The organism is Streptomyces sp. Q6 (assembly GCF_036967205.1).
GTDB lineage: Bacteria > Actinomycetota > Actinomycetes > Streptomycetales > Streptomycetaceae > Streptomyces > Streptomyces citrinus.
The window spans coordinates 7053599-7168941 of sequence record NZ_CP146022.1 but is presented as its reverse complement, the minus strand read 5'-3'; the positions used below and the strand labels follow the sequence as shown (position 1 = coordinate 7168941).

94 protein-coding genes and 8 pseudogenes (3 of these 102 only partly in view) are annotated in these 115343 nt (G+C 71.3%); 43 read left to right on the top strand and 59 right to left on the bottom strand.

The features are described 5' to 3' along the window. Positions 1–3, bottom strand: partial view of a formate dehydrogenase subunit alpha gene (fdhF, locus tag V2W30_RS33200; protein WP_338702271.1) — the beginning only. 2793 nt of this gene lie to the left of the window's left edge; the window shows 3 of its 2796 coding nt (coding positions 1–3); its start codon is at positions 1–3; the stop codon falls past the left edge of the window. Then, positions 1–1616 carry the 5' portion of an NADH-quinone oxidoreductase subunit NuoF gene (locus V2W30_RS33195; RefSeq protein WP_338702270.1) on the bottom strand. The gene continues 1 nt to the left of window position 1, outside the view, so only the first 1616 of its 1617 coding nucleotides appear in the window; its start codon is at positions 1614–1616; the stop codon is cut by the window's left edge — 2 of its three bases fall inside, at positions 1–2. Before V2W30_RS33195 ends, fdhF begins: the two co-directional genes overlap by 4 nt. 3 nt (positions 1617–1619) lie before the next feature. After that, positions 1620–2114 (bottom strand): NAD(P)H-dependent oxidoreductase subunit E, encoded by a 495-nt coding sequence (locus tag V2W30_RS33190; protein WP_338702269.1) that lies wholly within the window; start codon positions 2112–2114, stop codon positions 1620–1622. Positions 2115–2269: 155 nt separating this feature from the next. Further along, positions 2270–2656: a hypothetical protein gene (locus V2W30_RS33185; RefSeq protein ID WP_338703957.1), complete on the bottom strand. Its 387-nt coding sequence runs from the start codon at positions 2654–2656 to the stop codon at positions 2270–2272. Between the two features lie 136 nt (positions 2657–2792). Beyond that, positions 2793–3059, bottom strand: a pseudogene (locus V2W30_RS33180) (acyl-CoA dehydrogenase family protein); the annotation flags it as partial. 164 nt (positions 3060–3223) lie between these two features. Between V2W30_RS33180 and V2W30_RS33175 the strand changes: the two are divergent. Further along, positions 3224–3955 (top strand): GntR family transcriptional regulator, encoded by a 732-nt coding sequence (locus V2W30_RS33175; RefSeq protein WP_338702267.1) that lies wholly within the window; start codon positions 3224–3226, stop codon positions 3953–3955. A 67-nt stretch (positions 3956–4022) separates the two neighbouring features. Here the strand turns inward: V2W30_RS33175 and V2W30_RS33170 are convergent, their stop codons facing one another. The 4 genes from V2W30_RS33170 to V2W30_RS33155 all read right to left on the bottom strand — a co-directional run bounded on the left by V2W30_RS33170 (position 4023) and on the right by V2W30_RS33155 (position 9986). Further along, positions 4023–4622 carry a carbonic anhydrase gene (locus V2W30_RS33170; RefSeq protein WP_338702265.1) on the bottom strand — a complete coding sequence of 200 codons (600 nt, stop codon included), beginning with the start codon at positions 4620–4622 and terminating at the stop codon, positions 4023–4025. A 48-nt stretch (positions 4623–4670) separates the two neighbouring features. After that, entirely contained in the window at positions 4671–6983 is a 2313-nt protein-coding gene (locus tag V2W30_RS33165) for an FdhF/YdeP family oxidoreductase (protein ID WP_338702263.1), read from the bottom strand. 160 nt (positions 6984–7143) lie between these two features. Continuing rightward, complete coding sequence (gene frc / locus V2W30_RS33160; RefSeq protein ID WP_338702261.1) at positions 7144–8373, bottom strand: formyl-CoA transferase; 1230 nt, start codon at positions 8371–8373, stop codon at positions 7144–7146. A gap of 50 nt (positions 8374–8423) precedes the next feature. Further along, the gene (locus V2W30_RS33155) at positions 8424–9986 is read right to left on the bottom strand and encodes an aldehyde dehydrogenase family protein (RefSeq protein WP_338702258.1); all 1563 of its coding nucleotides are present in this window, start codon (positions 9984–9986) and stop codon (positions 8424–8426) included. A 273-nt stretch (positions 9987–10259) separates the two neighbouring features. Here V2W30_RS33155 and V2W30_RS33150 point away from each other — a divergent pair, with 273 nt between their 5' ends. Next, positions 10260–11675, top strand: coding sequence for an OFA family MFS transporter (locus V2W30_RS33150; RefSeq protein ID WP_338702256.1), 1416 nt, complete (start codon positions 10260–10262; stop codon positions 11673–11675). A 62-nt stretch (positions 11676–11737) separates the two neighbouring features. Here the strand turns inward: V2W30_RS33150 and V2W30_RS33145 are convergent, their stop codons facing one another. Beyond that, a complete protein-coding gene (locus tag V2W30_RS33145) occupies positions 11738–12430 on the bottom strand; it encodes a GntR family transcriptional regulator (RefSeq protein ID WP_425244628.1) in 693 nt (230 codons plus the stop codon). A 212-nt stretch (positions 12431–12642) separates the two neighbouring features. Between V2W30_RS33145 and fdhD (V2W30_RS33140) the strand changes: the two genes are divergently transcribed. Next, complete coding sequence (gene fdhD / locus V2W30_RS33140; RefSeq protein WP_338702255.1) at positions 12643–13500, top strand: formate dehydrogenase accessory sulfurtransferase FdhD; 858 nt, start codon at positions 12643–12645, stop codon at positions 13498–13500. Positions 13501–13639: 139 nt separating this feature from the next. Here the strand turns inward: fdhD (V2W30_RS33140) and sucD are convergent, their stop codons facing one another. Continuing rightward, entirely contained in the window at positions 13640–14524 is an 885-nt protein-coding gene (gene sucD / locus V2W30_RS33135) for a succinate--CoA ligase subunit alpha (RefSeq protein WP_338702254.1), read from the bottom strand. An 11-nt stretch (positions 14525–14535) separates the two neighbouring features. Next, entirely contained in the window at positions 14536–15684 is a 1149-nt protein-coding gene (sucC, locus tag V2W30_RS33130) for an ADP-forming succinate--CoA ligase subunit beta (protein WP_338702253.1), read from the bottom strand. 175 nt (positions 15685–15859) lie between these two features. On the opposite strand from sucC, the gene frc (V2W30_RS33125) reads away from it, so the two are divergent. The 3 genes from frc (V2W30_RS33125) (at position 15860) to V2W30_RS33115 (ending at position 20764) form a co-directional block, all read left to right on the top strand. Then, positions 15860–17089, top strand: a complete 1230-nt coding sequence (frc, locus tag V2W30_RS33125; protein ID WP_338702252.1) for a formyl-CoA transferase — start codon at positions 15860–15862, stop codon at positions 17087–17089. A gap of 3 nt (positions 17090–17092) precedes the next feature. Further along, positions 17093–19252 carry an acetate--CoA ligase family protein gene (locus V2W30_RS33120; protein WP_338702250.1) on the top strand — a complete coding sequence of 720 codons (2160 nt, stop codon included), beginning with the start codon at positions 17093–17095 and terminating at the stop codon, positions 19250–19252. 117 nt (positions 19253–19369) lie between these two features. Then, positions 19370–20764: an OFA family MFS transporter gene (locus tag V2W30_RS33115; protein WP_338702248.1), complete on the top strand. Its 1395-nt coding sequence runs from the start codon at positions 19370–19372 to the stop codon at positions 20762–20764. A 158-nt stretch (positions 20765–20922) separates the two neighbouring features. Here the strand turns inward: V2W30_RS33115 and V2W30_RS33110 are convergent, their stop codons facing one another. From V2W30_RS33110 to V2W30_RS33035, 16 genes and pseudogenes are all read right to left on the bottom strand, one after another. Beyond that, a complete protein-coding gene (locus tag V2W30_RS33110; protein ID WP_338702245.1) occupies positions 20923–22074 on the bottom strand; it encodes a sugar phosphate isomerase/epimerase family protein in 1152 nt (383 codons plus the stop codon). Positions 22075–22184: 110 nt separating this feature from the next. After that, positions 22185–23609: a nucleotide pyrophosphatase/phosphodiesterase family protein gene (locus V2W30_RS33105; protein ID WP_338702243.1), complete on the bottom strand. Its 1425-nt coding sequence runs from the start codon at positions 23607–23609 to the stop codon at positions 22185–22187. Next, positions 23606–24778, bottom strand: coding sequence for a metabolite traffic protein EboE (gene eboE / locus V2W30_RS33100; protein ID WP_338702241.1), 1173 nt, complete (start codon positions 24776–24778; stop codon positions 23606–23608). Before eboE ends, V2W30_RS33105 begins: the two co-directional genes overlap by 4 nt. Before the next feature lie 3 nt (positions 24779–24781). Then, the gene (locus tag V2W30_RS33095; protein ID WP_338702239.1) at positions 24782–25633 is read right to left on the bottom strand and encodes a TatD family hydrolase; all 852 of its coding nucleotides are present in this window, start codon (positions 25631–25633) and stop codon (positions 24782–24784) included. Beyond that, entirely contained in the window at positions 25633–26286 is a 654-nt protein-coding gene (locus tag V2W30_RS33090; protein ID WP_338702238.1) for an EboA domain-containing protein, read from the bottom strand. Before V2W30_RS33090 ends, V2W30_RS33095 begins: the two co-directional genes overlap by 1 nt. Then, positions 26283–27134, bottom strand: a complete 852-nt coding sequence (locus V2W30_RS33085) for a sugar phosphate isomerase/epimerase family protein (RefSeq protein WP_338702237.1) — start codon at positions 27132–27134, stop codon at positions 26283–26285. The genes V2W30_RS33090 and V2W30_RS33085 overlap by 4 nt, the downstream gene beginning before the upstream one ends. Next, positions 27131–28134 (bottom strand): annotated as a pseudogene (locus tag V2W30_RS33080) (SCO3242 family prenyltransferase). Before V2W30_RS33080 ends, V2W30_RS33085 begins: the two are co-directional and overlap by 4 nt. Then, positions 28131–29267: an inositol-3-phosphate synthase gene (locus V2W30_RS33075; RefSeq protein WP_338702236.1), complete on the bottom strand. Its 1137-nt coding sequence runs from the start codon at positions 29265–29267 to the stop codon at positions 28131–28133. The pseudogene V2W30_RS33080 and the gene V2W30_RS33075 overlap by 4 nt, the downstream one beginning before the upstream one ends. A gap of 106 nt (positions 29268–29373) precedes the next feature. Next, positions 29374–30747 carry a ThuA domain-containing protein gene (locus V2W30_RS33070; protein WP_338702234.1) on the bottom strand — a complete coding sequence of 458 codons (1374 nt, stop codon included), beginning with the start codon at positions 30745–30747 and terminating at the stop codon, positions 29374–29376. A 15-nt stretch (positions 30748–30762) separates the two neighbouring features. Next, positions 30763–33207: a PQQ-dependent sugar dehydrogenase gene (locus tag V2W30_RS33065; protein ID WP_338702232.1), complete on the bottom strand. Its 2445-nt coding sequence runs from the start codon at positions 33205–33207 to the stop codon at positions 30763–30765. Between the two features lie 258 nt (positions 33208–33465). Next, complete coding sequence (locus tag V2W30_RS33060) at positions 33466–34464, bottom strand: sugar phosphate isomerase/epimerase family protein (RefSeq protein WP_338702230.1); 999 nt, start codon at positions 34462–34464, stop codon at positions 33466–33468. A 14-nt stretch (positions 34465–34478) separates the two neighbouring features. Next, the gene (locus tag V2W30_RS33055; RefSeq protein WP_425244627.1) at positions 34479–35744 is read right to left on the bottom strand and encodes a Gfo/Idh/MocA family protein; all 1266 of its coding nucleotides are present in this window, start codon (positions 35742–35744) and stop codon (positions 34479–34481) included. A 58-nt stretch (positions 35745–35802) separates the two neighbouring features. Beyond that, positions 35803–36864: a substrate-binding domain-containing protein gene (locus V2W30_RS33050; RefSeq protein ID WP_338702228.1), complete on the bottom strand. Its 1062-nt coding sequence runs from the start codon at positions 36862–36864 to the stop codon at positions 35803–35805. Between the two features lie 28 nt (positions 36865–36892). Further along, entirely contained in the window at positions 36893–37909 is a 1017-nt protein-coding gene (locus V2W30_RS33045) for an ABC transporter permease (RefSeq protein ID WP_338702227.1), read from the bottom strand. 73 nt (positions 37910–37982) lie between these two features. After that, on the bottom strand, positions 37983–39470 hold the full coding sequence (locus tag V2W30_RS33040) for a sugar ABC transporter ATP-binding protein (protein WP_338702226.1): 1488 nt from the start codon (positions 39468–39470) through the stop codon (positions 37983–37985). Positions 39471–39630: 160 nt separating this feature from the next. Beyond that, positions 39631–40812 carry an ROK family transcriptional regulator gene (locus tag V2W30_RS33035; protein WP_338702225.1) on the bottom strand — a complete coding sequence of 394 codons (1182 nt, stop codon included), beginning with the start codon at positions 40810–40812 and terminating at the stop codon, positions 39631–39633. 239 nt (positions 40813–41051) lie between these two features. Here V2W30_RS33035 and V2W30_RS33030 point away from each other — a divergent pair, with 239 nt between their 5' ends. Beyond that, entirely contained in the window at positions 41052–42311 is a 1260-nt protein-coding gene (locus V2W30_RS33030) for a low temperature requirement protein A (protein ID WP_338702224.1), read from the top strand. A gap of 126 nt (positions 42312–42437) precedes the next feature. Here the strand turns inward: V2W30_RS33030 and V2W30_RS33025 are convergent, their stop codons facing one another. From V2W30_RS33025 to V2W30_RS33015, 4 genes are all read right to left on the bottom strand, one after another. Further along, positions 42438–43121, bottom strand: a complete 684-nt coding sequence (locus V2W30_RS33025; RefSeq protein WP_338703854.1) for a GntR family transcriptional regulator — start codon at positions 43119–43121, stop codon at positions 42438–42440. A 132-nt stretch (positions 43122–43253) separates the two neighbouring features. Next, the gene (locus tag V2W30_RS33020) at positions 43254–44201 is read right to left on the bottom strand and encodes a beta-ketoacyl-ACP synthase III (RefSeq protein WP_338702222.1); all 948 of its coding nucleotides are present in this window, start codon (positions 44199–44201) and stop codon (positions 43254–43256) included. Between the two features lie 153 nt (positions 44202–44354). Further along, positions 44355–44495: an MFS transporter small subunit gene (locus V2W30_RS41725; RefSeq protein WP_425244626.1), complete on the bottom strand. Its 141-nt coding sequence runs from the start codon at positions 44493–44495 to the stop codon at positions 44355–44357. Beyond that, positions 44458–45801, bottom strand: a complete 1344-nt coding sequence (locus V2W30_RS33015; protein WP_338702220.1) for an OFA family MFS transporter — start codon at positions 45799–45801, stop codon at positions 44458–44460. The genes V2W30_RS41725 and V2W30_RS33015 overlap by 38 nt, the downstream gene beginning before the upstream one ends. Before the next feature lie 203 nt (positions 45802–46004). Here V2W30_RS33015 and fdhD (V2W30_RS33010) point away from each other — a divergent pair, with 203 nt between their 5' ends. Next, a complete protein-coding gene (gene fdhD, locus V2W30_RS33010) occupies positions 46005–46862 on the top strand; it encodes a formate dehydrogenase accessory sulfurtransferase FdhD (protein ID WP_338702218.1) in 858 nt (285 codons plus the stop codon). Positions 46863–46868: 6 nt separating this feature from the next. On the opposite strand, the gene V2W30_RS33005 is transcribed toward fdhD (V2W30_RS33010), so the two are convergent. After that, positions 46869–47324 carry a MarR family winged helix-turn-helix transcriptional regulator gene (locus V2W30_RS33005; RefSeq protein ID WP_338702216.1) on the bottom strand — a complete coding sequence of 152 codons (456 nt, stop codon included), beginning with the start codon at positions 47322–47324 and terminating at the stop codon, positions 46869–46871. A 55-nt stretch (positions 47325–47379) separates the two neighbouring features. Here V2W30_RS33005 and V2W30_RS33000 point away from each other — a divergent pair, with 55 nt between their 5' ends. Beyond that, the gene (locus V2W30_RS33000; protein WP_338702215.1) at positions 47380–47625 is read left to right on the top strand and encodes a hypothetical protein; all 246 of its coding nucleotides are present in this window, start codon (positions 47380–47382) and stop codon (positions 47623–47625) included. Between the two features lie 156 nt (positions 47626–47781). Further along, positions 47782–49053 (top strand): DUF4185 domain-containing protein, encoded by a 1272-nt coding sequence (locus V2W30_RS32995; protein WP_425244625.1) that lies wholly within the window; start codon positions 47782–47784, stop codon positions 49051–49053. On the opposite strand, the gene V2W30_RS32990 is transcribed toward V2W30_RS32995, so the two are convergent. Continuing rightward, on the bottom strand, positions 49022–50113 hold the full coding sequence (locus tag V2W30_RS32990) for a bile acid:sodium symporter family protein (RefSeq protein ID WP_338702214.1): 1092 nt from the start codon (positions 50111–50113) through the stop codon (positions 49022–49024). The two genes, V2W30_RS32995 and V2W30_RS32990, sit on opposite strands and share 32 nt — an antisense overlap. Before the next feature lie 145 nt (positions 50114–50258). Here V2W30_RS32990 and V2W30_RS32985 point away from each other — a divergent pair. The 7 genes and pseudogenes from V2W30_RS32985 (at position 50259) to V2W30_RS32960 (ending at position 59504) form a co-directional block, all read left to right on the top strand. Then, positions 50259–51111, top strand: a pseudogene (locus tag V2W30_RS32985) (LysR substrate-binding domain-containing protein). A gap of 767 nt (positions 51112–51878) precedes the next feature. After that, the gene (locus tag V2W30_RS32980) at positions 51879–53705 is read left to right on the top strand and encodes a long-chain fatty acid--CoA ligase (RefSeq protein ID WP_338702213.1); all 1827 of its coding nucleotides are present in this window, start codon (positions 51879–51881) and stop codon (positions 53703–53705) included. A 121-nt stretch (positions 53706–53826) separates the two neighbouring features. Then, the gene (locus V2W30_RS32975) at positions 53827–55083 is read left to right on the top strand and encodes an ABC transporter substrate-binding protein (RefSeq protein ID WP_338702211.1); all 1257 of its coding nucleotides are present in this window, start codon (positions 53827–53829) and stop codon (positions 55081–55083) included. A 22-nt stretch (positions 55084–55105) separates the two neighbouring features. Continuing rightward, positions 55106–57784 (top strand): ABC transporter permease subunit, encoded by a 2679-nt coding sequence (locus tag V2W30_RS32970; protein WP_338702209.1) that lies wholly within the window; start codon positions 55106–55108, stop codon positions 57782–57784. Further along, complete coding sequence (locus V2W30_RS32965) at positions 57781–58377, top strand: ATP-binding cassette domain-containing protein (protein WP_425244624.1); 597 nt, start codon at positions 57781–57783, stop codon at positions 58375–58377. Before V2W30_RS32970 ends, V2W30_RS32965 begins: the two co-directional genes overlap by 4 nt. Next, the gene (locus V2W30_RS41720) at positions 58344–58526 is read left to right on the top strand and encodes a hypothetical protein (protein WP_425244623.1); all 183 of its coding nucleotides are present in this window, start codon (positions 58344–58346) and stop codon (positions 58524–58526) included. The genes V2W30_RS32965 and V2W30_RS41720 overlap by 34 nt, the downstream gene beginning before the upstream one ends. A 186-nt stretch (positions 58527–58712) precedes the next feature. Further along, entirely contained in the window at positions 58713–59504 is a 792-nt protein-coding gene (locus V2W30_RS32960; RefSeq protein WP_425244716.1) for an aldo/keto reductase, read from the top strand. A 166-nt stretch (positions 59505–59670) separates the two neighbouring features. Here the strand turns inward: V2W30_RS32960 and V2W30_RS32955 are convergent, their stop codons facing one another. The 3 genes from V2W30_RS32955 to V2W30_RS32945 all read right to left on the bottom strand — a co-directional run bounded on the left by V2W30_RS32955 (position 59671) and on the right by V2W30_RS32945 (position 64103). Further along, entirely contained in the window at positions 59671–60627 is a 957-nt protein-coding gene (locus V2W30_RS32955) for a class I SAM-dependent methyltransferase (protein WP_338703852.1), read from the bottom strand. A gap of 220 nt (positions 60628–60847) precedes the next feature. Further along, positions 60848–62572, bottom strand: coding sequence for a glycoside hydrolase family 6 protein (locus tag V2W30_RS32950; protein WP_338702204.1), 1725 nt, complete (start codon positions 62570–62572; stop codon positions 60848–60850). A gap of 49 nt (positions 62573–62621) precedes the next feature. Next, positions 62622–64103: a cellulase family glycosylhydrolase gene (locus V2W30_RS32945; RefSeq protein ID WP_338702202.1), complete on the bottom strand. Its 1482-nt coding sequence runs from the start codon at positions 64101–64103 to the stop codon at positions 62622–62624. A 244-nt stretch (positions 64104–64347) separates the two neighbouring features. On the opposite strand from V2W30_RS32945, the gene V2W30_RS32940 reads away from it, so the two are divergent. From V2W30_RS32940 to V2W30_RS32910, 7 genes and pseudogenes are all read left to right on the top strand, one after another. Next, the gene (locus tag V2W30_RS32940; RefSeq protein WP_338702200.1) at positions 64348–67251 is read left to right on the top strand and encodes a glycoside hydrolase family 48 protein; all 2904 of its coding nucleotides are present in this window, start codon (positions 64348–64350) and stop codon (positions 67249–67251) included. A 135-nt stretch (positions 67252–67386) separates the two neighbouring features. Next, entirely contained in the window at positions 67387–70059 is a 2673-nt protein-coding gene (locus tag V2W30_RS32935) for a cellulose binding domain-containing protein (protein WP_338702198.1), read from the top strand. A 193-nt stretch (positions 70060–70252) separates the two neighbouring features. Beyond that, a complete protein-coding gene (locus V2W30_RS32930) occupies positions 70253–70753 on the top strand; it encodes a hypothetical protein (protein WP_338702196.1) in 501 nt (166 codons plus the stop codon). Positions 70754–70772: 19 nt separating this feature from the next. After that, a complete protein-coding gene (locus V2W30_RS32925) occupies positions 70773–70922 on the top strand; it encodes a hypothetical protein (RefSeq protein WP_338702194.1) in 150 nt (49 codons plus the stop codon). A gap of 105 nt (positions 70923–71027) precedes the next feature. After that, positions 71028–71216 carry a CsbD family protein gene (locus V2W30_RS32920; RefSeq protein WP_338702193.1) on the top strand — a complete coding sequence of 63 codons (189 nt, stop codon included), beginning with the start codon at positions 71028–71030 and terminating at the stop codon, positions 71214–71216. 151 nt (positions 71217–71367) lie between these two features. Then, positions 71368–72096, top strand: coding sequence for a hypothetical protein (locus V2W30_RS32915; RefSeq protein ID WP_338702192.1), 729 nt, complete (start codon positions 71368–71370; stop codon positions 72094–72096). A 136-nt stretch (positions 72097–72232) separates the two neighbouring features. Then, a pseudogene (locus tag V2W30_RS32910) lies at positions 72233–72634 on the top strand (DUF6221 family protein); the annotation flags it as partial. Between the two features lie 87 nt (positions 72635–72721). On the opposite strand, the gene V2W30_RS32905 reads toward V2W30_RS32910, so the two are convergent. Then, positions 72722–73651, bottom strand: a complete 930-nt coding sequence (locus V2W30_RS32905; RefSeq protein ID WP_338702191.1) for a calcium-binding protein — start codon at positions 73649–73651, stop codon at positions 72722–72724. A 330-nt stretch (positions 73652–73981) separates the two neighbouring features. Between V2W30_RS32905 and V2W30_RS32900 the strand changes: the two genes are divergently transcribed. Together V2W30_RS32900 and V2W30_RS32895 are read left to right on the top strand one after the other, a co-directional pair. Continuing rightward, positions 73982–74107, top strand: a complete 126-nt coding sequence (locus tag V2W30_RS32900; protein WP_338702189.1) for a hypothetical protein — start codon at positions 73982–73984, stop codon at positions 74105–74107. Continuing rightward, a complete protein-coding gene (locus V2W30_RS32895; RefSeq protein WP_338702187.1) occupies positions 74104–74406 on the top strand; it encodes a DUF6221 family protein in 303 nt (100 codons plus the stop codon). Before V2W30_RS32900 ends, V2W30_RS32895 begins: the two co-directional genes overlap by 4 nt. 134 nt (positions 74407–74540) lie before the next feature. Here V2W30_RS32895 and V2W30_RS32890 read toward each other — a convergent pair whose 3' ends face one another. Continuing rightward, positions 74541–76418 (bottom strand): rhamnogalacturonan lyase, encoded by a 1878-nt coding sequence (locus V2W30_RS32890; protein ID WP_338702185.1) that lies wholly within the window; start codon positions 76416–76418, stop codon positions 74541–74543. A gap of 111 nt (positions 76419–76529) precedes the next feature. Then, positions 76530–77498 (bottom strand): YafY family protein, encoded by a 969-nt coding sequence (locus V2W30_RS32885; protein WP_338703850.1) that lies wholly within the window; start codon positions 77496–77498, stop codon positions 76530–76532. 95 nt (positions 77499–77593) lie between these two features. On the opposite strand from V2W30_RS32885, the gene V2W30_RS32880 reads away from it, so the two are divergent. The 4 genes from V2W30_RS32880 to V2W30_RS32865 all read left to right on the top strand — a co-directional run bounded on the left by V2W30_RS32880 (position 77594) and on the right by V2W30_RS32865 (position 80318). Next, positions 77594–78073, top strand: coding sequence for a hypothetical protein (locus tag V2W30_RS32880; protein WP_338702182.1), 480 nt, complete (start codon positions 77594–77596; stop codon positions 78071–78073). Beyond that, on the top strand, positions 78070–78561 hold the full coding sequence (locus V2W30_RS32875; protein WP_338702180.1) for a hypothetical protein: 492 nt from the start codon (positions 78070–78072) through the stop codon (positions 78559–78561). Before V2W30_RS32880 ends, V2W30_RS32875 begins: the two co-directional genes overlap by 4 nt. A 97-nt stretch (positions 78562–78658) precedes the next feature. Beyond that, the gene (locus tag V2W30_RS32870; RefSeq protein WP_338703849.1) at positions 78659–79642 is read left to right on the top strand and encodes an aldo/keto reductase; all 984 of its coding nucleotides are present in this window, start codon (positions 78659–78661) and stop codon (positions 79640–79642) included. A 58-nt stretch (positions 79643–79700) separates the two neighbouring features. Next, positions 79701–80318 (top strand): TOPRIM nucleotidyl transferase/hydrolase domain-containing protein, encoded by a 618-nt coding sequence (locus V2W30_RS32865; RefSeq protein WP_338702178.1) that lies wholly within the window; start codon positions 79701–79703, stop codon positions 80316–80318. On the opposite strand, the pseudogene V2W30_RS32860 reads toward V2W30_RS32865, so the two are convergent. Together V2W30_RS32860 and V2W30_RS32855 are read right to left on the bottom strand one after the other, a co-directional pair. Continuing rightward, a pseudogene (locus V2W30_RS32860) lies at positions 80315–81038 on the bottom strand (class I SAM-dependent methyltransferase). The gene V2W30_RS32865 and the pseudogene V2W30_RS32860 sit on opposite strands and share 4 nt — an antisense overlap. A gap of 49 nt (positions 81039–81087) precedes the next feature. Beyond that, positions 81088–81393, bottom strand: coding sequence for a 4a-hydroxytetrahydrobiopterin dehydratase (locus V2W30_RS32855; protein WP_338702176.1), 306 nt, complete (start codon positions 81391–81393; stop codon positions 81088–81090). 39 nt (positions 81394–81432) lie between these two features. On the opposite strand from V2W30_RS32855, the gene V2W30_RS32850 reads away from it, so the two are divergent. Next, positions 81433–82236 carry a helix-turn-helix transcriptional regulator gene (locus V2W30_RS32850; RefSeq protein ID WP_338702174.1) on the top strand — a complete coding sequence of 268 codons (804 nt, stop codon included), beginning with the start codon at positions 81433–81435 and terminating at the stop codon, positions 82234–82236. Here V2W30_RS32850 and V2W30_RS32845 read toward each other — a convergent pair whose 3' ends face one another. Continuing rightward, entirely contained in the window at positions 82237–82653 is a 417-nt protein-coding gene (locus tag V2W30_RS32845; RefSeq protein ID WP_338702172.1) for a hypothetical protein, read from the bottom strand. A gap of 246 nt (positions 82654–82899) precedes the next feature. On the opposite strand from V2W30_RS32845, the gene V2W30_RS32840 reads away from it, so the two are divergent. From V2W30_RS32840 to V2W30_RS32820, 5 genes are read left to right on the top strand one after another with little or no spacing between them, the layout of a single operon-like run. Then, positions 82900–86586, top strand: coding sequence for a nitrate reductase subunit alpha (locus tag V2W30_RS32840; protein ID WP_338702170.1), 3687 nt, complete (start codon positions 82900–82902; stop codon positions 86584–86586). Between the two features lie 4 nt (positions 86587–86590). Then, positions 86591–88207 carry a nitrate reductase subunit beta gene (gene narH / locus V2W30_RS32835; protein ID WP_338702168.1) on the top strand — a complete coding sequence of 539 codons (1617 nt, stop codon included), beginning with the start codon at positions 86591–86593 and terminating at the stop codon, positions 88205–88207. After that, the gene (narJ, locus tag V2W30_RS32830) at positions 88204–88803 is read left to right on the top strand and encodes a nitrate reductase molybdenum cofactor assembly chaperone (RefSeq protein WP_338702167.1); all 600 of its coding nucleotides are present in this window, start codon (positions 88204–88206) and stop codon (positions 88801–88803) included. Before narH ends, narJ begins: the two co-directional genes overlap by 4 nt. A gap of 5 nt (positions 88804–88808) precedes the next feature. Continuing rightward, positions 88809–89531: a respiratory nitrate reductase subunit gamma gene (gene narI / locus V2W30_RS32825; protein WP_338702166.1), complete on the top strand. Its 723-nt coding sequence runs from the start codon at positions 88809–88811 to the stop codon at positions 89529–89531. A gap of 39 nt (positions 89532–89570) precedes the next feature. Then, on the top strand, positions 89571–90434 hold the full coding sequence (locus V2W30_RS32820) for a helix-turn-helix transcriptional regulator (RefSeq protein WP_338702165.1): 864 nt from the start codon (positions 89571–89573) through the stop codon (positions 90432–90434). Between the two features lie 22 nt (positions 90435–90456). Here the strand turns inward: V2W30_RS32820 and dnaK are convergent, their stop codons facing one another. The 8 genes and pseudogenes from dnaK to V2W30_RS32780 form a co-directional block, all read right to left on the bottom strand. Beyond that, a complete protein-coding gene (gene dnaK, locus V2W30_RS32815) occupies positions 90457–92319 on the bottom strand; it encodes a molecular chaperone DnaK (RefSeq protein ID WP_338702164.1) in 1863 nt (620 codons plus the stop codon). A 90-nt stretch (positions 92320–92409) separates the two neighbouring features. Beyond that, the gene (locus tag V2W30_RS32810) at positions 92410–93591 is read right to left on the bottom strand and encodes a Gfo/Idh/MocA family oxidoreductase (RefSeq protein WP_338702163.1); all 1182 of its coding nucleotides are present in this window, start codon (positions 93589–93591) and stop codon (positions 92410–92412) included. Then, positions 93588–95240 carry a hypothetical protein gene (locus V2W30_RS32805; protein WP_338702162.1) on the bottom strand — a complete coding sequence of 551 codons (1653 nt, stop codon included), beginning with the start codon at positions 95238–95240 and terminating at the stop codon, positions 93588–93590. Before V2W30_RS32805 ends, V2W30_RS32810 begins: the two co-directional genes overlap by 4 nt. A 54-nt stretch (positions 95241–95294) precedes the next feature. Then, positions 95295–96227: a carbohydrate ABC transporter permease gene (locus V2W30_RS32800; protein ID WP_338702160.1), complete on the bottom strand. Its 933-nt coding sequence runs from the start codon at positions 96225–96227 to the stop codon at positions 95295–95297. Continuing rightward, positions 96224–97192, bottom strand: coding sequence for an ABC transporter permease (locus V2W30_RS32795; protein WP_425244715.1), 969 nt, complete (start codon positions 97190–97192; stop codon positions 96224–96226). Before V2W30_RS32795 ends, V2W30_RS32800 begins: the two co-directional genes overlap by 4 nt. Before the next feature lie 281 nt (positions 97193–97473). After that, a complete protein-coding gene (locus V2W30_RS32790; protein ID WP_338702157.1) occupies positions 97474–97899 on the bottom strand; it encodes an OsmC family protein in 426 nt (141 codons plus the stop codon). A 55-nt stretch (positions 97900–97954) separates the two neighbouring features. After that, positions 97955–99753, bottom strand: a pseudogene (locus tag V2W30_RS32785) (DUF2201 family putative metallopeptidase). Continuing rightward, positions 99750–100811, bottom strand: a complete 1062-nt coding sequence (locus V2W30_RS32780) for a MoxR family ATPase (RefSeq protein WP_338702156.1) — start codon at positions 100809–100811, stop codon at positions 99750–99752. The pseudogene V2W30_RS32785 and the gene V2W30_RS32780 overlap by 4 nt, the downstream one beginning before the upstream one ends. 303 nt (positions 100812–101114) lie before the next feature. Here V2W30_RS32780 and V2W30_RS32775 point away from each other — a divergent pair, with 303 nt between their 5' ends. Beyond that, positions 101115–102752 carry a DUF6345 domain-containing protein gene (locus V2W30_RS32775; RefSeq protein WP_338702155.1) on the top strand — a complete coding sequence of 546 codons (1638 nt, stop codon included), beginning with the start codon at positions 101115–101117 and terminating at the stop codon, positions 102750–102752. 72 nt (positions 102753–102824) lie between these two features. On the opposite strand, the gene V2W30_RS32770 is transcribed toward V2W30_RS32775, so the two are convergent. From V2W30_RS32770 to V2W30_RS32760, 3 genes are all read right to left on the bottom strand, one after another. Further along, positions 102825–104201 carry an amino acid permease gene (locus tag V2W30_RS32770; protein WP_338702154.1) on the bottom strand — a complete coding sequence of 459 codons (1377 nt, stop codon included), beginning with the start codon at positions 104199–104201 and terminating at the stop codon, positions 102825–102827. 88 nt (positions 104202–104289) lie between these two features. Then, entirely contained in the window at positions 104290–106401 is a 2112-nt protein-coding gene (locus V2W30_RS32765) for an alkaline phosphatase family protein (RefSeq protein WP_338702153.1), read from the bottom strand. 122 nt (positions 106402–106523) lie between these two features. Further along, on the bottom strand, positions 106524–106940 hold the full coding sequence (locus V2W30_RS32760; protein ID WP_338702152.1) for a hypothetical protein: 417 nt from the start codon (positions 106938–106940) through the stop codon (positions 106524–106526). Between the two features lie 90 nt (positions 106941–107030). On the opposite strand from V2W30_RS32760, the gene V2W30_RS32755 reads away from it, so the two are divergent. Further along, entirely contained in the window at positions 107031–107804 is a 774-nt protein-coding gene (locus V2W30_RS32755; protein ID WP_338702151.1) for an MBL fold metallo-hydrolase, read from the top strand. Then, on the top strand, positions 107804–108436 hold the full coding sequence (locus tag V2W30_RS32750) for a DedA family protein (RefSeq protein WP_338703848.1): 633 nt from the start codon (positions 107804–107806) through the stop codon (positions 108434–108436). The genes V2W30_RS32755 and V2W30_RS32750 overlap by 1 nt, the downstream gene beginning before the upstream one ends. On the opposite strand, the pseudogene V2W30_RS32745 reads toward V2W30_RS32750, so the two are convergent. The 3 genes and pseudogenes from V2W30_RS32745 to V2W30_RS32735 all read right to left on the bottom strand — a co-directional run bounded on the left by V2W30_RS32745 (position 108416) and on the right by V2W30_RS32735 (position 111715). Further along, positions 108416–109458: pseudogene (locus V2W30_RS32745) on the bottom strand (MBL fold metallo-hydrolase). The gene V2W30_RS32750 and the pseudogene V2W30_RS32745 sit on opposite strands and share 21 nt — an antisense overlap. Beyond that, a pseudogene (locus V2W30_RS32740) lies at positions 109455–110776 on the bottom strand (aminotransferase class I/II-fold pyridoxal phosphate-dependent enzyme). The pseudogenes V2W30_RS32745 and V2W30_RS32740 overlap by 4 nt, the downstream one beginning before the upstream one ends. A gap of 180 nt (positions 110777–110956) precedes the next feature. Continuing rightward, positions 110957–111715: a GAF and ANTAR domain-containing protein gene (locus tag V2W30_RS32735; protein ID WP_338702150.1), complete on the bottom strand. Its 759-nt coding sequence runs from the start codon at positions 111713–111715 to the stop codon at positions 110957–110959. A gap of 75 nt (positions 111716–111790) precedes the next feature. Between V2W30_RS32735 and V2W30_RS32730 the strand changes: the two genes are divergently transcribed. Beyond that, positions 111791–112921 carry a PAS domain-containing protein gene (locus V2W30_RS32730; protein WP_338702148.1) on the top strand — a complete coding sequence of 377 codons (1131 nt, stop codon included), beginning with the start codon at positions 111791–111793 and terminating at the stop codon, positions 112919–112921. Between the two features lie 28 nt (positions 112922–112949). Here the strand turns inward: V2W30_RS32730 and V2W30_RS32725 are convergent, their stop codons facing one another. Together V2W30_RS32725 and V2W30_RS32720 are read right to left on the bottom strand one after the other, a co-directional pair. Next, on the bottom strand, positions 112950–113768 hold the full coding sequence (locus tag V2W30_RS32725) for an RNA polymerase sigma factor SigF (protein ID WP_338702146.1): 819 nt from the start codon (positions 113766–113768) through the stop codon (positions 112950–112952). Positions 113769–113983: 215 nt separating this feature from the next. Then, entirely contained in the window at positions 113984–114115 is a 132-nt protein-coding gene (locus V2W30_RS32720; RefSeq protein ID WP_338702145.1) for a hypothetical protein, read from the bottom strand. Positions 114116–114260: 145 nt separating this feature from the next. On the opposite strand from V2W30_RS32720, the gene V2W30_RS32715 reads away from it, so the two are divergent. The 3 genes from V2W30_RS32715 to V2W30_RS32705 all read left to right on the top strand — a co-directional run. Further along, positions 114261–114635, top strand: coding sequence for a hypothetical protein (locus V2W30_RS32715; RefSeq protein ID WP_338702143.1), 375 nt, complete (start codon positions 114261–114263; stop codon positions 114633–114635). A 72-nt stretch (positions 114636–114707) separates the two neighbouring features. Continuing rightward, positions 114708–115127: a CBS domain-containing protein gene (locus V2W30_RS32710; RefSeq protein WP_338702142.1), complete on the top strand. Its 420-nt coding sequence runs from the start codon at positions 114708–114710 to the stop codon at positions 115125–115127. 52 nt (positions 115128–115179) lie between these two features. Then, positions 115180–115343 carry the beginning of a type 1 glutamine amidotransferase domain-containing protein gene (locus V2W30_RS32705; protein ID WP_338702141.1) on the top strand. Its footprint extends 373 nt past the window's final position, so only the first 164 of its 537 coding nucleotides appear in the window; it begins with the start codon at positions 115180–115182; the stop codon falls past the right edge of the window.

The window sequence follows — 115343 nt, the reverse complement described above, 5'->3', positions numbered from 1 at the left end:
CATGCCGTGCCCTCCGTCCGTGTGCCGGTCGTCTGTACGGGGTGGATCTCCAGGAGTCGACGGCCGCCGAGGAAGTCGTCGGGGAAGTGGGCCAGCGCGCTGCGCACCGGCATCGGCGTCAGTCCGCCCATCGCGCACAGCGAGCCGTCGGTCATCAGGTCGCAGAGGTCTTCGAGCAGGGCGAGGTTCTCGTCCCGGTGGGTGCCGGCCACGATCTTGTCGATGACCTCGACGCCGCGCACGGAACCGACGCGGCACGGGGTGCACTTGCCGCAGGACTCCTCGGCGCAGAACTCCATCGCGAACCGGGCCTGCGCCGCCATGTCGACGGAGTCGTCGAAGACCACCACGCCGCCGTGGCCGAGCATCGCGCCGGCCTCGGCGAAGGCCTCGTAGTCCATCGGCAGGTCGAACTGCGCCTCGGGGAGGTACGCGCCGAGCGGCCCGCCCACCTGTACGGCCCTGATCGGCCGGCCGCTGAGGCTGCCGCCTCCGTAGTCCTCGATCAGTTCGCGCAGGGTGATGCCGAAGGCGGTCTCGACGATGCCGCCGCGCTTGATGTTCCCGCCGAGCTGGAAGACCTGGGTACCGCGGGAGCGGCCGACGCCGAGGTCCTGGTAGGCCTTCGCGCCGTCGGCGAGGACGACGGGGACGGTGGTCAGCGTGAGGACGTTGTTGACCACGGTCGGTTTGCCGAACAGGCCCTCGATCGCGGGGATCGGCGGCTTGGCGCGCACCATGCCGCGCTTGCCCTCCAGGCTCTCCAGCATGGAGGTCTCCTCGCCGCAGATGTACGCGCCGGCGCCGACGCGTACGTGCAGGTCGAAGTCGAGGGAGGAGCCGAGGATCTTCCGGCCGAGCCAGCCCTGTTCGCGGGCGATGCCGATGGCGGCGCGCATCGTGGCGATGGCGTCCGGGTACTCGGAGCGGATGTAGACGTAGCCCTCACCGGCGCCGACGGCGTGGGCGGCGATCGCCATGCCCTCGATGAGCAGGAACGGGTCGCCCTCCATGACCATGCGGTCGGCGAAGGTGCCGCTGTCGCCCTCGTCGGCGTTGCAGCAGACGAACTTCGTCTCGGCGCCCGCGCCCTGGCAGTCGAGGACCGTCTTCCACTTGATGCCCGCCGGGAATCCGGCGCCGCCGCGTCCGCGCAGGCCGGAGTCGGTGACCTCGGCGACCACGTCGGCGGGTTCCCGGGCGAGCGCGGAGCGCAGTCCGCGCAGCCCGCCGTGGGCGAGGTAGTCCTGCGGGGAGAGCGGATCGATCACGCCGACTCTCGCGAACGTGACCCGGTTCTGCCGCGCCAGCCACGGGAGCCGGTCGATGAGGCCGAGCCGCAGGGGGTGGTCGGCGCCGTCGAGCATTCCGGCGGCGAGCAGGCCGGGCACGTCGTCGGCAGTGACGGGCCCGTAGCCGATCCGGCCCTGCTCGGTCACGACCTCGACGAGCGGTTCGAGCCACAGCATGCCGCGCGAGCCGTTGCGTACGACATGGAGGTCGAACTCACCCTGATCGGCTGCCTGTTGGAGTCGCGCCGCCACCTCGTCGGCACCGACGGAGCGGGCGGCCGAGTCGCGGGGGACGTACACGAGGGTCGTCGTCTTCGAAGTCACTGGTCACACCGTCCCGTTGAGGAGCGAGGCGAGGCGTTCGGGGGTGACGCGGCCGTACAGCCGTCCGTCCACCTCCACCGACGGGCCGAGCGCGCAGTTGCCGAGGCAGAAGACCTGCTCGACGGTGGCGGAGCCGTCCGCGCTGGTCTCGCCGAGCGTGTGCCCCGACTCCCGCAGGTGGGTCATTAGCCTGTCGGTGCCGAGGGCTTGGCAGGCTTCGGCGCGGCAGACGCGGACCGTCGTGCGGCCCGCGGGAGCGCTGCGGAAGTCGTGGTAGAAGGTCACGACTCCATGGACGTCGGCCCGCGAGAGGTTGAACTCGTCGGCGAGGACCTGGATCGCCGCCTGCGGTACGTATCCCAACTCGGCCTGTACGGCGTGGAGTACGGGCAACAGTGCGCCGCGCTCGCCACGATGCGCGGACGCGACCCTCCTGACCACGCTCTCGACCGTCGTATCCGTCCCGCTGGTCGTCATGATCGCTTTCGCCTCCGTCATGCGGGTCCCCGGCGAGAGGTGCAGGAGACTGGGACACTACCCCATACAGACTTCTGTATACAGAAGCCCGCCGTAAAGAGCCTGGACGGAATCACGGCCCGTCCACCCGCCAACTTCCCTACGCCGGGCCCATGTTGAGCACCGGTGTCGGCGGGTCAGGACACCGCCAGCGGTACGCCCGCATCCGCCGCCTTCGCCGCCCCGAACTCGGCGAGCCACGGCAGCACGACACCTCGCAGGACGTCCGCTCCGCCGCCACCCTCGCCCAGCATCGCCTCGGCCGGCACCAGGACCGGATCCGCGAGAACCGTGGACGTGGCGCTGCCGCGCGGCCCCGAACACCCCGACCGGGCCGGGACGAAGAGCCCGGAGGCGTGCGCCGGAACCAGCCACAGGCCGAGCCCCTCCCCGCCGCGACGGACCGCGCCGACCAGACGTACGTGTCGGCCTCCCCGCCGCGACGACCTGGTGCTTGCGCCCGCGCAGCGCCACCACCCCGCCGCACCGCTCGGCCGTGGCGCGGGGCGCGAGCAGCCCGTCACCCGCCGCCGGACCCGCGCACTCGCCCTCCGCGAGCGCGAGGCCGAGCAGATGCCGCCCGGCGGCGATCTCGCCGCGCAGCCAGTCTCCGCCGTACGCCTCGACGACCGTGGCCGCCGCGTAGTGGGACCGGAGCACGGCGGCCGTCGCCGGGCAGACGCGCGCGGTGCGCTCGACGACGTCGGCGGCCTCCGCGAGCCCGAGACCCGCGCCGCCGCGCTCCGGGGCCACGGTGAGGCCGAGGAGCCCGGCCCGGCCGAGCTCCGTCACGGCCGAGCGCGGGAACACGCCCCGGGCGCGCGCCAGTCGGGCGGCCGGGGCGACGACTTGGGTGAGGACCTGAGCGAGTGCGGTGCGGTACGACACGGGGTGCCCCCTCGTGAGCGAAGTCGGGTCCGCCGCCATGCGGCACGATAATTGCATACAGTATTTCGCATCCACATGGGGCGCCAGGGGTGTGACGCACCCTTTTCGCCGACCCGGACACCCGAGGCTCTGTCTATTGCATACTAAAGTCAGTATCCCGTGACCTGACACTCTGTCAGCGACCGGAGAGGGAGGGGTCGTTCATGTCCGACACGCCGACCGTCACCGCACCGACCGGCACCGCACCGGCCTTGAGGTCCATCGCCGCCGCGGGGCCGATCACCCGGCCCGCGCCCCTGCGGCAGGCCGTCTACGACGCACTGATCGAGATGATCATCAACGGGACGCTCAGCCCCGGGCAGCACCTCGTCGAGGCCGAACTCGCCGAGCGGCTCGGGGTGAGCCGGCAGCCGGTCCGGGAAGCGTTGCAGCGGCTCCAGGCGGCCGGCTGGGTCGATCTGCGCCCGGCCCAGGGCGCCTTCGTGCACGCCCCCACCGTGGAGGAATGCGCCCAACTCCTCGGCGTACGAGCGGTGTTGGAGACGTACTCCGCGCAAGGAGCCGCCCGGCACGCGACCGCGCGGGACGTCGCGGATCTGTGGGAGCTCCAGGAGACGGGCATCGCGGCGCTCGCCGCGGGCGACGCGCGGGCCATCGTGGAGGCCAACGCGGCGCTCCACTCCCACATCACGGCGCTGTCCCGCAACGCGGTGCTCGCCGAGCTGATTCCGCAGGTCGACCAGCGGGTGCGCTGGTACTACATGCCGATCGCCAAGCCTCGCGGCAAGGACGCCTGGAGCGAGCACGCGCTGATCATCGAGGCCATCGCCACGGGTGACCCGGAGCGCGCCGAGGCCCTGATGCGCCGCCACACGCAGAACACCACCGACTTCTACTGCAAGCAGATCGCCGCCGCGGCCGGCCTCGGCGGCTGACCACGGCGGCACCCGTGGGCGGCCGGGCGTCAGGACCGGGCCGTGACCTCCCTCAACCGCCCGGACCTCACGTCACCTCCCTCAACCGCCCGGTCCGTACGTCGAACACGAAGCCGCGCACATCGTCGGTGTGCGGCAGGAACGGCGAGGTGCGCACCTTCTGGAGGGACTGCCGCACGTCCTGGTCGACATCGGTGAAGCCCTCGACCGCCCAGCTCGGCCGCTGTCCGACCTCCCTCTCCAGCTCGTGCCGGAACTCCTCGGTCAGGGACTGGAGGCCGCAGCCCGTGTGGTGGACGAGGATCACGCTGCGGGTGCCGAGCGCCCGCTGACTGATCGTCAGGGAGCGGATGGTGTCGTCGGTGACGACGCCGCCGGCGTTGCGCACGGTGTGACAGTCGCCGAGCGCGAGGCCGAGGGCCGCGTGCAGATCGATCCGGGCGTCCATGCAGGCCACCACGGCCACGCCGAGGACGGGGCGGGCGTCCATGCCGGGGTCCTCGAAGCGTTCGGCGTAACGGGTGTTGGCCGCCAGGAGGTGGTCGGTGACCGTCCCGCCGTCGCGCGCGACCGGGCCTCCCTCCGTGCGCGCCTCTTCACGTACCTCAGCGCGTGCCTCAGTGCGTGCCGCTGTGCTCGACTCCGTGCTCGACTCTGCTGTGGTCATGCCGGGCTCCTCCGGGTGGCTCTGGGTGGCTCTGGGTGGGCGAGTGGGTCAGGACGGCTCCGCCACCGGTTCCAGGCGGATCAGGACGGCCTTCGAGGTCGGGGTGTTGCTGATGTCGGCGACGCTGTCCAGCGGCACCAGCACGTTGGTCTCCGGGTAGTAGGCCGCCGCGGAGCCGCGCGTGGTGGGGTAGGCGACCGTCCGGAAGCGCTCCGCGCGCCGCTCGGTCCCGTCCCTCCACACCCCCACCAGGTCGACGAGCGAGCGGTCGGCGATGCCGAGGGCGTCGAGGTCGGCCGGGTTGACGAGGACGACGCGGCGGCCGTGGTGGATGCCCCGGTAGCGGTCGTTCATCGCGTACGGGACGGTGTTCCACTGGTCGTGCGAGCGCAGGGTCTGGAGCAGCAAGTGGCCCGCCGGGACCTCGGGCATCTCGAAGTCGTTGCAGGTGAAGACGGCTTTGCCGCTCGGCGTGGGGAAGATCTTCTGGTTCACCGGGTTGGGCAGTGTGAAGCCGCCGGGCGCCGCGACCCGCGCGTTGAAGTCGGCGAAGCCGGGCACGACGCGGGCGATCCGGTCGCGGACGGTGCCGTAGTCCGCCTCGAACTCCTCCCAGGGGATGGCCGGTTGGTCCAGGAGCGTGCGCCGGGCGAGGCGCGAGATGATCGCCACCTCGCTGAGCAGCTGCGCGGAGGCCGGAGCGAGGCGGCCGCGCGAGGCGTGCACCTCGCTCATGGAGTCCTCGACGGTGACGAACTGCTCCCCCGACGCCTGGACGTCGCGGTCGCTGCGGCCGAGCGTCGGCAGGATGAGCGCGGTGTCGCCGCACACCGTGTGCGAGCGGTTGAGTGTGGTGGAGAGGTGCGCGGTCATGCGGCAGCGGCGCATCGCCGCCTCCGTGACGTCGCTGTCGGGTGTGGCCCGTACGAAGTTGCCGGCGACCCCTACGAAGACCTTGGCCGCGCCGTCGCGCATCGCCCGGATGCCGTCGACGGAGTCGAGGCCGTGGTGCGTGGGCGGCGTGAACCCGAACTCCCGCTCCAGCGCGTCCAGGAACGACTGCGGCATCTTCTCCCAGACGCCCATCGAGCGGTCGCCCTGGACGTTGCTGTGGCCGCGCACCGGACAGACTCCGGCGCCCGGACGGCCGATGTTGCCGCGCAGCAGGAGGAAGTTGACGACCTCGCGGATGGTGGGGACCGCGTGCTTGTGCTGAGTGAGGCCCATCGCCCAGCACACGATGACGCTGCGGCTGCTCAGGACCGTGTCGGCGACGTCCTCGATCTGCTCGCGGCTCAGGCCGGTGGCCTCGTGGATGTCGTCCCAGGTGATCTTGCGGGCCTGCCGTGCGAAATCCTCGTACCCGGCGCTGTACGCCCCGATGAAGCCCCGGTCCACGACCGTGCCGGGCCGCGCCTCCTCCGCCTCGATGAGCAGCAGGTTGAGCGCTTTGAAGAGAGCGAGGTCGCCACCGGCGCGGATCTGGAGGAACGTGTCGGCGATGGCGGTGCCCCGGCCGACGACGCCGCGCGGCTTCTGCGGATGCTTGAAGCGGATCAGCCCGGCCTCGGGCAGCGTGTTCACGGCGATGACCTTGCCGCCGTTGCGCTTGGTCTCTTCGAGGGCGGTCAGCATCCTCGGGTGGTTCGTACCCGGGTTCTGGCCGACGACGAGGACGAGGTCGCTGTGGTGGATGTCGTCCAGGCTGACGCTGCCCTTGCCGATGCCGAGCGTCTCCATCAGGGCGGCGCCGCTGGACTCGTGGCACAGGTTGCTGCAATCGGGCAGGTTGTTGGTGCCGTAGGCGCGGGCGAAGAGCTGGAGCAGGAAGGCCGCCTCGTTGTTCAGCCGGCCGGACGTGTAGAAGAGCGCTTCGTCGGGCGAGTCGAGGCCGCGCAGTTCGGCGGCGAGCAGCCCGAGGGCCTCGTCCCAGCCGATCGGCGTGTAGTGCGTGGCGCCGGGCCGCTTCACCATGGGTGCGGTGAGCCGGCCCTGCTGGTTGAGCCAGCGGTCGGAGCGGCGGGCGAGGTCCGCGACGGAGTGCTCGCGGAAGAAGTCGGCGGTGACCCGGCGCGAGGTCGCCTCGTCGCTGATGTGCTTGGCGCCGTTCTCGCAGTACTCGTTGCGCGAGCGTCGGCCCGGGGCGGGCTCGGGCCAGGCGCAGCCGGGGCAGTCGAAGCCGTCCGCCTGGTTGATGTTCAGGAGGGTCAGCGCCGTGCGCCGGGGGTCGGTCCGGCCGAGCGCGTACTGGAGGGCGTGGACCACGGCGGGTGCGCCGGTCGCCCAGGTCTTGGGCGGGGTGACCCTCAGCCGGTCCTCGCTGTCGCCGTCGAGGGAGTTTCCGCTGCCGTCGGTGCTCATGTTCCGGCCTGTGCCTTTCTGCCGCGCGGTGCTGTCACCGCTCGACGATCAGCTTCGGTCAGGCCGCGAGAACCCGTCCAAGACGGAACTATTTCCAGTTGATAGACGTCGCCTATCAAGCGGGCGGTGCGGGGCGGACGGACGGGCCGCCCCGCACGGCTCAGATGACGCCCTGCTCCCTGAGCTGCACCAACTCGGCTTCTTCCAGGCCGAGTTCCTCGACGAAGACGTCGGTGTTGTGTTCGCCGAGCAGTGGTGAGGCGGTGATGGTGGTCGGCGAGTCGGACAGCTTCAGCGGGTTGCCCACCGTGCGATAGGTGCCGCGTTGGGGGTGGTCGACTTCGACGATCATGTGGTTGGCGGTGAGGGAGGGGTCTTCGATGATTTCTTTGGTGGAGAGGATGGGGCCGCAGGGGATGTTGTGGGTGTTGAGTTGTTCGAGGACGGTCCATTTGGGGAGGGTGGTGGTCCATTCCTCGATGAGTTGGAACATTTTGGTGAGGCGGGGCAGGCGGGCTTGGGGGGTGGCCCAGTCGGGGTCGTCGGCGAGTTCGGGGTGTCCGATGAGGTGGGTCAGGGGTTTCCAGCCGGTGGGTTGGACGATGACGTAGACGTAGTCGTTGGGTCCGCCGGGGGCGCATTTCACGGCCCAGCCGGGTTGGCCGCCGCCGGAGGCGTTGCCGGAGCGGGGGACTTCGTCGGTGAAGTCGTCGTTGGGGTATTCGGGCAGGGGGCCGTGGGTGAGGCGTTGTTGGTCGCGGAGTTTGACGCGGCAGAGGTTGAGGACGGCGTGTTGCATGGCGACGTTGACGCGTTGGCCGCGGCCGGTGTTCTCGCGTTGGAAGAGGGCGGCGAGGATGCCGGCGACGGTGTGGATGCCGGTGCCGGAGTCGCCGATCTGGGCGCCGGTGGCCAGTGGGGGGCCGTCGTGGAGGCCGGTGGTGGCCATGGAGCCGCCCATGGCCTGGGCGACGACTTCGTAGGCTTTGAGGTTGGTGTAGGGGCCGTCGCCGAAGCCTTTGATGGAGGCGTAGACGAGGCGGGGGTTGATGGTCTGGATGTGGTCCCAGGTGAAGCCCATGCGGTCGATGGCGCCGGGGCCGAAGTTTTCGACCATGACGTCGGAGCGGCGGATGAGTTCGGTCAGGAGTTCTTTGCCGCGTTCGGTTTTGGTGTTGAGGGTGATGGAGCGTTTGTTGCAGTTGAGCATGGTGAAGTAGAGGGAGTCGACGTCGGGGATGTCGCGCAGTTGGGTGCGGGTGATGTCACCGGTGGGTGCTTCGAGTTTCACGACGTCCGCGCCGAGCCAGGCCAGTAGCTGGGTGGCGGAGGGACCCGACTGGACATGGGTCATGTCGAGCACGCGTATACCTTCGAGAGCCTTGGTCATGTTCCCCTCCACACGGGTCCGTCGATCGTGTCGTGTACGTCCCCGCGGTCTCACGGCATCAGCTGGTACGCCGGGAAGTTGCCGGGCAGGCGCTCGCCCTCGGGGCCCTGCGTGACGGCCCGTACCAGGAGTTCGCCGCCGACGAACGCGCCGCGCCACGACGCTCCGAAGCCGCCGAACAGTTCGTCGCGGTCGCCGCGTGAACGCGCCGTGCCGTGGCCCACCTTGAACGCCCGGATCTGCGGCGCGAGCCGTGCGAAGGTCTGCTCGTCGTCGGTCGAGAGGGTCGCCACCAGCGCGCCGTTCGACGCGTTCATCGCGGCGAGCAGCTCCGCCTCCGTGTCCACCAGGACGACCGTGTCCACCGGACCGAACGGCTCCGCGTGGTGCAGTGGCGACGACGCCGGCGGGCCGAGCAGCGTCACCGGGTGGACGTAGGCACTCGTGTCCTGCCCCGGCAGGAACCGGTCCGGATCGACCCGCCCGCGGTGCAGGGGCACCGCTCCCCGGCCGATCGCCTCGGTGACCTGGTCGGTCAGCTCCTTCGCCTTCGCCGCGTTGATCAGCGGCCCGAAGTCCAGCTCCGGGTACGGGTCCTCGGCCGAGGCCACCGCCAGCGGATGCCCCACGCGCAGGCCGCGCACCGCGGGCAGGTACGCCGACAGGAACGCGTCGAACGCGTCGCGCTGCACGACGAAGCGCGGGTAGGCGGTGCAGCGCTGCTTGCCGTAGTCGAACAGCTTCGGGATCACGGCCGACAGCGCGTCCCAGTCGGAGTAGTCCCAGATCCCCCAGGTGTTCAGGCCCTCCTGCTCCAGGACGTGCCGCTTGCCCAGGTCCGCGACGGCCGTGGCGACGGCCGCCCCGGTGTCCCGCCCGCCCACGAACGACACGCAGCCGATCTCCGGCGCACGCACCAGCGCCTGCGACAGCTCCCGGCCGCTCCCGCTCACGAGGGTGAGCGGTACGCCCTCCCGCGCGGCCAGCGCGCAGGCCAGTGTCAGGCACGAGACGCCGCCGTCCGTGGGGGCCTTGGCGATGACGGCGTTGCCCGCGACGGCCTGCACCAGCATCGCGTGCACGAGGACGCTCATCGGGTAGTTCCAGCTCGCGATGTTCGACACCGGGCCGGGCAGCGGAGTGCGGTCGGCGAGCATCCCGTCGATCCCGTCCACGTACCACCGCACGCCGTCGATCGCCCGGTCCACGTCCGCCTGCGCGAGCCGCCAGGGCTTGCCGATCTCCCAGACGAGGAGCAGGGCGAGCAGTTCACGGTGCTCGGCGAGCGCGTCGAGCGTCGCGGCGATCCGGGCACGCCGCTCGGCGAGCGGGACGTGCCGCCAGGCGCGGTGCTGGTCGAGGCAGGCGCGTACGGCCTGGTGCGCGGTGTCCCCGTCGAGCCGCGGCGGTCCGGCGACGGGGGTTCCGTCGACGGGGGTGGTGGCCGGAAGCACCCGGCCGTCCGCCTGCCACGCGCCGTTCCAAAGATTCAGGACGCGGTCCTCGCGGAACGCTTCGGGGGCGACGGTCAGACAGCGCCGCCAGGCATCGGCCCAAGACGTTCCCGCCTTGAGGGTGGCGGGAGGGGTGCCGGGGGTGAAAGTGGGTGCCATGGATGTCTCCGCTCTCGGTGCACAGTCGAGATGAGGGGGCCCAACGGGGCTTCCTGGAAAGGGCGGTGCAGGGCGGACGGGCCGGTGGGCTCGTAGCCCCGACAGTCACGGGCGTCACAAAATTTCTGCACGCCCCTGGACACTCGCCCACCACGTGAGGGATAACACTCTTCATACAGTATTCGTCGACTGTATGCAATATCCCGGCCACTGCTGACCCCTGACATCGGCAGGGTGCGCGCAGCAGTGCAGCTCTGTGAGGGATGAGTCCGAATGACCTTGAACCGCAGCACGGCAGAAGGCGCGTCGGAACCGCTCGGCGCACCGCCCCGCCCCTACCGCGAAGTCACCGACGCCCGGGGCCGCGTCTACCGGGTCGGCGAGACCGACCGCGACATCCTCGGCCACTCCCGCTCGCTCATGGTCTATCTGCCATGGGTCGCGATGATGGCCATCAGCGTCTTCGAGTACGCGTACGGCTCGGCCGAGGACACCCTGTCCGAGGCCCACGGGTGGACACAGTCCAACACCTTCTGGATCCTCAGCGTCTGGATCTTCTTCCAGGCCGGTATCTCCTTCCCCGCCGGATGGCTGCGTGAGAAGGGGATCCTGACCGCCCGTCGGGCCATGTTCACCGGCTCGGCGATGTGCCTGCTCGGGTTCCTCGCCCTGTCGCACCTGAGCAACGTCGTACTCGCGATCGTCGGCTTCGGCGTCGTCGGCGGCATCGGCTCCGGCCTGATCTACTCGACCTGCGTCAACATGGTCGGCAAGTGGTTCCCGGAGCGCAAGGGCGGCAAGACCGGCTTCGTCAACGGCGGCTTCGCCTACGGCGCGCTCCCGTTCATCTTCATCTTCAACTACGCCTTCGACACCGGGAACTACCACCGGGTGCTCGACCTCATCGGCGCCTACGTGATGGTCGTCGTCTTCGCCTGCGCCGCCTTCTTCAAAGACCCGCCGAAGAACTGGTGGCCCGCGCACATCGACCCGCTGACGCACAGCGGGGGCGACAAGACCGCCGCCGGACTCGCCAAGAACCCGCCCGCGGTACGCCAGTACACCCCGATGGAGGCGATCAGGACGGGCATGCTGCCCCTGATGTGGATCGCCCTGGTGATCAGCGCCGGTGTCTCCATCTTCGGCATCTCCTTCCAGGTCGACTACGCGAAGGAGGTCGGCTTCGGCCCGCTCGTCGCCGCGTCGTCCATGGGCGTGATGGCGGTCATCAACGGCATCGGGCGCGGTGTCGTGGGCTGGGCCTCCGACAAGTGGGGGCGCAAGCCGATCCTGGTGGGCGTCATCCTGGTCCTCGGGCTCGCGCAGTTCGGCGTCATCTGGGCCGGTGAGCTGAAGAGCGAGGGCCTCTTCCTCGTCTTCGCGTTCCTCTCCGGATTCGGCGGCGGCGCGTTCTACCCGCTGTTCGCCGCGCTCACGCCGGACTACTTCGGTGAGAACTACAACGCGTCCAACTACGGGCTCGTGTACAGCGGAAAGCTCATCAGCGGCCTCTTCGGCGGCGGGCTCGGCTCCATGGTGGTGGCCTCCTGGGGCTACAACGGGGCGTACGCGCTGGCCGGCAGTACCTCGCTGGTCGCCGCGGTGATCGCGATGACGCTGCGGCAGCCCGGACGGCCCCGGGCCGGAAAGGGTGCGACGGCCTCGGCCCAGCCGCAACCTGCCACCTGACGCCGGCGCGTCCCTGTGGCCTCCTCCCGCGCGACGCTGCCGGGAGGAGGCCGCGGCGCGCTCTACGTGGTGCGCTGATGGTACGAGGTCCGCGTGTGCTCCGTGTGGGCCCGCATCACCGCCGCCGCGCGCTGCCCGTCGCCGTCCGCCAGCGCGGCGATCAACTCCCGGTGCTCCGCCCATGACCGGCGGCCACGCTGCCGGGCGATGGGCGCGTAGTACCAGCGGACCCGCCGGTCGACCTGCGCCGCGAGTTCGGCCAGTGCCACATTGCCGGCCAGTTCCATGATCGCGCCGTGCAGCCGGGCGTTGAGCTCGACCGCGCCCTCCACGTCGTCGTCGGCGACCGCGCGCTCCCCCGCCGCGCACACCTCCTCCAGTGCCTGAACGGCCGCGGTGTCCACCCGCGCGGCGGCGAGCCGCACGGCCTCGGCCTCCAACAGCGTGCGCACATGCAGGAGTTGGTCCGCCTCGTCCTCGGTCGGCTCGTGCACGAAGGCCCCCTGGGCGGGTCGCAGATCCACCCAGCCCTCGGTGCTCAGCCGCTGGAGCGCCTCCCGTACGGGCTGCCGCGAGACGCCGAGCCGGCCGGCCAGCTCCGTCTCGACGAGGTGGGCGCCCGGCGGCAGCGTGCGCGTGATGATCAGGTCGAGCAGGGTCTCGTAGACCCGCTGGCGCAGCGGTCCGGGCCGCTCCAGGCGGGGCACCGAGTCGCGCGGCAGACCTGTGAGCGGCAGTCCTGGGATCGGTGACATCGCGGCCCTTTCCGGAAGCGGCACGGTACGGAGATCTGTGGTTCCCCACGTACGGAGCACCCTCGCTCTCCAAGCTGACGTGTGCCCCTTGCGTCACACAACTCCACCACGATCCCCGGGAGTTGACACATCTCTTGCCGCCAACGATCCCATCCTGTACACAATATTCAGTCGACACAGTGCAGAGCAGAATCAGCCAGGGAGAACGCGTCATGGGACGAGTCACGCAGCGGCGCCCGGTCCTGCGCATCAGGGACGGCGTCGTCTCGAGCCGCCCCGACACGCTGGTGGCGGAGGAGCCGCTGGAGATCCGGCTGAACGGCAAACCGCTCGCCATCACCATGCGCACCCCGGGCGACGACTTCGCCCTCGCGGCCGGATTCCTGGTCAGCGAGGGCGTCCTCGCACACGCCGACGACCTCCAGAACATCGTCTACTGCGCGGGCGCCACACAAGACGGCTCCAACACCTACAACGTCGTCGACGTACGCACCACACCCGACATCCTCATGCCCGACATCACCCTCGAACGCAACGTCTACACGACCTCCTCCTGCGGCCTGTGCGGCAAAGCGAGCCTCGACGCGGTCCGCACGACGGCCCGCTTCCCGATCGACGACACTCCCGCGTCTCCCCCGGTGCGCCTCGACCCCGAGCTCCTCGCAGTCCTCCCCGACCGGCTACGGGCTGCCCAGCGGGTCTTCGACCGCACCGGGGGCCTGCACGCCGCCGCCCTGTTCACGCCGGACGGCGAACTCCTGGACGTGCGCGAGGACGTGGGCCGGCACAACGCGGTGGACAAGCTCGTCGGCCGCGCCCTGCGCGACGGTCGGCTGCCGCTGCGCCGCACGGTCCTTCTGGTCTCGGGCCGCGCGTCCTTCGAGCTGGCACAGAAAGCGGTGATGGCCGGCATCCCGGTCCTCGCGGCCGTGTCGGCCCCCTCGTCCCTCGCGGTCGACCTCGCCGCGGAGACCGGCCTGACGCTGGTCGGCTTCCTGCGCGGCACCTCCATGAACGTGTACGCGGGCGAGCACCGCATCGCCCAGCGGGCCGTGGCCCGACAGGGCTGAGCGGACCGCCCCGCGGCACGGCGGCGGGGCCCTTGATCCGGCGGGGAGCGCCCCCTGCGCCGGACGGGCCCCGCCGCAGCCGCAGCGTACGCAAGGGAGGCGGCCCGTGGAGCCGCCTCCCGTCCATCAACTCCCCTGCCTACACGGCACTTTGCAGCCGCTCGACGACCAGCCGCGCGGTCTGTGTCGGCGTCGATCCGACGCGTACCCCGACCCGTTCCAGCGCCTCCTTCTTGGCCTGCGCCGTGCCCGCCGAACCGGAGACGATGGCCCCCGCGTGGCCCATGGTCTTGCCCTCGGGCGCGGTGAACCCGGCGATGTAGCCGACGACGGGCTTGGTGACGTGCTCGCTGATGTAGGCCGCCGCGCGCTCCTCCGCGTCGCCGCCGATCTCGCCGATGAGCACGATGAGTTCGGTCTCGGGATCGTCCTCGAACGCGGCGAGGCAGTCGATGTGCGTGGTGCCGACGACGGGGTCGCCGCCGATGCCGACGCACGTGGAGAAGCCGATGTCCCGCAGCTCGTACATGAGTTGATAGGTGAGCGTGCCGGACTTGGACACGAGACCGATGCGGCCCGGCTTCGTGATGTCGGCGGGGATGATGCCCGCGTCGGACTCCCCCGGGCTGATCAGTCCGGGGCAGTTGGGGCCGACGACACGGGTGCCCCGCTGCTTGGCGTACGCGACGAAGTGCACGGAGTCGTGCACCGGGATGCCCTCCGTGATGACGACCGCGAGGGGCATGCCCGCGTCGACCGCCTCGACGACGGCGGACCGGGCGAAGGCGGGCGGCACGAAGACGACGCTGACGTCGGCACCCGTGGCCGCCATGCCCTGCGCGACGCTGCCGAACACCGGGACGGCGCGGTCGTCGAAGTCCACGACGCCGCCCGCCTTGCGCGGGTTCACACCGCCGACGACGTTCGTGCCCGCGGCGAGCATCCGCCGGGTGTGCTTCATGCCCTCGGCGCCGGTCATGCCCTGGACGAGGACCTTGCTCTCCTTGGTGAGGTAGATCGCCATGTCCGGTCTCCTTAGGCGGGGTTGAGGCAGGCGGGGTCGCGGGCGAGGTCCGCGGCCTGGCGCGCGGCGCCGTCCATGGTGGTGGCCTGGCGGACCAGCGGGTGGGCGCGGTCGTCGAGGATGGCGCGGCCGCGCGCGGCGTTGTTCCCGTCGAGCCGGACGACCAGCGGCTTCGTCAACCGGACCGATTCCAGGGCCCGTACGATGCCGTCGGCCACCGCGTCGCAGGCGGTGATGCCGCCGAAGACGTTGACGAGGACGGACCGCACGGCCGGGTCGTCGAGGATGACGCCCAGGCCGTCGGCCATGACCTGGGCGGATGCGCCGCCGCCGATGTCGAGGAAGTTGGCGGGCCGCGCGCCGCAGCCGGCGACGACGTCGAGGGTGGACATGACGAGTCCGGCGCCGTTGCCGATGACGCCGACCTCGCCGTCGAGCTTCACGTAGTTGAGGCCCTTGGCCGCCGCCCGCGCCTCCAGCGGGTCGTCGTGCGCGATCTCCTGCGCACCCCAACGCTGCTGCCGGAAGCGGGCGTTGTCGTCGAGAGTGACCTTCCCGTCGAGGGCGAGGATGTCGCCCTGTGCCGTACGGACCAGCGGGTTCACCTCGACCAGGAGGGCGTCCTCGCGGGTGAGGACGCCCCACAGCCGTACGAGGACGTCGACGGCCTGCGGCGGGAGGCCGGCCGCGTGCGCGATACGGGCCGCCGCGGCCGTGGTGACGCCCTCGGCCGGGTCGACGGGGATGCGGGCGACGGCCTCGGGGCGCGTGGCGGCGACCTCCTCGATGTCCATGCCGCCCTCGGCGGAGGCGATGGCGAGGAACGTCCCGGTCGCACGGTCGAGGACGTAGGAGACGTAGAACTCGCTCTCGATGTCGACGGGTTGGGCCAGCATGACCTTCCGCACGGTGTGGCCCTTGATGTCCATGCCGAGGATCTGCCGTGCGGTGAGCTCCGCGGCGGCCGGGTCCGCGGCGAGCTTGACGCCGCCCGCCTTGCCCCGCCCGCCGGTCTTCACCTGAGCCTTGACGACGGCGCGGCCGCCCAGCCCGCGGGCGATCGCACGGGCTTCCTTCGACGAGCTGGTCACTTCGGCGCGGGGCACCACGATGCCGTGCTCCGCGAACAGTTCCCTTGCCTGGTGTTCGTAGAGATCCAACTCAACTCCCGTGAGGAAAGTGCCGCACGCCCCCTGGACACCACCATCAGATGCGGGATACCAAGTTCATACAGTATTCGACCACTGTATGCAATGTACGAACGACCGACGGGCGGACCTCTACGCGCCCGTATCCGCGCAACGGACCAGGGACAAGTAGTGAGGTGAGTCCTCAGTGACCAAGGCTCTCGAAGGTATACGCGTGCTCGACATGACCCATGTCCAGTCGGGTCCCTCCGCCACCCAGCTACTGGCCTGGCTCGGCGCGGACGTCGTGAAACTCGAAGCACCCACCGGTGACATCACCCGCACCCAACTGCGCGACATCCCCGACGTCGACTCCCTCTACTTCACCATGCTCAACTGCAACAAACGCTCCATCACCCTCAACACCAAAACCGAACGCGGCAAAGAACTCCTGACCGAACTCATCCGCCGCTCCGACGTCATGGTCGAAAACTTCGGCCCCGGCGCCATCGACCGCATGGGCTTCACCTGGGACCACATCCAGACCATCAACCCCCGCCTCGTCTACGCCTCCATCAAAGGCTTCGGCGACGGCCCCTACACCAACCTCAAAGCCTACGAAGTCGTCGCCCAGGCCATGGGCGGCTCCATGGCCACCACCGGCCTCCACGACGGCCCCCCACTGGCCACCGGCGCCCAGATCGGCGACTCCGGCACCGGCATCCACACCGTCGCCGGCATCCTCGCCGCCCTCTTCCAACGCGAGAACACCGGCCGCGGCCAACGCGTCAACGTCGCCATGCAACACGCCGTCCTCAACCTCTGCCGCGTCAAACTCCGCGACCAACAACGCCTCACCCACGGCCCCCTGCCCGAATACCCCAACGACGACTTCACCGACGAAGTCCCCCGCTCCGGCAACGCCTCCGGCGGCGGCCAACCCGGCTGGGCCGTGAAATGCGCCCCCGGCGGACCCAACGACTACGTCTACGTCATCGTCCAACCCACCGGCTGGAAACCCCTGACCCACCTCATCGGACACCCCGAACTCGCCGACGACCCCGACTGGGCCACCCCCCAAGCCCGCCTGCCCCGCCTCACCAAAATGTTCCAACTCATCGAAGAATGGACCACCACCCTCCCCAAATGGACCGTCCTCGAACAACTCAACACCCACAACATCCCCTGCGGCCCCATCCTCTCCACCAAAGAAATCATCGAAGACCCCTCCCTCACCGCCAACCACATGATCGTCGAAGTCGACCACCCCCAACGCGGCACCTTCACGACCGTCGGCTCCCCCATCAAGCTCTCCGACTCCCCCGTCGACATCACCACCTCACCGCTCCTCGGTGAACACAACGAAGAGGTCTTCGTCGGCGAACTCGGGCTCGGTGACGAAGAGTTGCACCTGCTCAAGTCGAGCGGAGTGATCTGATCGATGACCGAGGACCGGACACGCGCGGTGCGCGAACTGCTCGACGCCGTACGGGCCGAGGGGCGCACGGCGCTCACCGCGCCCGAGGGAAAGGTGATCGCCGACGCGTACGGGATCGCCGTGCCCGGCGAGGAGCTGGCGACCGACGTCGAGGCGGCGGTGGCGGCAGCGGAGCGCTTCGGCAAACCCGTCGTACTGAAGATCGTCTCCCCCGACATCCTGCACAAGACCGACGCCGGCGGCGTGATCGTGGGCGTGGAGGGAGCGGCCGACGTACGCGCCGCCTTCGACCGGATCGTCGAGAACGCACGGGCGTACGCGCCGCGGGCCCGGATCGAGGGCGTCCAGGTGCAGGAGCTGCTGCCCACCGGCGGCAGCGCCCAGGAGGTGATCGTCGGAGCGGTCACCGATCCGACGTTCGGCAAGGTCGTCGCGTTCGGCCTGGGCGGCGTGCTGGTCGAGGTGCTGAAGGACGTCACCTTCCGGCTCGCGCCGCTGGACACCGACGACGCGCTCGACATGCTCGACTCGATCCGGGCCGCCGAGGTGCTGCGCGGGGTGCGCGGCGCGCGGGGCGTCGACCGGGCGGCGCTGGCCGAGCAGATCCGGCGTGTGTCCCAACTGGTCACGGACTTCCCGGAGATCGCGGAGGTCGACCTCAACCCGGTCATCGCGACACCCGAGGGCGCGGTCGCCGCCGACATCCGCGTCATCCTCGCCGAGGGGGCGCCGAAGCCGCGGCGCACGTACACCCGCGAGGAGATCCTGACCTCGATGCGGCGGCTGATGGAGCCGCGCTCGGTCGCCGTGATCGGCGCCTCCAACGAGCCGGGCAAGATCGGCCATTCGGTGATGCGCAACCTCGTCGACGGCGGCTTCTCCGGAGAGATCCACCCGGTGAACCCCAAGGCCGATGACATTCTGGGCCGCAAGGCGTACAAGAGTGTCACGGACGTGCCGGGCGAGGTGGACGTGGCGATCTTCGCGATCCCCGCCAGGTTCGTGGCGTCGGCTCTGGAGGGGGTGGGCCGCAAGGGCATCCCGAACGCGGTGCTGATCCCCTCCGGCTTCGCCGAGACCGGCGAAGTGGCCCTCCAGGACGAGATCGTGGCGATCGGGGAGCGGCACGGGGTGCGCCTGCTCGGGCCGAACATCTACGGCTACTACTCGACGTGGCAGGACCTGTGCGCCACGTTCTGCACGCCGTACGACGTGAAGGGCGGTGTCGCGCTGACCTCGCAGTCGGGCGGGATCGGCATGGCGATCCTCGGCTTCGCGCGGACCACGAAGACGGGCGTCTCGGCGATCGTGGGCCTCGGCAACAAGTCGGACCTGGACGAGGACGACCTGCTCACCTGGTTCGGCGAGGACCCGCACACCCGGTGCATCGCCATGCACCTGGAGGACCTCAAGGACGGACGCGCCTTCGTGGCGGCCGCGCGGGAGACCGTCCCGAAGAAGCCCGTCGTCGTCCTCAAGGCGGGGCGCACCGCCGCGGGCGCGAAGGCCGCCGGGTCCCACACGGGCGCGCTCGCGGGCGACGACGCCGTGTACGACGACATCCTGCGGCAGGCCGGTGTCATCCGGGCCCCTGGCCTGAACGACATGCTGGAGTACGCGCGAGCCCTGCCCGTGCTGCCGACGCCGCAGGGCGACAACGTCGTGATCATCACGGGCGCGGGCGGCTCCGGCGTCCTGCTCTCGGACGCCGTGACCGACAACGGACTCCGGCTGATGGAGATCCCGGCCGATCTGGACACCGCCTTCCGGCGGTTCATCCCGCCCTTCGGAGCCGCGGGCAACCCCGTCGACATCACGGGCGGCGAACCGCCGTCGACGTACGAGGCGACGATCCGGCTCGGCCTGGAGGATCCGCGCATCCACGCGCTCGTGCTCGGCTACTGGCACACCATCGTCACCCCTCCCATGGTCTTCGCGGAGGTAACGGCCGGCGTGGTGCGGGAGTTCCGTGAGCGCGGGATCGAGAAGCCCGTGGTCGCCTCGCTGGCCGGGGACGTCGAGGTCGAGGAGGCGTGCCAGTACCTCTTCGAGCGCGGGGTGGTCGCGTACCCGTACACGACCGAGAAGCCCGTCGCGGTGCTCGGGGCCAAGTACCGGTGGGCCCGTGCCGCGGGGCTGTTGGGGGGCCGGTCGATGAGGTGACCTCAGGCGGGTCCGGTCGGCGGTGCGCGTCGGCCGGACCCAGGTCCCGTGCGCACACGAAAGCAATTTGGACAGGGGGCGCTGCCCAGATCTTTCGACGCAAGGGGTTCGACCGTCATGACTACGACAGATCTTCCCACGTCCGTCTCCTATCAGGAGGTGACGGATGCCAACGGCCGGACGTTCCGGGTTGGCGAGAGCGACATCGACATCATGGGGCGCAAGCGCAAGTGGATGGTGATCCTGCCCTGGGTGGGCATGATGGGGATCTCGTCCGCCGAGTACGCGTTCGCGTCCGCCGAGGACACCCTGCACACCGCGCACCACTGGAACAGCGGTCACATCTACTGGATGATGACGGTCTGGGTGTTCTTCCAGGCCGCGGTGGCCTTCCCCGCGGGGAAGCTGCGGGAGAGCGGCAAGCTCGCGGCCCGCTGGGCGATGATGCTCGGCGCGACCGGCACACTGCTCGGCTATCTGTCACTGGCCTTCGCGCCGCACGTGGTCTTCGCCTACATAGGCTTCAGCGTCTTCAGCGGCATGGGCGCGGGCATGGTGTACGCCACGTGCGTCAACATGGTGGGCAAGTGGTACCCGGAGCGCAGGGGCGGCAAGACCGGCTTCGTCAACGGCGGCTTCGCCTACGGTTCGGTGCCGTTCGTCTTCCTGTTCACCGGCTACATGGACCTGACCAACTTCCGCTGGGTGCTGGTCTCGGTGGGCGTGCTGCTGGCCACGATGGTGGCGGTCGCCGGTTCCTTCTTCAAGGATCCGCCGAAGAACTGGTGGCCCGCGAACGTCGACCCGCTGAACCCGCCGGAGGACCCGCGCGCGCGTCGCTCGCTGGAGAAGAACCCGCCGGCCGTGAAGCAGTACACCCCCAAGGAGGCGTGGCGGACCGGCCGTGTGGCACTGATGTGGTGCTGCCTGGCGTGCACCTCCGGAGTGAACATCTTCGGCATCGCCTTCCAGGTCGACATCGGCAAGGAAGCGGGCTTCGCGGGCGGGATCGTGGCCACCGCGATGTCGCTCAAGGCGATCGTCAACGGCACCGGCCGCGGCGTCATCGGCTGGCTCTCCGACCGGTACGGACGTAAGCAGTGCCTGCTGGCCGTCTGCGTCATCCTGGGCCTCGCCCAGTTCGGCATCATCTGGTCGGCCGAGGCCCAGATCCTTCCGATGTTCCTGATCTTCTCCGCGATCTCCGGGTTCGGCGGTGGCGCCATCTTCCCGATGTTCGCGGCGCTCACGGCGGACTACTTCGGGGAGAACAACAACGCGAGCAACTACGGCATGGTCTACAGCTCCAAGCTGGTCTCCGGTCTCGGTGCCGGCATGGGCTCCATGGTCGTCGGTGTCTGGGGGCACTCGGGGGCCTTCATCCTGGCGGGCTGCATCTCGTTCTTCGCCGGGTTCCTCGCGATCTTCCTGACGCCACCGGGCAGGCCCAAGTCGCCCAAGTCCCGTGGCGTCCGGCCCAACCCGCAACCGCTCGGTGAGGAGATGGCCTGAGGTGAGTTCGGGCCGTCGGCCACGGTGGCCTCGAAGGGGGGCATGACCGTCGTCGACGGCGCCGGCCGCGATGTCGGCGGCCGGCGGTCCGGCAGCTGACGCACACACCGAGAGGGGCCCGGCCGTCCGGCCGGGCCCCTCTCGCGCGCGGGTCGGTGCTACTTGCGCAGCGCCGCCATGTTGTCGTAACCGATCCTCGCGTACTTCAGGGACTGGCCGAGGTCGGTGGAGCTGGGCGCGTTGTCCTGCTCGACCATCGGGTTGTGGTAGTTCTTCGCCCCCACCCGGCCGAAGAACGTGGTGTAGTCGATGACCCCCTCGCCGAAGGGCACCATGTCGTAGCCCATGCCGTTGGTGTCGTTGCGGGTGCCGTCCTTGGCGTGGAAGAGCGGGTAGCGCTTGTTGTGCGCCCTGACCAGGGCGGCCGGGTCGAAGACGTTCTCCTGCGAGGAGCCGTCGTGCGCGGTGTACGTGTGGAACTTGTACTGGGCCACGTGCGCCCAGAAGATGTCCATCTCCAGCCACACGGTCCGCGGGTCGGTGCCCTTCAGGAAGTACTCCAGCTTACGGATGCCGGAGCTGCGGGTCGGCCGGCCCTGGGCGTCGAGCGGACCGCCGTCGAGCAGGAAGCCGTACGCGGCGTCGTGGTTGTGGGTGTAGAGCTTGATGCCCGCGGCGCGCGCGATGTCACCGAGCGCGTTCCACTTGTCGGCGGCGACGTCCCAGTCCGCCTTGTACGAGCTGTTGGTGGGGTCGCCACCGGTGCCCATGTGGTCCATGCCGAGGATGTTGGCGATCTCGAGGTGCTTCTTGAACGTGTCGGTGTCAGGCTTGCTGAGCGGCCAGGAACCGGGGATGAAGCCGTGGTTGCCCTGGGCGCGCAGGCCGTACTCGTCGAGCCAGGAGCGCAGCAGCTTGGCGCCCTCGACGGATTCCAGGTTGGCTCCGCCGGGAGCGTTGGCGTGCTGGCCGTATCCGGCGAACTCGACCTGCCGGTAGCCGTAACGGGCCAGCTCCTTGAACACCTCGCGGAAGCCGGAGGGCAGGTCGGAGGCGAGCGGGTCGCGGCCGGTCGCGTCCCGCACGGTGTAGAGGATGATGCCGCGCTTGTCGGCGGGCACGAGAGCGTGGCCGCGCCCGCCGCCGCCCCCCGTCTCGGGCTGGGCGAAGGACGGTGCGGCGCCGAACACCGGCGCGGCGATGGCGCCGGCCGCGACGGCGGAACAGGTGCTGAGGAAGCGGCGGCGGCTGATGCCGAGACGGTGTCTGAGGGCGTCGTCGCTGGCGGGAGTGTCGTGGAACTCGGTCACGGGTGCCTCATTTCGGCGTGCGGGGCGGAAGCCACTGGCGTGTTGTCAGTGACCTGTGCTTCACTCTCTGTAACTGCTCCTGCGGGGGCGGGACGTGGCGGGCGTGCGCCTCAGCCGAGTCCCGCCAGGTCGAGGAGCAGGGATTTCACGTCGGTCGCGGCGACGCGACCAGGGAACGCATGGGGGGTGGAGCAGATGATGAGTGGACCGTCGTCGTCACTCAGAGGCAGGCGGCCGTGGCTGCCGCGGATAGGTGAGGGGTCGAGGGGCACGACCGCCATGCGGTAGCGCATGCCGAGCTTCTTGCGCGCGAGCGCGGCGCCCGCCTTCACCTTCACGTAGGGGTCGTGGGGGTCCATGAAGAGTTCGACCGGGTCGTACCCGGGCTTGCGGTGGATCTCGACGAGTTGCGCGAAGTCGGGCGCACGGGCGTCGTCGAGCCAGTAGTAGTACGTGAACCAGGCGTCGGGTTCCGCGATCGCCACGAGTTCGCCGGAGCGCGGGTGGTCGAGGTGGTGGGCCTTCTTGCCCTCGTCGTCGAGGAGTTGCTCAAGGCCGGGCAGGTCGGCGAGGGCGGCGCGGGTGGCTTCGAGGTCCTCGGGGCGGCGCACGTAGACGTGGGCGATCTGGTGGTCGGCGACGGCGAAGGCGCGGGAGGCCATCGGGTCGAGGTACTCCATGCCGTCCTGGGTGTGCACCTCCAGGAGGCCGGCGCGGCGCAGGGCGCGGTTGATGTCGACGGGCCGGTCGGCGCGGGTGATGCCGTACTCGGACAGGGCGACGACCGTGCGGCCCTCGGCGCGGGCGTCGTCGAGCAGGGGGGCGAGGGCCGTGTCGAGTGCGGCGGCGGCGCGGTGCGAGCGGGGGTCGTCGGGGCCGAACCGCTGGAGGTCGTAGTCGAGATGAGGGAGGTAGCACAGGGTGAGGTCGGGGTGCCGGGTGGCCATGACGTGGCGGGTGGCGTCGATGATCCATTGGCTGGAGACGAGATCGGCGCCGGGACCCCAGAAGTGGAAGAGGGGGAACGTGCCGAGCTTCTCGGTGAGTTCGTCGTGCAGGGCCGGAGGTCGGGTGTAGCAGTCGGGTTCCTTGCGGCCGTCGGCGTAGTAGACGGGACGGGGGGTGATGGTGACGTCGGTGTCGGCGCCCATGGCGTACCACCAGCAGATGTTGGCGACGGTGTACCCGGGGTGGGCGCGGCGGGCGGCGTCCCAGAGTTTGTCGCCGGAGACGAGGCCGTTGTGCTGGCGCCACAGGAGGACGTCGCCGAGTTCACGGAAGTACCAGCCGTTGCCGACGATGCCGTGCTCGGACGGCATGGTGCCGGTGAGGAACGTGGACTGGGCGGCGCAGGTGACGGCGGGCAGCACGGTGCTCAGCGGGGCCCGGGAGCCGGACTGACCAAGGGACTTGAGGTGCGGCATGTGGTCGAGGAGGCGCGGGGTGAGACCGACGACGTCGAGGACGAGGAGCGGCGTCGGGGTGGCCGGGCCCCCCTCGGGGGGTGGAACCGGAGTGGGCGTCGCGTCCGTCATGGCAGCTCCTTGAGGCCGAGGTCCGTCAACAGGTCGCGGGCGAGGGTGAGTTCGGCGGCGATGCCGTCGGCGAGCTGGGCGCGGCCGCGGGGGCGCAGTGCGGACGGCAGCGCCTGCCAGGTGTAGGTCTCGACCTCCAGGTGGCGGGTGAGCGGCTGTGCTCCGCCGACGAGGTGGGTCAGCGCGTCCTTCAGGACGGGGAGTGTGGAGGTGAGCGGGGCGGCGGGGTCCGCGTGCAGGGGGACGTGGAAGTGGGCGCGCCAGGCGCCGGTGTCCGGGAGGGCGGTGCCGGTGAGTGCGTCGCCGAGGTCGTCCGTGCCGTGCAGTTCGGCGCCCGCGACGGTACGGGTCTGGTGCAGGAAGCGGGGTTCGTCGAAGGCGGCGAGGGCTTCGCGGACTTCGGGGAGACGGGGGTGTTCGGCGTGCAGGGCGGCGGAGAGCTGGGACTTCACGACGGGGATGCCGGCGGTGGCAAGGCCGGTGAGCGCGGTGTGCGGGTCTTCGAAGGAGGTGGCGAGGTGACAGGTGTCCAGGCACAGGCCGATGCGGTCGGTGCGGGCCACGGCGGTGAGCGGGGCGATGGCGTCGGCGGTGGTCTCGACGGTGCAGCCGGGCTCGGGCTCCAGGCCGATGCGGATCGACTTGCCGGTGAGTTCTTCGAGGGCGTCGAGGCGTTCGGCGAGGGTGACGAGGGCGGTGCGGGCGGCGTCGGCGCGCCGCTCGTCGTAGGCGGTGCGCCAGGCCAGCGGCAGGGTGGAGATCGTGCCCTCGGTGACATCGGAGGGCAGCAGGGCGGCGAGGAGGCGGGCCAGGTCGAAGGTGTGGGCGAGGCGTTCGGTGTCGGCCCAGTCCGGCCTGTACACGCGGTACTTGACCTCTTCGGCGCCGAATCCCTCATAGGGGAAGCCGTTGAGGGTGACGACTTCGAGGCCGCGGCGGTCGAGCTCGGTGCGCAGACCGCGCAGCGCCACCGGGTCGGTGCCGAGGGCGCGGGCGGCGTCCTTCGCGAGCCAGAGGCCGATGCCGAGGCGGTCGCGGCCGAGGCGCTTGCGGACCGGTTCGCAGTGGTCGCGGAGTTGGGCGAGGACGCCGTCGAGCGTCTCGGCGGGGTGCACGTTCGTGCAGTACGCGAGGTGGACGGTGGAGCCGTCGGGGTGCCGGAAGCGCATGGGTCACGCCCCGCCGCGCAAGATGGAGTTGCCCTCGTGGGTGGCCTCCCGGGGTGGCGGCGCGTCGAGTTGGAGGCGGCCGCTCAGACCGTAGAAGGCCACCGGGTTGCGCCACAGGACGAGGTCGACGTCGTCGTCGGTGAACCCGGCGGCGAGCATCGCGTCGGCGACCTTGCGGGTCTTGAGCGGATCGCTCTTGCCCCAGTCGGCGGCGGAGTTGACGAGGACCTTCTCGGGACCGAAGGCGCGCAGGATCTCGACCATGCGGTCCTCGTCCATCTTGGTGTCGGGATAGACGGAGAACCCGAGCCAGCTCCCGGCGTCCTTGGCCTCTTTGACCGTGGTCTCGTTGAGGTGGTCGACGAGGACGCGGTCGAGGGGCAGCGCGGATTCGCGTACGACGTCGAGGGTGCGGCGCAGTCCGGTGAGCTTGTCGCGGTGCGGGGTGTGCACGAGGGCGGGCAGCTCGTGGTCGGCGGCGAGTTGCAGCTGGGTGGCGAGGGCGGTGTCCTCGGCGGGGGTCATGGAGTCGTAGCCGATCTCGCCGACGGCGACGACGTTGTCCTTGACGAGGTAGCGCGGCAGCTCGTCAAGGACGGGGGTGCAGCGGGGATCGTTCGCCTCTTTGGGGTTGAGGGCGATGGTGCAGTGGTGGGTGATGCCGTACTGGGCGGCGCGGAAGGGCTCCCAGCCCAGGAGGGCGTCGAAGTAGTCGTAGAAGGAGGCGGGCGAGGTGCGGGGCTGGCCGAGCCAGAAGGCGGGTTCCACGAGGGCGCGGACTCCTGCCGCGTACATGGCCTCGTAGTCGTCGGTGGTGCGCGACGTCATGTGGATGTGGGGGTCGAAGATGCGCATCAGGACTCCTTCGCCTCGGTGCCGCCCGGCGCGTGGGGCGCGGGCACGGTCAGGGCCAGGACGCGGTGCAGGTCCTCGGGTACGGGCCGGCCCGCGGCGGTGCGTTCGTCGGCGAAGTCGCCGAGCATCCGGGCGAGTTCGGCGTCGCCGCGGGAGCGCTGCCGCAGGGCGGCGACGGTGTCGACGGGGACTCCGGTGAACAGGCACTTCAGGACGGCGTGCCGCCAGGAGTGGGTCGGCAGGTGCTCGGCGGCGTACGGGCCGAGGGCGGCGGCGACCAGCCGGGTGTCGTTGGTGCGCAGGGCGTCGTCGACGAGCGGGAGCGCGTCGGGTCCGGGGACGAGGTGGGGCAGGGCGTGCAGGACGGCGCGGCGTTCGGCGGCGGTGCCCTGCGTGTACAGGCGGGTGAGCGTGGCGGTGTCGGCGCGGGCCGTGCGCAGGACCAGGACACGGGCGGCGTCGGCGTGCTCCTGGCCGGTGCGGCGACCGGCCTCGGCGAACCTCGACTCCCAGACGGGCGGGTTCTTCTCGTCGCCGGTGCGGGGGTGGCCCGCCGCCTCGGCCAGGGCTTGGTCGAGCCAGGCGCGGGCGGCGCCGGAGAGCTCCGTGTCGAGGTGGGCGCGGAGGGCGGCGAGGGGGGTCGGCTGGTTCATGCGCTGCCTCCTTGTGCTGCGGCTCGGAGGAACGGGAGGGATTCGGCGGCCATCTGGGGCCCGGCGTGCGAGTGGCGGGGCAGTTCGACGACGGTCAGGCCCTGGTAGCCGGTGGCCGCGAGGGCGTCGAGGACCGGCGGGAAGTCGATCTCGCCGTCGCCGAACGGCAGGTGTTCGTGGACGCCTCGGCGCATGTCCTCGATCTGGACGTGCCGCAGCCAGGGGGCCGCCGCGCGGACGCAGTCGGCGGGCGATCGCGGCTCCAGGCACTGGCAGTGGCCGATGTCCAGGGTGAGGCCGAGGGCGTCGGGGCTGCCGAGGGTGCGGCGCAGGTGGTGGAAGTCGGCGAGCGTGGCGAGGAGATGGCCGGGTTCGGGTTCGATGGCGAGCGGGACTCCGGCGCCGGTGGCGGCTTCGAGGACAGGGCCGAGTGCGTCGGCGAGGCGCTTCCAGGCGGTGTCCGGGTCGGTGCCGTCGGGGGTGATGCCGCTGAAGCAGTGCACCGCGTGGGCGTCGAGGTCGGCGGCGACCTGGACGGCGCGGACGAGGAGCCGGGTGCGTGCGGCGCGGGCGTCCGGGTCGGGGTCGAGCAGGGAGGGGCCGTGTTTGCGGCGGGGGTCGAGGACGTAGCGGGCGCCGGTCTCGACGGTGGCGGTGAGGTGGTGCCGGTCCAGGGCGCGGGCGACCTGACGGGTGCGCGCGGCGAGGTCCGGGGCCAGGGGGTCGAGGTGCATGTGGTCGAGGGTGAGTCCGACGCCGTCGTAGCCGAGGTCGGCGAGGAGGGCGAGGGCGTCGTCGAGACGGAGGTCGGTGAGGCCGTTGGTGCCGTAGCCCCAGCGCGGGGTCATGTGACGCTCACCTTCTTCGCGAAGCGGCGGGCCAGCGGGGCGAGTGACGCGGTGAACAGGGCGGTTCCGATGGCTCCCGACCGGGCGGCGAGGGCGGCCTGGAGCGGGATCATCGCGCGGATGCCGGCGCCGACAGCGCGTTGGGTCAAGGGCGGGGAGGGGTTCAGGGTGGCGTGGAACAGGGGGCGGACCGTGGTCGCGGCGTACGCGGTGGGACCCGGCAGGCCGAGGGGGCTGCGGCGCCTCGGCCCGCCGGGGGTCTGCGGAGGTGGTGGGTCAGGGCACCCGTGACGGCGAGGGCCGCGGCCGGGGCGATCGGATCACCCCGGTCGTCTCGTTGCGGGAGACGGCGGTGACGGCCGTGGTGTGGGTGGCCAGGGCCAGGGCGGCGGTGAGGGCGGCGCGCGTCGCGGGGGCCGGGGCGGCGGGGTGGACGGTGGTCGGGGCGACGTGGCGGGCGAGGGGCAGGGCGACGTGGCGGGCAGGGTTGGCGGTCCCGCCGTCCAGGTGTCCCCGGCCGGGGTGGACGCCGACGCCCGTCGAACCGGCCGTTGCCGCCGCGCCCAGGAGGACGTCGAGGCCGCGGGCCGCGCCCATGGCCAGGGGCCCGCCGGGGTGTGCTTCAGGGTCAGGTCGTACGCCCAGACCGTTGCGGCGAGGGCCGCGCCCAGGGCTCCGCGGTGCGGCCCGCGCGGAAGGCGAGGCCCACGCCCGCGGCGGTGAGGGCGCCGGCTGCCGCGAGGGCCGCGCCGGGTGGGACGCGGCCGGACGGGATCGGCCGGGTGGGGCGGTCGACGGCGTCCTCGGCGCGGTCGGCCCAGTCGTTGAGGGCCATGCCGGCCTCGTACAGGCACAGGGAGGAGCCGATGGCGAGGAGCGTGCCGCGGTGGGGGCGGACGCCGATCGCCGCGGCGCCCGCGAGGGCGTCGCCGGGGACGGTGAACAGGGCGGGCAGGCGCAGGAGTTCGGCCCAGGCGCGGAGCCGGGAGCCGCCGCTCACGCCTCGGCCCGCAGCCGTGCCGCGAAGTCCACCAGGGCGGCGTACTGCTCGCCGAGCGCCGCCGGCGCCGCTCCGTCCGGGTCCTTGAAGTAGAAGCCGAGTTCCGGGCGCGGGCCGGTCAGGCCGACGGTGTGGGCGCGCAGCAGCAGCCGGGCCAGGTCGAGGACGAGGGGCGCGGCGAGCGCCGAGTCGCACCCCTGCCAGGTCGTCTGGAGGACCATGCGGGCGCCGAGGAACCCGTCGAACGCGATGTGGTCCCAGGCGGTCTTCCAGTCGCCGAGGGCGGGCACGTCGTCGATGTGGACCTCGCCCTGGGGTGCGGCGCCGAGGGTGTCGGCGAGGACGCGTTCCTTGCCGGCGTTCTTGGCGGCGGCCGCGGCGGGGTCGGCGAGGGCGGCGCCGTCGCCGCCGCCGAGGAGGTTGGTGCCGGACCAGGCGCGTACGGAGAGGGCGCGCTGAAGGAACATCGGGCCGAGGACGGAGCGCAGGAGGGTCTGGCCGGTCTTGCCGTCACGCCCGGTGTGGGGGACGGCGGCGTTCGCGGCCGCTGCGGCGAGCGTCGGGTGGTGCAGGCCCGTGGAGGGGGTGAAGTTGACGTAGGGGAAGCCGGCGCGGAGGGCGGCGGCCGCGTAGAGGGAGCTCGGCGGGAGCGCACCGTCTCGGGCCGGGGCCGGTTCGGTGGAGGCGACGTTCACGACGACGGCGCCGGCGAGGTCGTGGCCGCGCACGAAGTCGGTGATGTCGGCGGCGAAGGTGCTGATCAGCTCGTCCTGGGTGCGGTTGTCGCCGGGGAGGGGGCCGCCGGGCCGGATCTCGCGGTCGGCGGCGGCCAGTTCGGCGGCGACGGCGGACGGCAGGCCGTGCGGCAGGACGCCGCCCTCGGCGAGGTGCTCGGCGCGTTTGGGGAGGGGGCAGTCGACGGTGTCGTGACCACCGAAGACGAGCGAGGACAACGTTGGCAGACCGGAGTCGGCGAAGGGGGTGGTCTCGGTGACCATGCCGGTCGGCGGGTGCAGGCCCGCGGTGACGGCGGCGCAGCCCGCGACGGCGGTGGTGGCGACGGAGCCGCGTGCTCCGACGAGCCAGACGCCGAAGCGGGGTGACGGTGTGGGGAGGGACGGTTCGGCGGACATGGGCAGCCTCCTTGTCGTACGCGAACCGGGGGTACGGGCCGGAATCGGTGAGAGGGGTGGGGCAGGACGGCGGGCAGGGGTCCGGCGTCCCCCGCCCGCCGCCGTTCTAGTCGCCCGTTCCGGGCAGCGCGCCCTGAGCGGGAGCGGAGAGCTCCTTCAGGCGGATATTGCGGAAGGAGACCTGGTCGTCGGCGCCGTGGTTCTGCAGGCCGATGTAGCCGTCGGTCAGGCTCCGCTCGGGGTCGGTGTTGGTGAAGTCGTTGACCTTCACGCCGTTGAGGAACACCTGGAGGCGTTCTCCCTCGACCCTGATCTCGTACTGGTTCCACTCCCCCGGCGGCCGCAGGGCCTGGTCGCGGGCGGCGATGTCCGCCGACTGGAAGGAGTAGACGGCGCCCGTGGTGCGGTCCGGGGCGTCGGTGGCGTCGATCTGGACCTCGTACCCCTTGTTCACCGCCGACCAGGGGTCGTCGGAGGCCGGGAAGCCGACGAAGACACCGGAGTTGTCGTCGCCCTGCATCTTCCAGTCGAGCTTCAGGGAGTAGGAGGACAGCTCCTTGGCCTGGTACCACAGGAGGCCCATGCCGCCGGTGGTGTTCAGGGTGCGCGTGGCCTTGTCGACGGTGAAGCTGCCGGGGCCGGCCTGCTTCCAGCCGTCGAGGGTCTCGCCGTTGAAGATCGTGCGGTAGCCGGTGTTCGGCTTGCAGTTGGCCGACACCTGGCCGGTGGCGTACTTCAGGCCGCCGAGCAGGTGCTTCCGGAAGGCCGTGTCCGCGTACGACTCCTTGGTGTGACCGCCGCCGGTGTAGAAGGCGCGGCCGCCGCCGTACTCCTGGCACCAGGCGATCGGATGGTCGCCGTTCATGGTGCCGCCGGTGTACGTCGTCTCGTCGAGGGTGGCGAGGACGTGGACCTGGTCGCGCGGGTTCGAGCGGTAGTTGTACCACTCGTCGGTGCGCGGCCAGGCCGCCGGGAGGTGGGCGGTGGCGGGGTGGTGGCGGTCCTCGACGCGGACGGTCGCGGGCTGGATCGCCGGGTGCGACTGGAAGTAGGCGCCGACGAGGCCGCCGTAGTAGTTCCAGTCGTACTCGGTGTCGGCCGCGGCGTGCACGCCGAGGTAGCCGCCGCCGTCGGCGACGTACTCCTCGAACGCCTGCTGTTGCGTGGCGTCGAGGACGTCCCCGGTGGTGGAGAGGAAGACGACGGCCTTGTACCGGGCGAGGTTGCCCGGGGTGAAGGCGGTCGCGTCCTCGGTGGCGTCGACGGCGAGCCGGCTGGAGGCGCCGAGCTCCTTCAGGGCGGCGATGCCCTCGGGGATGGAGTCGTGCCGGAATCCCGCGGTCTTGGAGAAGACCAGGACCCGGTCGCGGGCCTGGGCCCCTTGCGGGGCCGCTCCGGCGGAGGAGGCGGGTGCCGTGATCCCGCCGATGAGCAGAGCGGCCGCGGTGGTCGCGAGCGCGATGCGTGCGGAAGTGCGCATGGTGACCTGCTCCTCTCAGCTCGTGGTGAAGGTGAAGTCGTCGACGTCGAACAGGGCGCCGGTGCCCGAGCCCTTGAAGACCAGGTAGAGCGTGGTGCTCCGGGCGGTCGCGTTGGTGATCGGCGTGGTCACGTCCTTGTACGTCTCCCAGGAGCCGGTCGGGGCGACGGTCGCCTTGCCGACGAGACGGCCGGTGGGTGATCCGGTGCGGATCTCCAGGGTGCCGCCGGAGCCGGCCGACGCGACGCTCGCCGTCAGGGACTTGGCGTTGCCGATCACGTAGGGCTCGAAGGAGATCCAGTCGCCGTTGTTGATGTCGCCGACGGTCTTGCCGCCCTCGGCGGGGGTGTGGCTGACGATGGAGACGCCCTGGGAGTCGCCGTAGTGCTCGGCCTGGCGGTGCTTCTGCTGGGTGACGGCCTGGTCGTGCGTGGTGAGGGCCGGCTGACCGTTCGCGCCCAGGTCGGTGTACTCGGCGTCGAAGACTCCGAAGACGTTGGCGTTCGGGTCGTGCTCACTGTCGGCGCTGGTCTTGATCGTGCCGGAGCAGCCGTTGGCGGAGGTCACCGGGTGGCCGTGGCTGTCGTGGCCGAGGATGTGTGTGACCTTGACCTTGGAGCAGTCGATGGTGCCGTCCTCGGGGTCGGTCACCTTCACCTTGAAGGGCACCTCGTCGCCGAAGGTGAACAGCTGGCCGTCGGCGGGGAGTTCGAGGGTCACCTTGGGCGCGGTGTTGCCGACGACCAGGTGCACATCGGCGCTGCCGGTGCGGCCGGTGGAGTCCTTCACCGTCACGGTGGCGGTGTAGGTGCCGTTCTTCTTGTACGTGTGGGCGGGTGCCGCACCGGTGCCGGTGGTGCCGTCGCCGAAGTTCCAGGCGTAGGTGAGGGTGCCGCCGTCCGCGTCGGCGGCGGTCGAGGAGAACCTGACCTTCAGCGGGGCCTGCCCGGAGGTCTTGTCGGCCTTGGCGTCGACGGTCGGCGAGTGGCCGTCGGTGGCGTTCTCGATGCGGAACAGGCCGGAGTTCTCGTCACCGCCGAACCAGGAGGTGCCGTAGTCCAGGACGTACAGCGCGCCGTCCGGGCCGAAGGCCATGTCCATGATCTGGGTGCCGGTCCACGGGAACGGGTTGATGGACGTGACCTTGCCGTCGGCGTCCTGCTCGATCCGCTTGATCCAGCGCCGGCCGAACTCACCGGCGAAGAAGTCGCCGTCGTACGCCTCGGGGAAGCGGACGGGCGAGGTGTTCGCGGGGTCGTAGCGGTAGACGGGGCCGCCCATCGGGGACTCGGATCCCGAGCCGAACTCGGGGACGGAGCCGCCGTCGTACGGGATCCACGCGGCCTGGGCCGGCGGCAGGTCGACGAGGCCGGTGTTGTGCGGCGAGTTGTTCTTCGGCGCGGCGCAGTCGAAGGCGGCGCCGGAGGTCTTCGTCGCGAAGTCGTAGTCGACGTAGGCGTCGTTGTCGCCGGTGCAGTACGGCCAGCCGAAGTTGCCGGGCTTGGTGACGCGGGCGAACTCGACCTGTCCCGCGGGGCCGCGCTTCGGGTCGGCGGCGCCGGCGTCGGGTCCGTAGTCACCGACGTAGACGATGCCGGTGGGCTTGTCGACGCTCATCCGGAACGGGTTGCGGAAGCCCATCGCGTAGATCTCGGGGCGGGTCTTGTCGGTGCCGGGCGCGAAGAGGTTGCCGGGCGGGACGGTGTACGAGCCGTCGTCGGCGACCTTGATGCGCAGGATCTTGCCGCGCAGGTCGTTGGTGTTGCCGGCCGAGCGCTGGGCGTCGTACGCCGGGTTGCGGGTGGCCTGCTCGTCGATGGGGGTGAAGCCGTCGGAGGCGAACGGGTTGGAGTCGTCGCCCGTCGACAGGTACAGGTTGCCGTCCTTGTCGAAGTCGATGTCGCCGCCGACGTGGCAGCAGATGCCGCGCGACGCGGCGACGTCGATGACCTTCTTCTCGGAGGCCTTGTTCAGGGTGCCGTCCGCGTCGAGGGTGAAGCGCGAGAGGCGGTTCACGCCGTCGAAGGGGGCGAAGTCGGCGGCCGTGCCGTCGTTGGGGGCGTCGCCGGCGGGGGTGTTCAGCGGGGGCGCGTAGTAGAGGTAGATCGCGCGGTTCTCGCTGAAGTTCGGGTCGACGCCGACGCCCTGGAGGCCCTCTTCGTCGTGGTTGTAGACGTCGAGTTTGCCGGCGACCTTCGTCGTGCCGTTCTCGTCGGTCAGGCGCAGCACGCCGTCGCGGGAGGTGTGCAGGACCTTGCGGTCGGGGAGGACGGCGAGGCTCATGGGCTCGCCGACCTCTTCCGGGCCCTTGGCGAGGGTGACCTGCTGGAAGTCTTCGGCCGCGGCGGCGTCCTGCGGTGCCGGGGCGGCGTGGGCGGTGAGGGTGAGGGATGTGGCGGCGAGCAGGGTGCCCGTCAGCAGTGCGAGTGCGTTGCGGGTTCTCAGGCGTTTCCTGTGCACGGGTTCCTCCGGGAAGGGGGCGGGTCGTGCCGTGGGCGGGGTGCGCCGTCACCCCGGATCTCGTGTCGTTGCCATGTACGCGGCATTGCCATGTACGCAGCAAGGAAGCTAGCTGCGTTTGTCTGGTTCGGGTAGCCCTTGTGCAGCGGTTAGTTGAAGCTTTTTCCCGGGTCAGGACAAAGCCGTCTCCGGGCAGGCCTCAGCGACTGCGCGACCGACCGCGGTGACCGGTCGCGCAGTACGTGGGGCCGGCAAGCCCTAGCTGCTGAAAGCCGAGTCGAAGGACGAGGTGGGCGGCTCGAAGTCGAAGGCCTTCAGCCGCTTCAGGGCCTCGGGAGCGCCCTGGAGGCGGTCCATGCCCGCGTCCTCCCACTCCACCGAGATGGGGCCCCTGTAGTCGATCGAGCGGAGCATGCGGAAGACGTCCTCCCAGGGGACGTCGCCGTGGCCGGCCGAGACGAAGTCCCAGCCGCGGCGCGGATCACCCCACGGGAGGTGGGAGCCGAGGCGGCCGTTGCGGCCGTCGAGCCGCTTGCGCGCCTCCTTGCAGTCGACGTGGTAGATCCGGTCCCGGAAGTCGTGCAGGAAGCCGACCGGGTCGAGGTCCTGCCACACGAAGTGGGAGGGGTCGAAGTTGAGGCCGAAGGCGGGCCGATGGTCGACCGCCGCCAGGGCCTGGTGCGTGGTCCAGTAGTCGTACGCGATCTCGCTCGGGTGGACCTCGTGCGCGAAGCGGACGCCCTCGGCGTCGAAGACGTCGAGGATCGGGTTCCAGCGTTCGGCGAAGTCCTCGTAGCCGCGCTCGATCATCGACTCGGGCGCCGGCGGGAACATCGCGACGAGGTGCCAGATCGACGAGCCCGTGAAGCCGATGACGGTGTCGACGCCGAAGGCGGCGGCCGCGCGGGCCGTGTCGGCGATCTCCGCGGCGGCCCGCTGCCGTACGCCCTCCGCCTCGCCGTGCCCCCAGATGCGGGCGGGCAGGATGGCTTCGTGGCGTTCGTCGATGATGGCGTCGCAGACGGCCTGGCCGACCAGGTGGTTCGAGATCGCGAAGCACTTGAGGCCGTACCTGTCGAGCAGCTCGTGGCGGCCCTTGAGGTACGCGGGGTCGGCGAGAGCCTTGTCGACCTCGAAGTGGTCGCCCCAGCAGGCGAGTTCGAGGCCGTCGTAGCCGAAGTCGCGGGCCAGTCGGCAGACTTCCTCCAGGGGCAGGTCAGCCCACTGGCCGGTGAAGAGTGTGAACTGTCGGGGCACGGTGTGCAGCCTCCTCAGGCGGGGACGGGGGCCGGGACGGCGGTGTAGACGGAGTTCTTCGCGGCGCTCTCCTCGACCGCCGCGAGGACGCGCTGCACCTGGAGCCCGTCGGCGAACGACGGGGCGGGCGCCGTCTGTTCGGCGATGGCGTGGACCAGGTCACGCGCCTGGTGCACGAAGGTGTGCTCGTAGCCGAGTCCGTGCCCCGGCGGCCACCAGGCCTCCAGGTAGGGGTGCTGGGGCTCGGTGACGAGGATGCGGCGGAAGCCGGCGCTGACGCCGGGCTCGGTGTGGTCGTGGAAGTACAGCTCGTTCAGTCGCTCCAGGTCGAACGCCAACGAGCCGCGCTCGCCGTTGAGTTCGACCCTCAGCGCGTTCTTGCGGCCGGTCGCGAACCGGGTCGCCTCGAAGGAGGCGAGGGCACCGGAGGCGAAGCGGCCGGTGAACAGGGCCGCGTCGTCGACGGTGACCTGACCGAAACCCGCTTCCCCTCCCCCGGCCGCCGAGAGGCCGGAGGAGGCACCGTCGAGCAGGGGGCGTTCACGTACGAACGTCTCGGTGAGCGCGGAGACGCCCGCGAGCGGTTCGCCGACCAGGAACTGGGCGAGGTCGACGGCGTGCGCGCCCAGGTCGCCGAGCGCGCCCGACCCGGCGTACGGCTTCTGCAACCGCCAGGTCAGCGGGAAGGACGGGTCGACGAGCCAGTCCTGGAGGTAGGTGACGCGGACGTGGCGCAGGGTGCCGACGCGGCCCTCGGCGACCATACGGCGGGCGAGCGCGATGGCCGGGACCCGCCGGTAGTTGAACCCGGTCATCGCCAACTGCCCCCGTGCGGCCGCCTGTTCGGCCGCCGCCGTCATCGTCTCGGCCTCCTCGACGGAGTTGGCGAGGGGCTTCTCGCACAGCACGTGCTTGCCCGCCTCCAGGGCGGCGACGGCGATCTCGGCATGGCTGTCGCCGGGGGTGCAGATGTCGACGAGGTCGACGTCGTCCCGGGCGATGAGCGCCCGCCAGTCCGTCTCGGCCGCGGCCCAGCCGAGCCGGTCCGCGGCGGCCCGCACCGCCTGCCCGTCGCGGCCGCAGACCGCGGCGAGCCGGGGGGTGAGCGGCAGGTCGAAGACGCGGCCCGCGGTGCGCCACCCCTGGGAGTGGGCGGCGCCCATGAACGCGTAGCCGACCATGCCCACGCCCAGCACGGGCCGGGGCGTGGACCGCTTCACCTCGCCGTCGTTGTCGCCGCCCGTGTCGTGGGCCGTCGTGCCGCTGCCACTGCTTGCCATGCGGAAGTCCTCCTTGAACAGACCGAGTTCGCCGGGTACGTCGTGCCGACGGCGCGCATCACTTGAAGCCGGTCGGCATGTACTGGGCGACGTTGTCCTTGTCGACGACGGCCGAGTACAGCGTCACGTGGGCGGGGATCTCGAACTCGGCCATGCCGCTGATGCCCTTGCCCTGGCCGAGCGCGCGGGCCAGGTCGATGGCGGAGGCGGCCATGGTCGGCGGGTAGAGGACGGTGGCCTTCAGGACGCTGTCGCCGGACTCGATGGCCTGCATGGCGGACAGGGCGCCCGCCCCGCCGACCATCAGGAAGTCGTCACGACCGGCCTGCTTGATGGCCCGCAGCGCGCCGACGCCCTGGTCGTCGTCGTGGTTCCACAGGGCGTCGAAGTTCTTCTGGGCCTGGAGGAGTTGGGACATCTTGGCCTGTCCCGACTCGACGGTGAAGTCGGCGGCCTGGCGGGCCACCTTCTTGATGTTCGGGTAGTTCTTCAGGGCGTCGTCGAAGCCCTGGGTGCGCTGCTTGGTGAGTTCGAGGTTGTCGAGCCCGGCGAGCTCGATGACCTTCGCGTTCTTCTTGTCCTTGAGCTGTTCGCCGATGTAGTTCCCGGCGGACAGGCCCATGCCGTAGTTGTCGCCGCCGATCCAACACCGGTACGCCTGCGGGGTGTTGAAGATGCGGTCCAGGTTCACGACGGGGATGCCCGCGCGCATCGCCTTGAGGCCGACCTGGGTCAGGGCCTTGCCGTCGGCGGGCAGGATGACGAGGACGTCGACCTTCTTGTTGATGAGGGTCTCGACCTGGCCGATCTGCGCGGCCGTGTCGTTCGACCCCTCGGTCGCCTCCAGGGTGACGTCCGCGTACTTCTTGGCGCGTTCCTTGGCGTTGTCGTTGATGGCGTTGAGCCAGCCGTGGTCGGCCTGCGGACCGGCGAAGCCGATCGTGACCTCCTTGCCGGCCTTGCTGTCGGCGGCCGGCTGGTCGGCGGCCTTGCTGCTGTCGTCGTTCTTGTCGCTGGGCTCGTTGCTCGTGCAGGCCGTCAGCAGGCCGCCCGTGGTGACGGCGGCGGCGCCGAACAGGATCCTTCTGCGGCTCGCCATCTGACTGGTGATCTCTGGCATGGCTTCGTCCCTTTCCCGGGGCCGACCTTCAGGAGGTGGTGTTCGCTGTACGTCGCTGGACCAGGACCGCCGCCACGATGATGGCTCCCTTGGCGATCTGCTGGGTCGCGCTCTCCATGTTGTTCAGCGCGAAGATGTTCTGGATCGTGGTGAAGATCAGGACGCCGAGGACCGAGCCGGTGATGGTGCCCCGGCCGCCGGTGAGCAGGGTGCCGCCGATGATGGCGGCGGCGATGGCGTCGAGTTCGTAGAGGTTGCCGTTGGTGTTCTGGCCGGAGCCGGAGAGCACGATCAGCAGGAAGGCCGCGATGCCGCAGCACAGTCCGGACAGCAGGTAGAGGTACAGGCGCTGACGGCGTACGTCGATGCCGGCGAGCCGGGCCGCCTCCGCGTTGCCGCCGACGGCGACGGAGCGGCGGCCGAACGTGGTCCGGTTCAGGACGAGCCAGCCGATGACGGTGACCGCGGCGAAGACGAGCACGAGCGGCGGGATGCCGAGGATGTACGAGTCCCGTTCGCCGAGCTTGAGGACACCGTCGACGGTGACCATCTGCGTGTTGCCGTCGGTGATCTGAAGGGCGAGGCCGCGCCCGGAGGCGAGCATCGCGAGGGTCGCGATGAACGGGACCACGGCGCCGTACGCGATGAGCATCCCGTTCACGAGTCCGCAGCCGACGCCGACGACGATCGCGGTGAACAGGATGCCGAGGAAGCCGTACTCCTGGGTGGAGACGGTGGTGGCCCAGACGCTGGCGAGGGCGACGATGGCGCCCACGGACAGGTCGATGCCGCCGGAGATGATCACGAAGGTCATGCCGACGGTGACGACGCCGATGACGCTGGCCTGGGTGAGGATCAGCTGGACGTTGTCGGTGTCCAGGAACGAGTCGGGCTGGGTGATGCCGCCGATGACGACCAGGACGGCGAGGACGCCGAGCAGCGAGAGCGTGCGGATGTCGAGGCGCAGTGCGCGGGGGGCGCTGCCGCTGGGGGCCGGGGCGCGTTGGGGCTCCGCCGGGCGGGCGGGGGAGGCGGGCTGCGTCATGGCGCCGGTGTCCCTTCTGGGCGGGTGGGATGGTCGGATGCGGGTCGGGTGGAGCCGGGGCGCCGGTCGCCGCTCACGCCGGGGTGCCTTCCATGACCAGGTCGAGGACCCGGTGTTCGTCCAGGTCGCGCGCCGGGGACTCGTGGACGACCCGGCCCTCGCGCAGGACCAGGACGCGGTCGGCGAGGCCGAGGACCTCGGGGACCTCGCTGGAGACGAGGAGGACGGCGAGGCCGTCGTCGGCGAGGCGGCGGATGACCGCGTAGAGCTCCGCCCGCGCGCCCACGTCGACGCCGCGGGTGGGCTCGTCCAGGAGCAGGACCTTGCAGCCGCGCAGCAGCCAGCGGGCCAGGACCGCCTTCTGCTGGTTGCCGCCGGAGAGCGTGCGGACCGGGACCGCGGGGTTGTCGGGGCGCAGGGAGAGTTCGCGGGTCGCGCGGTGGGCGGCCTCGCGTTCGGCCGTGCGGTTGAGCCAACCCCCGTAGGAGTAGCGGGACATGGAGGACACCGAGACGTTGCGGGTGACCGACTCCAGCATGAGCAGTGCCTGCGCCTTGCGTTCCTCGGGGGCGAGGCCCAGGCCCGCGCGGACCGCCGAGCGGACGCTGCCGGGGCGCAATTCCTTTCCGGAGAGGGTCACTTGGCCGGTCGTGGGCTTGCGGGCGCCGTAGATCGTCTCCAGGATCTCGGAGCGTCCCGAGCCGACGAGACCGGCGAGGCCGACGATCTCGCCCGGCCTGATCTCCAGGTCGAGGGGCGCGAACTCGCCCTCGCGGGACAGGTTCCGGACGGTGAGCACCGGGTCCGTGCGCGGTGCGGACAGCGGGCGGTCGGGGAAGACGTACTCCACGTTGCGGCCCGTCATCAGCGCCACGACGTCACGCGTGGGCGTGTCCTTCGCGGGGAGCCCGCCGGCCACGGCGCGGCCGTCCTTGAGGACGGTGACGCGGTCGCCGATGCGGCGGATCTCCTCCAGGCGGTGCGAGATGTAGACGACGGCGACCCCTTCGGCGGTGAGGTCTCCGACGATGCGGAAGAGGTTGTCGACCTCATCCGGGTCGAGCGCCGCGGACGGCTCGTCCATGACGATGAGGCGGACGTCGTGGGAGAGCGCGCGGGCCATCGAGACGATCTGCCGGCCGGCGGCGGAGAGGTCGGCGACGAGGGTGCCGGGCGAGATCTCGCCATGGCCAAGTCGCTTGAGCAGCGCGGCGGTCGACGCCTTGGCGTCGCGTCCTCGTACGACGAATCCGGCCGCGGTGGGCTCGTGGCCGAGGAAGACGTTCTCGGCCACCGACAGGCCCTCGACGAGGTCGAGTTCCTGGTAGATCGTGGCGATGCCGAGGCGCATCGCGGCGATCGGCGAGCGCAGCACGACACGGTCGCCGCGCCAGGTGATGGCTCCTTCGTCGGGCTGGTGGGCGCCCGCGAGGACCTTGATGAGGGTGGACTTGCCCGCGCCGTTCTGGCCGAGCAGACAGTGCACCTCGCCCGCCTGGACGTCGAGGTCCACGCCGTCGAGGGCGCGCACGCCGGGGAACGACTTGGTGATGCCGGACATGGTGAGCAGCGGTGGTTCTGATGCCGAAGGTGGCGAAGGAGCCGAAGATGCCGAAGGTGGCGAAGGTGCCATGGCGGTTCCCCTAGCAGCGGGTGCGGGCCGGTTTCAGGGCAGGGCAGAGCAGTGCGCCGTACTGGGTGACGTGGTGGAGCGAGGTGTTCTACGCGGGTGAGAACAGGTGGTCGCTGATCAGGCGGGCGCCGCCGATGACTCCGGCGGTGGGGCCCAACTCGCCCAGGACGATGGGCAGATTGCCGGTCGCGAGCGGCAGCGACTGGCGGTAGACCTGGGTGCGCAGGGCGGCGAGGAGCGTATGGCCGAGGCCGGTGACACCGCCGCCGATGACGACGAGGCCGGGGTTGAAGAAGCTGACGAGGGACGCGATGACCTGCCCGGTGCGGTTGCCGCCCTCGCGGATCAGGTCGAGGGAGGTCCCGTCACCGGCGGCCGCGGCGACCGCGACATCGGCGGCGCTGAGCCTGCCGGCCGTCTCCAGACGGCCGGCGAGCTCGGGCGAGCTGCCGTCGCGGGCGGCCTCCTCGGCGTCGCGGGCGAGCGCCGCGCCGCTGAAGTAGGCCTCCAGGCAGCCCTTGTTGCCGCAGGCGCACTGGCGCCCGTCCGGTTCGACCTGGATGTGGCCGATGTCGCCGGCCGATCCGGTCGTGCCGCGGTAGACCTCACCGCCGACGACGATGCCGCAGCCGATGCCGGTGCCGATCTTGACGCAGAGGAAGTCGCGCGCCTGGCGGGCGACGCCGGCGTGCTGCTCCCCCATCGCCATCAGGTTCACGTCGTTGTCGACCATGACGGGGCAGCCCAGTTCCTGGCTGAGTGCCTCGCGGACCGGGAAACCGTCCCAGCCGGGCATGATCGGTGGCGCGACCGGCACACCCTCGGGGAAGCGGACCGGTCCGGGAACCCCGATACCCGCTCCGTCGAACCCCTCGGCGAGGCCGGACGCCTTCAACTTCGCCGCCATGGAGAGGACTTGCTCGAAGACCGCGACCGGACCCTCGCGCACGTCCATCGGCTGGGTGATGTGGCCGAGCACCTCCAGCTCGGCGTTGGTGACGGCGACGTCGACCGAGGTCGCGCCGATGTCGACGCCGAGGAAGCGGAGCGTGGGGGCGAGCCGGATGTTGTGGGAGCGGCGGCCGCCGCGCGAGGCGGCGAGTCCGTCGGCGACCACGAGTCCGGTCTCCAGGAGCCGGTCCACCTCGACGGCCAGCTTGGAGCGTGACAGATCGATCTGATCGCCCAGCTGGGCACGGGAGTTGGGACCGCCGTCGCGCAGCAGTCGCAGCAAGCGCGCCTGGTGCGCGTTCGCGGGTCGAGCCGTCATGCGTCTCACGTGCCCCTCCCCGCCTCTTCGGGCTTCCGGATGGCTGACGTACGCCGTGCTTTCGATGGGGAACGTAGCAGTGCCTGCCGGGAGTGGGAAGAAGTTGCGCAGGAATTACCCACGACTTTCTCCCGTCACAGGACAAAGACCGTTCCTCGAGACACTCCCCTGCGTGCGGCGCGCCCGGACCGTAGTCTGTGCGCCGCGACAACGCGCCACGTCACAGGGGGAATCGAGACATGACGTCGCCCATGGCACCACCGCCGCAGGATCCGCCGATACCGGCCGGGCCCGACGAGCCCAAGACCCTTCAGCCCAAGGCCCTTCAGCCGAAGACCCTTCAGCCGGTGACCCTTCAGCCGGTGACCACACTGGAGCTCTTCTTCGACCTGGTCTTCGTCTACACGCTGACCCAGCTGACCGTGCTGATCGCACACGATCTGACATGGGCCACCGCGGGCCGGGTCGTGCTGATCTTCACGGTCCTGTACTGGATGTACGGGGCCTACGCGTATCTGACCAACCAGGTGCCGCCCGACCGCCCGTCCCGCCGGCTGCTGATGCTGCTCGGCATGGCCGCGTTCCTGATCTGCGCCCTGTCGATCCCGCACGTCTTCGACGCGCACTCGAACGCGGGCGTGGTCTTCGGCCTCGGCTATCTGCTGGTCGTCCTCGTGCACAGCGTGCTGTACACCCGCAGCCACGGCAACGACGTGATCTGGTACGCGGTGCCCAACTCCCTCGCCGCGCTGGCCATCACGGGCGCGGGCCTGTGCACGGGTCTCGCGGCGGACGGACTGTGGCTCACCGCGATCGTCGTGCAGTTCGTGACGCCGCACATCGCGGAGCACGGGCCGACCCGCCGCTCGGCCCGCCGGGCCGCCGAACTGCGCACCCAGCTCGGCGCGTTGCACCCGGGGCACTTCGTGGAGCGACACGGTCTGCTGCTCATCGTGTCGTTCGGCGAATCGGTCGTCGCGATCGGGGTCGGGATCGGCGATCTGCCGTTCACGGCGAGCGTGTTCACGGGGGTCTTCCTGGCGCTCGCGCTCGCCGGTGCGCTGTGGTGGACGTACTTCGTGCGGGACGAGGGAGGCGCCGAGCGCGCGTTCGCGGCGACACCGCCCGACCGGCGCTTCCACCTGGCCATGACGGCGTACTACTACGCGTTCCTGCCGATGCTGCTCGGCGTGGCGTTCCTCGCGGCCGGGATCAAGAAGTCGCTCGGGCACATCGGGGAGCATCTGCACGCGGGCCCCGCGCTGGCGCTCGCGGGCGGTGTGGCGCTGTTCCTGGCCGGCGACGTGGCGTTCCGCGCGTCGATGCGGCTGTTCCCGCTGGGGTTCCGGGCGGCGGCCGTGCCGGTGGTGCTCGCGACGGCGTTCCTCGGCCTGCGGGTGTCGGCGCTCGCCCAACTCCTGGTGCTGGTCGTGGCGTTGGTGGTCATGCTCGCCGCCGAGGCGCGCTGGTCCCCCGCGTGCGCGGCGCAGCCCACCTGATTCCGGTGGGGTCGGCTGATTCCGGTGGGGTCGGCTGATTCCGGTGGCGACGGCGCCGGCCGGGCGTACGGGGGCGTTCCACCGAACCGGGCCGTTGCTCGGTTCAGGGACGCCCCCGGGCGGGTCCTACGCCTGTTCCTCGTTGCGGTGGTGGTACGTCTCGCGGGTGTGTTCCGTGTGGGTGCGCATGACGGCGGTGGCGCGGGACTCGTCGCGGGCCGAGATCGCCGCGATGAGCTCGCGGTGCTCGATCCAGGACTGCTTGCCGCGCTGGCGGGCGACCGGCTGGTAGTACCAGCGCACCCGGCGGTCGACCTGGCCGGCGAGTTCGGCCAGGACCACGTTGCCCGCGAGTTCCATGACCTTCGCGTGGAACTCCGCGTTCGTCGCGACGACCAGGTCCACGTCGCCGTCCGCCACCGCCTGCTCGCCGCGGGCGCAGAGGTCCTCCAGGGCGGTGATCCCGGTCTTGCCCGCGTTGGCCGCGGCGAGCCGGGCGGCCTCCGCCTCCAGGAGCGTGCGGACGGTGAGGAGCTGGTCCGCCTCCTCCTCCGTCGGCTCGTGCACGAACGCGCCCTGCGCCGGGCGCAGATCGACCCAGCCCTCGGTGTTCAGCCGCTGGAGCGCCTCGCGCACGGGCTGCCGGGACACCCCGAGGTGCCCGGCGAGCTCGCTCTCGACCAGGTGCTGGCCGGGCTGGAGCGCCCGCGTCGTGATGAGTTCGAGCAACGCCTCGTAGACCCGCTCGCGCAGCGGCCCGGGGCGTTCGAGCTTGGGCACCGCCCCCTGCGGCAGTCCTGTGGACAACATCGCGGTCCCCTCCTGGGCTTCGGAAGCGCTCATCCAGCAATCCAGTATCCGTGATCGGAACACCGGATTGGCTTTGGAATACAGTTTACCGAGCACAATCGCTACCGCCAGGGCGAGTTGGCCTCGTCACACCTACGGGACGCGCACGACCTGACCGGCGTACGAGAGGTTTCCGCCGAAACCGAAGAGCAGCGCGGGCTCCCCGCTCTCGATCTCACCGCGCTCGACCAGCTTGGACAGCGCCATCGGCACGCTCGCGGCCGAGGTGTTGCCGGAGTCGACGACGTCCTTGGCGACGACCGCGTTGACGGCGCCGATCTTCTCGGCGAGGGGCTCGATGATGCGCAGGTTGGCCTGGTGCAGGACGACGGCGGCGAGGTCGGCGGGGACCAGGCCCGCCTTCTCGCAGGCCTGCCGGGCGAGCGGGGGCAGCGAGCGGGTGGCCCAGCGGTAGACGGACTGGCCCTCCTGCGCGAAGCGGGCCGGTTCGCCCTCGATGCGCACCGCGTTGCCCATCTCGGGGACCGAGCCCCACAGGACGGGGCCGATGCCGGGCTCCTCGTCGTCGGCGCACGGCTCGACCACCACGGCCCCGGCGCCGTCGCCGACCAGGACGCAGGTGGAGCGGTCGGTCCAGTCCGTGACGGCGGACATCTTGTCGGCGCCGATCACCAGGGCGCGGCGGGCGGCACCGGCGCGCAGCGTGTGGTCGGCGGTGGCGAGGGCGTGCGTGAAGCCGGCGCACACCACGTTCAGGTCGAGAGCGGCCGGGGACGGAACGCCCAGGCGGTGGGCGACGCGGGCCGCGGTGTTCGGGGAGCGGTCCACGGCGGTGGACGTGGCGACGACCACCAGGTCTATGGCGTCGGCGGTCAGTCCCGCCGCCGCGAGGGCCTTGGCGGCGGCGTGCGCGGCGAGCTCGTCGACGGGCTCGTCGGGGCCTGCGATGTGCCGGGTGCGGATGCCGACGCGGGAGCGGATCCACTCGTCGTTGGTGTCGACCATGCCGGCCAGGTTCTCGTTGGTGAGGATCTTGGCGGGCTGATAGTGGCCGATGCCGACGATGCGCGAACCGGTCATGGAGGTCCCCTCGAATGCCTGGCTCGTACGGCCCCGACGCCGTGCGTCGGGGCCGTACGAAGTGCGGATCCTCCAGTCTGGTCAGCGACCAGCGAGTATGTGGTGACGTAAAGCGACAGGATTGTGCCGTCCTGGTTGGAGAGTTCTACCCGATCACCCGGTAAACAGCTGTGTTGCTTTTTGCACCAGTTCGTACACGCCGTACGCGAGCGGCGCGCCGACCCACAGCCAGGCGAAGGCGATCAGGCCGCGGCGCCTAGGCGGATTGCCGGCGGTCGTGGGCGGGGGTGTCATCGGCGGGCTCCCTGGGGACGGGGACGTGGTGGTGGCGGGTGTGGACCGGGCGGACGAGTTCGTTGGCGACGAAGCCGACGACGAGCAGACCGATCATGATCGTGAGCGACAGGCCGTAGAGCGACGAGCCGTGCTTGCCCGCGTCCTCCTGGCTGTCGGCGACGCGGTTGACGATGAGCGGGCCGAGGACGCCGGCCGTGGACCAGGCGGTGAGGAGCCGGCCGTGGATCGCGCCGACCTGGTACGTGCCGAAAAGGTCCTTCAGGTACGCGGGGATCGTCGCGAAGCCGCCTCCGTAGAAGGAGAGGATCACGAGGGCGCAGACCACGAAGAGGGGCTTCGAGGCGTCGCCGTAGAGGGAGATGAGCAGGTACATCAGGGCGCCGACGCCGAGGTAGAGGCGGTAGACGTTCTTGCGGCCGATGAGGTCGGAGGTGGAGGACCAGCCGATGCGTCCGGCCATGTTCGCGGCGCTCAGGAGTGCGACGAAGCCCGCCGCGGCGGAGGCGGAGACCGGAGTACTGGAGTCCGCGAAGAAGTCCGTGATCATCGGCGCGGCCTTCTCCAGGATGCCGATGCCCGCGGTCACGTTCATGCACAGGACGACCCAGAGGCACCAGAACTGGGGGGTGCGGATCGCCTGTCGCGCCGACACCTGCGGGCCGGTGGCGGTCGCCGCCGGCGTGCCGCGGGCCTCCGAGGGCTTGCCGGGCACCCGTACGAGCAGCACGCCGAGCGACATGAAGACCATGTAGACGATTCCGTGCACCGCGAACGCCAGCGCGATGCCGCCGCTGCCCTGCGGGAACGACTCCAGCATCTGCGCGCTCCACGGCGACGCGATCAGCGCGCCGCCGCCGAAGCCCATGATGGCGATGCCGGTGGCCATGCCGGGCCGGTCGGGGAACCACTTGATCAGCGTCGAGACCGGGGAGATGTAGCCGATGCCCAGGCCGATGCCGCCGATGAATCCGTAGCCGAACACGATCAGCCAGAACTGTTCGGTGAGCGCGCCGAGCGCGGAGATCAGGAAGCCCGAGGAGAAGCAGACGAGGGCGACGGTCATCGCCCAGCGCGGGCCGTTGCGCTCGACGAGCGTGCCGCCGAACGCGGCGGACAGGCCGAGCATCACGATGCCGAGCTGGAACGGCAGCGCGCTCTGGGTGCCGCTCAGGTTCAGGGCGGATTCGAGGGCGGGTTTGAAGACGCTCCAGGCGTAGGCCTGGCCGATGGCGAGATGGACCGAGAGGGCGGCTGGGGGGACGAGCCAGCGGCTCCAGCCTGCTGGTGCGACGGGGGGGCTCATGATCCCGAACGGTAGGGAGCGGCGCGGGAGTTGGGAAGGGCGCCGCCAGGACTCCACACAGAATCCGTCGACCGTATGCGAGGGGGGCGGAGTGTCCCGGGACTCGGCCGCAACTCCGCGCTCCTCGTGCAGGACAATGGCCGCAGGTCGCGCACGACCGCCGCACGACAACCGCCACGTACAGAACCGGGACTGATCAGGACATGGGACGAGTCACGGAACGGCGCAAGGTCATCCGGATCAGGGACGGCCGCGTCTCGACCCGGCCGGACACCCTCGTCGCCGAGGAGCCGCTGGAGATCCGGCTGAACGGCAAACCGCTCGCCATCACCATGCGCACCCCGGGCGACGACTTCGCCCTCGCGGCCGGATTCCTGGTCAGCGAGGGCGTCCTCGCACACGCCGACGACCTCCAGAACATCGTCTACTGCGCGGGCGCCACACAAGACGGCTCCAACACCTACAACGTCGTCGACGTACGCACCACACCCGACATCCTCATGCCCGACATCACCCTCGAACGCAACGTCTACACGACCTCCTCCTGCGGCCTGTGCGGCAAAGCGAGCCTCGACGCGGTCCGCACGACGGCCCGCTTCCCGATCGACGACGCTCCCCCGGTGCGCCTCGGGCTCGACCTGCTCGCGTCACTCCCCGACCGGTTGCGCGAGGCGCAGCGGGTCTTCGACCGGACCGGGGGCCTGCACGCCGCCGCCCTCTTCGACGACGAGGGTCGACTCGTCGACATAAGGGAGGACGTGGGCCGCCACAACGCGGTCGACAAGCTCGTCGGCCGGGCGCTCCAGAGCGGTGACCTGCCGCTGTCGCGATCGGTGCTGCTGGTGTCGGGGCGTGCGTCGTTCGAGCTGGCGCAGAAGGCCGTGATGGCGGGCATCCCGGTGCTCGCGGCGGTGTCGGCCCCGTCGTCGCTGGCCGTGGACCTCGCCGCGGAGACCGGGCTCACGCTGGTCGGCTTCCTGCGGGGCGCGTCCATGAACGTGTACGCGGGTGAGCACCGGATCGCGCTGGAGACCGAGCCGGTGGCGGCCGACCAGGGCTGACGGGCCTCAGTCGGCGGGGAGCTCCGCCACGCGGCGGAGCATCTCCAGGAACCGGTCGCGTTCGTCCGGGGCGAGCGGGGCGAGGAGTTCGTCGTTGGCGGCGCGCGCCACGCGGGCGCAGGTCTCGACGAGGCGAGCGCCTTCCTCGGTGATGGTCACCGCGTTCTTGCGCCGGTCCTTGGGGTCGGGGGCGCGCTCGACGAGGCCCGCCGCCTGAAGGTCGTTCAGCACGCCGACCATGTCCTTGGGGTCGAGCTGGACGGTGCGGACGAGGTCGGCCTGCGCGACGGGCTGAAGGTCGGCGACCGCGCCGAGGACCACGTGGTGCCACATCTTGAGGCCCTGCTCGGCGAGCGCGTCCGCGACGAGGGCGCGGCCCCGCGCGGCGGCCCGGCCCAGGAGCCAGCTGGGCAGGTCACGGATGGTGGCCGGCGCGGTGGGACCGGAGGGTGGGGTGGGCATGGCGCCAGCGTACCCAGAATTCATTGGACTTCCCCATGAAATCTCGGCTGCCGTGATGGGTGGCATCGGGACGACGCGGCCTCAGGTGTGGGCGCGCGGCGAACCCGCGTCGCACCGGATCAGGGGGCTCATCACCGTGCGGGACGGGACGGCGGCTCCGCGGATCGTGTCAGTGCGCAGCGCGTCCGCGTACAACGACGGATCCCTGCACCAGCTGGAACTCCGGCGTGGTCAGCGGCAGTTGACGCACTCGGTGGACGTGCCGTCGTCGGCGGCGCGGCGGACGTGCCGGGCTCGGTGAGCCGGAACGCGCCGTTCGGGGTGCGTGTGGGCCGCGGATGGACGGTCGCGCGTTCTTCGCGGGGGCGATCGACGAGGTACGGGTCACCTCCGGTGGGAAGCCTGTGGTGTGGTTGCCCATGGACCGTGTGCGCGGAGGGCGTTAACGTCGCGTCGCGTGAAGGGACGTGAGCGTTCGCGCGCGGGCCGGTGGGCGCAGGCCGCGGCGCGCCGCGCGGCCGCCGACCGGCGCCGCCCCACGCCCCTCGTCGTCCTCCTCATCGCCCTGGCCTGCGGACTGGTGGTGTTCGTCGCCCTCCCCGACCGGGAGGCCGACGCGCGCTGCCGTGCCCGTACGGTGACCGGCTCGTCCCCCGACGCGTCGCTCACCTCGGCCTTCGCCCGCTACGGGGACGACTCCACCCGGACCGACGACTGGACGGGGGGCGACGGGACGCACTCGGTGCGGCTGCCGGACGGGCGGGTGCTCTGGCTGTTCTCCGACACGTACACCGGGGCCGTGCATCCGCCGCCCAACCTCGACGGGCAGCCGTACGCCTGGCGGGACACGAGCGCGCCGTTCGTGCGCAACTCGGCCGTCCTGATGGACCGTTCGGGCCGCATCGAGCGGACCGTCGCCGCGCCCCTGTTCCCGGACACGGGGGTCGGCGAGTGGCGATGGCCGGTCGCCGCGCGCGTGGAGGCACGTTCGCCCGGCTCGGACCGGCGAGTCGTCCGCGTGCTGCTGTGGACCAGGTCCGCGGGCAGCGGCCCGTACATCTACGGGGTGCCGACGGCGACCGAGGTCGCGACCCTGGCGCTGCCGTCCCTGCGGCTCGAAGGGATCACGCAGGTCCTCGACCAGCGGCAGGTGCGGGACCCGGCGCGGCGGGTGCTGTTCGGGACGACCGCCGTGGACGAGGGCGCCTGGACGTACGTCTTCGGCGGGGACGACGGCCAGGCCGCCGTGCACCGCGCCTACGCGGCGCGGGTGCCGCGCGGCCGCCTCGGCGACGTGCGGGCCTGGGAGTACTGGGACGGCGAGCGGTGGCAGGCCGCCGGGGAGCGGGCCGCGCCGGTGCTCGGGGACGGGCGGCGGCGCGGTGTGGGCAGCGCGTTCAGTGTCGTACGGGACGCGGGGACGTACGTCCTGTTCACGATGGCGGCGGGGACGGCCGGGCTGACGAAGGTCGTCTCGTACTGGGCGTGTTCACCGACGGGGCCCTGGCACGGGCCCGCGAAGGCGTTCACGGCCGCGCTTCCCGACGGCACCGTCGCCGCGTACAACCCACAGGCGCATCCGGCGGCGGGCGGGGACGGGCGGACGGTGCTCAGCTACGACGTCAACTGGCTGGACGCGACGCCCGCCACCGCGCAGGCGCACCTCAGCCGGAACGTGGCGCTGTACCGACCGCGGTTCATGACCGTGCGCCTTGGGCCTCGTACGTGAGGTCCGCGCGCTGCGGGTCCGACGCGCTCCGCTGGCCCCGCGAGGTCTGCGGGTCCTGCGAGGTCTGCGGGTCCTGAGTGACCTCGGGTTCCCGCGGGTCCTTGGCGCGGCGCTTGGCGATGACCGCGCACACCATCAGCTGCATCTGGTGGAAGAGCATCAGCGGCAGCACGGCGAGGGAGGCGTGCGCGCCGAACAGGACGCTCGCCATGGGGAGCCCGGACGCCAGGGACTTCTTCGAACCGGCGAACTGGATCGCGATCCGGTCCGCGCGGCCGAAGCCGAGCGCCTTGGCGCCGTACCAGGTCGCCGCCAGCATGATCGCGAGGATCATGGCCTCGACCACGAGCAGCCCGGCGAGCCGGACCGCGCTGACCTGGTGCCAGATGCCCTGGACCATGCCCTCGCTGAACGCGGTGTAGACGACGAGCAGGATCGAGCCGCGGTCCACGTACCCGAGGATCTTCTTGTGGCGCGCGATGAAGCCGCCGATCCAGCGGCGCAGCAACTGACCCGCCACGAACGGCACCAGCAGTTGCAGCACGATCTTCACGAGCGAGTCCGCGGAGAAGCCGCCGCCGCTGTTGCCGAGGAGCGCCGCCGCGAGCAGCGGGGTCAGGACGATGCCGGCGAGGGAGGAGAAGGAGCCCGCGCAGATCGCCGCCGGGACGTTGCCGCGCGCGATCGACGTGAACGCGATCGACGACTGGATGGTCGACGGGACGAGGGTGAGGAAGAGCAGACCCTCGTAGAGGTTCTGCGGCAGGAGCACCGGGACCAGGCCGCGGGCCGCGAGGCCGAGCAGCGGGAACAGGACGAAGGTGCAGACGAGAACGGTGACGTGCAGGCGCCAGTGCCGCAGTCCGTCCATCGCCTCACGCGTGGACAGGCGGGCCCCGTAGAGGAAGAAGAGGAAGGCGACGGCCGTGGTCGAGGCGCCGGAGGCGACGTCCGCGGCGGTGCCGCGGGCCGGCAGGAGCGCGGCGAGGCCGACGGTTCCGATCAACGCGAGGATGTACGGGTCGATCGGCATCCAGGACGGCCAGCTCAGGCGTTTCATTGGTTCCTTGATCTTCATTGCTGTCAGTTCGGGTCATGGCGTGTCGTGCCCTCTCCATCGTCCTCTTGATCACCGTGATCGGGAATCCTGCATACCGTTCTGACTGTCATCGTGTTCCGTGATGAGCGGGAGTAGGGTCGGTAGCATGTACGACCCCGGTCAGTTGCGGACGTTCCTCGCCGTCGCGCAGACACTGAGCTTCACGCAGGCGGCGCGCCGCCTGGGCCTGCGGCAATCGACGGTGAGCCAGCACGTGCGGCGGCTGGAGGACGCGGCCGGGCGCACCCTCTTCACGCGGGACACGCACTCCGTGGACCTGACGGAGGACGGGGAGGCGATGCTCGGATTCGCGCGACGGATCCTGGAGGTGCACGAGCAGGCCGCGTCGTTCTTCACGGGGACGCGGCTGCGCGGCCGGCTGCGGTTCGGGGCGTCGGAGGACTTCGTCCTCACGCGGCTGCCGGAGATCCTGGAGGCGTTCCGGGCCGAGCACCCGGAAGTGGACCTGGAGTTGACGGTCGAGCTGTCCGGGACGCTGCACGAGCAGGTGGACGCGGGCAAGCTCGACCTGGTCCTCGCCAAGCGGCGCCCCGAGGATCCACGCGGGGAGTCCGTCTGGCACGACCGGCTGGTGTGGATCGGGTCCGAGCGGCTGCGGCTCGACGCGGAGCGGCCGGTGCCGCTGATCGTGTACCCGCCCCCGGGGATCTCGCGCGCGCTGGCCCTGGAAGCCCTGGAGCGGCACGGCCGGGCCTGGCGGATCGCCTGCACGAGCGGCTCCCTGAACGGGCTGATCGCGGCCGCGCGCGCCGGGCTCGGCGTGATGGCGCACTCCCGCGGACTCGTCCCGCCGGGGCTGGTGCGGGTCCCCGACCGGGTGGGCCTGCCGGAGCTGGGGAGGTCGACTTCGTGCTGCGGGGATCGGGGGCCGGGACGAGGGCGGGCCCGCGCGGGCGCTGGCACAGGCGATCCTGGCGGGCGGCGACCGCTTGCGGTGACCGCGGTGCGCGGGAGGGGCGACGGACGGCCGGCCTGGGCCGGGGCACACCGGGGCACGCAGTCGTCGTGCGCGGCGACGCCCTGAAGCGCGTCCGTTCCGGGGCGCGGTAGCACCCGGAACGCGTCCGCCGCCGGGCAGTGGCACCCCGGAACGCGGCAGTCGTCGGGCGCGGCGGCGACCCGGAGCCCGTCCGTCCCTGGCGGTGGCACCCCCGGAACGCGGCAGTCGTCGGGCGCGGCGGCACCCCGGAACACGTCCGCCCCAGGCAGTGGCACCCCGGAACGCGGCACTCCCCGGGCGGCGGCACCCCAGAACGCGTCCGCCCCCGTACGAGGCGGCCCCCGGAGCGGGACCTTCACACGGCCTTCGCACACGGCGATGAACTCGGCCTCGGTCGCGCCCGATCGTGTGGCGCTCGTCGCGGGCTTCCCGGTGCCCGTCCTGGTACGGTCCGCGCAGGCGCCCGTTGCGGAACCGACCACTCCGCCCAAAAATCTGGTCGACGCGCCGCGGTGACCTCCCCGTACAGATTCCGTGGAGACGAACGACACACCGGCAAGGAAGAGTGAAGAGCGGTGGGAGATTACGCCACCGAAACTTACTGAAGCGTAAGTATTCTGTCCCGCCGCTTCCCTTGTGGCCGCATTTAAACGGCTGACCTGTGCATATTCCGCGCGCTACCGGCGAGTTGAACCCCCTCCCGCCGGGACGCCCGGTCGGGTACCGTCACCGACGCTGTGCGGAGCAGCGCCACAAGGAGCAACTTTGCGCGAGTTCACCAACCCCCCACTGGTGACGGCGCCGCCGGTGGGCGGCCTGGCCGACGCCGTCTTCGACCATGCCCTGGAGGATCCCGACCACATCGCCTTCGGGCGCAAGGACCGACAGGACCGCTGGCAGGACGTCACGTCGGCCCAGTTCCGCGACGAGGTCCTGGCGCTCGCCAAGGGCCTGCTCGCCGAGGGCATCCGGTTCGGCGACCGCGTCGCGATCATGTCCCGTACGCGCTACGAGTGGACGCTGTTCGACTTCGCGCTGTGGACCGTGGGCGCCCAGGTCGTCCCGATCTATCCCACGTCGTCCGCCGAGCAGGTCTTCTGGATGCTCTACGACGCCCAGGTGTCGGCCGCGATCGTGGAGCACGAGGACCACGCGATGACGGTGGCCACGGTCATCGACCGGCTGCCCCATCTGCGCCGGCTGTGGCAGTTGGACGGCGGCGCGGTCGACGAGGTCACCCGGGCCGGCACGCACGTCGACGACGAGACGGTCCACCGGCACCGCCGCGCGGTCACCCCGGAGTCCGTCGCCACGGTCATCTACACCTCCGGCACGACGGGCCGCCCCAAGGGCTGCGTGATCACACACGCGAACTTCATGTTCGAGGCCGACACGATGGTGACGCGCTGGGCGCCGGTGTTCTCCTCCAAGCGCGACCACGAGGCGTCGACGCTGCTCTTCCTGCCGCTGGCCCATGTCTTCGGGCGGATGGTGCAGGTGGCGGCGGTGCGCGGCGGAGTGAAGCTGGCCCACCAGCCGCAGCTCAACGCGGCGGCGCTGCTGCCCGACCTCCAGGCGTTCCGGCCGACGTTCATCCTCGCGGTGCCGTACATCTTCGAGAAGGTCTTCAACGCGGCCCGCCGGAAGGCCGAGAACGACGGCAGGGCGGGCCCCTTCGACAAGGCCGTGGAGTGCGCGGTGAAGTACGCGGACGCCCAGGAGGCGAAGGCGTTCGGCACGGGACCCGGACCGTCCGCGTCGCTGCGCATGCAGCACTCGCTCTTCGACAAGCTCGTGTACTCGAAGGTGCGCGAGGCGATGGGCGGCAAGGTGCGCCAGGCGATGTCCGGCGGCAGTGGTATGGACCGGCGGCTCGGCCTGTTCTTCGCCGGAGCGGGCGTCGCGATCTACGAGGGCTACGGGCTGACCGAGTCGACGGCCGCCGCCACCGCGAACCCGCCCGAGCAGACCCGCTACGGCACGGTCGGCAAGGCGATCCCCGGCACGTCGGTGCACATCGCGGACGACGGCGAGGTGTGGCTGTACGGCGACAACGTCTTCCAGGGCTATCTCAACGACCCGAAGGCCACCGACGCCACCCTGCACGACGGCTGGCTCGCCACCGGCGACCTGGGCGCGCTCGACGAGGACGGCTATCTCACGATCACCGGGCGCAAGAAGGAGATCCTGGTGACGTCCGGCGGCAAGAGCGTCTCGCCGCAGCAACTGGAGGAGCGGGTCCGCGATCATCCGCTGGTCGCGCAGTGCATCGTGGTCGGCAACGACCGCCCGTACATCGCGGCGCTCGTCACCCTCGACTCGGAGGCCGTCGCGCACTGGCTCGGCATGCGCGGCAAGCAGCTGATGAACCCGGCCGACCTGGTGCGCGACCCGGATCTGGAGATGGAGGTGCGCCGCGCGGTGGTGGCCGCCAACACGCTGGTCTCGCAGGCGGAGTCGATCCGTACGTTCCGCATCCTGGCCCACCAGTTCACCGAGGAGCACGGGCTGCTCACGCCGTCCCTGAAGCTGAAGCGGAAGGCGATCGAGGCGGCGTACTCGGCGGAGGTGGACGCGCTCTACGGGCCCTGAGGTCCCTCGCTCCGGCACGGGCGCGGTTTCTGACGGTTCATCAATTACCGATGCGTCAGTTATTGACGGTTCGTCAGGTCGCACACAGAATCACCCTCACTTCGACGGAGGGGGCCCGACCGTGTCGCGACCGATCCGCGCCATCACCGCCACCGTGGCGGCGCTCCTGCTCGCCACCGCCTGCAACTCCACGGCCACCGACAACTCACCTTCCAACAAGGGAAGTTCGGTCCGCGGCGTGACCGACGACTCGATCAAGGTCGGCGGCATCGTCTCCATGACCACGGCGAGCGGATACAGCAAGAAGGACACCGACCTGGGCGCGCGGGCCCGCTTCGACCGCGCCAACGCCGAGGGCGGCGTCAACGGCCGGAAGATCGACTACCTGGGCGCGGAGGACGACGGGCAGGACCCGGCGAAGAACCTGGCCGCGGCCCGCAAACTCGTCCAGCAGGACAAGGTGTTCGCGATCGCGCCGATGAGCTCGGTGACGTTCTCCGGGGCGGACTTCCTCCAGAAGCAGGCGGTGCCGACGTTCGGCTGGGGCACGCTGCCGTCGTTCTGCGGCCCGACGTACATCTACGGATACGGCGGCTGCATGGTGCCGATGCCCGGCGGCACCATCTCGCAGACCTGGCCGGAGGGGCTCAAGAACGTCACGGACGGCTCGCAGGGCAAGTCGGTCGCGATCCTCGCCAACGACAACGACGCGGGCACCTTCGCCATCCGCACCTACAAGCAGTCGTTCGCCTCCGCCGGCTACAAGGTGACGTACGCCAAGGCCTCCGTGCCCGCGACGTCCGTGCCGAGCGACTGGTCCGCGTACACGAAGGAACTGCTGCGCAGCGACGGCGGCAAGGCGCCCGACGTGGTCGTGTCCGTCATGCAGACCCCGTACAACATCGGCCTGTTCACGGCCGTCAAGCGCACCGGGTTCAAGGGTGTGCTGACCGATCCGACCGACTACGACCCGGGGCTGCTCGCCAAGAGCGCGACGAAGCAGGCGCTCGACGGGGTGCAGGTGCTGCTCTCCTTCGCTCCGTTCGAGTCGAAGACACCGGACATGGAGCAGTTCAAGGCGGACATCAAGAAGGCCGCGGGCGGCAAGGATGTCCCGCTCAACATGCACATGATGACCGGATACATGAGTGCCGACCTGTTCCTCGCCATCGCCGACAAGGCGGGCGAGGAGCTCACGGTGAAGTCCTTCCAGGCCGCGGCGGACGGATTCTCCGACAAGGGGACGATGGTCGGCGACCGTGAACTGCCGCGCGGGCAGCGGGAGTCGTTCGGCTGCGGGGCCCTCGTGCAGCTCAAGGGCGGGTCGTACCGGGTGTCGTCACCGTTCAAGTGCTACGACCCGATTCCCTTCAAGTAGGTCTGCCCGAAGGGGTGTTGAGATGGCCGACCTTCTCGCCTTCGTCCTGAGCGGTCTGGTGTCGGGCGCGCTGTACGCCCTGCTCGCGACCGGTCTCGTGCTGTCCTACTCGGCCTCCGGGCTGTTCAACTTCGCCCACGGCGCGACCGCGTTCCTGTGCGCCCTCGCCTTCTACGAACTCCACTCGGGCTTCGGCTGGCCAGCCGTGCCCACGGCGCTGCTCCTGGTCCTGGTCGTGGCGCCCCTGCTGGGATGGGGGCTCGACCGGCTGATGTTCCGGAAGCTGGCCCGGGTCGGGGAGAGCGCGCAGATCGTGGCGACGATCGGGCTGCTCGTCGCGCTGCCCGCTCTCGGGCTGTGGGTGGTGGAGCTCCTGGACGACGCGGGGGCGCCCCTCCTGCCCGCGGAGAACCAGTTCGGGCTGCCGGGCGTCGGGCCGAGTCCGGCGAAGAACTGGCAGCTGATGGACGGTGTCGGCATCGACTCCGACCAGCTGATCACCTGGGTGACGACCGCCGTGGTCGCGCTCGGTCTGTGGATCGTGCTGCGCCACACGGCACTCGGCCTGAAGCTGCGGGCCGCGGTCGACAACCGTTCGCTGGTGGAGTTGCGCGGGATGAGCGCGGACCGGCTCTCGTCGGTGGCGTGGATGATGTCGTCGGCCCTCGCGGGCCTGGCCGGGGTGCTCGCCACTCCCCTGCTCGGCCTGTCCTCGCACGACTTCACGCTGTTCCTGTTCGTGTCGGCGACGGCCGCGGTGCTCGGCCGGTTCCTGTCGATCCCGCTCGCGTTCGCGGGCGGGCTCGGGCTCGGGGTGCTCCAGAACCTGGTCGCCGGGTACGCGTCGTTCGCCGAGCGGATCACCGGGTTCCGTACGGCGGTGCCGTTCCTGATCCTGTTCGCCGGGCTCGTGCTGCTCACCCGGCGGCAGCGCACGGCGGGCACGGCAGCGGCCGACGCGCCGCCGGTCGACTATCTGGCGGGCCGGTCGTGGCTGCGCCGGTGGGGCCCGTGGGTGGTGGCGGCGGCCCTGACGGCGACGGCCTTCTACACGGTCACGACACCGTTCTGGAGCGGGATCCTCGCCCAGGGCCTCGCGATCTCCCTGGTGTTCCTGTCGTTCACCGTGGTGACCGGGCTCGGCGCGATGGTGTCCCTCGCGCAGGCGACGTTCGTGACGGGCGCGGCCCTGGTGGCCGGGCTGCTGATGAGCCACGGGTGGCCGTTCCTCGGGGCGGCGCTGGCCGGGACGTGCGCGGCGGCGGCCCTCGGCGCCCTGGTGGCGCTTCCGGCGCTGCGGCTCGGCGGGCGCTCGCTCGCCCTCGCGACACTCGCGCTGGCCTTCCTCGCCGACCAGGTCCTCTTCCAGATGGGCTGGTTGAGGAACGGCGACACCGGGTGGGAGATCCCGCGCCCCGTGTTCGGGCCCGTCGATCTCGGCGACGACCGGGCGATGGGCGTGGCCATGGTCGTGCTGTGTGTCGCCGGGGTGGCGGCGCTCGGCGCGCTGCGCGGGTCGCGGGCCGGGCGGGCGATGCTGGCGGTGCGTTCGGCGCCGGCCGCGGCGATGGCGTCCGGCGTCTCCGTCGTCCGCACGAAGCTGCTGCTGTTCACCGTCTCCGCGGGGCTCGCCGGGTTCGGCGGCGTGATGTACGCGTCGTACAACACCCGGATCACCGCGACGGACTTCACGGCGATGACCGGTCTGATCTGGCTCGCGGTGGTGGTCGCGGCGGGGGTGCGGCGTCCGCAGTTCGCGGTGGTCGCGGGCCTGACCTTCGCGGTCGTACCGCACCTCGTCAGCGACTACGTGACGGAGTCGGTCCAGCTCCCGGTGATCCTCTTCGGCCTCGCGGGACTCGCCCTCGCCAACGACCCCGACGGGTACTGCGCCGCGTTCTCGGTCCGCAGGCACCGCCGCAGGGCGGCCACCGTCACCGCCGTCGCACCCGGCACCGTGCCGCCGCCCGAGTCCGGGGCAGCGCTCCAACTCGCCGCCGTCCAGGCCGGATACGACGGCGCGCCCGTCCTGCTCGGTGTCGACCTCACGGTCCGCCCCGGCGAGATCGTCGCGCTGCTCGGACCGAACGGCGCCGGGAAGTCCACGACGTGCAAGGTGGCGGCCGGGCTCATGGCACCGCTCCAGGGACAGGTGTACGTCGCCGGGGAGGCGGTGGGCCGCGAGGGCGCGGTCCGCCGGGCGCGGTCCGGGGTGGTCCTCGCCCCCGAGGGCCGGGGTATCTTCCCCTCCCTCACGGTCGACGAGAACCTCGCCCTGCACCTCCCGCTCACGGCGGACCGGTCGGCGGTGTACGAGCGCTTCGCCGGGCTCGCCGCCCGCCGGGGAGTCCCGGCCGGTTCGCTCTCGGGCGGCGAGCAGCAGCTCCTCGCGCTCGCCCCGCTGCTGCACAGCCCGCCGCGCGTCCTGATCGCGGACGAGCCGTCGCTCGGTCTTGCGCCCCGCGTCGTCGACGAGGTGTACCGGCTCCTGGCCGAACTCCGCGACGCGGGCACGGGGTTGCTGCTCGTCGAGGAGAAGGCGTCCGAGATCCTCGGCGTCGCCGACACCGTGGCGTACCTCGCGCAGGGCCGGGTGACGTGGTGCGGGCCGCGCGACCAGGTCGAGGAGCGGCGGCTCACGGACGCGTATCTGGGCATGGCGCCGGCCGCGGGCCGGGCGGAGGAGGCGGGCCGGGCATGACCCACGTACTGGAGGCGGAGGCCGTCGGGGTGCGGTTCGGCGGGGTGCGGGCCCTGGACGGGGTGGGGCTGCGCCTCGCGGCGGGCGAGGTGTGCGGCCTGATCGGGCCGAACGGCGCGGGCAAGACGACCTTCTTCGACGTCGTCTCGGGCATCCGGCGCCCGGACACCGGCCGCGTCCTGCTCGACGGCACGGACATCACCCGCCGCTCGCCGGTGTGGCGGGCCCGGCACGGGATGCGCCGCACGTTCCAGCGCCAGCAGCTCTTCGGCCAGCTCACGGTGGCGGACAACCTGCTGGTCGCGCAGGAGTGGCGGCGCGGCGGCGCGGACGCCGACCGGGCGGGCGAGCTGCTGCGCTCCTGCGGCCTCGACGACCTCTCCCCGCCTACGCGGGCACGCTGCCGGTGGGCCGGGCGCGCATGGTGGAACTGGCGCGGGCGGCGGCCGACCGCCCGCGCGTCCTGCTCCTCGACGAGCCCGCATCGGGCATGGCGGCCGAGGAGCGGGCCCGGCTCGCGGCGGTGGTGCGGCAGCTCGCCGAGGAGGACGGGTGCGCGGTGCTGCTCGTCGAGCACAACGTGGCGTTCGTGATGGAGCTGTGCTCCCGGGTCGTGGTCCTCGACCTGGGCCGGGTCCTCGCCGAGGGAACCCCGGAGGAGGTGCGGGCGGACGACCGGGTTCGGGAGGCGTACCTGGGCACCGCGGCCGCCCAGCCCCCGGCACAGGGTTCACATACCTGACTCTCGTGCGGTTGTCCCACGTTCCCCACGCGTCCGTCCCGTGGCTGGCATGCTGGAATCGAGAATCCGCCCACAGGAATGCGCGTACTTCCGTGATCGTTGACCATGGGAGTACCAACCGACGAGTTAAAGGACCGACACCTCGTGAGCAAGGTTCCCCCGATCATCCTGAACAACGGCGTCGAGATGCCGCAGCTCGGCTTCGGTGTGTGGCAGGTGCCGGACGACGAGGCCGAGAAGGCCGTCGCGACGGCACTGGAGGCCGGGTACCGCAGCATCGACACCGCCGCCATCTACGGCAACGAAGAGGGCACCGGCAAGGCCGTCGCCGCGGCCGGCCTGCCCCGCGAGGAGCTCTTCGTCACGACGAAGCTGTGGAACGCCGACCAGGGCTACGACGCCACGCTGCGCGCGTTCGACACCTCGCTGGCCAAGCTGGGCCTGGACTACGTGGACCTGTACCTGATCCACTGGCCGCTGCCGTCCAAGGACACGTACGTGGACACGTACAAGGCGTTCGAGAAGATCCACGCCGACGGCCGCGCCCGCGCCATCGGCGTCTCGAACTTCCTCCCGGAGCACCTGGACCGTCTCACCTCGGAGACGAACATCATCCCCGCGGTGAACCAGATCGAGCTCCACCCGCACCTCCAGCAGCACGCCTCCCGCGAGAAGCACGCGGAGCTCGGCATCGCGACCGAGGCCTGGTCACCGCTCGGCCAGGGCAAGGGCCTCCTGGAGGTCCCGGCGATCATCGCCATCGCCCAGAAGCACGGCCGCACCCCGGCCCAGGTCGTCCTGCGCTGGCACGTCCAGCTCGGCAACGTCGTGATCCCCAAGTCCGTGACCCCGTCCCGGATCAAGGAGAACATCGACGTGTACGGCTTCGAGCTGGACCCCGAGGACCTCGGCGCGATCAGCGCGCTCAACGAGGACCGCCGGCTCGGCCCGGACCCGGCCACGTTCGACGTGGTGTGATCCGTCCGTAGCTGTGGGGCCACCGTCGCGGGTACGTCCGCGGCGGTGGCCCTTTCTCGGGCCGCGCCGGGGACGGCGGAGCCGCCCGATCCGGCCCTCACGCCCGCGCAACTCCAGTACGTGCTGGGCGAGTTCGGGCCGCACCGCGCGGAACCGGCGCGAAAGGCTAGGCGGGCTTCACCGCGGTGTGCACCGTGTGGGCGAGGAGCAGGAACAGGTCGGCCCGCCGGTGCAGGCTCCGCAGGTCGGCCGGGTCGAGGAGGCGGTCCAGGGTGGCGAGGTCGTCGGCGGCCATGACCTCGGCGGCCGCTTCCCGGCGCCGGGTCCACAGCTCCACCACCAGGTCGCGGGCGTCGGGCGCCAGCGGTGCGGGCAGGTCGAGGAGGAAGGTGCGGCTGGTCGCGCCGGTCAGGCCCGCGTCCGTCAGGAGCTCCGCCCAGTCCTCGGTGTCCGGCTCGGCGCCCGGCAGCGACGCGCGCATCGCGGCGAACCAGTCCTCCTCCAGCGCGTCGGCGCGCGCCTGGAGTCCGGGGCGGCCGAGGCCGAAGTCACGGGGCAGGCAGCGCCACGGCAGGCCGCCCTCGACGAGCGCGAGGGTGCCGCCGGGGGCGAGCCGGCCGGCCAGCGCGGCGACCGCGGCCCGCTGGTCGCCGACGTGGTGCAGGGAGCGGGCGGCCCAGATGAGGTCGGCCGACGGCAACGCGTCGATGGCGTCCGGGAGTTCGACGCGCAGTGTGCTGATCCGGTCGCCGAGGCCGGCCTCCGCGGCGCGCTCGGCGGCGCGGGTGAGCAGCTTCTCCTCCGGGTCCGCCGCGATCACGCGGGCGTCGGGGAACGCGGTGGCGAGCTGACGCGAGACGGCGCCGGGACCGCTGCCCGCGTCGACGATCAGGCCGGTGCCCGCGGGGCGCTCGGCGCGCAGCCAGTCCAGGGCCTGGGTGTAGAGCGGCCGGTAGACCTCGGCGTTGCTCTCCAGGTGCGGGATCAGGGCGACCCAGTCCAGGTCCGTGTGGTCGTGGTGGTGGCCGTGGGCCGCCCCCTGCCGACCGTGGCCTCCCTGGTGACCGTGTCCGTCCTGCTCGTGCTGCTGGTGCTGCCCGTGCTCTTCGTGGCCGTGTGCCATCGCCTGATCGCCGTCCTTCATGCCTGTGCCGTGCCTGCCGTCGCGCGTTCTCCAGGGTGCGCGGCATCGCACACACAAGCAAGCCGCCTTGCTGTTTCCGCAAAGACGGGTGGTCCTCTGTGGTCGGGACCCCTGTTGCCCGAGGCGACCCGGCAGGCCACCGCAGGTGATCCGGCGCGCACGCCCGGCCCCCGCGGGTGCGGGGGCCGGACGGTCCCGGTTACAGCGCCGGGTACGCGTTCTTCATCAGTTCCTGGAACTGGGCGGAGAACCAGTGCCCGGACACCGGCGCGTTCGGCAGCGCCCCGGACAGGTGGTTGTTGTTGCGCGGGTTGCCCGTGTACGTCGGGTCGCACATGCGGTCGAAGCCCTTGCCCTCGTCGTTGTCGATGGCGGTGCTCGAACCGTCGGACTCACCCGGCGGCTTCATCCACACGTAGGCGTCGATGCCGGTGGCGGGGTTGGCCTGCGGCCGCTCACCGAGGCCGGCTCCGCTCTGGTTGCACCAGTTGCCGAGGTGGATGCGGCGGTCGTAGCGCCCGCCGTCCACGTACGTGTCGACATCGGTCGTGGCCCCCGGACCCGTGGGCCGGGCGGTGCCGCCCCAGCCGTTGCGGGAGGTGTCGATCAGCATGCCGAGGTTCTGGTCGAAGCCGAGCGAGACGAGCTTGGTGCGCATGGCCTGGGCGTACGAGAGCTCGTCCGTGTAGCGGTTCCAGTCCACCCACTTCGACTCGCGCACGGACTTGCCGGCGACCGTGTCGCCGATCGCGAAGTTGTTCTCCTTGAGGGCGCTGTAGTTGGCCGTGTTCACGATGAAGCCGTGGACGTCGGAGAGCTTGGCGCCGTTGCTGGACGCGGTGGTCTTGAACAGCTCGGCGGAGGCGCCGAAGTTGTCGTCCCAGCCGAGCCAGCCGTGGTGGCCCGCGTCGATGTAGTTGTAGACGTTCGGGATGTCACCGAGCTTGTCGAGGGCGTAGCCGACGCCCTTCTGGTAGTTGCCGTTCGCCTTCATCACGTCGCAGTTGGGGGTGGCCGTGGGGCGGCCGCTGACGTTGGTGACGAGGTTGGGCAGCGAGTCGATCTCGATCGTCGTGACGATGCGCAGGGCCGCGTACTTGGGGTCGGCGAGGATCGCGGCGATCGGGTCGATGAAGTCGCTCTTGTACTTGTCGATGTCGGTGGGGCCGAGTTCACCGTTGGAGGCGAGCGCGGCGCAGTCGCGGCCGGGGAGGTCGTAGACGACGAGCTGGACGACTTCTTCGCCGCTGCCCTTCTGGGTGAGGGCGGCGTCGAGGTGGTCGCGCAGGCCCATGCCGTCACCGACGCCGTCGATCGCGGCGATGCGGTCGAGCCAGACGCCGGTGGGCTGGTTCGCGACGCGGTCGCCGCCGGGTTCGGCCTTGGCCTTCGCGGCCCACTCCGGGTTCACGTACACCTTGGCGCCCGCGTACGGGTTGTCGACGCGGCCCGTCGGGTCCGGATCGGGGTCGGGGTCCGGCGGAGTGGTGTCCTCGTTGCAGGTGACGCCGTTCAGCTTGAACGTGGTGGGCAGCGCGTTGCTACCGCTGTACGTGCCGTTGAAGCCGAAGGAGGTGGAGCCGCCGGTGGCGAGGGCGCCGTTGTACGAGAGGCTCTTGGCGGTGACGGCGGTGCCGGACTGGGAGATGTCGGCGTTCCAGCCGCTGCTGACCTTCTGGTTGCCCGCGAAGGACCAGGTCAGGTTCCAACTGGTGGTCGCCGCGCCGTTGTTGGTGACGGTGACGGCGGTGGTGAAGCCGGTGTCCCACTGGTTCTGGACCTTGTAGTCGACGGTGCAGCCGGTGGCGGCAGCGGCGGCGCCGAGGTCGGCGGGCAGCGCGGCGGCGGTGCCCACGCAGGCGGCGCCGGAGAGGACGAGTGCGGCGAGCAGGGCGGTGCCCGCTCTGGTTCTGGTACGGCTCATGGGGTGCTTTGTCCCTTTCGATTCTGTGGTGCTGTGGGGGTGTGCGGGGCTAGCCGTTCAGGGCCCGCAGGTGATCGCGGAGCCCGATTCCGTACGCCGTCGGTGTGCCGTCGTACGCACTGATGAGGGACGGTCCCGAGGAGCAGTCCCAGGTGTTCCAGGTCCAGCCGAGGTACGACAGCTTGCGGTCGTCGAACCACTTCATGACCCGGTCGATGAACCCGTGCGAGCAGGTGTTCTCGCCGATCTCCCCTGCCACCAGCGGGACCTGGGCCGCGACGGGCGCGAGCGTGGAGTCCCAGCAGCTCTCGGTGGCGCAGGTGTTGAAGTTGTAGACGTGCCAGGCCGCGGCGAGATTGCCGGCCGGGTCGTCGGGCTTGTGCTGGAGCCACTGGCCGAGGTCGTTGGAGTAGGCGAGGCCGCCCGCCAGGATCAGGTTGGAGGCGCCCGCCGCGCGCACGGCGTCGACGAGGTCCTGCATGCCGGCGACCTCGTAGCCGATCCCGGGGCAGGTGCCGCCGTCCTTCCAGCAGGCCCATGCCTCGGTCTGGCTGGAGGTGGCGCGGTCCGGGTACGGCTCGTTGAACAGGTCGAAGGCGACCGCCGGATCGTTCTTGAAGGTGCTCGCGACCGAGGACCAGAAGCTGGGCGCGTACCGGGCGTCCGGCATCGGCTTCTGGCAGGTGGCGTGGACGTCCGAGCAGCCGGCGCTGTTGCCGGTGTACTGGCCGTACGACCAGTGCATCTCCAGGATCGGCGTCATACCGTGGGCCTTGACCTTGGTCACCAGCTCCTGGATGGCGGAGCGGTAGTTGGCACCTCCGTACTCGGGTTTGATGTTGTCGAGGCCGAGCCAGCACTCCTCGTTGAGCGGGATACGGACGGCGTTGGCCTTCCAGTCGGCGATGGCCTTGACGGCCGCGTCGTCGACCGGACCGTCGAAGATCCCGTAGCCCTGTACGCACATGAACTCGGCGCCGGAGCGGTTCACGCCGAGGATGCGGCGGGTGGCGCCGGACGCGTCGACGAGCTTGTTGCCGGAGACCTTCAGGGCCGGGGCGGTGCCGTCACCGGGGTCCGTGGGATCGGTCGGATCCGTGGGGTCCGTCGGGTCGGTGCCGTTCGTGGCGCAGGTGGTGCCGTTCAGCTTGAAGGCGGTGGGCACGGTGTTGGCGCCCGACCACGTACCGATGAAGCCGGCGGACACGCTCGCGCCGGTCGCGAGCGATCCGTTCCAGGACTCGTTGGCGGCGGTCACGGCCGTGCCGGACTGCGACCACTTGGCGCTCCAGCCCTGGGTGACCTTCTGACCGTCGGCGAAGGCGAAGGACAGGCTCCAACTGTCTCTCGCCGCGCCGTTGTTGGTGACCTTGACCGCCGCCTGGAAGCCGGTGTCCCACTGCCCGGTGACGGAGTACTCCACCGAGCAAGCGGGGGCAGCGGCGGACGCGGTGGTGCCGGTCACCGGGACGAGCGTGGCCGCGCCGAGGGCGCAGGCCACTAAAAGCGCAGAACGCGGGGGGTGTCGCATGAGCGACTCCTTGCAGCTCGGGCGTGACCGGAACGGGCCGGCACGTCGACTGATGGAATCGCTCCCACTGGTTGGTGGAGGACTGTAGAGAAAGAACTGCCGTCAAGCAACAGAGGAGTTGCCATTTTTCTCTGTCGAACTAATTCGACTCTTCAAGCCCCTTGACCCTGAATTCCCCCTTCCCCATCCTTGGGAGCGCTCCCACTGGTTCACAGGTTGTCGAGCCGCACCAGGAGGACCCCCCATGCCCAAGAGACCGGCCAGGCGGTTGTGGACCGCTGCGGCGGCCGCACTGGCACTACCGCTCGCCACCCTCGCGGCACTCCCAACTGACGCTCAGGCGGCGGCAGTTGAGTGCAGCGTCGACTACAGGACCAACGACTGGGGCTCCGGCTTCACGGCCGATCTGACGATCACCAACCGCGGCAGCGCGGCGATCGACGGCTGGACCCTCACCTACGCGTACACCGGTGACCAGAAACTCTCCAATGGCTGGAACGGAACCTGGTCGCAGTCCGGAAAGAACGTCACCGTGAAGGACGCCGGATACAACGCGAAGATCGCGGCCGGCGCCGCCACATCGACCGGGGCGCAATTCGCTTACAGTGGCTCGAATTCGGCCCCCACGAATTTCGCGATCAACGGCACGACCTGCGCGGGCGCCCATCAGCCGCCGGTCACGGTCCTCACCAGCCCCAAGGCCGGCGCGGTCTACACGGCCGGTGACGCGATCCCGCTGGCGGCCACCGCGGCGGCCGCGGACGGCGCCACCGTCGACAAGGTCGAGTTCTACGACGACACCACGCTGATCGGCACGGACACGTCCGCGCCGTTCGCCCTCGATACGGACGATCTCGCGTCCGGGACCCACTCCCTGTACGCGAAGGCGTACGACAGTCTGGGCGCGTCCGGCGAGTCGACCCCGGTCGGCATCACGGTCGCGGCCGGCCCCGCCCTGGTCGCGACGCCCGCCCAACTCGGCGTCCAGCAAGGCACGTCAGGCACCTTCGACGTCAAGCTCTCCACGCAGCCGACGGCGAACGTCACGGTGTCCGTGGCCCGCGCGAGCGGCAACACGGGCCTTTCGGTGTCGTCCGGCGCGAGCCTGACCTTCACCCCGTCGAACTGGAGCACGGCGCAGAAGGTGACCATCGCCGCCGACTCCTCCGGCACGGGCGCGGCCACCTTCGCGGTCACGGCACCCGGCCACACCAAGGCCGAGGTCACCGTCACGCAGCTCGCCGCGTCGACGACGTACGACGCGCGCTTCCTGGAGCTCTACGGGAAGATCACCAACCCGGCGAACGGCTACTTCTCGCCGGAGGGCATCCCGTACCACTCGGTCGAGACGCTGATCGTCGAGGCCCCGGACCAGGGCCACGAGACGACGTCGGAGGCCTACTCGTACCTGCTGTGGCTCCAGGCCATGTACGGGAAGGTGAGCGGCGACTGGTCGAAGTTCAACGGGGCGTGGGACCTCATGGAGAAGTACATGATCCCCACGCACGCGGACCAGCCGACGAACTCCTTCTACAACGCGTCCAAGCCGGCGACGTACGCCCCCGAGCACGATCTGCCGTCGCAGTACCCGGCGAAGCTGGACTCGTCGGTGTCGGTGGGCAGCGACCCGATCGCGGGTGAGCTGAAGAGCGCGTACGGCACGGACGACATCTACGGCATGCACTGGTTGCAGGACGTCGACAACGTCTACGGGTACGGCAACGAGCCCGGCAAGTGCGAGGCGGGTCCGACGGCGACCGGCCCGTCCTACATCAACACGTTCCAGCGCGGCGCCCAGGAGTCGGTGTGGGAGACGGTGCCGCAGCCGACCTGTGACGCCTTCAAGTACGGCGGCAAGAACGGGTACCTGGACCTGTTCACCGGTGACTCGTCCTACGCCAAGCAGTGGAAGTTCACCAACGCGCCGGACGCCGACGCGCGGGCCGTGCAGGCCGCGTACTGGGCGGACGTGTGGGCGAAGGAGCAGGGCAAGGGCTCCGCCGTGTCCGCGGCCGTGGGCAAGGCCGCCAAGATGGGTGACTACCTGCGGTACTCGATGTACGACAAGTACTTCAAGAAGGTGGGCAACTGCGTCGGCGCGACGACCTGCCCGGCCGGCACCGGCAAGGACGCCTCGCACTACCTGATGTCCTGGTACTACGCGTGGGGCGGCGCCACCGACAACTCGGCGGGCTGGTCCTGGCGGATCGGCTCCAGCCACACGCACGGCGGCTACCAGAACCCGCTCGCCGCGTACGCGCTGTCGTCCGTGGCCGACCTGAAGCCCAAGTCGGCGACCGGACAGGCCGATTGGGCCAAGTCGCTCGACCGGCAGCTGGAGTTCTACCGCTGGCTCCAGTCGGACGAGGGCGCCATCGCGGGCGGCGCCACCAACAGCTGGGGCGGCAGCTACGGCACCCCGCCGTCCGGCACGCCGACGTTCTACGGCATGTACTACGACGAGGCGCCGGTCTACCACGACCCGCCGTCCAACCAGTGGTTCGGCTTCCAGGCGTGGTCCATGGAGCGCGTCGCCGAGTACTACCACGAGTCGGGCGACGCGGACGCGAAGGCCGTCCTCGACAAGTGGGTCGACTGGGCCCTGTCGAAGACGACCATCAACCCGGACGGCACGTTCCGCATCCCGTCGACGCTCCAGTGGTCGGGCAAGCCGGACACCTGGAACGCGTCGACTCCCGGGGCCAACGCGGGACTTCACGTGACGGTCGCCGACTACACGGACGACGTGGGGGTCGCGGCGGCGTACGCCAAGACCCTCACGTACTACGCCGCCAAGTCGGGTGACACCGAGGCGAGGACGACGGCGAAGGCGCTGCTCGACGGCATGTGGGAGCACGACCGGGACGCGATCGGTATCGCGGTGCCCGAGACGCGGACGGACTACAGCCGGTTCGACGACGCCGTGTATGTGCCGAGCGGCTGGACCGGGACGATGCCCAACGGCGACACGATCGACTCGGCGTCGACGTTCGCCTCGCTGCGCTCCTTCTACAAGGACGACCCCAACTGGTCGAAGGTCGAGGCCTACTTGGCGGGCGGCGCGGCGCCGACGTTCACGTACCACCGGTTCTGGGCCCAGGCGGACATCGCGCTCGCCATGGGTTCATACGCGGAGCTGCTCGAATAACGCCCCGCGGCACAGCGGCTCCGTGCAGGACGGGCCGGGCGATCCTCCTCCCCGAGGGTCGTCCGGCCCGCTCCCCTGCCCTTCTCCGTCCCTCCCCTCTCCTCCCCCTCCCCCCCCTCACCCCCGGGACCCTCCATGCGCGCACCTCGAAGAACACGGCTGCTCTGCGCGGCCTTACTTGCCCTGACAGCAGGCCTCTTGACGGGCCATCAGTCACAGGCGGCCGAGTCTCCGTCGCCGAAGGCCACGTCGACGACACGGATCGCGGCCGACACGTACTCCTGGAAGAACGCCCGGATCGACGGCGGCGGCTTCGTCCCCGGCATCGTCTTCAACCGCTCCGAGGAGAACCTCGCGTACGCCCGTACCGACATCGGCGGTGCCTACCGCTGGGAGCAGGACACCAGGTCCTGGACGCCGCTGCTCGATGCGGTCGGCTGGGACGACTGGGGCCACACGGGCGTCGCCTCGCTCGCCACCGACTCCGTCGACCCGGACCAGGTGTACGCGGCCGTCGGCACGTACACGAACGACTGGGACCCGGGCAACGGCGCGGTACTGCGCTCCGCCGACCGCGGCGCGACCTGGAAGAAGACGGATCTCCCCTTCAAGCTGGGCGGCAACATGCCGGGCCGCGGCATGGGTGAGCGGCTCGCGATCGACCCGCACGACCACGACGTCCTGTACCTGGGGGCGCCCAGCGGCAAGGGCCTGTGGCGTTCGACGGACGCGGGTGTGACGTGGTCGCAGGTCACGGCGTTCCCCAACCCCGGCACCTATCGGCAGGACCCGTCCGACACGTCCGGCTACGCGTCCGACAACCAGGGCATCGCGTGGGTGACGTTCGACGAGTCGACGGGGTCCGGCACGGCCCGTACGAAGACGATCTACGTCGGGGTCGCCGACAAGGACAACGCGGTCTACCGCTCCACCGACGCGGGCGTCACCTGGGAGCGGGTGGCGGGCCAGCCCACCGGGTACCTCGCGCACAAGGGAGTCCTCGACGCGGAGAACGGCTTTCTCTACCTCGCGTACAGCGACAAGGGCGGCCCGTACGACGGCGGCAAGGGCCAGGTGTGGCGGTACGCGACGAAGACCGGCGAGTGGAAGAACATCAGCCCGGCCGCCGAGGCGGACACCTCCTACGGCTTCAGCGGCCTGACGATCGACCGGCAGCACCCGGGCACGGTCATGGTGTCGGGCTACAGCTCCTGGTGGCCGGACACGCTGATCTTCCGCTCGACGGACAGCGGCGGTACGTGGACTAAGGCGTGGGACTACACCGCGTACCCGACCCGCGCGAACCGCTACACGATGGACGTCTCGTCCGTGCCGTGGCTGACCTGGGGCGCGAACCCGACGCCGCCCGAGCAGTCGCCGAAGCTGGGCTGGATGACGGAGGCGCTGGAGATCGACCCGTTCGACTCGAACCGGATGATGTACGGGACGGGCGCGACGGTCTACGGCACCGAGGACCTGGGCAAGTGGGACACCGGCGGCACCTTCTCGATCACCCCCATGGTCAAGGGACTTGAAGAGACGTCGGTCAGCGACATCGCGTCCCCGCCGACCGGCGCGCCGCTCCTGAGCGCGCTCGGTGACATCGGCGGCTTCCGCCACACGGACCTCACCAAGGTCCCCTCGATGATGTTCACGTCCCCGAACTTCACGTCCTCCACGAGCCTGGACTTCGCCGAGTCGAAGCCGGACGTGGTGGTGCGGGCCGGAAACGTCGACTCGGGCGCGCACGTCGCCCTCTCGAACGACAACGGCGCCGACTGGTACGCGGCCGGCGCCGATCCGGCGGGCGTCACGGGCGGCGGCACGGTCGCGGCGTCGGCGGACGGCGGCCGGTTCGTGTGGAGCCCGGACGGTGCGGGCGTGCAGACCGGCACGGGGGCGTCGTGGACGGCGTCGAGCGGGGTGCCTGCGGGCGCGGTGGTCGAGTCGGACCGCTCGTCCGCGTCGACCTTCTACGCGTTCAAGTCCGGTACCTTCTACGCGAGTTCGGACGGCGGGGCCACGTTCACGGCGAAGGCGTCGAGCGGGCTGCCGACGGACGGGCCCGTGCGGTTCAAGGCGGTGCCGGGCGCGAAGGGCGACATCTGGCTGGCGGGCGGCTCGACGAAGGGCGCGTACGGCCTGTGGCACTCGACGGACGGCGGCGCGACGTTCACCAAGCTGTCGAACGTGGAACAGGCCGACACGATCGGCTTCGGCAAGGCGGCGCCCGGCGCCACGTACCAGACGCTGTACGCGAGCGCGAAGATCGGCGGCGTGCGCGGCATCTTCCGCTCGACGGACGCGGGCGCGTCCTGGACCCGTGTCAACGACGACGCGCACCAGTGGGGCTGGACGGGTGCGGCGATCACGGGCGACCCGCGCGTGTACGGCCGGGTGTACGTGTCGACGAACGGCCGGGGTGTCATCTACGGCGACTCCGCCGACAGGTCGACGCCGCCGGGCGACGGTGGCGGTGACGGCACCGCGGCCTGCACGGTCACGTACACGATCACGAACGAGTGGCCGGGCGGCTTCCAGGCCGACGTGACGCTGAGGAACACGGGCACGGCGACGTGGGGCGCGTGGTCCCTGGGCTGGACGTTCCCCGACGGCCAGAAGGTCACACAGGCGTGGAACGCGCGGGCGAGCCAGTCCGGCGCCGCGGTCACGGCGAAGAACGTCGACTGGAACGGAAAGGTGGTGGCGGGTTCGTCGGTGGGCTTCGGCTTCACGGGCAGCCGCTCGGCGACGAACGGCAAGCCCTCGGCGTTCACGCTGGACGGCAAGAGCTGCGCGACCGGCTGATCGCACGGTTGCAGGTGTCGGACGGCCGGGCCAGGAGGTGGCCCGGCCGTCCGTCATGCCTGAGCGGGCACCCCCCGGAAGATGCATAGGTCACAAGTACATCACTCAACCTTCACACCTTCTCCACAAGCGGCCTGGCGGGCACTAGCCTCTCCCCCTCACCATCCGTCGCACCGCCGTCCAGGGGGACCTCATGAGCCATCCGTACACGCCTGTTCCACCGGCGGGACCCGGTCCGCGCCCGGCCGCGAAGTGGGCGCGCAAGCGCTTCGTCCTGCCCGCGATAGGCGTCGCGTTCCTCCTCGGCGGCGCCATCGGGACGAGCGGGGACGGGGGCGACGGAGGCAGCGCCAAGCCGGCGGCCGCCCAGGTCAGGCCGACCACCACCATCACCACGACGGCCACGGCCACCGCCACGGAACGGGCCACGCCCGAGCCGGCTCCGACCGTCACGGCCACGGAGACCGTGAAGGTCAGGGTCACCGTCACGCCGCGGCCCGCCGCGGGCTCCGGGGGCGACGACTCCGCTGACGCCGCGAGCGGCACCTGCTCGATCGTGTCGAACTCCGGGAACTGCTACGCGGCCGGACAGTACTGCCGCAACAGCGACCACGGCGCCGCCACCACGACGGCGAGCGGCGCCGCGATCACCTGCCGGTACCGCTCGAACGCCTGGCGCTGGAGCTACAGCTGAGGCCGGACGGCTGACGAGCGTGGCGTCGTGGCCGTCGGTTCCGCACCGCGCGCGGCCGTCCTCGACTAACCGGGCCGTCCCCGGGCAGGAGGAACCCATGAAGATACTGATCATCCTCGTCGTCCTCGCCGTCGCCGCCGTCTGGTTCATCAAGTCGCGCCGCGGCTGACCCCGTCTCCCGGATCTGCGGACGCACGCTCCGTCATCCTTCCGGATGCGGCCCCGGCCACCCCCTCGTAGCGTGAGAGGCTCCCTCCCCCCACAAGGAGCAGTCATGGGCGAGAACGCCATGGACAAGGCAAAAGGCAAGGCCAAAGAGATGGTCGGCAAGGCCACCGGCAACGAGCGGATGAAGACCGAGGGCCAGGTCGACCAGGCCAAGGCGGACGTGGCGAAGGCCGGGGAGAAGGCCAAGGGCAAGGCCGAAGGGCTGCGCGACTCGCTGCGCAACGACGACGAGTAGAGACACGCGGCCACGCGCCCTCCCCGCCCGGCGGGGAGGGCGCGTCGTCATGTCGGCGCCGGTGGCCGTACCGTCGCACCCCCCCACCGCCTGCACGGTTCCACCACATGTGGTCTACCGTGTTCCGGCTAGCTCAACTGTGGGGGGACTCATGCGCGTTCGCGCTACCGCGGCCACGGCCGCTCTGCTTCTTGCCGCTCTGACCGCATGCGGTGGCGGCAGCGACGACACGGTCGATTCGAAGCCGTCCGCGGCGAAGAAGTCGACGAAGAAGGTCGACTGCACCGACGAGGGCCTGAGCCAGGCCGAGTGGATGAAGTTCTGTTCCGAAGAGGGCGGCGGTGCCAGCGCCGGCCCCGAAGAGGGCGCGGGGACCGGCGGCGACGGCACGGCCGGTGCGAGCAAGCTGGCCTGGGGGAAGCCGGCCAGCACGACGGGCGATCAGGACTCCGACACCGGGGGCACGCTCGAGGTGACGCCGACGACGATCACGTATCGGGCGGAGGCGATGGCCGGTACGTCGGTGAACGGAACGTTCGCCATCATCACCGTCAAGGACAAGGCTGTCGGTGACACGGCCGCCGCGGAGTCCGCCCCGGCCGGCGGCGGAGGGTGGCAGTGGATCGCACCCGACGGTCAGGCCCTGGACGAAGGGGAGAACGACGCGTCGAGCATCACGCCCCAGGGCTTCACCGGTGGCGGCACGGTGCGGGCCGGTTCGTGGGCTTGGCGCACGATCGCGTTCGACATCTCCGAGGAGCAGCGCGGCGGCAAGCTCGTCTACACGGACGGCACGGGCCAGTCGTTCCAATGGCAGGCGCCGGCCGAGGAGACCGGTCCGGAGCTCGCCGAGCTGAAGAAGGGCATGGAAGGCGCGTAGGAGAAGTACGGCGAGTACGAGGCGTACGAGAAGGTCTCCGGGTTGTTCGTGGTGCGGACAGCGATCCGGGACGCCGACCCGTCCGAAGACGGACACCCGCGTGAGACGATGCGGCTCATGACCATCGGCGTCCCCCATGAGCGCGCCCGCGGCCTCCGCGTCCGCATCGACGGCGAGAGCCGCACCCGGGGGGAGTCGTCCGATGGGTGACTTCGTCCGGTGGCTCGGCGCCCAGCTCGATGAGGACGCGCGCCGGGCGAGCAGCTGGCACACCCTCGACTGCGACATCCACGCCTACCTCGCGGGCGACGCGGACTCCGTGAAGGCGGCCATGTCGATGTTCCACGAAGCCCCGGGTGCCGTCTGCGACTGTGGGCTCCCGGCTCGGGTGCTGCGGGAGATCGGCGCCAAACGGCAGCTGATCGCCCTGCACGCGTCGGACGGCGAGGTGTGCGGGGCCTGCGGCGTGCGGGGCGAGGAGCCGTCCCACCCCTGCGTCACGCTTCGTCTGGTCGCCGCGCCCTACGCGGACCGGCCCGGCTTCCGCGAGGGTGGCGGCCGTGACGCGCGCCGCGTTCCCGCGGGAACGCGGCGCGCGTCACGGCCTGTTCGCCTGCCGGTGGGCTCAGCGCACGTCCACGCAGTCACCGGTGGCGGTGACCGGCGGCGTGGTGGTGGTGCCCTCGAACTTGTAGCGGTAGCAGCGGTCGGTGGTGGCGGTGCGCGTCTGCTTCTCGACGCCCGCCAGGCTGCCGGTGCCGGTGATGTGGCTGCTGGTGGTGGCGTACGAGCCGGTCAGCGAACGCTCCTGGAGGCGGACGGTCTGCTGGGTGTAGCCCGCGTACTTGTGGGTGTCCCAGTTGGCGCGCTCCAGCTTGCCGGTGATCGTGATCGTCTTGCCCTTGGCGACGGGCTCGGGGGCCGCGTTGTTGCTCAGCCGGGACCAGCGCTTGAGGTACCAGGTCTTGGCGTTGTCGTTGTCCACGTCGGGGGTCGCGTCGGTGATCGCCCAGAGGCGGACCTTCCAGGCCCCGGCGTCCTCGTTCGTCAGGAGGCTCTGGGGGTCGATCTTGAAGGTGGCCGTGCAGTGGTACGTGGCGCCGTCGGACGCGACGCAGGGGTCGGTGTCCGCGTCGAACTGCTCGGAGTTGAGGAACTGCTCGAGCCCGTCCTCGGTGTCGGTGCCGCGCCAGATCGACGCGTGGCTGCCGTAGAGCTTCGTGCCGCCGCTGACCGTCCACTTCACGGTGATCGTCTGCGTGTTCGCCGTACCGACGCGGGCGCTGTCGCCGCCGTTGACGGTGATGTTGGAGACGACGGTGGCGTCGTCGGCGGCCGCGGCCAGGGTCTTGGCCTTGGGGGCGGCGTCCTTCGCCGCCACCGTGTCGGCGAACGCAGTCCTGCTCTGCTCCAGCGCCTCGTCCGCGTCGGTCCCGCCGGCCGTCGCGGACGGGGTGACGAGCAGGCCGACGGCGAGCCCGGAGGCGGCCAGTGCGCTGACGCCGAGGATCACCTTCTTGCGGGACGTCACCTTGCTGCGGGAGTGCTGGGACACGAGGAGGCTCCGTATCGCTGTCGATGGGCGGACGCGGATCACCGGTCACGGATCACGGGCGGACCCACATCACGCACGGCCAGGGCGGCCGCACCGTTTTGATCGGCGACGGAGCGAAAAGGTTGTACGCGAGAGGCAGTTGGGGCTTGTGGGATACGTCACCCAGCGGCGTCGCCGGGTGACGTCGCCGTCGTCGGTGTCGATGACCTGGATGCTCCCGGCGACTCCGCGCCCGATCCGCTTGGCCGGGAGGGATGCGGACGATCGTGCCGTTCGCCGTCTCGTAGTTGATGAGGGGTGACTACGCCCGCGCCCGCATACAGTCAGCCCGTGCCGCCGAAGCAGCCGAAGACACCGCCCCGCCAGATCCGCGGCGGGGACACCTGGTACGACTTCGACGCCGCCGCGAAGGCGACGGGCACCGAGCGTGCGGCCCCGGGCCCGGCTGATGGATGACCTGCCGGTGGCTCCTGCCGCAGGGTCGGTGGCTCCACCGGCGGGACGACGACGGGGCCGCGGTGGTTGCCGACGAGTCGGGGCGCGTCATCGTCCCCGTCGACCGCGCCACGGACGAGAGCGCCGGAATCCACATCGCCGAACATGATCCGATGCGGGTACTGGAAGAGGTCACCGCGAAGACCAGGCTGATCGCATGGGCACTCAAGCAGCCCGCCGGCACGACCGAGAAGGTGCTGCGCCTCATCGCTGAGACGTACAGGCACCGACCCGGCCACCGAGCGGAGTGGCGCCCCTGATCCCCCGGCCCGCCCCGCCCCACTCCGACACCGGTGGCGCACGCGCGTCATGTCTGGGCAGGGGCGGCCGGTGCTCGGCGAGCTCCGGCCGCCTCGCTGGGTGACCTCGTTCTCAGGGCGTGCCGGTCACGTCCTCACGGCGTCGTGATCGTCGGGCGTGGTGCCGTCGGCATGCCGTCCCCGATGAAGAAGCTCGGGTGCGGTGGCTGGTTGTACGCGGTGTTCTGCCAGGCGAGCGCCGTGCGGTACATCGTGTCGTGGAGGAGGGTCGTGATGCGGGTGCTGGTCTCGACCGGGGTCGAGTAGACGCGCAGGGCCGTGTTGTCCGTCGTCGGCCACACGACCTCCTCGCGCCAGTCGCCGAGGATGTCGCCGGACAGGGACGGCGTGGCCTTCGTCGAGTTGTTGGAGTGGACGCCGGAACCGGTCAGCAGGCGGGTGTCCGCGGACGGGCCGTACTTGTCGAGGTGCGTGCCGTCGAGGAGTTCACGGGTGGTGTCGCCGTCCCACCAGGACAGGAAGTTCGTCGAGGACGGCTTGTGCGTGCTGACGACCGTGCCCTTGGTGTTGCGGATGCCCGACTCGGCCGACGACCAGGATTCGGCGCCCGCGCTGCCGGACCAGATGTCGCCGGAGACACCGCGCCCGTTGTCGCCGTTCGCGGGGGTCGACCACAGGACCGTGCCGGTCTTCGCGTCGGCCATCCAGGACGACGGCTTGGAACTGTCCTCGTCGACCTTGAACTCCTCCAGGCCCGCGCGGGACGGGTCGAGGTCGCCGACGTGCATCGCGTCGCCGTGGCCGTTCTTCGTGGTCCACAGGCCCGAGCCGTTGTCGTCGACGGCCATCGCGCCGTAGACGATCTCGTCCTTGCCGTCGCCGTCGACGTCCGCGACGGAGAGCTGGTGGTTGCCCTGCCCGTCGTACCCCTTGCCGGTGTTCGTCGAGGAGTTGGTGTCGAAGGTCCAGCGGCGGGTGAACTTCCCGTCGCGCCAGTCCCACGCCGCGACGACCGTCCGCGTGTAGTAGCCGCGCGCCATGATCAGGGAGGGGCGGGCGCCGTCGAGATAGGCCGTACCGGCGAGGAAGCGGTCCACGCGGTTGCCGTACGAGTCGCCCCACGACGACACCGTGCCGCGCGCGGGGACGTAGTCGACGGAGCCCAGGGCCGCGCCGGTCCCGCCGTCGAACATCGTCAGGTACTCGGGGCCCGACAGGACGTAGCCGCTGGAGTTGCGGTGGTCGGCGGACGAGCTGCCGATGACCGCGCCCTTGCCGTCGGTCGTCCCGTCGGACGTCTTCATGGCGACCTCGGCCCTGCCGTCGCCGTCGTAGTCGTACACCTGGAACTGTGTGTAGTGCGCGCCCGAGCGGATGTTCTTCCCGAGGTCGACGCGCCACATCCGCGTGCCGTCGAGCTTGATCGCGTCGACGACGGTGTTGCCGGTGTAGCCGGACTGGGAGTTGTCCTTGGCGTTCGTGGGCTGCCACTTGAGGACGAACTCGAGGACGCCGTCGCCGTCGAGATCGCCGACCGACGCGTCGTTCGCCTCGTACGTGTACGCCACCCCGTCGGGGGTCGTGCCGCCCCCGGGCGGGGTGATCGGTACGTCCTTGTAGCCCGAGCGGAACTGGATCGCGTGCGGGGAATCCGCCTGCTCGGTGCCGTTGACGACCGCGCGGACCGTGTAGTCGGCGGAGCTGGGCGCGCCGGAGTGGAAGAAGTTCGTGGAGCCGGTGACGGGCGTGGAGTTGACCTTCGTACCGGCGCGGTAGACGTTGAAGGACACGGTGTCCGGGTCGGTGCCGAGCCACCGCCACGTGACCAGGTTCCCCGCGTCGGTGTGCACGCTGACCAGGCCGCGGTCGAGCGCTTCGGCCTGCCGGGCGGTGGCGGCGGAGGCGTCGTCACCGGGCAGGACGGCGATCCCGGTTCCGGCCAGGGCCGCGGCGGCGGTCGCGGCGAGCAGCGGACGGCGGCGTCTGCGGTGGGGGCGGTGCGGACGGGGCATGCGGGCTCCTGGGGGTGGGACCGTGCGGGTGGGAACGTGCGAGGGCTTACGTTCCGTCAGTCGCCGCCGCGGGTCGATCAGTTGCCGCCGTGCGGAGAACAGTTACGGGGCTCAGCCGCCGCCCGCGTACAGCCTCCCCAGCGCCGCGGCCGTGGTCGCGATCCGTCGCCGTAGGTCGAGCGGCTCGATCACCTCGATGTCGGCGCCGAGCCGCAGGAAGTCGTCGTGGGCGCGGTCGAGGGACTCGATGGGGAGGCGGGCCAGGGTCCAGCCGTCCGGTTCGGGCGTGCCGGTGGTGTGCGCGGCGCGGGCGGCGGGCCCGGTGAGGCGGTCGGCGGCGCCGGGCGCCAGCCGGACCAGGGCCTCTCCCGCGTGCAGGCGTCGATGGAAGTCCGCCTGGTAGGCCTGCCAGTACGCGGCCAGGTCGAAGGTCTCCGGCGGGTCGAACTCGTCGTCGCCGGTGTGGAGTCGGAGGATCTGGTCGACGCGGTAGGTGCGCGGGGCGCCGCTGCCGGCCGACGCGACGACGTACCAGCGGCCCGCCTTGAGCACGAGCCCGTACGGTTCCCACCGCCGCTCCACGTCGGTGGGTTCGCGCCAGCGGCGGTAGACGACGTGCAGCACGCGCCGGTCCCAGACGGCGGCCGCCACCGCGGGCAGGTGCGGGACGGCGTCCTCGTCGGCGTACCAGCCGGGTGCGTCGAGGTGGAAGCGGGCACTGATCCGGTCGGCGTGCGCGCGCAGCTCGGCGGGGAGCGCGGCCCGTACCTTCAGCTGGGCCGCCGCGAGGACGGGGCCGAGTCCGAGGTCGGCGGCGGGGCCCGGTGCGCCCGCGAGGAAGAGGGCCTCGGCCTCGTCGGTGGTCAGGCCGGTGAGGCGGGTGCGGTAGCCGTCGAGCAGGCGGTAGCCGCCGGCGTGGCCCGAGTCCCCGTACAGCGGGACGCCGGCGGCGTGCAGCGCGTCGATGTCGCGGTAGACGGTGCGCACGGACACCTCCAGCTCGGCGGCGAGCTGCGCGGCCGTCATCAGCCCCCTGGTCTGGAGCAGCAGCAGGATCGAGACGAGCCGGCTGGACTTCACGGCGCCGTCCCGGGCACGGACCGGCACGCGTCAGCTGTCACGACGTCTGTTTTCACTGACACAGGATGTCAGTGAAGCGGTCCTAACGTGCGGGCATGGCCTTCGAGGAGAAACTGCTGACGGTGCCGCCGCCCATCGAGGTGGCGGGCCGCCGCGTCAAGCGCTACCACGTCACCGCCGACCCGGCGGGCATCGCGCCCGACGTCGCCGAGGCGGCGTACGCGATCCTGCCCGAGCTGCTGCCCGACCCCGACGGCACGCCGCCCGCGACGTTCGTCGTGCTGCACCGGGGCGGCGACACCGGCGCGTACCTGAACGCGTACAGCTGGGTGTGGGACAACGTCCTGCACTTTCGGGGCGCGGCCGCGGGTCAGCCCGCGCTCGGCTGCCCGGACACCGATCCGACCCGCTTCGTACGGCCGGACAAGCCGTGGATCGGCTGCGTCTGGGAACTGCCGCCGCTGCTGCACGAGCGGAACGCCTGGGTGCGTCACATGCTCGCGCCGCACCGGCCCGACCTCGACGCCTACGTGCACGACACCCTGCCCGAGGGCACCACAGGAGGACGCTCATGAGCACCGCCCACGACTTCGACTTCTTCTTCGGCGACTGGGACGTCGCGCACCGCCGGCGTCTCGACTTCCTCGACCCGGACAGCGGGTGGGAGGAGTTCGGGGCGACGAGCCGCTGCTGGAGCCTGTTCGGCGGTGCGGCGAACATCGATGAGCTGCTCGTTCCTGAGCAGGGCTGGAAGGCGCTCACGCTGCGCCTGTTCGACCCGCAGGCCCGGCAGTGGTCGCTGAACTGGGCCACCGAGCGCTCGGGCCGCGTCTTCCCGCCGGTGGTCGGACGGTTCGAGGGCGACGGGCGGCGCGGCGCGTTCTTCGGCGACGACACGCACGACGGGAAGGACGTGCGGGTGCGCTTCGTGTGGTCCGGGATCAGCGCGACGAGCGCCCACTGGGAGCAGGCGTTCTCGCTCGACGCGGGGCGTACCTGGCTGTCGAACTGGACGATGGCGTTCACCCGCCGCCCCGACCCGGCGTCTTCCCCACGCGCTTGACTTCGTGTGCACTTCAGCACGTTCACTCCTTGTCAGAGCAAGCCCGGCGCGCGGCACGGTGGCGCCGGGCCCGACGAGGGGACGATCCATGACCGGCATGAAGTACCGCACCATCGGCACCGCTCCGGCGACGCGCCGCGAGGTGAGCGTGCTCAGCCTCGGCGCGATGCTGTTCGGCACGGCGACGGACGAGAAGACGGCGTTCGCGATCCTGGATCGGTACGTCGAGGCGGGCGGCACGTTCATCGACACGTCCGACAACTACGCGTTCTGGAACACCGGGAGCGTCGGCGGCGAGAGCGAGACCGTCCTCGGCAACTGGCGGCGCAGTCGCGGCATCGGCGACGAGGTCGTCATCGCGACGAAGCTGGGCGCGGCGCCGCTCGCGCCGGGCACGAGCTACGTCGACAACGCGGAGGGGCTGTCGGCGGCCGCGATCCGGTCGGCGGTGGCGGGCAGCAAGGCGCGGCTCGGTATGGACAAGCTCGACCTGTTGTACGCGCACATCCCGGACGCGAACGTCGAACTCGCTGAGACGGTAAGGGAGTTCGGGGCGCTCGTGAACGAGGGCGAGGTCGGGCTGCTCGGTGTCTCCAACCACTGGGCGTGGCAGGTGGAGCGGGCGCGGGCCATCGCGCGGGCCGAGGGACTGCCCGGCTACGAGGTGCTCCAGTACCAGCACAGCTACCTCCGGCACCGCACGGACCTGCCGAGCCAGCTCTCGCCGGACGGCGAACTCGGCACGGCCGACGGCAACCTGCTCAGCATGGTGCGCGCCGAGCCGGACCTGACGCTCGTCGCGTACTCGCCGCTGCTGGCCGGCGCGTACGTCCGCGCCGACAAGCCGCTGGGCCCGGGGCACGACCACGGCAGCCGGGAGGCCCGGCTGACGGCGCTGCGCGAGGTGGCGAAGTCGTCCGGCGCCACGGTCAACCAGGTCGTCCTCGCCTGGATGATCGGCGCCGACGTCCCGGCGATCCCGCTCGTGGGGGCGTCCTCGGTGGCACAGATCGAGGAGACCCTGGGCGCGGTGGAGCTGGAGCTGACGGCGGACGAGCGGGAGCGCCTGGCCGCCGCCTGAGCGCCGGGCCCGCCGAAATCCGCTACCGCCGTGGCGCACGGGAGGGGAGACTCGTCGCATGGCAGACATGGGGGCGTTCCGGGACGCGGTCACCGCGTGGGCGGCCGGTGGACCCGGCGACCTCGCGCGGGAGCTGGCCGTGCGGCTGCCCGTCCGGGTGGCCGTGCTGCTCGAAGGGCCGAGCGACGCCGCCGCGGTCGACGCGCTGGCCGCGCGCCGGGGCCGGGATCTGGCCGCCGAGGGGATCTGCGTGCTGCCGATGGGCGGCGCGATGAGCGTCGGCCGGTTCACGCGTCTCCTCGGGCCGCCCGGCCTCGGCCTGCGTCTGGTGGGCCTGTGCGACGAGCGGGAGCTGCCCTTCTACGTCCGCGGTCTGGAGCGGGCCCGCGCGGCGCAGGACGGGTTCTTCGTCTGCGCCGCCGACCTGGAGGACGAGCTGATCCGGGCACTCGGTGTGCCGCGCGTCGAGGAGCTGGTCCGCGAGGAGGGCGACCTGCGGGCCCTCCAGACCTTCCTGCGCCAGCCCGCGCAGCGCGACCGCACCGCGCAGCAGCAGTTGCGCCGCTTCTTCGGCACGAAGAAGGGCCGGAAGATCCGCTACGGCCATGTGCTCACCGCGGCCCTCACGCCGGACAGCGTCCCGGCTCCGCTGGCGGGCCTGTTCGCCGCTCTCTAGAGGTCCGACTCAAAGGGCTGCTGAAAGGCCAACATCGTGAACGTCGGTTCCTGGCGCGGCACTTCACGGTCCGGCAAGGCGTCGAGCGCGTCCGCCGGCTCCGCGCCGCCCGCCGCGTGGATCCGGCCCTCCCGCACCTCCCGCGCCATCCGCGCGGGAGTACGCCCCTGCCCGTGCCCCACGAACGTCGCCGCACCGCACGGCCGCAGACCGTGCTCGGCGGCGTACGCCGTGACGACTTCGGCCGCGTCCGCGGGGTGCGGCCGGCGGTAGGGGGCGACGAGGGCGCAGATGTCGCTGCCGACCAGGTGCCCGGCGTGCTTGTCGACCGTCGTGACGAGGACGCCACCGGGGCGCAGCACGCGGGCGGCCTCGGCCACGAGGGGGCCGCGTCGCCGAGCAGGTGCAGCAGCCAGATCGCGGTGACGGCGTCGAACGTGGCGTCGCGGAAGGGAGTCGGCGGCAGTCCGCGCGCGCCACCGCGCCGTCGAGTCGCGGTGCCGCCGCCCGCAGCATGGCGTCGGCCCGGTCGACGCCGAAGGGGCGCAGGCCCGGCCTGGTCAGCAGGCGCGTCACGATGCCGGTGCCGCACGCCACGTCGAGGAGCGTGCGGGCCTGCGGCGGGACGAGGCCGAGGACCGCGTCGGCCGCGGCCCGCGCACGGGGTTCGCCGCCGCGGGTCGCGTCGTAGCGGAGGGCTTCCTGGTCGTAGTCGAGCACGTCCCGAACGTAGCGCGGGAACGGCGCTCGGGTCGTGTCGACCGGTGACTCAGGCCGCCCCGTGCGAGGGAGCCAAGTCCTCGACCCGGTGGGCCAGTTCGAAGTCCTTCGCGGTGACCGCGCCTCCCGCGTCGTGCGTGTTCACGGTGAGGCCGACCGTGTCGTAGCCGAGGGTGAGGGTCGAGTGGTGGTCCAGCTCCTCCTGGGTCTGGGCGATGTGCACGACGAGGCCGGTGGCCGCGAAGTGACTGCCCAGGCGGTAGGTGCGGGTGATGCTGTCGCCGTCCAGCGACCAGCCGGGGAGCTCGGCGAGGCGGTCCTCGATGTCCTTCTGGGAGAGCGGTTCTGTAGGCATCCCCCCAGCGTGCCACCACGGCCGGGTTACGGTCTCCCCATGACAACTGCGGCGCGCAAGAACACGTCGGAAGTGGGTCGTCTGCTGCGCGGCTGGCGGGAGCAGCGGCGGGTCAGCCAGTTGGAACTCGCGCTGCGCGCGGACTCGTCGGCGCGGCACATCAGTTTCGTGGAGACGGGGCGTTCGCGGCCGAGCGAGGAGCTGATCCTGCGGCTCGCGGACCACCTCGACGTGCCGATGCGGGAGCGCAACGCCCTGCTCCTGGCGGCGGGTTACGCACCCCGGTACGCGGAGACACCGCTCGACGACCCCTCGCTCGGCGCGCTGCGGGAGGGCCTGGAGCGGCTGCTGCGCGGGTACGAGCCGTATCCGGCGCTGATCGTCGACGCGACGTACACGGTGATCGCGGCGAACCGGGGCATCGCGATGCTGATGGAGTCGCTGCCCGCGCACCTCCTCGAAGGCCCGCTGAACGCGATGCGGCTCACGCTGCACCCGGAGGGACTGGCGCCGCGGATCCGGAACCTGCGCGAGTGGCGCGGGCATCTGCTCGCCCAGATGGAGCGGCAGATCGCCCTGGCCCGGTCGGACGCGCTGCGGGAGCTGTACGAGGAGGTGGCGGCCTACCCGGTCCCGGAGGAGTCGGGGGAAGCGCCCGCCGAGCCCGTGCCGTTCTTCGCGCTGCCGATGGTGATCGAGCACGACGGGCACGTGCTGTCGTTCGTGTCGTCCATCTCCACGTTCAACACGCCGATGGACGTGACCGTCGCCGAGCTGGCCGTGGAGACGCTGCTCCCGGCCGACCCGGCGACGGCCAAGTACCTGCGGTCCGCGATGGGGTGATCAGCGGGCGGCGCGCAGGGCCGCGTGCTGGAGCGCCGCGAACCCCGCCACGGTCACCGCCTGCACCGGCACCCACACCGCGCCGGCCGTGGTCGGCTCCAGCCAGGCGAACAGGGCGACGAGGCTGAGCGCCGCCCAGGTCAGGTTCGCCTCGACGACGGCACGCACCGCGAGGACCGGCGGCACGGGGCGCGCCGCGAGGGCCCCCACCGCGACGGCGTACGCGACGAGGAGGACGCCGAGGGCGAGCAGCAGGCCCGCGTCGACGCCGAGGAAGCGGCCGAGCGGCCCGGACGCGGCGACGTAGGCGAGGCCGTTGCCCGCGGTGACGGCGGCGTCGAGGGCGAGGAAGCGGCGCAGCCAGGTGCGGGCCTGGGCCGCCGTGCTCGGCGAGCCGGTCGAGGTGGTGGCAGACATGCGGATCACCCTCATTTCGTCGCGGTCCGTGACCGTCCGTCGCGGTGGGATCAGCGTGCCCGTACCTCCGCCACCGGGTCGATTACGTCCGAGGTAATGCCGGTCGGCGGCCCGGACAGGGGCTCTCGGCCCCTGGACGTCCCGCGCGCCCCTCCCGTGGACGACAACCCGTACGGACCCGGCCGGAAGGTCCCGGCGTCGCGGCGCCCTTACCGTGCGACAGACGGGACAGCGAGGGAGCACACGGTGACAGACACGACGCGCACCCCGACCGAGCCGGACGCGGCGCTGCTCAAGGCCGGTCGGTTCTTCCGGAAGGGAACGGCGTCCGCGGACCTGCACAGCGTGCAGATCGAGGGCGGCCGGGACGGGGACGTCTTCTACCGGGACCGGTGGAGCCACGACAAGGTCGTGAACTCCACGCACGGCGTGAACTGCACCGGTTCGTGCCGCTGGAAGGTGTACGTCAAGGACGGCATCATCACGTGGGAGACCCAGCAGACCGACTATCCGAGCGTGGGCCCCGACCGACCCGAGTACGAGCCGCGCGGCTGTCCTCGTGGGGCGGCCTTCTCCTGGTACACGTACTCGCCGACCCGTGTGCGCTACCCGTACATCCGGGGCGTGCTCCTGGAGCTGTACCGGGAGGCGAAGGCGCGTCTGAAGGACCCGGTCCTCGCGTGGGCCGACATCCAGGGCGACCCCGAGCGGCGGCGCCGGTACCAGCTCGCGCGCGGCAAGGGCGGACTGCTCCGCGCCACCTGGGACGAGGCCGTCGAGATCGTCGCGGCGGCGCACGTGCACACCATCAAGACGTACGGGCCCGACCGCGTCGCCGGCTTCTCCCCCATCCCCGCGATGTCGATGGTGTCGCACGCGGCCGGGGCCCGGTTCATGTCGCTGATCGGCGCTCCGATGCTGTCGTTCTACGACTGGTACGCGGACCTGCCGGTGGCGTCGCCGCAGGTGTTCGGCGACCAGACGGACGTACCGGAGTCCGGTGACTGGTGGGACGCGGCGTATCTGATGATGTGGGGCTCGAACGTCCCCGTGACGCGCACCCCCGACGCCCACTGGATGGCGGAGGCCCGCTACCGGGGTCAGAAGGTGGTCGTGGTCGCGCCCGACTACGCGGACAACGCCAAGTTCGCCGACGAGTGGCTGCACCCGCACCCGGGGACCGACGGCGCCCTCGCGCTCGCGATGGGGCACGTCATCCTCAAGGAGTTCTTCGTCGACCGGGAGACGCCGTTCTTCACGGACTACGTCAAGAAGTTCACGGACCTGCCGTTCCTGGTGACGCTGGAGGAGCGCGACGGGGCGTACGTGCCGTCGAAGTTCCTGCGCGCCGCGGACCTCGGGCAGGGCGGCGAGGGCGCCGAGTGGAAGACGGCCGTGCTCGACGAGGCGACCGGGCAGCCGGCCGTGCCGAACGGCTCGATGGGCTTCCGCTGGACCGACTCCGGCAAGGGCAAGTGGAACCTCGAACTGGGCAACATCAAGCCGACGTTGAGCCTGCACGGCAGTGCCGTGGCGAGCGGCGTCGAGGTGCTGCTCCCCCGCTTCGACACCGACGGCGGCACGCACGGGCAGGGCCGCGGCGACGTCGTGCGGCGCGGTGTCCCCGCGACCCGGCTCGGCGGTCAGGACGGCCCGCTGGTCACCACGGTCTTCGACCTGCTGCTCGCCCAGTACGGCGTCGGGCGCGACGGCCTGCCCGGCTCGTGGCCCGCGTCGTACGAGGACGCGCAGACGCCCGGCACCCCCGGCTGGCAGGAGGAGCACACGTCGGTGCCCGCCGCCAAGTGCGTCAAGATCGCGCGGGAGTTCGCGGAGACCGCCGAGAAGTCGCGCGGCCGCTGCATGATCCTGATGGGCGCGGGGACGAACCACTGGTTCCACTCGGAGACCATCTACCGGGGCTTCCTCTCGCTGCTCCAGCTGACCGGCTGCCAGGGCAGGAACGGCGGCGGGTGGGCGCACTACGTCGGGCAGGAGAAGTGCCGCCCGGTGACCGGGTGGGCGTCGCTGGCCTCCGCGAACGACTGGTCGCGGCCGCCGCGGCAGATGATCGGCGCCGCGTACTGGTTCCTCAACACCGACCAGTGGCGCTACGACAAGTTCGGCGCGGACGTGCTCGCCTCGCCCCTCGGCAAGGGCGCCTTCGAGGGCATGACGGGCGCCGACTGCCTGGCTCTGTCGGCCCGTTCGGGCTGGATGCCGTCGTACCCGACGTTCGACCGCAGCTCGCTCGACCTCGGTGAGCAGTCCGTGGCCGAGACGGTCGACGAACTCAAGGCGGGCAGTCTCAAGTTCGCCTGCGAGGACCCGGACGCCCCCGAGAACTGGCCGCGCGTGCTGACCCTGTGGCGGGCGAACCTGCTCGGCTCGTCCGCGAAGGGCGCCGAGTACTTCACCAAGCACCTCCTCGGCACCCAGTCGTCGCTGCGCGCCGAGGAGGCCGCCCCCGACGAGCGGCCCACGACGGTCACCTGGCGGGACGAGGCCCCCGAGGGCAAGCTCGACCTGCTGCTCTCGCTCGACTTCCGGCAGACGTCGTCGACGCTCCTGTCGGACGTGGTGCTGCCCGCGGCGACCTGGTACGAGAAGCACGACCTGTCGTCGACCGACATGCATCCGTACGTGCACTCGTTCACGCCGGCCGTGGACCCGCCGTGGCAGGCGCGCACCGACTTCGACACGTTCAAGGTGCTCGCGGAGAAGCTCTCCGAGCTGGCCGTCGACCATCTGGGCACGCGCAAGGACCTGGTCGCCGCGCCGCTCCAGCACGACACCCCCGGCGAGATCGCGCAGCCCGGCGGTGTCGTCCTGGACTGGCGCAAGGGCGAGTGCGAGCCGGTCCCCGGCAGGACCATGCCGAACCTGGTCGTCGTCGAGCGCGACTACACGGCGATCGGCGCGAAGTTCGCGGCGCTCGGCCCGCTGGTGGAACAACTGGGACTGCCCGCCAAGGGCATCGCCCTGCGGCCCGACCAGGAGGTCGAGGAGCTGCGCGAGCGCAACGGCGTGGTGCGCGGCGGCCCCGCCGACGGACGCCCCTCCCTCGACACGGCGGTCAAGGCGGCGAACACGATCCTCGCCCTGTCCGGCACCACCAACGGCCGCCTCGCCACCCAGGGCTTCCACACGCTGGAGGCCCGTACGGGACAGGAGATGGCGCATCTCGCCGCCGAGCACGAGGGCAAGCGCGTCACGTACGCCGACACGCAGGCCGCGCCGGTGCCGGTGATCACGTCGCCGGAGTGGTCGGGCAGCGAGTCCGGCGGGCGCAGGTACACGGCGTTCACGCTCAACACCGAGCACCTCAAGCCGTGGCACACGCTCACCGGACGCCAGCACTTCTTCATCGACCACGACTGGATGCACGAGCTGGGCGAGGCGCTGCCCGTCTACCGGCCGCCGCTCGACATGAACCGGCTGTTCGGCGAGCCACGCCTGGGGCCCGACGGCGAGCACGAGGTGACGGTCCGCTACCTGACGCCGCACAACAAGTGGTCCATCCACTCCGAGTACCAGGACAACCTGTTCATGCTGGCGCTGTCCCGCGGCGGCCAGTCCATCTGGATGGCACCGCAGGACGCCGACGCGATCGGGGTGAAGGACAACGACTGGATCGAGGCGGTCAACCGCAACGGCGTCGTCGTCGCCCGCGCGATCGTCTCGCACCGCATGCCGGCCGGCACGGTCTACATGCACCACGCGCAGGAGCGCACGGTGGGCGTCCCCAAGGCGGAGACCAGCGGCAAGCGCGGCGGCATCCACAACTCGCTGACCCGTCTCATCCTCAAGCCGTCCCATCTCATCGGCGGCTACGCGCAGTTGAGCTGGGCGTTCAACTACCTCGGCCCGACGGGCAACCAACGCGACGAAGTCACCGTCATCCGGCGCCGTTCGCAGAAGGTGGAGTACTGAACTGATGCGCATCATGGCTCAGATCGCAATGGTGATGAACCTCGACAAGTGCATCGGCTGCCACACCTGCTCGGTCACCTGCAAGCAGGCGTGGACCAACCGGAACGGCATGGAGTACGTCTGGTTCAACAACGTCGAGACGCGTCCGGGGCAGGGCTATCCGCGCCGCTACGAGGACCAGGAGAAGTGGCGCGGCGGCTGGGAGCTGAACAAGAAGGGCGCGCTCAAGCTCAAGGGCGGCGGCCGCTACAAGAAGCTCCTCGGCATCTTCTCCAACCCGAAGCTGCCGGAGATCAAGGACTACTACGAGCCCTGGACGTACGACTACAAGAACCTCACCGAGGCGCCGCTCGGCGACGACTACCCGGTGGCGCAACCGCGGTCGCAGATCACCGGCAAGCCGATGAAGATCGAGTGGTCGTCGAACTGGGACGACAACCTGGGCGGCGCCACGGAGTACGGCGATCTCGACCCGATGGTCGAGAAGACCCGCCAACAGGCGGCGGAGAAGGTGAAGTTCGCGTTCGAGCAGACCTTCATGTTCTATCTGCCGCGGATCTGCGAGCACTGCCTGAACCCGTCGTGCGTGGCGTCCTGCCCGTCGGGCGCGATGTACAAGCGCGAGGAGGACGGCATCGTCCTCGTCGACCAGGACAGCTGCCGCGGCTGGCGGATGTGCGTGACCGGATGCCCGTACAAGAAGGTCTACTTCAACCACCGCACGGGCAAGGCCGAGAAGTGCACGATGTGCTATCCGCGCGTCGAGGTGGGCCTGCCCACGGTCTGCTCGGAGACGTGCGTGGGGCGGCTGCGCTACCTCGGCGTGATCCTGTACGACGCCGACAAGGTGACGGCGGCGGCCGAGACGAAGGACGACAAGGCGCTGTACGAGGCGCAGTTGGGCGTCTTCCTCGATCCGCAGGACCCGAGCGTGCAGCGGGCCGCCGAGGAGGCCGGGATCCCGTTCGACTGGATGGAGGCGGCGCGCCGCTCGCCGGTGCACGCGCTCATCAGCACGTACAAGGTGGCGCTGCCGCTGCACCCGGAGTACCGGACGATGCCGATGGTCTGGTACATCCCGCCGCTCTCCCCCGTCGTCGACGCGCTCAACGAGACCGGTCACGACGGCGAGGACCACGGCAATCTCTTCGGCGCGATCGACACGCTGCGCATCCCGCTGGAGTACCTGGCGGAGATCTTCACGGCGGGCGACCCGAAGCCGGTGCGCGCCTCGCTGGAGAAGCTGGCCGCGATGCGCTCGCACATGCGGGCCATCAACCTCGGTGACCGGCCCGACAGTTCGATCGCGCGCAGCGTCGGGATGTCGGCCGTCGAGATCGAGGCGATGTACCGGCTGCTCGCCATCGCCAAGTACGAGGACCGGTACGTGATCCCGACGGCCGCCGTCGGCGACGCTCAGCGCCTGGAGGAGTCGGCGCTGCCGGACTCCTGCTCGCTCGACTACGAGGACGGTCCCGGCATGGGCGGCGAGGGCCCCTTCGGCGGTGACTCCGGGAACACCACGACGGGTGGCCGCAAGCTGCTGCCCGTGGTCTCCGTGGAGAGCTTCCACCTCACCAAGCGCCGCCAGACCGCCGACAAGCCGGAGGAGACCCCATGACGGACCGGACCTCGCTGCTGTACCAGGCGGCGGCGCTCTGTCTCACGTACCCGGACGCCGAGTTGTACGAGCGGCTGCCGCTGGTCAGGGCCGCGGCCCCGGAGCTCGGCGCGTTCGTCGACCACGCGGAGGCCACCGGCGAGCGGGAGCTCGCGGCCCACTACGTCCGGGTCTTCGACTTCAAGAACCGGCACAGTCTCTATCTGACGTGGTGGCGGGACGGCGACACCCGGCGGCGCGGCATGTCGCTGGTGCGGATGAAGCAGATCTACCGCGAGCACGGACTGGAGTTCACGGGTGAGGAACTGCCCGACTTCCTGCCGGCGGTCCTGGAGTTCTCCGCGCAGGTGGGGCCGTTCCTCCTGGAGGAGCACCGCAGCGGACTCGAACTGCTGCGGCTGGCGCTGACCGACCACGGCACGCCGTACGCGTCCGTGCTCGACGCGGTGTGCGCGACGCTGCCGGGGCCGACCCCCAAGGACCGGGCGCAGGCCCTGGCGCTGGCCCGCTCGGGTCCGCCGCTCGAAGAGGTGGGCCTGGAGCCCTTCGGGCTCGCCGGATTCCGTGAGGAACTCCCCCTCCTGGTGAAGGAGTAAGCCGCGTGACCACGCTGATCTGGGGCGTCCTGCCCTACGTCGCCGTCGTCCTGCTCATCGCGGGCACGATCTGGCGCTTCCGCTACGACAAGTTCGGCTGGACCACGCGCTCGTCCCAGGTCTACGAGTCGAAGCTCCTCAACATCGCCTCGCCGGTCTTCCACTACGGCATCCTCTTCGTCCTCGTCGGACACCTCGTCGGCCTGTTCATCCCGGAGACGTGGACGGAGAAGGTGGGGGTCAGCGAGCACACGTACCACATGTTCTCGCTGATCGGAGGCACCTTCGCGGGTGTCCTCGCGGTCGCGGGGATCGCGATGCTCGTCTACCGGCGGCGCACCAAGGCCCCCGTCTTCCGCGCGACGACGCGCAACGACAAGGCCATGTACGTGTTCCTGCTCGGCTCGATCATCCTCGGCATGACGGCCAAGCTCACGCACTCCGGCGGCAACGGCTACGACTACCGGCAGAGCATCGCGCCGTGGGCCCGCAGCCTGTTCACACTGAGCCCGGACACCTACCGGATGGACGGTGTGCCCGTGCTGTATCAGATTCATGCGGTAGTGGGCATGCTACTCATCGCACTGGTACCGTTCACCCGGCTCGTGCATATGTTCAGCGCACCGGTGCAGTACCTGTTCCGACCGTACGTCGTCTACCGCAGCCGCGACCAGCGGCGCCTGGGGGCCCGGCCGGAGCGACGGGGGTGGGAGCGCACCGGCTCGTAGCCGCTGCTCGTCGTATACCGGCACGTGGGGAGACGTGACGTGAGTGAACGACGACCCGCCCCCACGGTGGGCCAGGTCGTCCTCGGCCGACGCCTGCGCGACCTCAGGGAGGCCGCGGGACTCAAGCGTGACGAGGCGGCCCGCTCCCTGCGGGTGACCGGCGCGACCATCCGGCGGATGGAGACGGCCGAGGTCGCCCTCAAGATCCCTTACGTGCAGATGCTGTTGGAGCTGTACGAGGTTCCCGAGCGGGAGATCGAGGCGTTCGTCGCGCTCGCCGAGGAGGCGAACCTGCCGGGCTGGTGGCAGCGCTACCACGACGTGCTGCCCGACTGGTTCAGCCTGTACGTCTCCCTGGAGGGCGCGGCCGAGATGATCCGCGCCTACGAACCGCACTTCGTGCCGGGCCTGTTGCAGACGGAGGAGTACGCGCGGGCCGTCTTCGACGCGGGCACGGTGGGCCGCTCGCACCCGGACGAGGTCGAGCGCCATGTCGCGCTGCGGCTGGCCCGCCAGTCCCTGCTGACCCGCGAGGACGCGCCGCGGTTGTGGGTCGTCATGGACGAGACGGTGCTGCTGCGCCCGCCGGGCGGGCCCGCGGTGCTGCGCGGCCAGCTGGACCGGCTCATCGAGGCGGCCCGGCTGCCCCATGTCACGCTCCAGATCGCCGAGTTCTCCTCGGGCCCGCACCCCGGCACGTACGGTCCGTTCACCCTGTTCCGGTTCCCCGTGCGGGAGTTGCCGGACATGGTCTACAGCGAGTACGTGACCGGGGCGCTGTACCTGGACTCGCGGGACGAGGTGGGCGCGCATCTGGAGGTCCTCGACCATCTGGTGGCGCAGGCGGCGGGGGCCGAGCGGACCATGGAGATCATGGAGAAGTGGCGCTCCCGGCTGTCGTGACACCGGCCCCCGCGCCTTCCCCCTAGGAGGCCTCTCCCTTCTCGTCGTCCACGATCTCCGCGTCCACCACGTCCTGCGGGGGCTCGCCGTCGGCCCGGCCCTCGCCCGCCGACGGTTCGGAGGCGCCGGCGCCCTGGTACATGGCCTGCCCCACCTTCTGGCTGACCGTGGCCAGCTTGCGCACGCCGTCCCGCAGGGCGTTCGTGTCCGGCGGCTCGGCGGCGAGCGTCGCCTTCAACTCCCCGACGGCGTCGTTCACTTCGGCACGCACCTCCGGCGGGACCCGTTCCTCGTTGTCGCGCAGGAAACGCTCCGTCTGATAGACGAGCTGCTCCGCCTCGTTGCGGGCCTCGGCGGCCTCCCGGCGCTTGCGGTCCTCCTCCGCGTGGGCCTCGGCCTCGCGCATCATCCGGTCGATGTCGTCCTTGGGCAGCGCGGAGCCGCCGGTCACGGTCATCTTCTGCTCGCGCCCGGTGGCGAGGTCCTTCGCCGAGACGTGCATGATGCCGTTGGCGTCGATGTCGAAGGCGACCTCGATCTGCGGGACGCCGCGCGGCGCGGGCGGCAGGCCGGTGAGGTCGAAGACGCCGAGCTTCTTGTTGTAGGCGGCGATCTCCCGCTCGCCCTGGAAGACCTGGATGCCGACGGACGGCTGGTTGTCGGCGGCGGTGGTGAAGATCTCCGAACGCCGGGTGGGAATGGTCGTGTTGCGCTCGATGAGCTTCGTCATCACGCCGCCCTTGGTCTCGATGCCGAGCGACAGCGGCGTGACGTCGAGCAGCAGGACGTCCTTCACGTCGCCCCGGATGACACCGGCCTGGAGGGTGGCTCCCACGGCCACGACCTCGTCCGGGTTGACGCCCTTGTGCGGGTCCTTGCCGGTCAGCTCCCGTACGAGATCGGTGACGGCGGGCATCCGGGTCGACCCGCCGACGAGGATCACGTGGTCGACGTCCTTCAACTCGACCCCGGCGTCCTTGACCGCCTGGTGGAACGGCTTCTTGCAGCGGTCGAGCAGGTCCGAGGTCAGCTCCTGGAACCGCGCCCGCGTCAGCTTCTCGTCGAGATGCAGCGGGCCCTCGGCGGACGCGGTGATGTACGGCAGGTTCACCGTGGTCTCGCTCGACGACGACAGCTCGATCTTCGCCTTCTCCGCGCCTTCGCGCAGCCGCTGGAGCGCCATCTTGTCGTTGCCGAGGTCGATCCCGTACGCGCTCTTGAACTGCCGTACGAGGTGGTCGACGACGCGCTGGTCCCAGTCGTCGCCACCGAGCCGGGTGTCGCCGTTGGTGGCCTTGACCTCGATGACGCCCTCGCCCATCTCCAGGAGGGACACGTCGAAGGTGCCGCCGCCGAGGTCGAAGACGAGGACGGTCTGCTCGTCGCCCTTGTCGAGGCCGTACGCGAGGGCGGCCGCGGTCGGCTCGTTGATGATGCGCAGCACCTTCAGGCCGGCGATCTCACCGGCCTCCTTGGTGGCCTGGCGCTGCGCGTCGTCGAAGTAGGCGGGCACGGTGACGACGGCGTCGGTGACGTCCTCGCCGAGGTAGGACTCGGCGTCGCGCTTGAGTTTCTGCAGGACGCGCGCGGACAGTTCCTGCGCGCTGTAGCGGTGGCCGTCGATGGAGCCGCTCTCCGGGAAGTGCCAACTCCCGTCGCCCATGTGCCGTTTGACGGAGCGTGCGGTGCGCTCCACGTTCGTGACGGCCTGCCGCTTGGCGACCTCTCCGACGAGCACCTCGGCTTTCGACGTCCTGGCGAAGGCGACGACGGAAGGGGTGGTGCGCGCGCCCTCCGCGTTGGCGACGACGGTGGGCTCACCGCCCTCCAGTACGGCCACCACCGAGTTCGTCGTGCCCAGATCGATACCGACCGCACGCCCCATGACGCGTCCCCTCTCACAGCAGCAGGCCCGCTCAGGTCTTGTTCTGGTTACCAGCACAAAACTTGAGCGGGCCTACGTCAAGGGGGCGGACTACCGTGCGCCGGGCTGCCCGTTGGCGAAGTGCGCGAGCAGCAGCGGGTCGAGCGGGGGCACGTCGTACGGGGTGCCGCCCTCGCGCAGCGAGCGGGTGGCCAGCGCACCGGCGGCGACGCTCATCCGCGCCGCCACCGGGTCGGTGTCGGTGAGGCCGCCGTCCCGGGCGAAGCGGCAGAACTCGGCGACGATGCTCTCGTCGGCGCCGCCGTGCGAGCCGCTGGCCTGCGGCACGCGGTGGACGACGTCGGCGTCGGCGCGGTAGGCGCTCGGCCCGGTGTTCCAGACCCGGACCTCGTCGCCGGGCCGGTCGCCGAAGTTCTCCAGGCGGCCCTCGGTGCCGATGACGGTGTAGTTGCGGAAGTAGTCCGGGCTGAAGTGGCACTGCTGGTAGGCGGCGATGACGCCGTTGTCCAGGCGCATGTTCATCACGGACACGTCCTCGACGTCCACGACGTGGTGCAGGTCCTTGCGCTCCGTGGGCGGCCAGTCGAAGTCGCGCAGCCAGCCCTCGGGGCGCGGGGTGCCGGGCTCTCGGCGCGGCAGGTCGCCGTAGACCATCAGGTCACCGAGGGCGTTGACCCGCTGGGTGTAGCCGCCGGCCAGCCAGTGCACGACGTCGATGTCGTGCGCGGCCTTCTGGAGGAGGAGGCCGTTCGTGCGGCGGCGGTCGGCGTGCCAGTCCTTGAAGTAGTAGTCGCCGCCGTACGAGACGAAGTGCCGCACCCAGACGGTCTTCGGCTCGCCGATGTCGCCGCGCGCGATGATGTCGCGCATCGTGCGTACGACGCCCATGTGCCGCATGTTGTGTCCGACGTAGAGCCGGGTGCCGGTCTCGTACGCGGTGCGCAGGATGGTGTCGCACTGCTCGACGGAGATCCCCAGCGGCTTCTCGACGTACACGGGCTTGCCGGCGCGCAGCACGTCGCAGGCGATGGCCTCGTGGGTGTCGTCGGGGGTGGCGACGATGACGGCGTCGATGTCGGGGGCGTCGAGCAGGGCGCGGTGGTCCTCGAAGACCGCCGTTCCCTCGTACCACCGGGGCGCCTCGGCCCGTACGGCCGGGTCGAGGTCGGCCACGGCCGCGACGACCGAGCCCCGGCCGGGGCGGTGCGCGGCGGTGGCGAGGTTGCGGCGCAGGCCGAGGCCGATGACGCCGATCCGCAGGTCGTCGCTCACTTGGTGCCCTTCTCGATGGCCTGCTCGTACTCGCGGCGCATGGCGTCCCCGGCGGTGCGCCGCCACTTGGGCAGGACCTCCTTCTTGAAGGACGACAGCGGCTTGCGGCCGGCGACGATGTCCTTGATGGCGGTGTAGACCTCGTCCTTCGCGGACGCGCCCTTCTGCGCGAACGTGTCGGAGAAGTAGCCGATCGTCGGGTCCACCTTGGCTATCTTCATCAGCTCGGACTGCGCCTGGTGGATGCCGCGGGTGACGTCGGGCTTGTTCGGCAGGTAGAGGCTCTCGGGGGCGTTGCCGAAGAAGTTGATGGCCTGCCGGGTGGTGAGCACCTCGGCGTTGCCCTTCTTGGTGAGCGCCACGTCACCGTTCCTGGAGCGGGTGTGGTGCGTGCCCTCGATGCCGTTGTCCAGGAAGAGCCGCTCCTCGGTGCCCAGGGGCGCGCTGAGGTAGTCGAGCACCTTGAGGAGCGTGGGGATACGGGACTTGGGGACGTTGTTGTTGATGGCGGTGAAGCCGACCGAGCCCCAGCCGTACGACCAGGAGGGCGTCATCCCCCGCTCCGCGGCGAACGGCACGACGACCTTCTCCGGCCAGTCGTACATGTTGCTGTCGTTGAGGAAGCCGGGGAAGGACTGCACGTGCAGGCCGAGGAAGCCGCCCTCCATCTTCTCCAGCGTGGTGGCGAGGTTCGGGTCGGGCCAGAACAGCTGCGCCTGCTGGCACTTGAGGGCGAACTCGATACCGGCCAGGTACTCGTCCGTCTCGAAGAAGTAGGTCAGCTTGCCGTCGTCGATGCGCCAGGTGTTCGGCGCGCCGTGCCAGTACGCGAACTGCTGGATGTGGTTCACGTACGCCGGCTCCAGGACGTACTTCTTGCGCTTGGTGTCGAGGAGTTCCTTCGCCTTGTCGAAGAAGTCCTGGGCGCTGGTGAACTCCGTGCCGCCGACGGGCTTCCAGAAGTCCTCGTTGGCCACGTACACCTGGCCGCTGCGGCCGTACGGCACCGCGTAGCCCCAGATCTTGCCGTTGATGACGGCCGTCTTCCAGGCGTACCCGGGGATGTTCGCGAGGTTCGGGTACTTCTTCACGGCGTCGCCGGAGAGGTACGGGGTGAGGTCGTGGAACTTCGCCCGGAGCAGGTCGGGGACGTTCTTGAGGCCCTGGTTGGGCGGGAACCACATGAGGTCGGGGAGGTCGCCGCCCGCGATGGTGGCGTTGAACTTCTCGCGGTAGACGCTGTCGGCGCCGAGGCCGTTGACGATGGTCATCCGCATCTCGGAGCCGAGCCGCTTGTTCAGCTCCTGCCAGTACGCGTTGCGGTTCATCGCCGGGGCCGGAGTCGTGAAGGTCTCGGTCAGCGCGGTGATCGGCTTGCCGTCGCCGGGGGCCTTCGTGACGCTCTTGACCAGGTCCTTCGGGTAGCGCAGATAGGCCGGGTCGAGGCCCTGCGCGTTGCCCGGGAGGTCGGGGGCGGGCACCTTCGCCGGTACGTACGTGGGCAGTTCGAGCTTGGCGGAGGCCTCGGCGCCGCCGCCCGTCGCGCCGCCGTCGCCGCACGCGGTGAGCAGTCCGCCGCCCGCGACGGTCAGGCCGGCGACCCCAGCGGCACCGAGGAACCCACGGCGGTCGATTCTGCTGGAAGGCATGGTTCTCCTAAGGAAAGGTGAACGGAGTGGTGATCCAGGGGAGGTGTCGGCCCGTCAGGCCTTGACGGCTCCGGTGAGCACGCCCTTGACGAAGTACTTCTGGAGGAACGGGTAGACCGCGACGATCGGCAGCACGGCGAGGATGAGCACCGCCATGGACAGCGCCGTGGTGGCGGGCAGGACGCTGACGCCGAGCGCCTTCGCGTTGAACGTGTCGCCCTGGATGACGTACGAGCGCAGGATGACCTGCAAAGGAAGCTTGTTGGAGTCGTTGATGTACAGCATCGCGTTGAAGAAGCTGTTCCAGTACGTGACCGCGTAGAACATGCCGACCACGGCGATGACGGCCTTCGACAGGGGCAGCACGATCCGGCACAGGATGGTGAGTTCCCCCGCGCCGTCGAGCCGGGCCGCCTCGTGCAGCTCGTCGGGTATGCCCTGGAAGAAGGCGCGTACGACGATGACGTTGAAGGCGTTGAGCATGATCGGCAGCACCATGGCGCCGTAGGAGTCGATCAGTCCGAGCTCCTGCACGACCAGGTAGTTGGGGATGACGCCGGGCGTGAAGAGGAACGTGCCGACGACGACGAGCAGCAGCGGCTTCCCGGCGAACGTGCCGGGCCGCGACAGCCCGTACGCGAGACAGACCGTGCACAGCAGGCTCAGGGCCGTGCCGACGAGGGTCACGCCGACGCTGACCGTCGCCGCCCGGGTGACCACTCCCCCGGCGAGGACGACGCGGTACGCCTCCAGGGTGGGGTGCTGCGGGAAGAGGACGTACCCGCCGTTCGCGGCGAGTTCGGCCTTGGTGGACAGGCTGGTGCCGATCGCGAGCAGGAACGGGTAGCCGACGGCCACGATCATGCCCAGGATGACGACCAGTTTGAGGGCCTGGCCGGCGGGGCTCGGCGGCTCCATCCAGGCCGGCCGGGCCGTGTCGCGGCGGGCGCGGCGGCGCAGGAACTGCGGGGCGGACACGGTGCTCACTGGTAGACCCCCTGCTCACCGAGGCGGTGGGCGACCTTGTTGGCGGCGACGATCAGGACGAAGCCGATGACGCCCTTCATCAGGCCCGCGGCCGTGGACATCCCCCAGTCGCCGTCGACGACACCGTGGAAGTAGACGTACGTGTCGAGCACTTCGGAGGCGTCCGCGCCGACCATGTCCCGCTGGAGCAGGACCTGTTCGAAGCCGACGGAGAGGATGTCGCCGAGCCGCAGGATGAGCAGCATGATCATCACGGGGCGGATGCCGGGCAGCGTCACGTGCCACATGCGGCGCAGCCAGCCGGCGCCGTCCATGGCCGCGGACTCGTAGAGCCCCTGGTCGATGGAGGCCATCGCGGCGAGGAAGATGATCGCTCCCCAGCCGGCGTCCTTCCAGATCGACTCCGAGGTCAGGAGCAGCATGAAGGTGTCGGGGTTGTTCATGATGTTGCCGACATGCAGCCCGTGGTCGTTCAGGAGGCTGCTGACCGTGCCGACGCCGCCGAAGATCTGCTGGAAGAAACTGACCACGACGACCCACGACAGGAAGTGCGGCAGGTAGACGATGGTCTGCATCAGGCGCCGGGTCCTGGTGCTGATCAGCGAGTTCAGGAAGAGGGCGAGCAGGATCGGGGCCGGGAAGTAGAGCAGCAGTTGGACGGCGCTGATCTGGAGCGTGTTCCACACCGCCGTCCAGAACTCCGGCTCCTGGACCAGGGCCTGGAAGTTGTCCAGGCCGACCCAGACGCTGTGCATGAAGCCCAGGTACGGCTGGTAGTCCTGGAAGGCCGTGACGTTGCCGGTCAGCGGCAGGTAGAAGAACACCGCGAAGTACACGATGCCCGGGACGCACAGGAGCAGCAACGTCCGGTCGCGGCGCAGCCGTTGGCGGACTGTGGCCTTGCGCCGCGGGTCCGGCGCGTCGCGGTCCGGCCGGGCGGCGGGTGGATCGGCAGGCCGGGGCACGACCTGGCCGGGTGATGTGGACGCGGGAGCCGTCACATGCACCTCCGACATCGAGGGTGGCGGGGTGGGGCCGCGGGGCTCCGACACCGGCCCGCGAGGCTGCGTGAATCTTGCACCACACAGACCGGCATGACAATAGGTGCTTGAAAAAGGCTCTCTTCTTGCAGTTTCGAGCACATTACCGAGGTGGTGACATCACCCTGGCGAGCTGCGCTCATGACAGCGCCCCGGACCCGTGCCGGGTCCGGGGCGCCGCCGCGCGCACCTGACGGTGCGCCGGGTCAGGCCAGCTTGGCCGTCAGGGTGATGGTGGTGCCGGACAGCGCCTGGCTCACCGGGCAGTTCTTCTTGGCGTCCTCGGCCGCGGCCTGGAAGGCCTGCTCATCGAGGCCGGGGACAGTGCCCTCGACGATGAGGTGGATGCCGGTGATGCCCTCGCCCGGCTGGAACGTCACGTCAGCGGAGGTGACCAGCTTGGTGGGCGGGGTGCCCGCGCCGGACAGGCCGTGCGAGAGCGCCATGGAGAAGCAGGACGAGTGCGCGGCGGCGATCAGCTCCTCGGGGCTGGTCTTGCCATTGGCCTGCTCGGCGCGGGAGGGCCAGGACACCGCCTGCTGCCCGATGCCGGACGAGTCGAAGGTGACGGTGCCGCTGCCCTCGAGCAGGTTGCCTTCCCACTCGGTGTGCGCGGAGCGCGTGGTAGCCACGTTGGTTCCTTCCATTACGGATCGGTTGATGACCACCATCCGACCACATCCGCCCTCACCGCACCCGGAACACCGGCCCACGCGCCGCGAACGGCAACCGGGCGCCCCCCGGAACCAGGTAGGCGTGCTCGCGCGGGATCCGCAGGACGTCGCACTCACCGTCCGTGATGACGAGGACCGGCGCGGCCGCGGGGAAGTCGTCGGCCCGGCGGAGCAGGTCGATGCCGGGCTGGAGGACGGTGCCGCCGCGCCCCTTCACCCGGACCCGGCTCGCGATCTCCGTCACCGGGACGTACCCCGCGTCGTACGGGGCGCTGTCGCAGAAGACGACCCGCGCCGCGGGGACGTCCCGGGCCTCGGCGTACGAGGCGATCGCGCCGAGCGCCTTGCCCAGGAGGGTGCGGCTCATCGACCCGGAGGTGTCCAGGACGACGCCGAAGGTGCAGCGGGCGATCTCCTCGGGCGGGAAGTAGCGGCCCGCGCGCGGGATGCCCGGCGTGGAGGCCTGGCGGCGGGACGGACGGGCGTAGGTGCGGACGGGCTCGGGGCGGGGCACGAACTCGTCGAACCAGCGCGCCAGTTGGGCGTCCCACGGCACGGGCGGGTGGGCCAGGGCGCGGATCTCCTCGATCAGCCCGAGCGGCAGCAGGCCGCGCTCGTGGTGCCGCTGGTGCAGGTCGAAGCCCTGGAGGAGGCCGCGCCGGTAGAACTCGTCGAGGTCCACGAAGTCCCCCACGGGCCCGAGGGGTTCGCCGAGGATGTCCCCGCGTCCCTTGCCGCGCAGGGTCGACAGGCGCCGCCGCGACCGCAGGTCGGCGGCGATCCGGTCGTACACCTCCTCGGCCGACAGGCCCGTCAACTCCGGGTCGTACAGCAGCCCTTCGGGCATGTCACCGACGCGCATCTCGCGCAGCCAGCCGTTGATGACGTAGTCCGCGGCGACGTTGAAGAGGTACGGGTCGCGACCGCCGCGGCGGTCGCCGTGGCGCAGGGCGGCGTGCAGCATCTCGTGGCCGAGGATGAAGCGCCACTCCTCGTCGGTGTGGCGCTTGAGCGGGTTGACGTAGATCTCGCCGAGGTCGGCGGCGACCGCGGCGACGGCGATGTCGTGGGCGCGCGCCAGTTCGGCGTCCGCGACGACCGTCATGCCCGCCGCGATACCGCCGAGCAGCGGGTACGAGGACACGAACCAGCTCAGGGCGCGCTCCCACGGGCGCTGCGGCACCCGCGCGCCCCTGAGGTCGTCGCGCCGGCCGCCCGCGACGTCCATGGCGGCGGACACGGTACGGGTGAGGGCGTGCGCGAAAGCGGTCTGCCAGTCGGGGGCCGCGGTGAGGCCGAGCCACGGCTTGAGGACCTGGTCGGGGCGGTGCCGCCCGCGCCGCAGTGCGCGTACGCGGGCGGGATGCCGTCGCGGCGCCAGCGCGCGGCGAGCTGCTCCTCGTCGCCGCCGGGGAACGTGGCCGGCAGCCCGTCCGGCGGGCGGCCGACGGGGAACGTCTGCTGGAAGCGGTGCACGACGACGCAGCGCGCCGCGAGGTCGCAGGCGTCGGGCGGCACACGCGTGCCACGGGCGGCCGGGACGTGGCCGAACCCGAGGTGCAGCAGGCAGTGCGCCAGCGCCCAGGCCCACTCGGCGGGTTCGGCGCGGCGGGTGGGGTGGGCGTGGACGCGGCCGTCGGAATCGACCAGGGCCAGGCCGTTCGGCGGCGCGGACCGGCAGTCGGCGCGGCAGAACGTCGCGTCGAGCGCGTCGAGCGCCGGGTTGGCCCGCACCAGCGCGAGTCCCGCGAGATAGGCCTCCGTCGCCGGGTCGGGCCGCGGCTCGTCCGGCGTCCGGCGGGCGCGGGTCATCGGCGGGCCTCCACCAGGCGCGGCATGTCGCGGGCGGCCTCGACCAGGAACCAGGCGGGCAGCAGCGGGTTGCCGTCGGTGTCGTCGGCGATGACCGTCTGGGCGACCTCGACGGAGATCTCGGCGAGCTGCACGAGCAGCGACTTGGCGCGGTAGGCGGTCTGCCGGACGGACGGCGAGGCGTGCTCCTTGGACGCCGGCAGGTCCTTGGCGAGGCGGCCGCGGAACGACTCGGCCAGGTAGTACAGCAGGTCGCGGTCCTCGATCCGGTGCGGCCAGCGGGCGTCGCCCTTGAGGATCGCGTCCAGCCCGAACCGGCTGCGCACGATCTTCGCGTAGCCGCAGAACGCGACCGCGTGGGCCGGGGTGAGCGTGCCGTGCGCGAGGACCTTCAGGGTCTCCTCGTCCAGGGTCGGCCCGAAGCTGTGCAGGGCGTCGCTGAGCATGTGCCAGGAGCGGGGCGTGGAGAACGGCTCCTCGGTCTTCGGCGGCTTCGACCACAGGTGGTCGGGGCGGTCGGTGAGGTGGTCCTGGATCCACGGGTGGATGCCCGCGCCCGCCGCCCACCGCAGCCAGTCGGCCGGCGAGGCCCGGAGGTGGACGTGCGCGAGGCGGTTGACGAGGGCCGAGGCGATGGGGCGGGCCAGCGCGTTGTCGGTGGCGCGGTTGCCCGCGCCGATGACGATGGACCCCTCGGGCAGCTCGTAGTTCCCGATCCGGCGGTCCAGGATCAGCGAGTAGAACGCCTTCTGCACGTCCGGCGTCGCCGCGTTCAGCTCGTCGAGGAACAGGCAGTACGGCTCGTCGCGGGCGATCGCCTCCGGCGGGCAGAACACCGAGCGCCCGTCGCGGATCTGCGGGACGCCGATGAGGTCCTCCGGGGCCAGCTGGGTACCGAGCAGGCTCACGCACTCCAGGCCGAGCGATTCGGCGAAAGCCCTTACCAGGGACGACTTCCCGATGCCGGGGGCGCCCCAGATGAAGACCGGCCGCACGGTCGCGAGACCCAGCAGCAGCTCCGGGATGCGGGAGGGCGTGACCGTGACGGCAGCCTGCACGTACTGACTCCAGACGAAGGGAGGGAGGTGTTCGAGCGAGGCGCGCTGGTGCGCGGCTTCCCGCCCGAACAGTGTGGGACCGCACGGCCCGCGCCCGCACCTGGATTTCGGGGGCGCGCCCGGTGCGCGTGGGGGCATCGGGCACGTGCTCCAGAGCGACGCGAGAGAAGCCCGGACATGCCCGTGGCGCGGCCACCATGGCCGGAATCGGCGCTGGGCAAGACGTCACGGCGGTGACACTTTGAGGCCCCCCAAAGCTCCCAAGTCGGGGGTTTCTCACGGGGTTTCGCAGGGGGTTCGGCAATGCGCATGATCTACGCGGACCAAGGTCCGTCACCGCTGGAGACCGGCAAGCCCGGCGCGGCCGATCGCGACTCGACGTTCGGCTGGTGGGGTGCGTTCAGCATCCAGAAGTTCGTGAACCAGAACCCGCTCTCCCACACCCACGAGGACGCGACCGGCTGGCTCGCGTACCTCCAGCAGTTCTACGACCGCAACTTCTGGTTCGCGGACAGCGGCGTGCAGGTGTGGGCGTACGAGGAGACGTACGACAACTGGCAGGACAGGTACGGCGTGGACGCCGTCGTCGCGGTGTACCACTCGGGGCACGGCGGCATGGACGGCAACGGGGTGTTCTTCGCGCCGCTCGGCGGCACGTGGGACAACCGCTCGGACGCGATCTCCAACCGGATGGCGTTCGGCAACGAGAAGGCCAACTACGTGTTCTGGTCGACGTGCAACTCACTGCGCGTCCTCGACGGGCACTCCCCCGTCCGCACGTGGGCGGGCCCCAACCTCGGATCCCGGATGATCTTCGGGTTCGAGACGACGAGCATCGACAGCCCGGACTACGGCAAGAAGTTCTGGGAGAAGTGGCGCGCGGGCCAGACGTTCTGCGACGCGTGGCTGAACGCGAGCTGGGACATCTACCACGGCCAGGCCCCGTCGGTCGCGGCCACCGGAGCGACCCAGGCCGAGGCGCAGAACCGCCTCAACTCGGAGCGCAACTTCTACCGCGAGCACGTGTCCGACGCCTGGTACGCGTGGCGCTGGTACTACGCGCGCGAGGGGCTGCGCGACCCGCTGACGCAGGCACCCGCCGAGCCGCAGATCGTGCAGCTCGCGCCGCGCGACCCGAGCGACGAGCTCGCCCGGATGGGCCGGCTGGCGCACTTCCCGTCGGCGGCGCTCCAGGAGGTCCACGTCGAGCGGCAGGGCGTGCTCAGCGCGAGCTCCGGCGACCGGTACGTGTCGACGGCGCCGCAGGCGGTGCGCTGGGTGAAGCTGGCCGAGGCCAACCACCGCAACACCGACCGGCTGCCGACCGAGCGCGCGGTCGAGCTGGCCCGGCAGTTCGCGGAGCAGCACGCGGAGAACACCGACGGCGCCGAGCTGATCGTGGACTCCGTGCACGACCTGATGCAGAACAGCGGCAAGAAGGACGGTTCGCAGATCGGCGAGCCCGTGTCGCTCCAGACGCACGTCACGTTCCGGCAGGCCTTCGACGGCGTACCGGTGATCACGCCGGGTCGCGGCGAGTTCCGGGTGGCGCTCGACAACGACGGCACCGTCGTCCAGGCGACGCTGTCGACGCGGCGGGCCACCGGTGAGACCCGTACGCCGTCGTCGGCGGTCGCGCCGCCGTCCGGCAAGGGGTCGCAGGCGCTGCGGTCGCCGGGTGCGCGTGACCCGCGCCAGGCGCTCGACGAGGCGCAGCAGCGGCGTATCGCGCATCTGACGGCGATGGCCTCCGACAGCGAGCACTCGGCGTCGGACATCGAGGCGCAGCTGGAGATCAGGGACGTGCCGGGCACGCTGGAGGTCGGGTACGAGATCGAGGGCAACGAGGCGTATCCCGCGGCGCGGAAGCTGATCGAACTGGGCTCGCGCGACTCGATGTTCAAGAAGCTCAGGTGGGTCGTGGCACCGATCGCCCGCTGAGCGGTCCGCCGGCCGGACGGGGGCGGACGAGGGCCGGTCGCGCGGGGAACCGCGCGGCCGGCCGGACGGCGGTTACGCCGCGACGCGCCGCTTGCGCGCGGCCATCCACGCGTACACCAGCACCCCGACGAACAGGAACAGCACGCCCTGGTAGACGGCCGCGTATCCCGCCCCGCCGACCAGCCACATCGAGAAGCCGAACGCGGCGAGGGCGAGGATCATGTCGCGGGCCAGGCGGCCGGGGCGCACCTTGTCGCCCTGGCCGGACAGCAGGAAGTAGATCTGCGCGGCCGTGGCAAGCAGGTACGGGACCGTCGCCGTGAAGGTCGTGACGAGGACGAGGGTCTCGAAGACACCGGTCGAGCCGGCCGTGTAGTTGTAGATCGTCAGGAGCGAGGCGAGCGTCACCGCGACGATCACGCCGAACGTCGGGATGCCGCGCCGCTTGCGGGTGAACGCCGCGGGGAACAGTCCGTCCTTCGCCGCGGCGTACGGGGTCTGGGCGCTGAGCAGCGTCCAGCCGTTGAGCGCGCCGATCATGGAGACCAGCGCGGCGACCGCGACGGCCGTGCCGCCCCAGGTGCCGCCGAACATGGCGTTGACGGCGTCGGAGAACGGGGCCGTGGAGTTCACCAGCCGGTCGTGCGCGACGGTGCCGAACACCGACACCGTGGACAGCAGGTACAGGAGCGCGGCGAGCCCGGTGCCGATGACCGTGGCGCGGCCGACGTTGCGCTGCGGGTCGCGGACCTCGCCGGCGCTGACGGACGCGGACTCGACGCCCAGGTAGCTGAAGAGCAGGATCGCCGCGGACGCGGAGATCGCGCCGATCGCGGAGTCGTCGGTGGCGCGGAACGGCCCCAGGTTGTCGGCCTGGAAGAAGAAGAGCCCGCCGACCGCGACGAGCAGCAGCGGCGCGAACTTCAGGACGGTGGAGACCAGTTGGACCGCGCCGACGTACCGGGTCCCGGCGAGGTTGGCGAGCGCGGGCAGCCACTGGCAGAGCAGCGCGGCGACGATCGTCCAGAACGTGGAGCCGTGCAGCGGCAGCAGGACGTCGAGGTAGCCGACGGCGGCGACGGCGAGCGCCGCGTTGCTGACCCAGGTGGTGATCCAGTAGCTCCACGCGGCGAGGAACCCGGCGAAGTCGCCGAAGGCCTCACGGGCGTAGACGTACGGGCCACCGGTCTGCGGGTGCCGGTTCGCGAGCCGCCCGAAGACGAGGGCGAGCGCGATGGCGCCGACGGTCAGGACGCCGAAGGCGACGAGGCTGATCGTGCCGTACGGGGCGACGGAGGCGGGCAGCAGGAAGATGCCGCCGCCCACGATGTTGCCGATGACGAGGGCGGTGGCGACGGGCAGGCCGAACTTGCGGGCGTGCCTGCTGCCGTCCTGCTGTTCCGCTTCCCCGGCCGGAGCCGTCTGCGATGCGGTCCCGGAGTCGTGCATGGGGTCGTGCGCCTCTCGTCGTGCTGACGCCGCCTCGGGATCGCCGGGCGGCGCTTCATGGTCGGACGCGTGGGCATCCCGCACCAAATCAGGCGGATTCGTCCTGCGCTTCCGGGGGCACTGCCGCAAATGATGCGATCGGCGGGTCCTGGTGCAGGGAATTCTCCAGCGGGATCTGCGGCCCGCTGCCCTCGCGCAGCCAGCGGCGCAGCACGTGGTGGACCTGTTCGGCGCCGACGAGCGTGCCGCCGTCCTCGACCGGCTCCGACAGGGCCACCGGGGAGAGCAGGAACGGCCGGCCCTGGGCGCCGCCGAGCCCGCCGTGCGAGCCGATCTGCTCCTCGAACGCGAGGACCTCGCCGTACGCCGGGTCGTACCAGGAGTTGACCATGATGTCGGCGGTGTGCGGGAAGGAGTCGGTGCGGCGCACGGCGTCGGCGGCGCCGGGCCCGAAGTCGGCGAGCGGCCCGCGCCCGTCGGCCAGGTCGGCGACGGGCACCTCGGTGCCCTGCGCGGCGAGCACGACCGCGCCGTGTTCCTCGCTGCGGACGAGGAGGAAGCCGATGCCGGGGTGGTTGGCGAGGGTCGCGAGCAGCGCCGGGTGGCGGGCGTCGATCTCCTCCTTGCTCATCCGGTGCGGCACGTCGGGGAAGGAGACGAGGCCGAGGTTGCCGGAGGCGAGCACGATCGGCTCGGTGATCCGGCCCTTGCGGGCGGTCTCCTCGACGGGGCGGTGCAGCGCGGCGCGCACGGCGGAGCGGGCCTCGGCGCCGCTGTGGGTGCGCCGCACCTTGCGCGGCACGGGCAGTCCGCAGCCCGCCCGCACCAGGTTCTGCAGGGTCAGTCCGTAGCGGGCGAGGAACGTCTCGCCGGGGCTCTGGCCGTGGTCGGACAGGAGGACGATGCGGTACGGGCGCGGGGCGTGCTCGGCGACCTTCACGAGCAGCGCGAGGGAGCGGTCGAGCCGTTCGAGGACCTTCTCGGCGTCGCGGCTGAACGGCCCCGAATGGTGCGCCACCTCGTCGTACGCGACGAGGTCCGCGTAGACCGCGCTGCGCCCGACGAGCATGTCGCCGATGACGGCGGCGACGACGACGTCCCGCTCGACGACGGTCGCGAAGGCGCGGATGAACGGGTAGAGGCCGCCGCGTCCGACGCGCGGGCGGCGCTTGCGGAGCCGGGCGCGGGTGGACTGGCCGATCTCGCGGCCCACCTCGGCGCAGAAGGACAGCGCGGTGCGCACGGCGTTCGCCGGGTCGGAGAAGTACGCGAAGTAGCCGGCCCTCGACCGGTTCTGCCTGCCGCGCCGGGCGGCGACGGACAGGACGAGGGCGACCTCCTCGGCGCCGCCGCTGAACAGGTTGCCGCGGCTCGCGCCGTCGACGGTGAGCAGGCCGCCGTCGCCGGTGTGCTCGATGGCGCGGCGCTGGAGTTCGGCGGCGCTGGTCGGCCGGTTGGAGACCTGCACCTCGCCGGTGTCCTTCTCGTACCAGCGGAAGGCGGGGACGTCGTGGTTGGAGCCGTGCAGGATGCCGAGCTGGCTGGCGCCGGTCTGGCTCGACCAGTCGGTGCGCCACGGGGTGAGGCGGTGGGTGCCCTCGCGCAGCCAGGAGTTCACCGTGGGCATGAGCTCGTCGCGGGCGGCGCGCCGCAGCACCTCGTGGCCGACGCCGTCGAGCTGGAGGAAGACGGTGCCCGGGGTGGGCGGGCAGCCGCTGCCCTCGCCGCCGACGGCCTTGCGGCGTCTTCGGTCGGCGAGCCGGTACAGACGCCTGCGGTAGGCGTCGTCGTCACGGACCGCGAGGGCACCGCCGGTCGCCGACGCCACGGCCGACATCACGGCGGCGACGACCACCGCGGTCTCCGGGCTGACCTCGCCGCGCCCGTCGGGGACGAGGTGCAGGGCGATCAGGAGCACGGCGCCGTTCAGGAAGAACACGACGAGGCCGAGGACGAGGGCGGGGACGAGGAGCAGGGCGCGGACCAGGAGCGGCCACACCAGGGCCGACAGGAGGGCGAAGGCACCGGCGCCGAGGGCGGCGGTGATCGCGACACGGGTCATGCTGTCGCCGGTGTCGGACTGGAGCTGGAAGTCCGGCAGGATGCCCGCCAGGATCATCATGGTCAGGGTGCCCGCCGCCCAGACCGTCAGCGAGCGCCATGCCGCGCTCGCCACCCGCCGCCACCGGCCTCCGGCCACGTTCCGGCTCCCCTCGCCCTGTACTGGTTCCTGGCGGCCAGAGTTTCATACGTTTTGGGCTGATCGAACCAAGCCCCTCCGGCCATCGGGGAGCCGGGTCCCGAGGCGCAGCGCCGCGCGGGTCAGCAGCCGTCGTAGCCGGCCGTCGGCATCGACAGCCGGCGGTGCACCCGCGCCTTCATCTCCGCGTCGTACGCCGGTTCGGCGAGGCCCGCGGTCTCCAGCGGGATCCCGCGCCGGGCGCACTCCGCCGAGAACACGTCGACCGAGCGGAGCGCCGCGCGCAGGACGCGGTCGCTGGGCGCGACGAAGACGTCGACCAGGCCCGCGTCGACGTCCGCCCACAGCACCTCGTGGTCGGGGCGGAGCGCGTGCACCAGGAGTTCGCGGGTGATGACGTAGCCGCGCTCGGCGGCCCAGCGGGCACACATCGCGTGCTGGCTGCGGGAGTCCACGAGGAACGGGTCCGCGTCCAGCTCCTCCAGCGGGATCAGGCTGGCGATCGCCGCCACCCTGACCGCTTCACCGGGTCCGCCCATGGTGTCCCCCTCACCTCCGCCTTTCGGCGACGACCCTACTCCTGCACGTAGGCTCGGGGGAGTCGCACGAAGGAGCGTAAGGAGACACGCGTGCCGGTGGAGATCACCTGGTGGGGTCATGCCACCTGCACGGTCCAGGACTCGGGCATCAGGGTCCTGACCGATCCGCTCTTCGCGAGGCGCCTCGCGCATCTGCGGCGCAGACGGGGCGCTCCCCCGCCGCCGAGCGCCGCGCTCGCCGATGTGGTGCTCGTCTCCCATCTGCACGCGGACCATCTGCACGTGCCGTCGCTGGCGCGGCTCGCGCCGGGGACACGGGTCCTGGTGCCGCGCGGCGCGGTCCGTTCGGTGCCGACGCTGCGGCGGCTGCGGACGCTGCGCATCACGGAGGTCGAGCCGGGGGCCAGGATCGAGGTCGGAGACCTCGTGATAGAGGCCGTGCACGCCGAGCACGACGGGCGGCGGCTGCCGGTGGGGCAGCACCGCTCGCCCGCGCTCGGCTTCCTCGTGAACGGCGAGGCCCGTACGTACTTCGCCGGGGACACCGGGCTCTTCGACTCCATGGCGGACGTGGTGGGCGACGTGGACGTGGCGCTGCTGCCGGTCGGCGGCTGGGGCCCCTACCTCGGTCCGCACCACCTGGACCCGGCGCGCGCCGCCGAGGCGCTCGCCCGGATCGCGCCGCGCAGCGCGGTGCCGGTGCACTACGGCACGTACTGGCCGATCGGCATGGACGCGGTGCGGCCGCACGAGTTCCACACGCCGGGCGACGAGTTCGTACGGCAGGCGGCGCTGCGGGCGCCGGACGTGACGGTGCACCGGCTCGCGCACGGCGAGAGCGTGCGGCCGGAGGTGGCCCGGTGATCCTCGCCGCCGCGACCGCGGTCACCCCCGAGTCGACGCAGCAGGCCGTCGGCTATCCGACGCTGTTCGTGCTCGTCGCGCTCGGGGCGCTGGTGCCGGTCATCCCGACGGGCGCGCTCGTCAGCACCGCCGCCGTCGTCGCCTTCCACCAGTCCGCCGCGTACTCGCTGGTGCTCGTGTTCGTCACGGCGTCGGTCGCGGCGTTCCTCGGGGACATCGCCCTGTACTGGCTGGGGCGGCGCGGCATGCACTCGAAGAACGGGTCGCGGTGGCTGGCGGCGATCCGCGGCCGGGCGCCGAAGGAGCGGCTCGAACAGGCGCAGGACAAGCTCGACGACCACGGTGTGCTGGTGCTCGTCCTGTCGCGGCTGGTGCCCGCGGGGCGGATCCCGGTGATGCTGGCGTGCCTGCTGGCGAAGATGCCGCTGCGCCAGTTCGCCCGCGGCGACCTTCCGGCGTGCCTCGCCTGGGCGGCGACGTACCAGGTCATCGGGATCGTCGGCGGCTCGCTGTTCCCGGAGCCGTGGGAGGGCGTGGTCGCGGCGATCGCGCTGACCCTGCTGATCAGCGCGATCCCGACGGTGTGGCGGAGGATGCGCGGCGGCCGGGAGTCAGGCGGTCAGCACGCGTGACGCGCCGACCGGCAGGTCCCACAGCGCGGCGCGCGGCAGCCCCGCCCGCTCCCAGGCGGCCCGCAGCCGGGTGAGCGGTTCGAGGACCGGCTCGGCCGAGAGCAGGAACGTGGCCCAGTGCATGGGGGCCATCAGGCGCGCGCCCACGTCCTGCGCGGCGCGCACCGCGTCCTCCGGGTCGCAGTGCACGTCCTGCAGCCACCAGCGCGGGTCGTACGCGCCGATCGGCAGCAGGGCGAGGTCGATACCGGGGTAGCGGCGGCCGATCTCCGAGAACCAGTGGCCGTACCCGGTGTCCCCGGCGAAGTAGATGCGCTGCCCCTCGGCGTCGGTGAGGACCCAGCCGCCCCACAGCGTGCGGCAGGTGTCGGTGAGGCTGCGCTTGGACCAGTGGTGCGCCGGTACGAAGTCGAAGCGGACGCCCCGCAGCTCGGCGGCCTCCCACCAGTCGAGCTCCGTGACGCGGGTGAAGCGGCGCCGGGTGAACCAGCGGCCGAGTCCGGCGGGCACGAAGACCGGGGTGTCGCGCGGGAGCCGCTTGAGGGTCGGCCAGTCCATGTGGTCGTAGTGGTTGTGGCTGATGACGACGGCGTCGACGGGCGGCAGCGCGCTCCAGGCGACACCGACCGGGGTGACCCGGGCCGGGGTGCCGAGGATCTTGCGGGACCAGACCGGGTCGGTGAGGACGGTCAGGCCGCCTATGCGCACCACCCAGCTGGCGTGCCCGGCCCAGGTGACGGCGGCGGTGCGGGCGTCGACGTCGGGCAGCGGGCCCGGTTCGAAGGGCAGGTCCGGGATGTCGGCGAGGCTCTCGGCGGGGGCCTGAGCGCGCCCTCGCGCGCGAACCGGGCGAAGGCCCGCAGGCCCGGCAGGGGTGCGGTCAGCCGGTGCGCGAAGGACTTGGGCCAGCGGCGGGACACGGTGCCGCCCCCGCCGAGCGGCCGCGGCTCGACGAGGGGGGGAAGGGACGCGACGGCATCATCCCGCTGCTGTGTCGACGTCGAATCGGACGCTTGGGTCATCGCTCGGACTCCCATCCTTCGCCTGCCGGTCCGTTGCCTTCCGGGCCCACGGGGCCCGCGTCGTCGCGGATCGCTCCGGACTCGCCGAGATCGTCGAACGCCGACCCCACCATGCTCAACAGCCGTTCCACATGCGGCAATTCCAGGGGCTCCGGTGAGGTGAGAGACGCCCTGCGCTCGTCGGGGGTTGACCCGAGCAGCGGCCCGGTCGACAGGCGTGCCCGCAGCGCCGCCGGGTCGTCGCCGAAGCGGTGGCCGCCGGGGACGGGCATGCCGAGGCGTTCGGTGAGGAAGTCCTCCAGATCCTGGGCGTCGGTGACGCCGAGGGCGGCGAGCGGCGGGCGCAGCGGGTCGAGGTCGACGTAGAGATGGCGCCCGGCCCGCGGAGGCCGGGCGAAGCCGCCGGCGGCGAGCACCCGGCGGTGCACCGCCTGGGCGGCCTCGGCGTGCAGCGCGGCGGAGGCCGTGCGGCGGGCGGTGACCTCGTCGCCCTCGTCGAGGACGTACGCCGCTCCCGCCGCGACCGGGGCCGAGAGCAGAGCGCCGGTCGCGGTCAGTACGTCGAGGACGCGGTCGGCGAGGTGCTCGCCCTGCGCGGTCGGGGCGAAGCGGGCGCAGGCCGCGGGCAGCGACGGCGGCAGGAACGCGCCGGTCAGATCGGTCACGACGGTGACATGGGCGGGGAACATCTCGGCCGGGCTGAACAGCACCGTGCTCGCGCCGGGGTGCATGGTGTCGCGCCAGGTCTCATCGCTGACGATGTGCAGGCCCTCCCCGGCGGCGGCCTCCACCGCCTCGTGCAGCACCTCGGGCGGCGGCACGGTCCCCGTCGGGTCGTCGGCGACGGACAGGACGAGCAGCCGGGGGTCGCCGCCCTCGGCTCTGACCCGGCGGACGGTCTCCAGGAGGGCGTACGGGTCGGGGACGCCGCCGCACTCGGCGGGCGTCGGCACGTGGAACACCTCGCGGCCGAGGAGGCGGGCCTGCGGGCCCCACCACGCGGGACAGGGCCGCGGGACCATGACGTCGCCGCCCAGCGCGGCCGTCAGCGCGAGCAGCAGCGGCGCGGCGCCGGGGGCGGCGACGATCCGGCCGCGATCGGCGGGCAGCCCCTGCGCTGCCAGAAGCCGCGAGCCGCCGCCAGGAGGGCGGGCGGGCCGCCGGGCGGCTCGGGGTACGGGCGGCCGGCCGCGCCGGCGACGGCGGCGGCCAGGCCGGGCAGCACGGGCAGGCCCGCCTCGGGCAGCGGCGGCCCGAACCGGACGGGGCCGCGTCCTTCCCGCAGGGGATCTCGGGTCGTGGGGTCCGACTGCCGCATGCTGCCTCCGTACCGTCTCGGGCGCTGCCACCGCGCGCGCCGGTTCCCAGCGTCACATCCAGGGCGCCCCGCGCGCGCGTCGTGCCGTCGTCGGGTGCGTACCCACGCGGGCACCCGGACAGGCGGAGCCACCCGGCGCGGCACTGCGCCGGGTGGGTGACGGGGGTCGGTGGACGGCGGTCAGCGGGTGAGGGCGGTGAGCTCGCGCTCCAGGCCGCGCCCGCGGCGCTCGACGACGGCGGCGGCCACGTCGGCCAGCTTCCGGTTGGTGGTCTGCGATATGCGGCGCAGCACGGTGAACGCGTCGTCCGCGTCGCAGGCCAGTACGTGCATGACGATGCCGCACGCCTGGTCGACGACGGGCCGGGTGCGCAGCGCGGCGCCCAGCTGGTCGAGCTCGGTGAGGGCGGCCTGGTAGGAGCGGTCGCGCACCAGGCAGGTGGCGGCGAGGTCGCCGAGGGCGCGGACGGGGCCGCGCGGGGCGTCCTCCAGGGTGCCCGCGCGGAAGCTGTAGAGGCTGAGGGTGACGGTCAGGTCGGCGCTGCGGAAGGGGATGGTCACGCTGGAGCGCACGCCGGAGTCGAGCGCCAGCGCCCGGTAGTCGGGCCAGCGGCGGTCGTGCAGCAGATCGCTGGCGTCGACGGGCCTGCCGCCCTGTTCGGCGACCGGGATCGGGCCCTCGCCGGAACGCAGTTGTACGGAGACGAGCGCGGCGAGGTCGGGGTGGGTGACCGCGGACGGGCGCTCGCCGGTGCGGTCGGACGCCATGGCGACGGCCCCGCAGCAGTCGGTCGTGCAGCGCACGGCCTCCTCGGCGAGTTCGGACAGCCGCCGCGCCGGGAGCCCGGATTCGGGTGTCTCGGGCGGAAGTTGGCCGCGTGCCACGGGGTAGCAGTCCGAACGGTCGGCGGGTTCCTCGCTTGTGACGAACTGTCGCATCGGGTAACGCCTCCTTCCTGTTCCGGCTTCCCCCGGCGGGCCCCGGAAAACCGCTGCACGGGATAGGTTCTCGGCATGGCGCAGACGGAGGAATTCGGTGAGGAACTCGCGGACTTCATGCGTCGGGTCTCCCAGCTGAAGGCGGCGCGCTCCGTCCCCGCGGACGGACTGCCGGCGGTGCTCGACGCGGCGATCTTCGAACTCGACCACGTGGTCGGCACGTTGTGGCCGTGGTACGAGCAACTGGGCACCGCGGACATCGGCGCGGAGGGCCGGTCGGCCCAGGCCGACCGGCAGGAGCAGCAGTTGCTGCGCGCGATCTTCCAGCGGCTTCCGCTGCCGGTGGCGCTGGTGGACCGCGAGTCGGTGGTGCGCAGGCTGAACTTCGCGGCGACGACGTTCACGGGGGTGCGGGCCGGTTACGCGACCGGGCGGCCGCTCACCGGGTTCCTGGCGCACGCGGACCGGGGCGCGTTCCGCTCCCAGGTCGCGGCGGTCGCCCGGGGCGAGGGGGACCGCGGCCTGACCGTGCACCTCCAGCAGAACCCGCACACGCCCGTACGGACGACGCTGACGGGACTGCGTCCGGGCAACGAACCACGCACCGCGGTCCTCGTCGTCCTGCACCCCGCCGACGACGACGCGCGGGTGCGGGGCACGGCCCGCCCGGCCGCGCCGGTCCCCGACCTCGCGGAGACGACCCGGCACGCGGCCGTGATGGATCTGGTGGACGTGATGACGCGCGAACTGCTCGGCGCGCCGGCGGGTGACCCCGCGGAGGTGCTGCGGCGCGCCGCGCGAGTGCTGCACGGCCGCTTCGCGGACTGGGTGATCGGGGACCTGGGCGCCGCGCGGCTGGAGCGTACGGCGGTGTTCGGCGACGGCGACGAGGCCGTACGGGACATCCGCGCACAGGACCCCGCGGCCGCCCCGTTGATCGTGGAGGCGGCGCGCGGGGGTTCACCGGCGCTCCTGGTGCGCCCCGAGGACCCGCAGGCCCTGGGCGACGACGCCTCGGGGGCGCCGGTCCTGGTGCGCGCGGACGTCACTTCGCTGCTGTGCGTCCCGCTGGTCCCGGCGCCCGGCGAACCGGTCCAGGGAGTGCTCTCCCTGTTCCGGTCCGCGGGCCGCCTCGCCTTCTCGATGGCGGAGGCGCAGGCGCTCGACGTGATGTCACGGCACATCGCGCTGGCGATGCGCCGGTAGGCGGCCGGTCGGCTGGGCGGTCGTGCGGTCAGGCGGCGTCGGAGAGGACCTGGTCGCGCAGCCGGTCGCAGCAGCGGCTGATCAGGCGGGACACGTGCATCTGCGAGATGCCGAGCTGTTCGGCGATGCGGCTCTGCGTCATGTCGCCGAAGAAGCGCATGTACAGGATCCGCCGCTCGCGTTCGGGCAGGGCGGCGATGCGCGGCTTGACGGCCTCGCGGTCGACGACGATGTCGAGCGCGGGGTCGGCGGAGCCGAGCGCGTCCGACAGCGAGTAGCCGTCCTCACTGCCGGGCAGCTCGGCGTCGAGGGAGAGGGCGGAGAAGCTCTCCAGTGCCTCCAGACCGCTGCGGGCCTCCTCCTCGGTCATGCCGGCGTGCTCGGCGATCTCGGTGAGCGTCGGGGCGCGCCCCGAGATGCTCTGGGACAGCTCGTGCTGTGCGAACCGGACCCGGTTGCGCAGGTCCTGGACGCGACGCGGCACGTGCAGCGTCCACATGTGGTCACGGAAGTGGCGCTTGATCTCGCCGGTGACGGTCGGTACGGCATAGCTCTCGAACGCGTTGCCGAGCGACGGGTCGTAACGGTCGACCGCCTTGACCAGGCCGAGAGCGGCGACCTGGCGCAGGTCCTCGGAGGACTCGCCACGGTTGCGGAATCGGCCGGCCAGCCGTTCGGACATGGGAAGCCAGGCTTCGACGATCTCTTTGCGCAGTGCGTCGCGCTCGGCGCCCTCGGGCAGCCCGGACAGCTTCACGAATGCTTCAGCGGTGTCCGGGGCGTCGTCGTGCGGATGGCGTCGGCTGGGCCTCGCCGGGTTCACGGGTGCGCTGGTGGGCGTACGCATGGCTTGGCAACTCCCTGAATGGGTGCCTCTGTGCTGTGGACACCGTGGAAGGGAGCAGCGCCCCGACGTGGGAACGGACACACCCGGGGACGGAAACCGCGGATACGCGTACGTATCCCTCCCACGGACGTGCCTCCTGTCCGAAGCACTGTTTGTCGCGTGCCCCGTATCCGGAGCACCAAACACCGAGATCGTCCCACAGTCTCAGCGGGCCGTCAGTGGACGATCGCTGTGGGTTCCTCCACCTCGGGCTCCTTGGGCCGTGGCAGCAGCCACTCCTCGTAGCGACCGAGCGCGAGAACGAGTCCCATCATGCCGAACGGCACGAGGACCGTGAGGAGCTCCATGGCCAGTCCTTCCCCAGCGGGTGGAGCGTGGGGGGCCGGGTACGGGTCTCCCCTGCCCGACCGGACAAACCGGCCGGTGTCGGCCATGTGTCAGCCGGCTGCGCCCGGGTACGCGTCGGCCGGTTCCACGACATGGGAGTGACAGATGCAGCGAGGCAGCGACCGGCTCAGCGCGCACCGGGACGACGAGATGAAGCACGAACTCCAGGGGTTCCTGCGGTCCGGCCATCCCACGCGGACCGCGGAGTGGCACGACCCGGAGCCGGTGGCCGACGACGATCCGGAGGTGGCCGGCGGTCCCGTCCTGCCCGGCCGCGGCCGCCTGGAGGCGGTGCGGCTCGAAGTGGGGCGGCTCCTCGGCCGTACGGCGTTCCCCGGGACACCCGCGGCGCTCTCCGACGCGCTGGCCGAGCGCTCCGCCCCGGACCAGTTGGTCGCGAAGGTGGCGGCCCTGCCGAAGTCGTCGGTGTTCCGTACGGCGTCGGAGCTGGCCGAGGCGCTCACCGAGGAGCCGGCATAGCGCAGGCATGGGTCCCCACCCCGTGGGTACAGCGGGCGAGGTCACCCCGACCACGGAGAAGGGCCTGAGACCATGGCCGATTTGGTGAGGGACGTCATGACACCGGGTGTGGTGGCGGTGCGCCCGGATGCCTCACTCGTCGAGGCCGCCCAGCTCATGCGCGCCCAGGACATCGGTGATGTCCTGGTGGCGGACGACCGCCGGGTCGTCGGGGTTCTCACGGACCGCGACATAGCGCTCCGCGCGGTCGCCGACGGCGCGGACCCGCTCACCGTCAGCGCGCTGGCGGTGTGCACGCTCGACCCGGTGGCGATCGGCCCGGACGCCGCGGTGTCCGCGGCCGCCGACCTGATGCGGGAGCACGCGGTGCGCCGCCTGCCGGTGGTCGAGGACGGCCGCGCGGTGGGCATGGTGAGCCTCGGCGACCTGGCACCGATCCAGGAGCCGGGCTCCGCGCTCGCCGACATCAGCGGAGCACGGCCGGACGCCTGACCGGCCATGAAGAAGCAGAAGTACCCGACACAGCAAGGGAGTTGAGCACGTCATGCGTATCGCGTTCCTGGTGGCGCCCGAAGGGGTCGAACAGATCGAGCTCACCGACCCCTGGCAGGCGGTGCGGGACGCGGGCGGCGAGCCCGTGCTCGTGTCGACGCGGCCGGGCGAGGTGCAGGCCTTCCACCACCTGGACAAGGCGGACACGTTCCCGGT

What these genes read in the sequence shown, in the direction of transcription:
- V2W30_RS33050 (WP_338702228.1), bottom strand. Translation starts at nt 36,864, where the DNA reads ATGCCAGAGATCACCAGTCAGATGGCGAGCCGCAGAAGGATCCTGTTC.
- narH (WP_338702168.1), top strand. Translation starts at nt 86,591, where the DNA reads ATGCGCATCATGGCTCAGATCGCAATGGTGATGAACCTCGACAAGTGC.
- V2W30_RS32730 (WP_338702148.1), top strand. Translation starts at nt 111,791, where the DNA reads ATGGCGCAGACGGAGGAATTCGGTGAGGAACTCGCGGACTTCATGCGT.
- V2W30_RS41725 (WP_425244626.1), bottom strand. Translation starts at nt 44,495, where the DNA reads ATGACACCCCCGCCCACGACCGCCGGCAATCCGCCTAGGCGCCGCGGC.
- V2W30_RS33145 (WP_425244628.1), bottom strand. Translation starts at nt 12,430, where the DNA reads ATGTCACCGATCCCAGGACTGCCGCTCACAGGTCTGCCGCGCGACTCG.
- V2W30_RS32720 (WP_338702145.1), bottom strand. Translation starts at nt 114,115, where the DNA reads ATGGAGCTCCTCACGGTCCTCGTGCCGTTCGGCATGATGGGACTCGTT.
- V2W30_RS32870 (WP_338703849.1), top strand. Translation starts at nt 78,659, where the DNA reads ATGAAGTACCGCACCATCGGCACCGCTCCGGCGACGCGCCGCGAGGTG.
- V2W30_RS33075 (WP_338702236.1), bottom strand. Translation starts at nt 29,267, where the DNA reads ATGTCCGCCGAACCGTCCCTCCCCACACCGTCACCCCGCTTCGGCGTC.
- V2W30_RS33090 (WP_338702238.1), bottom strand. Translation starts at nt 26,286, where the DNA reads ATGAACCAGCCGACCCCCCTCGCCGCCCTCCGCGCCCACCTCGACACG.
- V2W30_RS32845 (WP_338702172.1), bottom strand. Translation starts at nt 82,653, where the DNA reads ATGTCTGCCACCACCTCGACCGGCTCGCCGAGCACGGCGGCCCAGGCC.
- V2W30_RS33000 (WP_338702215.1), top strand. Translation starts at nt 47,380, where the DNA reads ATGGGTGGCATCGGGACGACGCGGCCTCAGGTGTGGGCGCGCGGCGAA.
- V2W30_RS32920 (WP_338702193.1), top strand. Translation starts at nt 71,028, where the DNA reads ATGGGCGAGAACGCCATGGACAAGGCAAAAGGCAAGGCCAAAGAGATG.
- V2W30_RS33055 (WP_425244627.1), bottom strand. Translation starts at nt 35,744, where the DNA reads ATGGCAAGCAGTGGCAGCGGCACGACGGCCCACGACACGGGCGGCGAC.
- V2W30_RS33045 (WP_338702227.1), bottom strand. Translation starts at nt 37,909, where the DNA reads ATGACGCAGCCCGCCTCCCCCGCCCGCCCGGCGGAGCCCCAACGCGCC.
- V2W30_RS32955 (WP_338703852.1), bottom strand. Translation starts at nt 60,627, where the DNA reads ATGGCACACGGCCACGAAGAGCACGGGCAGCACCAGCAGCACGAGCAG.
- V2W30_RS32710 (WP_338702142.1), top strand. Translation starts at nt 114,708, where the DNA reads ATGGCCGATTTGGTGAGGGACGTCATGACACCGGGTGTGGTGGCGGTG.
- V2W30_RS32715 (WP_338702143.1), top strand. Translation starts at nt 114,261, where the DNA reads ATGCAGCGAGGCAGCGACCGGCTCAGCGCGCACCGGGACGACGAGATG.
- V2W30_RS33105 (WP_338702243.1), bottom strand. Translation starts at nt 23,609, where the DNA reads ATGACGGACGCGACGCCCACTCCGGTTCCACCCCCCGAGGGGGGCCCG.
- V2W30_RS32760 (WP_338702152.1), bottom strand. Translation starts at nt 106,940, where the DNA reads ATGGGCGGACCCGGTGAAGCGGTCAGGGTGGCGGCGATCGCCAGCCTG.
- V2W30_RS32940 (WP_338702200.1), top strand. Translation starts at nt 64,348, where the DNA reads ATGCCCAAGAGACCGGCCAGGCGGTTGTGGACCGCTGCGGCGGCCGCA.
- V2W30_RS33085 (WP_338702237.1), bottom strand. Translation starts at nt 27,134, where the DNA reads ATGACCCCGCGCTGGGGCTACGGCACCAACGGCCTCACCGACCTCCGT.
- V2W30_RS32735 (WP_338702150.1), bottom strand. Translation starts at nt 111,715, where the DNA reads ATGCGACAGTTCGTCACAAGCGAGGAACCCGCCGACCGTTCGGACTGC.
- V2W30_RS33070 (WP_338702234.1), bottom strand. Translation starts at nt 30,747, where the DNA reads ATGCGCACTTCCGCACGCATCGCGCTCGCGACCACCGCGGCCGCTCTG.
- V2W30_RS32950 (WP_338702204.1), bottom strand. Translation starts at nt 62,572, where the DNA reads ATGAGCCGTACCAGAACCAGAGCGGGCACCGCCCTGCTCGCCGCACTC.
- V2W30_RS32880 (WP_338702182.1), top strand. Translation starts at nt 77,594, where the DNA reads ATGGCCTTCGAGGAGAAACTGCTGACGGTGCCGCCGCCCATCGAGGTG.
- V2W30_RS33030 (WP_338702224.1), top strand. Translation starts at nt 41,052, where the DNA reads ATGACGTCGCCCATGGCACCACCGCCGCAGGATCCGCCGATACCGGCC.
- V2W30_RS33120 (WP_338702250.1), top strand. Translation starts at nt 17,093, where the DNA reads ATGACCGAGGACCGGACACGCGCGGTGCGCGAACTGCTCGACGCCGTA.
- V2W30_RS32725 (WP_338702146.1), bottom strand. Translation starts at nt 113,768, where the DNA reads ATGCGTACGCCCACCAGCGCACCCGTGAACCCGGCGAGGCCCAGCCGA.
- V2W30_RS32945 (WP_338702202.1), bottom strand. Translation starts at nt 64,103, where the DNA reads ATGCGACACCCCCCGCGTTCTGCGCTTTTAGTGGCCTGCGCCCTCGGC.
- V2W30_RS33175 (WP_338702267.1), top strand. Translation starts at nt 3,224, where the DNA reads ATGTCCGACACGCCGACCGTCACCGCACCGACCGGCACCGCACCGGCC.
- frc (WP_338702261.1), bottom strand. Translation starts at nt 8,373, where the DNA reads ATGACCAAGGCTCTCGAAGGTATACGCGTGCTCGACATGACCCATGTC.
- V2W30_RS33015 (WP_338702220.1), bottom strand. Translation starts at nt 45,801, where the DNA reads ATGAGCCCCCCCGTCGCACCAGCAGGCTGGAGCCGCTGGCTCGTCCCC.
- V2W30_RS32915 (WP_338702192.1), top strand. Translation starts at nt 71,368, where the DNA reads ATGCGCGTTCGCGCTACCGCGGCCACGGCCGCTCTGCTTCTTGCCGCT.
- V2W30_RS32930 (WP_338702196.1), top strand. Translation starts at nt 70,253, where the DNA reads ATGAGCCATCCGTACACGCCTGTTCCACCGGCGGGACCCGGTCCGCGC.
- V2W30_RS32895 (WP_338702187.1), top strand. Translation starts at nt 74,104, where the DNA reads ATGACCTGCCGGTGGCTCCTGCCGCAGGGTCGGTGGCTCCACCGGCGG.
- V2W30_RS32875 (WP_338702180.1), top strand. Translation starts at nt 78,070, where the DNA reads ATGAGCACCGCCCACGACTTCGACTTCTTCTTCGGCGACTGGGACGTC.
- V2W30_RS33020 (WP_338702222.1), bottom strand. Translation starts at nt 44,201, where the DNA reads ATGACCGGTTCGCGCATCGTCGGCATCGGCCACTATCAGCCCGCCAAG.
- V2W30_RS33170 (WP_338702265.1), bottom strand. Translation starts at nt 4,622, where the DNA reads ATGACCACAGCAGAGTCGAGCACGGAGTCGAGCACAGCGGCACGCACT.
- V2W30_RS32970 (WP_338702209.1), top strand. Translation starts at nt 55,106, where the DNA reads ATGGCCGACCTTCTCGCCTTCGTCCTGAGCGGTCTGGTGTCGGGCGCG.
- V2W30_RS33190 (WP_338702269.1), bottom strand. Translation starts at nt 2,114, where the DNA reads ATGACGGAGGCGAAAGCGATCATGACGACCAGCGGGACGGATACGACG.
- V2W30_RS32865 (WP_338702178.1), top strand. Translation starts at nt 79,701, where the DNA reads ATGGCAGACATGGGGGCGTTCCGGGACGCGGTCACCGCGTGGGCGGCC.
- dnaK (WP_338702164.1), bottom strand. Translation starts at nt 92,319, where the DNA reads ATGGGGCGTGCGGTCGGTATCGATCTGGGCACGACGAACTCGGTGGTG.
- V2W30_RS32990 (WP_338702214.1), bottom strand. Translation starts at nt 50,113, where the DNA reads ATGAAACGCCTGAGCTGGCCGTCCTGGATGCCGATCGACCCGTACATC.
- fdhD (WP_338702255.1), top strand. Translation starts at nt 12,643, where the DNA reads ATGGGACGAGTCACGCAGCGGCGCCCGGTCCTGCGCATCAGGGACGGC.
- V2W30_RS33115 (WP_338702248.1), top strand. Translation starts at nt 19,370, where the DNA reads ATGACTACGACAGATCTTCCCACGTCCGTCTCCTATCAGGAGGTGACG.
- V2W30_RS32805 (WP_338702162.1), bottom strand. Translation starts at nt 95,240, where the DNA reads ATGCCTTCCAGCAGAATCGACCGCCGTGGGTTCCTCGGTGCCGCTGGG.
- V2W30_RS33035 (WP_338702225.1), bottom strand. Translation starts at nt 40,812, where the DNA reads ATGACGGCTCGACCCGCGAACGCGCACCAGGCGCGCTTGCTGCGACTG.
- V2W30_RS32775 (WP_338702155.1), top strand. Translation starts at nt 101,115, where the DNA reads ATGCGCATGATCTACGCGGACCAAGGTCCGTCACCGCTGGAGACCGGC.
- V2W30_RS32935 (WP_338702198.1), top strand. Translation starts at nt 67,387, where the DNA reads ATGCGCGCACCTCGAAGAACACGGCTGCTCTGCGCGGCCTTACTTGCC.
- V2W30_RS32890 (WP_338702185.1), bottom strand. Translation starts at nt 76,418, where the DNA reads ATGCCCCGTCCGCACCGCCCCCACCGCAGACGCCGCCGTCCGCTGCTC.
- V2W30_RS33155 (WP_338702258.1), bottom strand. Translation starts at nt 9,986, where the DNA reads ATGGCACCCACTTTCACCCCCGGCACCCCTCCCGCCACCCTCAAGGCG.
- V2W30_RS32965 (WP_425244624.1), top strand. Translation starts at nt 57,781, where the DNA reads ATGACCCACGTACTGGAGGCGGAGGCCGTCGGGGTGCGGTTCGGCGGG.
- V2W30_RS32960 (WP_425244716.1), top strand. Translation starts at nt 58,713, where the DNA reads ATGCCGCAGCTCGGCTTCGGTGTGTGGCAGGTGCCGGACGACGAGGCC.
- eboE (WP_338702241.1), bottom strand. Translation starts at nt 24,778, where the DNA reads ATGCGCTTCCGGCACCCCGACGGCTCCACCGTCCACCTCGCGTACTGC.
- V2W30_RS33150 (WP_338702256.1), top strand. Translation starts at nt 10,260, where the DNA reads ATGACCTTGAACCGCAGCACGGCAGAAGGCGCGTCGGAACCGCTCGGC.
- sucD (WP_338702254.1), bottom strand. Translation starts at nt 14,524, where the DNA reads ATGGCGATCTACCTCACCAAGGAGAGCAAGGTCCTCGTCCAGGGCATG.
- V2W30_RS32855 (WP_338702176.1), bottom strand. Translation starts at nt 81,393, where the DNA reads ATGCCTACAGAACCGCTCTCCCAGAAGGACATCGAGGACCGCCTCGCC.
- V2W30_RS32850 (WP_338702174.1), top strand. Translation starts at nt 81,433, where the DNA reads ATGACAACTGCGGCGCGCAAGAACACGTCGGAAGTGGGTCGTCTGCTG.
- V2W30_RS33040 (WP_338702226.1), bottom strand. Translation starts at nt 39,470, where the DNA reads ATGTCCGGCATCACCAAGTCGTTCCCCGGCGTGCGCGCCCTCGACGGC.
- V2W30_RS33025 (WP_338703854.1), bottom strand. Translation starts at nt 43,121, where the DNA reads ATGTTGTCCACAGGACTGCCGCAGGGGGCGGTGCCCAAGCTCGAACGC.
- fdhD (WP_338702218.1), top strand. Translation starts at nt 46,005, where the DNA reads ATGGGACGAGTCACGGAACGGCGCAAGGTCATCCGGATCAGGGACGGC.
- V2W30_RS33005 (WP_338702216.1), bottom strand. Translation starts at nt 47,324, where the DNA reads ATGCCCACCCCACCCTCCGGTCCCACCGCGCCGGCCACCATCCGTGAC.
- V2W30_RS33165 (WP_338702263.1), bottom strand. Translation starts at nt 6,983, where the DNA reads ATGAGCACCGACGGCAGCGGAAACTCCCTCGACGGCGACAGCGAGGAC.
- V2W30_RS32770 (WP_338702154.1), bottom strand. Translation starts at nt 104,201, where the DNA reads ATGCACGACTCCGGGACCGCATCGCAGACGGCTCCGGCCGGGGAAGCG.
- V2W30_RS33095 (WP_338702239.1), bottom strand. Translation starts at nt 25,633, where the DNA reads ATGCGCATCTTCGACCCCCACATCCACATGACGTCGCGCACCACCGAC.
- narJ (WP_338702167.1), top strand. Translation starts at nt 88,204, where the DNA reads ATGACGGACCGGACCTCGCTGCTGTACCAGGCGGCGGCGCTCTGTCTC.